The following is a 112149-nucleotide window of genomic DNA, read 5'->3' as shown; positions in this document are numbered from 1 at the left end:
AGGCACAGGAAGCGCCCGCCGCGCTTCAGCACGCGCCGCGCCTCGCTGAGTGCCTTGTCGATGCGCGGCACGTTGCGGATGCCGAAGGCGATCGTATAGGCGTCGAACGAGCGGTCGGGGAAGGGCAGGTCCTCGGCGTTGCCCTCCACAAAGCTCAGGCGATCGCCGAGCCCCGCCTTGGCGGCGCGGGCCCTGCCCACGTCCAGCATCGAGCCGTTGATGTCGCAGACGACGGCGGAGGTCGCCTTGCCGCCGCGCTCGATGATGCGCGTTGCAATGTCGCCGGTGCCGCCGGCAACGTCGAGGACGCGGAAGGCGCGGCGGTCGGCTCTGGGCGGGGCCAGCGACGACACCATCGCATCCTTCCACAGCCGGTGCAGGCCGCCCGACATCAGGTCGTTCATGAGGTCGTAGCGGTTCGCCACCTGGTGGAACACCTCGTTGACGAGGGGCTGCTTCTCGCCGCTGGCGACCTTGCGGAAGCCGAAGCTCGTCGCCATTTCCGGGCCGCTCGTCCGCCCCCGGTCGCTGTCCATGCTGGCCGCCATAGGGCTCTCCATGCGCCTGTGTTTCCGCTGATCGAGGCATGGCTTACAGCATTTTCGCGATGAGGTCACGGGTTGCGGGCGCGCCTTTCCGGCGCAGGACATTGCCGGGACGCTTGGCCCGGAGCGAAGGATTGACGCCCCGCCCATCTCCTTTATGCAAGAGGGCGAGACCGCGCGGCCGACGCAGCGCCCCCTTGCGGAGACCTCCATGCCGGAATTGCCCGAAGTCGAAACCGTACGCCGGGGCCTTTCCCCGGTCTTCGACGGTGCCATGATCCGCAAGGTGACCCTCAACCGGGCCGACCTGCGCTTCCCCCTGCCGGCCGATTTCCGCAACCGGCTCGGCGGGCAGCGGATGGTCGCGCTCGGGCGGCGGGCCAAGTATCTGCTGGGCGATCTGGAGGACGGCACCGTTCTCGTCATGCATCTGGGCATGTCCGGCTCCTTCCGCATCGAAGAGGTCGGCGAGGAGCGCTCGCAGCCCGTTGCGGCAGAGGCGTTCCACTATCCGCGCTCGGTCGACCGGGCGCATGACCACGTCATCTTCCATCTCGAGCATGGCGGTGCGGAGCGCCTGCGCATCGTCTACAACGATCCGCGCAGGTTCGGCTTCATGAGCCTCATCGCGCGTGCCGAGGTCGAGCAGCATCCCTGGTTCGCCGCGCTCGGCCCGGAGCCGACCGGCAATGCGCTGGATGCCGAACACCTGGCGAGGGTTGCGGCGGGGCGGGCGACACCGCTCAAGGCGCTGCTGCTCGACCAGCGCGCCATTGCCGGGCTCGGCAACATCTATGTCTGCGAGGCGCTGCACCGGGCAAAGCTCAGCCCGCTGCGCAGCGCCGGAACGCTCGCCACCGCCGCCGGCGCGCCGACGGCAGGGGCAAAGCGGCTTGTCACCGCCATTCGCGAGGTCATCGCCGAGGCCATCGTCGCCGGCGGCTCGACCTTGCGCGACCACCGCCAGGCCGACGGCGAACTCGGCTATTTCCAGCATTCCTTCGCGGTCTATGGGCGCGAGGGCGAGCCGTGTCCGCGCGCCGGCTGCGGCGGCACGGTCGCGCGTATCGTGCAGTCGGGACGTTCGACTTTCCATTGCCCCCACTGCCAGGGGTAGAAAGGGGCGGCGGCCGGGCCTGGTCGGAGCTCGTCTCGCCGGAAACTGCAAGGTTGCGGCGGCGGGGGCCTTCGGATACCCCTTGATCCGCGAAGGCGGCGCTGGCTGACGACGCGCCGTCCCATTTTGGGAGGTCCCATGGGATACGAGAATATTCGGGTCGAGAAGCGCGGGCGGGTCGCCCTCGTCACTTTGAACCGTCCGAAGGCGCTGAACGCCCTGAATTCCGAACTGATTGCCGAGCTCAACGCCGCATTGGCGCTGTTCGAGAGCGACGACAAGATCGGCTGCGTCGTGCTCACTGGATCGGAAAAGGCCTTCGCCGCCGGCGCCGACATCAAGGAGATGTCCTCGCTCTCCTTCGTCGAGGCCTACAAGACCGACTTCATCACCTCCTGGGACCACGTGTCGCGGTTCCGCAAGCCGATCATCGCGGCGGTGGCGGGCTACGCGCTCGGCGGCGGCTGCGAACTGGCGATGATGTGCGACTTCATCCTGGCTGCGGACAACGCCAAGTTCGGCCAGCCGGAGATCACGCTCGGCGTGATGCCCGGCGCCGGCGGCACCCAGCGCCTGACCCGCTTCGTCGGCAAGTCGAAGGCGATGGAAATGTGCCTGACCGGCCGGATGATGGATGCCGCCGAGGCGGAGCGCTCCGGCCTTGTCAGCCGGGTGGTGCCGCTCGACGAGCTGCTCGAGGAAGCCATGCGCGTGGCCGAGAAGATCGCCGGTTTCTCGCTGCCCACTGCGATGATGACCAAGGAAAGCGTCAACCGCGCCTATGAGACGACCCTTGCCGAGGGCGTGCGCTTCGAGCGTCGCGTCTTCCACTCGATGTTCGCGACGGAAGACCAGACGGAAGGCATGAATGCCTTCGTGGAGAAGCGCGCTCCCCAGTTCAAGAACATGTAGGCGGCGTCCGTCGGCCGGCGGCGCGGGAGTTCACGCGTTTTTCGTGACTTTCGCGTTGACGGCGGGCGGGCGGCCGCCTATAACGCGGTCGACCGGTGGCGGCCCGTTCCGCCGCCGCTTTCGTTTGATCCAGATGGCTTCGACGCCCTGGCCCGAACGAGTCGGATTGTTCACGTAACGCATCAGGACAGAATATGGCCAACACCCCTTCGGCCAAGAAGGCGGCGCGCAAGATCGAGCGTCGCACGGCCACCAACAAGGCCCGCCGCAGCCGGGTGCGCACTTACCTGCGCAAGGTTGAGGAGGCGATTGCCTCTGGCGACAAGGCCGCAGCGAGCGATGCCCTCAAGGCAGCCCAGCCCGAGATCATGCGGGCGGTGTCCAAGGGCGTCTACCACCGCAACACGGTGTCGCGGAAGATTTCCCGCCTGAGCTCCCGCATCAAGGTCCTCGGCGCCTGAGCGTTGCGATCATCGCGGAAGAGTTGGAACCCGGCCTTTTGGTCGGGTTTTTCTTTTGCCGGCATCGACTTTCGTCTCCCTTCCCGCCTAAGCAAGCCGGGCGATTCGAATGCGTTTCGCGGCTTTTGACCTGTCACAAAAACCTTTTCTTAATCAGTGTCTTAAGATCATGTTGGGTGTGGCCTTCGTCGGTGTCCGCGGTTTCCCGTCTGTCAAGATTGAGGTCGTGAATTTTTTTTTCCTGCACAGCAAAATGGTGTGAAAGGCTCGGCCGGATCGAAAACGCTTTGAGTCAAAACGCCTTCCAAATGGCGCCTCGCCGTCATCCGCAGGTGCGGGCGTGACCCTGACCCTCGGGGGCGCCGAATTGCCGGGCGAGACTGTTGCGGGGCCTGTGGGGGCTGTGTATGGTCTTGGTTATCGGGCGCTCGCCCGGGCAAAATCGCAAAACAAAAAAGACAGGGGCCTCTAGGAGAGCAATGTTATATTTGTGCAAAAAATATACATTGGGCGAAAGCCGCGCGTTCTCTTGGAAGAGTTCCAAAAGTTCCCCGGTCAAGCGGCGTCTTCTACTGAAGTCGTAGATCGGAAAGACAGTCTCCCCCGCATGATCCAGTCGTTTTTGACTTGCTGGCCCGTCCGGCAAGACAGGATTTCTGTGTCTTGCGGCACGCCGTTTGCGGAGACGGCGGGAGGCGTTGGTGCGGGTGTCGCGACAGGTGTGGTTTGTCTGCGACGGTTGCGCCCAGGGAAGCTCGAGACTGGAAAGAGGGCTTGACGATGACTGCGCAATCCATTTTCTGTGCCGCTCCAGCGTGGCGCCCTTCGAGGGGTGCCACGACCTGATCCATTCATGGGGCGTCGATTGCGAAAGCGTCGGACGGTCCTCTCGCATCCAGCGACCCTCTCCTTGCCGGGGCGATCCATCGCCCGCATGACCCGCAGGAGGTTGAGGCAACGGGAAGCCCCAAGGGGCAGACGAGATTTTCAGCCGGGCGGGCAGCGCTCACCCGGTGAGGCTATCTGTCGCTTTCGCGACACCTGGCGGGCCGGGGACGGCTCGCGACAAGACCGCGCCGAAACGGCGAAAAACACAACAAGTGCAACGGGTTCTGCGGCGGCGGAGCACCTCGTTGACCATTTGGAGGCGATCACGATGAACTTGCAGGAACTGCCGGCATCAGAGACCGCGGGCATTGATCACTGGACGCGCGTCAAGAAGCGGCTGCGGGCCGAGCTCGGAGAGGATGTCTTCACCAGTTGGTTCGCTCGGGTCGATCTGGAGGATCATTCCGACGGCACCGTTCGCCTCTCCGTGCCGACCCGGTTCCTCAAGCAGTGGATCCAGTCCCACTATCGCGAGCGGTTGATGGGTCTTTGGAAGCACGAATGCGATGACGTCCATCGCATCGAGCTGACGGTTCGCGGTGCGGTGCGGGCGCGTCCCGCCGTGGCCGGTCTGGCGCGGACGGCGCCGGTCGCCCCGCGCGCCGCCCAGCAGATCAAGCTGGTCGAGGGGGCTGGCGCGTCCAGGCCGGACACGGCGCCGGGCGGCGTGGCGCGGCCTGTCGCTGCGACCTCGCGCGAGGGCGGCGAGGGCCTGGAAGGCGCCTCGCTCGACCCGAAATACACGTTCGAGTCCTTCGTCGAGGGCGAGTCCAACGCACTGGCGCTGGCCGCCGCGCGTCAGGTCGCCACAGCGGCCTCGGTGACCTTCAACCCGCTCTACATCCATGCCTCGGTCGGCCTCGGCAAGACGCACCTGATGCAGGCTGTCGCCTCGGCGGCGCAGGCGTCCGGGCGCCGGGTGCTGTACCTCACGGCCGAGCATTTCATGTATCGCTTCGTCTCGGCGCTGAAGGCCCAGTCCGCGCTCGCCTTCAAGGACACGCTGCGCACCATCGACCTGCTGCTGATCGACGACATGCAGTTCCTGCATGGCAAGCAGGTCCAGCAGGAATTCTGCCACACGCTGAACGCGCTGATCGACGGCGCCCGCCAGGTCGTAGTCGCTGCCGACCGGCCGCCGGCGGATCTCGAGACCCTCGACGACCGCATGCGTTCGCGCCTGGCCGGCGGTCTCGTCGTTGCCATTTCCGAACCCGATTTCGGTCTGCGCCGCGCCATTTTGAGCAACCGCATCGACGCGGTGCGCCGCTCGCATGCAAGCTTCACCGTGCCGGAAGCGGTGCTCGACTACGTTGCCCGCCACGTCGGCAATTCGGGCCGCGACCTTGAAGGCGCGCTCAACCGCCTGATCGCTCACAACCAGCTCACCAACCAGCCGGTGACGCAGGAGATGGCCGAGGCGACCTTGCGCGATCTCGTTCGCAACGCCGAGCCGCGCCGGGTCAAGATCGAGGATATCCAGCGCATCGTCTCCAAGCACTACAACGTGTCGAAGGCCGATCTGCTGTCGGCGCGCCGCACCCGCACCATCGTCCGGCCGCGCCAGATCGCCATGTATCTCGCCAAGGTGCTGACCCCGCGTTCCCTCCCCGAGATCGGCCGCCGCTTCGGCAATCGCGACCACACCACGGTGCTGCACGCGGTGCGCAAGATCGAGGACCTTGCACGGTCCGACAATTCGCTGGCGCAGGAGCTCGACCTCCTGAAGCGCATGCTGGACGCCTGACGCGGTCCACACGGCATCTTGGGCGGCATCCCGGCGGGGAGGCCGCCCGACATTTTGTCCTCGGCCTGGGTTTCGGGCCTAAAATGAGGCCAAGGCCGAGGGGCGGACGGCACCGGCGTCGCGAATGCCACGGAAGTCTCGCCGACACTTGCTTTTCGCAGCGCGAAGGGGCAGTGTCGACGCCCGTTTGACCGTCGCGGTTCCCACGATTTTTGATAATGGACGATGCAATGAAAGTGACCCTCGAGCGGACCGATCTCCTGAAGTCCCTGACCCATGTTCATCGTGTCGTCGAGCGCCGCAATACCATCCCGATCTTGTCCAACGTGCTGCTGCGCGCCGATGGCGGGCAGTTGCTGCTGAAGGCGACCGATCTCGATCTGGAGATCTCGGAGAAGGTTGCCGCGCTGGTCGAGCAGCCCGGTGCGACCACCGTTCCGGCGCATATGATCTACGACATCGTCCGCAAGCTGCCCGAGGGCGCGCAGGTGGCGCTGGAGACCTCGTCGGACAATGCGACGCTGGAGATCCGGGCCGGGCGCTCGCGGTTTGCGCTGCAAATGCTGCCGGAAACCGATTTCCCCGACATCACCGCCGGGGAGTTCTCCCATCGCTTCACGCTCGCCTCGCGCGATCTGCGCACGCTGATCGATGCGACGCAGTTCGCGATCTCCACCGAGGAGACGCGCTACTATCTGAACGGCATCTATCTGCATGCGGTGACCGCCGAGGCGGGCGAGCGCCTGCGCGCGGTCGCGACCGACGGCCACCGTCTGGCGCGCGCGGAAATCCCCGCGCCGGCCGGAAGCAGCGGCATGCCCGGCATCATCGTGCCGCGCAAGACCGTCGGCGAGATCCAGAAGCTGCTGGAAGCCCCCGACGCGGAGGCTGCCATCGAGATCTCCGAGACCAAGATCCGCATCACCACCGGCGATGTGATCCTGACTTCGAAGCTGATCGACGGCACCTTCCCGGACTACGGCCGGGTGATCCCGCAGAACAACGACAAGGAACTGCTGGTCGAACGCGACGAGTTCAAGGCCGCCGTCGACCGCGTCTCCACCATTTCCTCCGAGCGTGGCCGCGCCGTGAAGCTGGCGATCTCGGAAGGGCGGATGATCCTGACGGTGGTCAATCCGGACAGCGGCTCGGCGACCGAGGAACTGGCCATCGACTATGACAGCGACCCGCTGGAGATCGGCTTCAACTCGCGCTACCTGCTGGAGATCACCGGCCAGTTGCGCGGCGACACCGCCTGCTTCCGCCTCGCCGATGCCGGTGCGCCGACCCTGATCCAGGACAAGGGCGCGGAAGACGCGCTCTATGTCCTGATGCCGATGCGCGTCTAGGCGGGTACATCCGGGGCGGCCGCGGGCCGTCTGCGCCCTTGCCGGGACCTGCAGGCGCTGCGCAGGCAAGGGACCCGAAGCCACGCGACCCGTATGGAGGCCGGATGGGCGAGCCGGTCCAGGTTGCCCTCAGCAGCCTGACACTCACCGATTTCAGGAATTACGAGCAGGCGAGCGTCGCATTCGGCGCCCGCCTGGTGGCGCTGGTCGGTGACAACGGCTCGGGCAAGACCAATCTGCTGGAGGCGGTGTCGCTGCTCACGGCGGGACGCGGGCTGCGCCGGGCCCAGCTCGACGAGCTCCACCGCCAGGGCGCGCAGGGAAGCTGGAGCGTTGCCGCCCGTCTCACCGGCCCCGACGGCGAGACCCGCATCGGCGTCGGCCACGCGCCGGGCGAGACCGGCCGACGCATCCGCATCGACGGCACCGACGCCCGCTCCTCCGACCAGTTGCTCGATCATCTGCGCGTGCTCTGGCTGCTGCCGGCGATGGACGGGCTGTTCACCGGTCCGGCCGGCGACCGCCGCCGCTTTCTCGACCGGCTGGTGCTGGCGATCGACCCCGGCCACGGCCGCCGTGTCGCCGATCTGGAAAAGACCCTGCGCGCCCGCAACCGGCTGCTGGAGGAGGGCGGCTCGGCCGCCTTTCTCGACGCGGTGGAGGCGCAACTCGCCCCGCTTGCCGTGGCTGTCGGCTTTGCCCGGCGCGAGACGGTTGCCCTGCTGCAGGCCCGCATCCACCAGCAGGCGGATCTCGGCCTGCCGTTTCCGCTGGCCGGCGTCGAGCTGGCCGGCGACTTCGAGCGCGACTGCGAGGGGCTTGCCGCATATGACATCGAGGATCGCTACCGCGACCAGCTCGGCGAGGCGCGCCTGCGCGACCGCGCCGCCGGACGGACCCTTTACGGCCCGCATCGCAGCGATCTCGCCGTCCGCCTCCTTGCCAAGGACATGCCGGCGGCGCTCGCCTCGACCGGCGAGCAGAAGGCGCTGCTGATCGGCCTCATCCTCGCCCATGCGGAAGTGACCTCGCAGACCGCCGGCATGACCCCGGTGCTGCTGCTCGACGAGGTCGCCGCGCATCTCGATCCCGGCCGGCGCAAGGCGCTGTTTTCGCGGCTGGCGGACCTCGGACTGCAGGTGCTGATGACGGGAACCGACAGCCAGCTCTTTGTCGACCTGCCGGAGGGCAGCCAGATTCTGAAGGTCGCACATTCGACCATTTCGCCTTATATGGAAGGGTGAACGGCTCTCCCGGCCCCTCCTGGCCCCCCTGCAAGGCGGCTTTCGCAAGGCCGGCTTCCCAAGGATCGAGTTTTACATGGATGTTTCCGCGCTGCTCGTCTTCGCCGCGGCCCTGTTCGTCGCGGCCGTCATTCCCGGTCCCGGTATTGCCGCCATCGTCGCGCGCGTGTTGTCGCGCGGCCGCGAGGGCGCGTTCGCCTTCTGCTTCGGCATCGCCCTCGGCGACGTGATCTGGCTGGGCTTCGCCGTCGCCGGTCTGGCGGTGCTGGCCAAGTCCTTCGGCACGGTGTTCCTGCTGGTCAAATATGCCGGCGCGCTCTATCTGGCCTATCTGGCATGGAAGATGTGGACCGCACCCGCCGATGGCGGCCTTGCGGCGGTCGGTCCGGTGCGCAAGGAACGGCCCGTCGCGCTGGCGATGGGCGGGCTGGCAGTGACCATGGGCAATCCCAAGGTGATGGTCTTCTATCTGGCGCTGCTGCCCAACATCATCGCGCTGGAGACGGTGACCATGCTCGGCTATGCGGAGCTGTCGCTGGTCACTTTCGCGGTGCTGGCGGTGGTGCTTGGCGGCTACTGTCTGCTGGCCGAGCGGGCAAGGCGGATGCTGGCCAGCCCGCGCGCGCTGAAACTTCTCAACAGGGTCGCCGGCTCGGTAATGGCGGGGGCAGCGGTGGCGGTGGCCACACGCTGAGCACGGCACGCCGACGGGCACCGATAACGCATTGACTTGGAACGGGAAAACCGATGCCTGCCGAGGCCCCTCCGCGAGTGGGCGGTGAGGGGGGTATCGCGGCGGTCGCCAAGCGGTGGCCGGCGGCCGGAAAGCCGGGCGACAGCCGGTTGAACCCCTGTTGCAAGGCCGTATAACTGAACGACACACAAGATCCAGCGAGCGTTTGATTCGAATGAGCGATACCCCGACGGGCAGCGAAAGCGAACCGCAGGTCAGCAACGGCGCCGAGGAATACGGCGCGGACTCGATCAAGGTCCTCAAGGGCCTCGATGCGGTGCGCAAGCGTCCCGGCATGTATATCGGCGACACCGACGACGGCTCCGGCCTTCATCACATGGTCTACGAGGTGGTCGACAATGCCATCGACGAGGCGCTGGCCGGCCATGCCGACCGGGTGACGGTGACGCTGAACGCCGACGGTTCGGTGACCGTGACCGACAACGGCCGCGGCATTCCGACCGACCTGCACTCCGAGGAGGGCGTCTCCGCCGCCGAGGTCATCATGACCCAGTTGCATGCCGGCGGTAAGTTCGACCAGAACTCCTACAAGGTGTCGGGCGGCCTGCACGGCGTCGGCGTTTCCGTGGTGAATGCCCTGTCGACCTGGCTCGACCTGCGCATCTGGCGCAGCGGCAACGAGCACCGCATGCGCTTCCGCAATGGCGAGGCCGAGGCGCCGCTGGCCGTCGTCGGCCCGGCGGACGGGCGCAAGGGGACGGAAGTCACCTTCCTGCCGTCGCCGGACACCTTCACCCGCATCGAGTTCGATTTCGCCACGCTGGAACACCGGCTGCGCGAACTGGCCTTCCTGAATTCGGGCGTCCGCATTCTCCTGACCGACCGGCGCGGCGTCGAGGAGAAGGCCGTCGAGCTGTTCTACGAGGGCGGCCTGGAGGCTTTCGTGCGCTATCTCGACCGGGCCAAGCACCCGCTCATCGAGGCGCCGATCGTCATGCGCACCGAGAAGGACGGCGTCACGGTCGAAGCGGCGATGTGGTGGAACGACAGCTACCACGAGCAGGTGCTGTGCTTCACCAACAACATCCCGCAGCGCGACGGCGGCACGCATCTGGCCGGATTCCGCGGCGCGCTGACCCGGCAGATGACTGGCTATGCCGACCAGTCGGGCCTCCTCAAGAAGGAAAAGGTCTCGCTGACCGGCGACGATTGTCGCGAGGGGCTGACCTGCGTGCTCTCGGTCAAGGTGCCGGACCCGAAATTCTCGTCCCAGACCAAGGACAAGCTGGTCTCCTCCGAGGTCCGTCCGGTCGTCGAGAACGCCATCAACGGGGCGCTGGCCGAATGGCTGGAGGAAAATCCGGCCCCGGCCCGCGTGCTGGTCTCCAAGATCGTCGAGGCCGCGTCGGCCCGCGAGGCGGCGCGCAAGGCGCGCGAACTGACCCGGCGCAAGGGCGCGCTGGATGTCGCCTCGCTCCCCGGCAAGCTCGCCGACTGCCAGGAGCGCGACCCGGCCAAGGCCGAACTCTTCCTGGTGGAGGGCGATTCGGCCGGCGGCTCGGCCAAGCAGGGCCGCAGCCGCGAGAATCAGGCGATCCTGCCGCTGCGCGGCAAGATCCTCAACGTGGAGCGGGCGCGCTTCGACAAGATGCTGTCGTCGAACGAGATCGGCACGCTGATCACCGCGCTTGGCACCGGCATCGGCAAGGAAGAATTCAACCTGGCCAAACTGCGTTACCACAAGATTATCATCATGACGGACGCAGATGTCGACGGCGCCCATATCCGCACGCTGCTGCTGACGTTCTTCTTCCGGCAGATGCCGGAGCTGATCGAGAACGGCCACATCTATATCGCCCAGCCGCCGCTCTACAAGGTCAAGCGCGGGAATTCCGAGCAGTACCTGAAGGACCAGGAGGCGCTGGAAAACTACCTGATCGACACCGGCCTGGAAGACTGCACGCTGACCCTGGCCAGCGGCGAGGTGCGCAGCGGACACGACCTGCGCGACGTGGTCGAGAAGGCGCGCGCGGTCGCCGGTATCCTCGACGGGCTGCATTCGCGCTACGACCGCGACGTGGTCGAGCAGGCGGCGATCGCCGGGGCGCTGAACCCGGACGTGCATCACGATCCGGTCCGCTCGGTGGAGGCGGCGGCCTATATCGCCCGCCGGCTGGACATCCTCGCCGACGAGTTCGAGCGCGGCTGGGAAGGCAAGGTGCTCGACAACGGCGATCTGGTGTTCGAGCGCACGGTGCGCGGCGTCAAGGAAGCGGCGACGATTGATGCCGCCCTGCTCGGCTCGGCCGATGCCCGCAAGCTGGACGCCCGCACCCAGCACCTGCAGGAGATCTACATCAAGGCGGCGACGCTGGCCCGCAAGGGCAGCGACACGGCGATCCGCGGGCCGCGCGCCCTGCTCGACGCGGTGTTCGCGCAAGGACGCAAGGGCATCGCCATGCAGCGCTACAAGGGTCTCGGCGAAATGAACGCCGAACAGCTCTGGGAGACCACGCTCGACCCGAACGTGCGCTCGCTGCTGCAGGTGAAGGTGCGCGAGGCGGACGCTGCCGACGACATCTTCACCAAGCTGATGGGCGACGATGTCGATCCGAGGCGCACCTTCATCCAGGAGAACGCCCTCGCGGTCGCCAATCTGGACGTCTGACCACCGCCGGCCCGCCCGCCGGAGTGGTTGCTGCGCGAAAGCCGGATGCCGGAATCGCGCAGCAAGCAATCGGACGCGGCGGAAAACGCCGGAAAGCGGGATTCTCCCTTTGACAAAGCGGGCCGCCCCCCCTATACGAGGCGGCCAAGACATTCCTCAAAAACAAGCTGCAAGCACCCTATGCCGACAATCAACCAGTTGGTTCGCCTGAACCGTAAGCCGACCGTCAAGAAGTCCAAGACCCCCGCGCTGGGCGGTAACCCGCAGAAGCGCGCGGTTTGCACCCGCGTCTACACCACGACGCCGCGCAAGCCGAACTCGGCTCTTCGTAAGGTCGCGCGTGTTCGCATGACCAATGGCAATGAAGTCACCGCCTACATTCCGGGCGAGGGCCACAACCTGCAGGAGCACTCCGTGGTGCTCGTGCGCGGCGGCGGCCCGAACGACCTTCCGGGCGTGCGCTACCGCGTGATCCGCGGCGTGCTCGACACCCAGGGCGTCAAGGACCGCAAGAAGCGCCGGTCGCTCTACGGCTCCAAGCGCCCGAAGTAAGTTTCCGGCCGGGTTGTCCCCGGCAGGGTTTGTCTTCGCAAGGCCTTCCGGACATCCGTCCGGGAGGCCTTGTTGCTTTTGCGCCCAGCCGGTCGCGGCCATGGCGGCGGACGGGGACAGGTGGCGGACGGGAAACCGGCTCCCGGCGGGGGTATCCGGGGCACCGCAGATGCAGTTTCAAGGCCCTGGAGGCGGGGACAAGTGGCGCCAAGGCCAACGGAAAAAGCGCCCTCCGATTTCTCGAGGGGCGCTATCTTGTTGAAATATAGAGATATTTTTTGAGACGATTTTGCAAAATTTTGCGAGATTTTGCGTTTGGCGTCTCAAATCGCGCTGTTTTCGATCTTCTCCGCCGCGACCGGCCCGGCCGGCGAGGCGCGCCGGATCAGGCGGCGATGCGGCGCTGTGCCCGGAAGGCGATCGGCGCGCTCTCGCGATTGCGGCGGCGCTCCTCGGCCGAGATATAGACCAAGGCGTGATGCTCGCCGCAATAGGAGACGCCGGCCTCGACGCGGTTGCGGCAGGGGAAGGTGTAGTTGCCGCCGGTGCCCTCGGCCCACTTGCACTGGCCGGCACGCGGCAAACGGAGTTCGTTCATCGGTCTGATCCTTCAAGCTGCGACGCCTGGCGCTGCGAAGCGCGATCCGCGGGTCTTGCCGGGGTATCGGTGTCAGGAGCGCAGGCCTTGCGGCCGCGGCGTCAAAAAAGCCGGGCGCTCGAGGCCCGGCGTCGATCTGATGACTGTAATATAGGTGTCATATTGCCAAAGGCCAAACGCGTCCCCGGCATGGGAGCCATGCCTTTATTGCAGTGCAGCGATGTGGTTAACGCCGAGCCGCCAGATTGGGTGCCAGATTGGGTGCCAGATTGGGTGCCAGATTGGGTGCCGGAATGGGTGCCAGAATAGGCGCCGGGACGGCGACGCGATTGCCGGCCGGCGGGCGGGGGGCAGCGCCAGGTGCGAGCCTCTCGTCCCGGCCCCTCCTGGCCTCTCCTCCCCGGCCTCTCGTTCCGGCTTCTCGTCCCGGCCTGGCGCGCGCGCCTAGCGCTCGCGCTCCTCGCGCAGGTTGGTGACCACCCGGCGGTTCTGCGCCTTGCATTCCTCCGCCGGACAGTCGCGCACCTTGCGGTCGGTGCCGTAGCCCTTGGCCCACAGCCGGTTCGGCGAAACGCCCTTGCCAACCAGATAGGCCATCACCGCATTGGCCCGGCGCGTCGACAGGGTGCCGTTGTCGCCGGGGCTGCCCGGATCGTCGGAAAAGCCCTGGATCTTGGCGTACCAGTGCCGGTTGGCGGTCAGCCAGTCGGCCTGCTTGTCGAGCGTCATGCGCGCGGTCTCGTCGATCTCCGCAGAGCCGGGCGCGAAATAGGTGCGCCGGCCGACATTGAGCATGAAGGCCTCCTCGCTGCCCGGCTCCATGTTGGCGAAGCCGAGCACCGGCGCATTGGTGATGTCCGGCGAGGCGACGTTCTCCACCGTGTTGCAGGCAGCCAGCAGGCCGCAGGCGGCCAGCAAGGCAAGGAGACGGACGGTCGGCGCCGGCCCCGGCAGGGAGCGGGCGGCGAGGGGTGTCGCGGATGAGGTCACGTGCGCTCCTGGTCCTGCGGGGTGCCGGCGCCCAGATGTTCGAGAACCGACACGCGGGTTCCGACCGGGCAGCGCTGGTAGAGGTCGATGATGTCCTCCGGGAACATGCGGATGCAGCCCGACGACACGTTGCTGCCGATGCTCCAAGGCTCCAGCGTGCCGTGCAGCCGGTAGCCGGTGTCGGCGCCGCTGTCGTGATGCAGGTAGAGCGCGCGCGGCCCCAGGGGGTTGCTCGGCGCGCCGCCCTCCACCATCTGCGGCAGGTCGGGCTGGCGCTGGCGCATCTCCGGCGGCGGCACCCAGCGCGGCCACAGCGCCTTGCGCCGGACCTGGGCGCGGCCGAACCACTGGAAGCCCTCGCGGCCGACGCCGACGCCGTAGCGCAGCGCCGTGTTGTTCTCCCAGATCCAGTAGAGATAATGATTGCGCGTGTCGACGACGACGGTGCCGGGCGATTCGGGCGAGAAATACTTGACCATCTGCCGGCGCCATTGCGGCTTGATCACCGAGAAATTGGTGCGCCGGAAGCTGAAGCCGTTGTCCGCTTCGGCCCCGTCGAACCATTTCGAGGACGCGATCGCCGGCATCGGCAGCGAGATGTTCGCCGCCAGCGCGCCCGCACCGACCAGCAAAGCCCTCCGGGTCATGGATATCCGGCTCACGGATATCGGGCTCATGGACAGCGTCGTCCTGGATACCGTCATGCCGTCTCCTCCTCTGACGGGCAGCCGTTCCCCTCCCGCCCTCGCCAGCAGTCGCGAGCGCGGAACGGCCCTATTACTGTCCATCAGGGAGAAAACGTCAATCCTTTGAAGTTTTTCAGTTCGGTGACGCCGATGGCGACGGGGCTTCGCCAACCTCCGCCCCGGCCGCCGCCAGCGCCTCGCGCGTGTCGAGGTCGAGCCGCGCGGCCTCGCCGATCTCCACCTCGCGCAGCGCCGCGGCGTGCTGGCCGATCAGATGGCGGGCGCCGGTGTCGCCCTCCAGCCGCGCCAGCGCGTCGAAATGGCCGCGGTCCCACAGCACCGGATTGCCGCGCTTGCCGCCGGAAGTGGCGAGCACCAGGGTGACGCCCTCGTCCGGACGATAGGCCGTGATCAGCCGGTCGAGCACGGCCGCCGTGACGCCCGGCATGTCGGCGAGCAGGATCATCGCCGCGTCCGCGTCCGGCCTGAGCGCCTTGATGCCGGTGCGGATCGACGCGGCCATGCCCTCCGCATGGTCCGGATTGTGCGCCAGCGCGACGTCGAGCCCTTCAAGCGCCGCCTCGACCTCGGGCGCCATGTGGCCGGTCACCACGGTGAGGCGGGACAGCCCGCTTGCCAGCGCGGCCCTGGCGGCGATGCGCACCAGCGGCTCGCCGCCGATCCGCGCCAGCAGCTTGTTGACGCCGCCGGCCCGGCGCGACTGGCCGGCGGCGAGCAGGATGCCCTCGACCCGGCGCCGGCGCGGGTCCGCCGCCTGTGCCACCTCGCGCGGCATTTCGCGCGGTTGCGGCCGGGTGCCGATCTCCATCAACAGCCCGCCGACGCCCAGGCCGGTGATCTCCTGGCGCGTGACGGGCAGGTCCGCCATCAGCCGGTCGAGCACCCAGTCGAAGCCGTTTTCCTTGGGGCTGCGGGCGCAGCCCGGCGCGCCGAGCACCGGCACGCCGCCGACCTCGCCGACCAGCAGCAGGTTGCCCGGATCGACCGGCATGCCGAAATGGGTGATCGTGCCGCCGGCGCGCTCGATCGCGGACGGGATGACGTCGTCCCGGTCGACAATGGCCGAAGCGCCGAACACCAGCACCAGTTCCGCCCCGTCCGCGATCTGCGCCGCGATCGCCTCCGCCACCGCCTCCGTGTCGTGGGCGACGCGCGTTTCGCCCGCGAGCTGCGCTCCGTAGACGGCAAGGCGGCTCTCGGTGATCCGCCGGGTCTTGTCGAGGGTGGCGGGCTTGAGATGGGCAAGCTGCGTCGCCACCAGCGCGACGGGCCGCGCGCGGAACGGGGCGAGATGCACCGCCCCGCGCACGGTGTCGCAGGCGGCCTCCACATCGGCGCGCGGCGCGGCGAAGGGGATGATCTTGGCGGTCGCCACCATTCGCCCCCGGGTGACGCGGGCGAAGGCCGGCAGGGTCGCCAGGGTGATCGCCGGATCGATGCGGTTGGTCCGGTCGATCGCGTCCTTGTCGACCACCAGCACCCCGTCGGCATCCGCATGGAAATTGACCCGGCCGGTGAACGGCGGCTCCAGCGTCAGGCCGCCGCCGGACGCGGCCTTCGCGATGCGGTGCGCCGCCTCGTCCTCGTGGCAGTCATCCGGGCCGAGCCGGGCGGCGATGACCTCGGCGATCCCGGCCTTGAGGATCCGCGCGATGTCGTCGGCGGTGAGCCGGTGCCCCTTCTTCAGCGCACCGTCGGCAAGCCGCAGCGTGTGGGCGAGCAGGGCGCCCTCCGCGTCCCTCGTGGCAAGCGGGCCGAACTTCACGGCCGGCCTCCTTCTCCCTTGAGCTCGGGACCCTTGCGCAGCGCGGCGATGATGTTGGCGAGCACGGCGACGGCGATCTCGGCCGGCGAGGCGGCACCGATATCGGCGCCGATCGGTGCGTCGATGGCCTCGAAGGCATCCGGCGTCACCCCGGCCTCCTGCAGCCGCTCGCGGCGCTTGCCATGGGTCTTGCGGCTGCCGAGCGCGCCAACATAGAAGCAGCCGGCCGACAGCGCGGCGGCAAGCGGCACGTCGTCGATCTTCGGGTCATGGGTCAGGGCGGCGAGCGCGGTATAGGGATCGAGCGAGAGCTGCTCCAGCACATCGGCCGGCCATTCGGCGAGCAGCGTGCCGTCCGGGAATCGCTCGGGCGTCGCGAAGGCGGTGCGCGGGTCGACGACGGTCACGTCGAAGCCGGCGATCTGCGCCATCGGCACGAGAGCCTGGCTGATATGGACGGCGCCGATCAGCACGATGCGCGGCGGCGGCACGCTGACGGTCAGAAACGCCTGGCCGCCATCGGCCAGATCGACCAGCCCGGACTTGCCGGAGCGGAGCCTGGCGCGCAGTTCCGCCGCCAGCGGATCGACGTCCGCGATGTCGCTTGGGGCGACGAGGCGCTGGGCGCCGCTGCCGATCTCGGTGACGAGGATCGCCGGCTTGCGGCCGCTGCGGGCGGCGTTGAACCGGGCGAGGAGCTGTAGGTCCATGGGCGGGTCCTGGCGGGGTTGGTGTCTGGCTCTGCCGAAGTCTGGCTGTCTGAAGTCTGGCTGTCTGAAATCTGGCGACCGGATCGCCGGAGACTGCGCCGGACGGGCACGGCGGAGGCGGGTGCCGACGGTTCAGGCCGGCTGCGCCACCGGCTCGACATAGACGCGGATGCGGCCGCCGCAGGACAGGCCGACGCGCCAGGCGGTCTCGTCGGCGACGCCGAATTCCAGCATGGCGGGCCTGCCGGTCTCGATCACCTCGGCGGCCTCGGCGACGACCGCCCCCTCGACGCAGCCGCCCGACACGGAGCCTTCGAAATTCCCCTCCGCATCGATGACGAGATGCGCCCCGACCGGGCGCGGCGCCGAGCCCCAGGTCTCGATCACGGTGGCAAGGGCGACCCTGCGGCCCTCGCGCGTCCAGCTTTCGGCCAGCGCCAGCGGATCGGCGTCCGCCCGGATTGCATCCTGCTGCATGTCCGTCTCCTTGGTTGCCCCGAATATAGGCTCACCCCGGCGCGCTGCACAGGCGTCCTGTTGCTGGCCTTTGGTCGGAAGGGGGGGCGGAAGAGGGGTTGGAGCGAAGGGCGGCAGGTTGGGCGGGAGGAGCGGCGGAAACGACACGCCGATGCGCCCCTCCCACTCCGCTGTCGTCCCGGTTTCGGCAAAGCCGAAGACCGGGAACCAGTAACCACGGGGGGCGCGACCCTTGCCGTTGCGCGCCACCGGAGGGCCGGGGGCTGCTGCCGGCGCACACCCACCCGCCCCAGCGGATACTGGACGCCTGCCTGCGCAGGCGTGACAACCTTGGAGGTGGCGATGCGCTCCCGTCCCGCCCCCGCCGAGGGCGCCAATGGCTCCCGGCTCTGCGCTGACGCGACCCGGGCCTATTGGTTGCCAGAGCGGCGGCGGGGGTGCGCGGGCCGCTCCCCGCACGGGCGCCGCCCCAACGAAAAAGGGCGCCGCGAGGCTGCGGCGCCCTTCGGCATGTCTCGATTGCGCTGCGACGTTACTCGGCCGCGGCGCGGAAGGACGGGGCGGCGGCGAGGATCGCGCCGTCGACATGGCTTTCGAACTTGGCGAAGTTGCTGACGAACATGTCCACCAGCTTGGCGGCCTGCGCGTCATAGGCATCCTTGTCGGCCCAGGTCGAGCGCGGGTCGAGGATCGCCGCGTCGACGCCCGGTACCTCGACCGGAACGGCGAAGCCGAAATTCGCGTCCGTGCGGAAGGCGACATCGCGCAGCGACCCGTCCAGCGCGGCGGTGAGCAGCGTGCGGGTGGCGCGGATCGGCATGCGGTGGCCGGTGCCATAGGCGCCGCCCGTCCAGCCGGTGTTGACCAGCCAGCAGTCGACCTGATGCGCGGCGATCAGCGAGCGCAGCAGGTTGCCGTATTCGGACGGATGACGCGACATGAAGGGGGCGCCGAAACAGGTGGAGAAGGTCGCCTGCGGCTCGGTCACGCCCTTTTCGGTGCCGGCGACCTTGGCCGTGTAGCCCGACAGGAAATGATACATCGCCTGGGCCGGGGTCAGCCGGGCGATCGGCGGCAGCACGCCGAAGGCATCCGCCGTCAGCATGATGATGTTCTTCGGATGCGGCGCGCGCCCCGTCGGGCTGGCATTGGAGATGAAGTGGATCGGATAGGCGCAGCGGGTGTTCTCGGTCTTCGAGCCGTCGTCGAAGTCGGGCACGCGGGTGTCGGGATCAAGCACCACATTCTCCAGCACGGTGCCGAAGCGCTGGGTGGTGGCGTAGATCTCCGGCTCCGCCTCGGCCGACAGCTTGATCGTCTTGGCGTAGCAGCCGCCCTCGAAGTTGAAGACGCCGTCCGGTCCCCAGCCGTGCTCGTCGTCACCGATCAGCGTACGGGCCGGGTCGGCGGAAAGGGTGGTCTTGCCGGTGCCGGACAGGCCGAAGAACACCGCCGTGTCGCCCGTATCGCCGACATTGGCCGAGCAATGCATCGGCATCACCCGGCTGGCCGGCAGCAGGAAGTTCAGCATCGAGAAGACGGACTTCTTCATCTCGCCGGCATAGGAGGTGCCGCCGATCAGGACGATGCGGTTGGTGAAGTCGCAGGCGATCACCGTCTCGGTGCGGCAGCCGTGGCGCGCGGGATCGGCGCGGAAGCTCGGCAGGTCGATGATCGTCATTTCGGGCGCGAACTCGGCGAGCTCGGCGGCGTCCGGACGGATCAGCAGGTTGCGGATGAACAGGGAATGCCAGGCATATTCGGTGAAGACGCGGACCTTGATCCGGTGGACCGGGTCGGCGCCGCCGAAAAGGTCCTGGGCGTAGAGCGACATGCCCCTGGCATGGGCGGCCATGTCGGCATGAAGCGCGGCGAACTGCTCGGGGCTCATGGCGCTGGAATTGTCCCACCACACGGTGTCGCGGGTGGTGTCGTCGAGAACGATGAACTTGTCCTTCGGCGAGCGGCCGGTATGGACGCCGGTGTCGGCGACGAGGGCACCGCCCTCGGCAAGCACCGCCTCGTTGCGGCCAAGGGCGTGCTCGTAAAGCGCAGGCGCCGTGAGGTTGCGATAAAGTCCGCCGAGCTCCTTCAAGCCGCACATGCCCGCGTCTTTCGAAGACAGCTCTACGCCCTGATCCGCCATGTTCCCGAAATCCCTGTATCGTGTTGGTTCGCCCGGCCCGCCATGGGGCCGCTGATACTGCCGGTCGCCGCGCGTTCGCTCCTGTCGCGAGGTCGCAATATGACTCCGGTAGCGTTGACCCGCCGGCGGCCCTGTGCCGGCGCACGGAACGGCCGTCGACCTGTTTTTCAGGTCCGGCCCTGCTTTTCTTTTTCGCTTTTGGCAGTGCGAACCTAGTGGATGGCCCTGAAATCAACAAGCGCAACGAAGGTGGCAAGCTTGCGGCTAAATCGATTTAATTCCCCGTTTCTGCGAATATAATTATTTTTTAAGGAAAAATAATACACGCTCCGGCGCACTGGCTCGTGGAATACTCGTTTCATATCAGATCATTCGCGGATCATCCGTTCAAAGCCATGGGTTTTCGCGGGGAGGAGCCCCGAATTGGGGGGAAGAATCGGGGGGCTCGCGGCGAGGTATCCGCCGCGGCGATGACCGGCCCGGAGGTTTCGGCTATGGTCGCGGGCCCGATTGCCACCCGCCGCCTCCCTGTTCAGGCCCAGATGTCGACACCACGCAGGTCCACTCCCGCCCCGACCGGGCATCATCTCCGCGCCACCGTGGCGCTGGCGCTGCCGATCATCGTCTCGCGCGCGGCGCTGGTGGTGATGTTCACCGTCGACACGGTGATGGCGGGCCGGGCGAGCGCCGCCGACCTTGCCCATTTCGGCCTCGGCGTCGCGCCGCAGCTTACCTTGATGATGATCGCCGTCGGCGCGCTGCAGGCGACCGCGGTGCTGGCGGCGCAGGCGCTCGGCGCGGGCGATGCCCCGCGCGCCGGCGCGGTGCTGCGCGCCTCGCTCGCCCATGCGCTGGCGCTGGGTCTCTTCTGTCTCGTCCTGTCGCTGCTGGCCGAGCCGTTCTTCCGGGCGACCGGGCAGGAGGCGGACCTTGCCGCAGGCGCGGCGCGCGTCTCGCTCGCCTTCGGCTTCGGCATGCCGGGCATCCTCATTTTCGTCGCCTGCAACCTGTTCATGGAAGCGACGGGGCGGCCGAAGACCGGCATGGCGATCATGCTCGCCGCCAACCTCGTCAACGTGCCGCTGAACGCGCTCTTCGGCTATGGCTGGGGCGGGCTGTTCGCCGCCGGCGGGGCGGAAGGCATCATGCTGGCGAGCACCATTGCGCGCACGCTTGCCGGGGCGACCATCCTCGCCATCGTGCTGCGGCAGGCGGGGCGCGACGACAGGTTCCGCATCCTGCCGCGCCGCCGGGCCGGGCCTGCGCTGCTCGGCCTGTGGAGCGATCCGGACGCGCGCCTGCTGCGCCGGCTCGGCCTGCCGATGGGCCTTGCCCAGGGCGCGGAAAGCGCCGCCTTCGCCACCGTGGTGATGATGGCCGGCTGGCTCGGCACCGCCCAGCTTGCCGCCTATCAGACGACGATGAGCCTCGTGACGCTGACCTTCATGATGGCCATCGGCACCGGCGGGGCGACGGCGATCCTGGTCGGCCGCGCCTTCGGCGAGGGCGATGCGGCCAATGCCGGGCGCGCCGGCTGGGCCGGCATCGCGCTCGGCGCGCTGTGGCCGCTGCCGGTCGCCCTGCTGTTCCTGGTCTCGCCGGAGACGGCGGCGCGGGTGGTGACCAGCGACCCGCTGACCGTCGAGGCCGCCGCGCAGGCGCTGTTCGTCGCCGGCTTCATGCTGTCGCTCGATGCGTCGATGGCGGTGGCGATGGGCGCGCTGCGCGGCCTCGGCGACGTGTGGTGGCCGACCCTGTGGCAGACCGGCGCCTTCTGGCTGGTGGCGGTGCCGGCCGCCTATCTGATGGCGATCGGGCTGGAGGTCGGCGCGGGCGGGCTGATCGGTGGGCTGATCGCCGGGATCGTGGTGTCCTTCACCGGCCTTGCCCTGCGCTTCGCGCGCCAGAGCGCGATGCACCGGCTGTCGCCGGTGGTTCCGCTGTAGCGGCTGGCGGGCCCCGTCCGGCCTCGCCATAATTTATGCGCATTTGCACCGCCAAGGCTGGTAAACCAAGACGAGCGAACAAGAAGAACGGGTTCAGGGCTTTCGACCATGCCGACGATCGCACTCGTAGACGACGACCGCAACATCCTGACCTCGGTCTCCATTGCGCTGGAGAGCGAAGGCTACAGGGTCCATACCTATACGGACGGCTCCTCGGCCCTCGACCGGCTGATCACCGATCCGCCGGATCTTGCCATCTTCGACATCAAGATGCCGCGCATGGACGGGATGGAGCTGCTGCGCCGGCTGCGCCAGAAGTCGGACCTGCCGGTGATCTTCCTGACCAGCAAGGACGACGAGATCGACGAGCTGTTCGGCCTGAAGATGGGCGCCGACGACTTCATCCGCAAACCGTTCTCCCAGCGCCTGCTGGTCGAGCGCGTCAAGGCGGTGCTGCGCCGCGTGCAGCCGCGCGATCCCTCGACCAGCAAGCCGGAAAGCGACAAGCTGCTGGAGCGCGGCGACCTGGTCATGGATCAGGAGCGCCACACCTCGATGTGGAAGGGCCAGCCGGTGACGCTGACGGTCACCGAATTCCTGATCCTCTACGCGCTGGCGCATCGTCCGGGCGTGGTCAAGAGCCGCAATGCGCTGATGGACGCGGCCTATGACGATCAGGTCTATGTGGACGACCGGACCATCGATAGCCATATCAAGCGCCTGCGGAAGAAGTTCAAGCTGGTCGACGACAGCTTCGACATGATCGAGACGCTGTACGGCGTCGGCTACCGCTTCCGCGAGGGCTGAGGCGCGCGAGCGCGAAGACGCGGCCCGGAAACAGGGCACGAAGGCGTGGCCGGGAGCTCCCGGCCGGGGAAGGTGAATGGCGATCGAGGTGGACACGGGCGGGCAGGCGCATCGCGAGGCCGACCCGCGGCCGGCGTCCCCGGCACGGGCCGGGGACGGGCCGACGGCTGGGCGCGGCGAGACGGCCCCGCGCCGGCTCCGCCGCCGCATCCTGTCGCGGATCGGCGGCGCCCTGTCCCCCTACCTGACCTCCTCGCTGACCCGCCGCATCCTGGTGCTCAACCTTGCCGGCCTGTGCGCGCTGGTCGGCGGCATCCTCTATCTCAACCAGTTCCGCGCCGGACTGATCGACGCCCGCGTCCAGAGCCTGCTGACCCAGGGCGAGATCATCGCCGGCGCCATCGCCGCCTCGGCCACCGTCGAGACCGACGGGCTGATGGTCGATCCCGAGCAACTGCTGCAGCTCCAGGCCGGCGAGAGCGTCTCGCCGACCGATGCCTCGCGGCTGACCGACTTCCCGATCAACCCGGAACGGGTTGCCCCGGTGCTGCGCCGGCTGATCTCGCCGACGCGCACGCGGGCGCGGATCTACGATCCCGAGGGCATCCTGATCCTCGATTCCCGGCATCTTTACGCGCGCGGCCAGATCCTGCGCTTCGACCTGCCGCCGCCGACCGCGGAGGAACCCGGCATCTGGGACCAGATCTGGGCCGATGTGAAACTGTGGTTCCGCCGCGGCGACCTGCCGCTCTACGAGGAGATCGGCGCGGGCAACGGCCGCGCCTATCCGGAGGTCGAGGCCGCACTCGCCGGCTCGCCCGCCAGCGTCGTGCGCGTGTCCTCGCGCGGCGAGCTGATCGTCTCGGTGGCGGTGCCGGTGCAGCGCTTCCGCGCGGTGCTGGGCTCGCTGCTGCTGTCGACGCAAGGCGGTGACATCGACGCCATCGTGCGGGCCGAGCGCATCGGCATCGTCCGCGTCTTCCTCGTCGCCGCGACGGTGACGATGGTGCTGTCGATCCTGCTGGCCGGCACCATCGCCGGGCCGGTGCGCCGGCTGGCGGCGGCGGCCGAGCGGGTGCGCCGCGGCATCAAGTCGCGCGAGGAGATCCCGCAGTTTTCCGAGCGGCGCGACGAGATCGGCCATCTGGCGCGGGCCCTGCGCGACATGACCAACGCGCTCTACAACCGGATGGATGCGATCGAGACCTTCGCCGCCGACGTCGCCCACGAGCTGAAGAACCCGCTGACCTCGCTGCGCAGCGCGGTCGAGACGCTGCCGCTGGCCAAGCAGCCGCAGGCGCGCGCCCGGCTGATGGAGGTGATCCAGCACGACGTGCGCCGGCTCGACCGGCTGATCACCGACATTTCCGATGCCTCGCGGCTGGACGCGGAACTCGCGCGCGCCGACGCCGAACCCATCGACATCTCGACGCTGCTGCTCGGCGTCTGCGACCTTGCCAACGAGCGCGCGGCAAGCGGCGAGGCGCCGGTGGCGGTGCAGATCGCCCCCTCGCGGCGCGACCACCCCTATAGGGTGCTCGGCCATGACAGCCGCCTCGGCCAGGTGATCAACAACCTGATCGACAATGCCCGCTCGTTCTCGCCGCCGGGCGGCAGCGTGCGCATCGCCGCCAACCGCACCGCCGACATGGTCGAGATCACCGTCGACGACGACGGGCCGGGCGTGCGCCCGGAGCTGCGCGAGCGCATCTTCGAGCGCTTCTACACGGATCGTCCCGAATCCGAGGGCTTCGGCAACAATTCCGGCCTCGGCCTGTCGATCTCCCGGCAGATCGTCGAGGCGCATCGCGGCACCATCACCGTGTCGAACCGCGAGACGACGGACGCGAAGACCGGCGAGACCCGCGTCGAGGGCGCCCGCTTCACCGTGCGCCTGCCGGCCGAAAGCCGGGGATGAGCGGCGAGACGGTGCATGCCTCCTGCATCCTGGTCGGCAGCGCCGGCATCCTGATCCGTGGCCGCTCGGGCGCCGGCAAGTCGCGGCTCGGCGAGCGGATCCTCAGCGAGGCGCGCCTGCGCGGCCGGCTGGCGCTGGCGGTCGCCGACGACCGGGTGGCGCTCAGCGCCCGTTCGGACCGGCTGATCGCCACCTGTCCCCCCGCCCTGGCTGGCCTGTGGGAGCGGCGCGGGGAGGGCATTGTCGCCCTCGCCTTCGAGCCGCGCGCGGTGGTGCGGCTGGTGGTCGATCTGGTGCCGGAGGCGGAGCTGGAGCGGATGCCGGAGCCGGAGGCGAGGCGCGTGCAACTGTGCGGGGTCCCGCTTGCGCGCCTTGCCGTGCCGTGCGGCCGCGAGGGCGCTTCGGCCCTGCATGTGCTGGCGGTCCTGGCCGGAGCGGCCAGTGAGCGACAGGTGAGCGGCCAGTGAGCGACAGGTGAGCGGCGCGGGGCGGAAAGGCGGGGGGAGCTGGCGAAAAAGGCGGCGGCGGCGCCGATTTTTCTTGCACTGCAGCGTTCCCTTGCCGACATTGGGCGCCCGGCATCGAACGACCGGGAGCTGGGGGCCTCGATGCATGGCAGGTGGCGCGACCGGACAATCCGGGACCGTGCCGGGCGCCGTGCACAGGCCGCCGCGGACGAACACGCGACGGCAAACGACGGGCAAATGACGGACAGGGCATGATCGGACTCGTACTCGTTACGCACGGACGATTGGCAGTGGAATTCAAGTCTGCGCTGGAGCATGTCGTCGGTCCGCAGGAGCGGATCGAGACGATCTGCATCGGCCCGGACGACGACATGGAGCAGCGTCGGCAGGACATCCTTGCCGCCGTTGCGAGCGTCAATGACGGAGCCGGCGTCGTGCTGCTGACCGACATGTTCGGCGGCACGCCGTCGAACCTCGCGATCTCGGTGATGGACGGCACCAATATCGAGGTGATCGCCGGCGTCAACCTGCCCATGCTGATCAAGCTGGCGAGCCTGCGCGGCGAGACCCCCATCGCCGTGGCGGTCGACGAGGCGCGCAAGGCCGGTCAGAAATACATCTCCGTCGCCAGCCAGGTGCTGTCGGGCCAGGGATGAGGGGTCAGGGGTGACGGGGACGGGATGACGGACACGATGCAAGCTGTCGGACTCGTCCGCGACCTGATGATCGTCAATCGCCGGGGCCTGCATGCCCGCGCCTCCGCCAAGCTGGTGAAGCTGGTCGAGACGTTCGAGGCGCAGGTGATCGTGATGAAGGACGGCCAGACGGTCGGCGGCACGTCCATCATGGGACTGATGATGCTGGCGGCCAGCCCCGGCTGCTCGATCCGCGTTTCCGTGAGCGGGGCCGAGGCGGAGGCGGCGCTTGCCGCCATCGCCGAACTGGTCGAAAGCGGCTTCGGCGAAACCGACTGAGCCGCGCTGCCGGAGTCCTCGCCGGACGCGGCCGCTGGCCGGAAGGGCGGGGCCTGTTCGGGGCCGGAGAGGCGGGACCCATTGGCCCCCTCGGCAAGGTTGCGGCGGAACGCATCGCCACCTTCCACGGCTGTCACGCCTGCGCAGGCAGGCGTCCAGTATCCGCTGGGGTAGGCGGGCGTGCGAAGGCAGCAACCTCCAGCGTTCCGGCGGCAGCGCTGAGGCCTCACTGGAACCGTTCGGGGTTACTGGTTCCCGGTCTTCGGCTTCGCCGAAACCGGGACGACATCCTGTGGGTGGGGCGACCGGCGGAGGGTCGTTTCCGTTATCCCGCCACCGTCGTCCACCCTCGGACCTCACCCCTGGCGCGCGCTAGCGCGACCCGGGGGCCATTGGCTGCCAGAGCGGTGGCGAAAACGCGCGCGTCCCTCCCGTGTCCTTCTGCCCAATCGCGTCTTCCCACGTCTTCCCGGACGCACCACCCTCCCCGCGTCCTCCCGGACGGCGCGCAGCGCCGAGCCGGGATCGGCGAGCCGAGGGCCTGTCGGACGTGCTCCCGGCTGTCCCCACAACCGCCGTGCCTCCCCGGTTCCGGCTCGCGCTTCGCTTGGCCGGACGGGTGGCCGAGAGGAAGCCGGAGCCGAGCGCCAGGCCGCCGGATTTGCGAATGAAGCGGACATAAAGAAATCTTTATATCCTTATTGCTTTGTGCTGATTTCCGGCCTATAAAACCGGCGTCCGCCGGATGCTCGCGTCCGGCGCAAGCCGTTATCTGCGCCGAGCCCCGGACGAGGGTCCGGATGACACGGCGCCAGACAGGACCGGGACGCGCCCGGAAGGCCAGCGGACGGCCACAGGCGCCGCGTCGCGCGACGGCCGTCTGCGGGCAGGCGAATGCAGGTTCAAACAGCGACTGCGTCCAGCACGGCCGCAGTTTTCAACACAGTGAGCGGACGAGACCGATGACCACCGCAACCGACTACTACGTCAAGGACATCTCCCTGGCCGACTACGGCCGCAAGGAGATCGACATCGCCGAGACCGAGATGCCGGGCCTGATGGCCTGCCGCGAGGAGTTCGGCGAGAAGAAGCCGCTCAAGGGCGCGCGCATCGCCGGCTCGCTGCACATGACCATCCAGACCGCCGTGCTGATCGAGACGCTGGTGGCGCTCGGCGCCGAGGTCCGCTGGGCCTCCTGCAACATCTTCTCGACCCAGGACCATGCCGCCGCCGCCATCGCCGCCGCCGGCATCCCGGTCTTCGCCGAGAAGGGCGAGACCCTCGAGGAATACTGGGATTATTGCGACCGGATCTTCTTCTTCCCCGAAGGCACGGCCAACATGATCCTCGATGATGGCGGCGACGCCACCATGTATATCCTGCTCGGTGCCCGCGCCGAGGCCGGCGAGGACGTGCTCTCCAATCCGGGCTCGGAGGAGGAGAAGATCCTCTTCGCCCAGATCCGCAAGCGCATGGCGGCGAGCCCCGGCTGGTTCACCAGGCAGCGCGACGAGATCCGCGGCGTCTCCGAGGAGACGACGACGGGCGTCAACCGCCTGTACCAGCTCAAGGCCAAGGGCCTGCTGCCGTTCCCGGCGATCAATGTCAACGACAGCGTCACCAAGTCGAAGTTCGACAACAAGTACGGCTGCAAGGAAAGCCTCGTCGACGGCATCCGTCGCGGCACCGACGTGATGATGGCCGGCAAGACCGCCGTCGTCTGCGGCTATGGCGATGTCGGCAAGGGCTCGGCCGCCAGCCTTCGCGGCGCCGGCGCCCGCGTCAAGGTGACCGAGGTCGACCCGATCTGCGCCCTGCAGGCGGCGATGGACGGCTTCGAGGTCGTCACCCTGGAGACCGCCGCCCCGAGCGCCGACATCGTCATCACCACCACCGGCAACAAGGATGTGGTGACGCTCGACCACATGCGCTCGCTGAAGGACATGGCGATCGTCGGCAATATCGGCCACTTCGACAATGAGATCCAGGTTGAGGCGCTGCGCAACTACAAGTGGATCAACATCAAGCCGCAGGTCGACATGATCGAGTTCCCGGACGGCAAGCGGATGATCCTGCTGTCGGAAGGCCGCCTGCTGAACCTCGGCAACGCCACCGGCCATCCGAGCTTCGTGATGTCGGCCAGCTTCACCAACCAGGTGCTGGCGCAGATCGAGCTGTGGACCCGCCCGGATGCCTATGACAAGGACGTCTATGTCCTGCCGAAGCATCTCGACGAGCGCGTCGCCCGCCTGCACCTTGCCAAGCTCGGCGTCGAGCTGACCGAACTGACCCCGGCGCAGGCCGACTATATCGGCGTGAAGACCACCGGCCCCTACAAGCCGGAACATTACCGCTACTGATCGATCCCGCCGGTTTCCGGCGCAACCGGCAGGCACGGGGCCTGCCGGGCGGGGACGAACCCTTGAACGAGTGCGGAAACGGGGGCTGTGGATGACACGGCCCCCGTTTACTTTTCGGTAACGCACCCTTCTGCGCGATTCGCGTTTGCGTTATGGTCTTTGCGAATCAGGTGCTTCGTGAGGCAGAACTGGCGTGACGGCCCGTTGGCGGTGGCCTGAAGCGGGTGGCCCGAAGCGGGCGACCTGAAACGGATGACCTGAAACGGGCGACCCGATGCGGGCGCTGCGATGCGGGCGACCCGATACGGGCGACAGGGGAACGAGCGGATGCCGGCGGACGGCTGGGAACATGGGCGCGACCGCGCCGCATGGCGGGACATGAGTCGCAAGGCGCGGCTGGGTCTGTCGACCGCGCCGCTGGCCCTCGTCGCCTCCACCGGCCTGTGCCTTGCCCAGGACGCCGCTGCCACAACGCATCCGCTGCTGTCCGGATCCTTCACCCCTGAAAAAGTGGTGTGGATCGCCGCCATCGGCGGCGCCGTCGCCTTCGCGGTGACCGCCGCCGTCACCCTGATCCGCAACATGCGGGCCAATTCCGGAACGCTCAGCAGCGCCACCCAGACCAGCGCCCGGCTGGTCGCCCGGCTCGACCGGCTGGAAAGCCTGATCGCCTCCGACGACCAGCGCATCGTCATGTGGCAGCCCGGCGAGGACGAGCCCTTCGTCGCCGGCATGCTGGACGAGAGCTCCGGCGTGCCGCGCTCGCCCGCCAAGCTTCTCGCCTTCGGCTCCTGGCTGGAGGCGCGCGCCGCGGCCGCGCTCGACCAGGCGGTCGACCGGTTGCGCCAGCACGGCGAATCCTTCCGCATGACCCTGCCGACCCGGTCCGGCGGCATGGTCGAGATCTGCGGCCGCCTCGCCGCCAGCGCACCGGTGCTGCGGCTGCGCGACCTGACCGGCGAGCGCCGGTCGCAGGCCGTGATGGCCGAGCGCAACGGCGCCATGACCCGCGAGTTGCAGACCCTGCGGGCGCTGCTCGACGGCATATCCTCGCCCGCCTGGCTGCGCGACGAGGAGGGGGCGCTGGTCTGGGTCAATGCCGCCTATGCGCGGGCGGTGGAAACCGACAGCGGGGCGGCGGCGATCGAGGCCAGGGTCGAATTCCTCGACGCCAAGGGCCGCGGCCAGATCGAGCGCGGCCGCGACGAGAGCGGCCAGGCGCGCGCGCGCCTGCCGGCGGTGGCGGCCGGCGCCCGGCGGATCTTCGACGTCACCCAGATCTCGGTGGAGACCGGCTCCGGCGGCCTTGCCATCGATGTCAGCGAATTGGAGAACGTGCGCCAGGAACTCGGCCGCACCATCGACTTCCACGCCCGCACGCTCGACCAGCTCGCCACCGCCGTCGCGATCTTCGGCGCCGACCGGCGGCTGCAGTTCTACAACGCCGCCTTCCGCGCCCTGTGGGACCTCGACGCCAGTTTCCTGGAAAGCAATCCGACCGACGCGGCCCTGCTCGACGCCCTGCGCGCTGCGCGCAAGCTGCCCGAGCAGGCCGACTATCGCGGCTGGCGCAACAAGCTGCTGGAGACCTATACCTCGCTCGACGCGCGCGAGTTCTGGTGGCACCTGCCGGACGGACGTACCTTGCGCGTGATCGCCAACCCGCATCCGCAGGGCGGCGTCACCTATATCTACGAGAACGTCACCGAGCGGCTGGAGCTGGAAAGCCGCTACAACTCGCTGATCCGCGTCCAGGGCGAGACACTGGACAACCTGTCCGAGGCGGTGGCGGTGTTCGGCTCCGACGGGCGGCTTCGGCTGTGGAACCCGGCCTTCGAGACCATGTGGGACCTGGCCGACGAGCGGCTCGGCGACAGTCCGCACATCACCCGCGTCGTCGACATGGAGATGCTGGAGGAGGACGAGGCGGCGACCTGGCGCCAGCTCGTGACGGCGGTGACCAGCCTTGCCGACAACCGCGAGCCGGTGTCGGACCGGCTGGAGCGCGAGAGCGGCGAGGCGATCGACTATGCCACCGTGCCGCTGCCCGACGGCGGCACGCTGGTGACCTTCGTCAATGTGACGGACTCGGTCAATGTCGAGCGCGCCCTGCTCGACAAGAACGAGGCGCTGGAACAGGCCGACCAGCTCAAGAACGCCTTCATCCAGCACGTCTCCTACGAATTGCGCTCGCCGCTGACCAACATCATCGGCTTCGCCCAGCTTCTCTCCGACCCGAAATTCGGCCCGCTGACCGACAAGCAGGGGGAGTATGTCGACTACATCCTCTCCTCCTCCTCGGCGCTGCTGGCGATCATCAACGACATTCTCGATCTTGCCACCATCGATGCCGGCATCATGGAGCTCGACATTTCCTCGGTCGATGTCGCAAGGACCGTGCAGGCGGCGGTGGAGGGGCTGAAGGACCGGCTGGCCGACAGCGGCATCGCGCTGAAGCTGACCATCGCCGACGATGTCGGGGTGATCCAGGCCGACGAGCGGCGCCTGCGCCAGGTGCTGTTCAACCTGATCTCCAACGCGCTGCGCTTCTCCGATGTCGGCGGCACCATCGACGTCGCCTGCCTGCGCACGGCCAGCGCCATCGAGTTCCATGTTCGCGACCATGGCTGCGGCATCCCCGAGGACATGCTCGACCAGGTCTTCGCCCGTTTCGTCGGCCGCGATGCCGGCCAGCGCCGCCGCGGCGCCGGGCTCGGTCTGTCCATCGTCAAGAGCTTCGTCGAGCTGCATGGCGGCACGGTCTCCATCGAGTCGGAAGAGGGGGTCGGCACTTATGTCGTCTGCCGATTTCCCTTCGCTCCCGATGCCCTTCAGCACGCCGCCGAGTGACCGGCCCGCCGCATGAGCGACACCGGTCCCGTATCGTCCCGCCGGCAGGCGGAGCCCGACCCCGGCGCGATCGCCCTGTCCTGCGGCGATGAGGCGGCGACCCGCCGCCTTGCCGAGGACATCGCCATGCTGCTTGCCCCCGGCGACTGCCTGTGCCTCGTCGGCGATCTCGGCGCCGGCAAGTCGACCTTCGCACGGGCCCTGCTGCGGGCGCTCGCCGACGATCCCGCGCTGGAGGTGCCGAGCCCGACCTTCACCCTGGTCCAGACCTATCCGCTGCCCGCCCTGCCGGTCGCGCATTTCGACCTCTACCGGCTGGAGGACGAGGAGGAACTGGACGAACTCGGCCTCGACGAGGTGCTGGAGACCGGCGCCGCGCTGATCGAATGGCCGGAGCGGGCGGCCGCGCGCCTGCCGGGAAACCGGCTCATCTTGCGCCTCGCCGCCGGCGACACGCCGCAGGCGCGCGCGATCACCCTGCTGCCGCCGAACGAGGCTTGGCGCGCGCGGCTGGAGCGCACGCTGGCGATCCGCCGGCTGATCGAGGCGAGCGGATTTGCCGGCGCCAGCCGAAGGCGCTTTGCGGCGGATGCCTCGGCCCGCCGGTTCGAGACGGTGCAGGCGGGGGCGGATCGCGCGGTGCTGATCGATTCGGCGCCGCTGCCGCCGCAGCCGGTGCTGCGCGACGGGCTGAGCTATCGCCAGCTCGTGCACCTCGCCGACGGGGTCGACGCGGTGGTCGCCGTCACCGAGGCCTTGCGCGCGCGCGGCCTGCGCGCACCGCGCACCCTCGGCGCGGATCTTTCGGCCGGGCTGGTGCTGCAGGAGGATCTCGGTCGCGGCAGCGTCGTCGAGGCCGGCCGGCCGGTGGCGAAGCGCTATCTCGCCGCCGCCGAGCTGCTGGCAAGGCTCCATGGCGCGCCGCCGCAGGCGGATCTGCCGCTGCCGGATGCTTGCGGCGGCGGCAGCTACCGGCTGCCGCACTTCGACCCGCGGGCGATGCGGGTCGAGGCCGGACTGTTCCTCCAATGGTATCTGCCGCATATGGGGGAGACGGTGTCCGATGCCCTGGAAGAGACCTTCGCGGCCTGCTGGGCGCCGCTGTTCGAATGCGGGTCGCGGGACCGCAACTGGGTGCTGCGCGACTACCACTCGCCCAATCTGATCTGGCGCGAGGAGGGCGAGGGCACCGACCACCTCGGCCTTGTCGACACCCAGGACGCGATGATCGGCCCGGCCGCCTATGACGTTGCCTCGCTGGCGATGGACGCGCGCGTCGATGTGCCGGCGGAGCTGGAGCAGCAGATCGTCGAGCACTATCTCGCCCGGCGGCGCGAGACCTCGCCCGGCTTCGACGAGGCGGCGTTCCGCCGCGACTACGCCATCATGGGCGCGCAGCGGGCGACCAAGATCCTCGGCATCTTCACCCGGCTCGCCGTGCGGGATCGAAAGCCCGGCTACCTTGTGCATCTGCCGCGCGTGCGCGAGTATCTCACCCGCTGCCTGCGCCATCCCGAGCTTGCCGAACTGGCCGGCTGGTTCGACGGCCGCCTCGGCGAGACCGGCTGAGCGGGCCGGGCCCCGAGGCGGCGCGGGGCATCCAATCCAACGGCCAATCAACGGAAAGAGGCGGACTTGCAGGCAGATACGGATATCGGGGCGAGGAAACAGGCGGACGGTCCAGGCCCGAAGCGGGCCATCGTGCTGTCGGCCGGCATGGGCAAGCGCATGCGCCCGATCACCGCGACGACGCCCAAGCCGCTCGTCTCGATCGCCGGGCAGGCGCTGCTCGACCGGGCCTTCGACAAGCTGGTTGCCGCCGGCGTCGAGACCGTCGTCGTCAACGTGCATTACCTTGCCGATCTCGTCGAAGTGCATGCCCTGCGCTGGCAGGGGCCGCCCGACGTGCTGATCTCCGACGAGCGTGCCGAGCTGCTGGAAACCGGCGGCGGTGTCGTCAAGGCGCTGCCGCTGCTCGGCGAGGAGCCGTTCTACCTGCTCAATTCCGACAGCACCTGGATCGAGGGCGTGAGGCCCAATCTGGAGCATCTGGCAAGGCACTTCGACCCGCAGAAGATGGACGCCCTGCTGCTCTTGTCCGGTCTCGTCACCGCCGTCGGCTATGACGGCAAGGGCGACTTCGTGATGGATGGGGACGGACGCCTGGCGCGGCGGGCAGAGCGCGAGGTCGCGCCCTTCGCCTATGTCGGCGGGGCGATCCTGCATCCGCGCCTGTTCGACGGCGCGCCGGCCGGGGCCTTTTCGCTCAACCGCCTGTTCGACGCGGCGATCGAGCGCGGCACCCTGTTCGGCGTGCTGATGGAGGGGATCTGGCTGCATGTCGGCACGCCGGAGGCGATCGATGCCGCCGAGCGCGCCATCCGCGACAGCGCCGCCTGACGGCGTGCGGTCCGACGGCGGAAGGGGAGGCGGAGACTGATGACAAGCCAGGCAAGGCCGCGTGTCCATACGATCCCGCCCTCCGCGCCCTTCCTGCGGACCCTGGTCGATGCCCTGTTCGACGGGCGGCTGGTGCCCGGCTTCGACCCGGCCGCCGACCCGCTGGCGCTGGCCGACCTGACGCTCTACCTGCCGACCCGCCGCGCCGCCCGCGCCATCGCCCCGCTGATCCGCGAGAAGCTGGGCGGGGCGCCGGTGCTGCTGCCGGCAATCCGCCCGCTCGGCGATGTCGAGGAGGACCTGCACCTGTTGCAGGTCGAGGCCTGGGCCGACGGCCTGCCGCCGGCGCTGCCCGAGATGGAGCGGCGCTTCGCCATGACCCGGCTGGTGCAGGCCTGGGAGGGCGCGCTGCGCCGCGAGGTGCTGGGCCTGCCGCCCGGCGCGGTGCTGCGCGCGCCCGCCTCCGCCGCCGATGCCGCGTGGCTCGCCGGCGATCTGCTCGCCCTGATGGACGAGATGGCGACGGAGGAGATCCCCTGGACCGGGCTCGCCGGCCTGGTGCCGGAGGACCATGCCCGCTACTGGCAGATCACCCTGGACTTCCTGAAGATCGCCATGGAGCACTGGCCGGCCTATCTGGCAAGCCGGGAGGCGAGCGACCCGAAGGCACGGCGCTCGATGCTGCTGCGGCGCGAGGCGGAGCGGCTGCGCCAGGCCCCGCCGCGCGGGCCGGTGATCGCCGCCGGTGCCACCGGCTCGATCCCGGCGATTGCCGACCTGCTCGCCGTCATCGCCGGGCTGGAGCGCGGCGCCGTGGTGCTGCCCGGCTTCGATGCGGCGATGGACGAGGACAGTTGGCGGGCGATCCTGGGGGGCGAGGGCGTTTCGGGGAGCCCCAGCCATCCGCAATACGGCATGGCCCGGCTCGCCGGCGCGTTGAAGATCTCGCGCGACGAGGCGGTGCCGCTGGCGCTAGGCGCGAGCGAGGCCCTGCGGCTGCGCGACCGGCTGGTCGCGGAGGCCCTGCGGCCGGCCGAGACGACGGATGTCTGGCCGAGGGTCGTTGCCGAGATTCCGGAAGAAGCGCGGGCTGGCGCCTTCGCCGATGTGGCGCTGATGGCGGCGCGCAACGAGGCGGAGGAGGCGCTGGCTGTTGCCACCGCCCTGCGCGCGGCTGTCGAGGAGGGCAAGACGGCGGCGCTGGTGACGCCGGACAGGACGCTGGCCCGCCGGGTCGCCGTCGAACTGTCGCGCTGGGGCCTGCAGCCGGACGACAGCGCCGGCCGGCCGCTCGACCAGACCGCGCCCGGCGTGCTCGCCCGCCTTGCCGCCCGGCTGGCGCTGGACGGGCTGGAGCCGGTGGCGCTGCTCGCCCTGCTGAAACACCCGCTGACGCGGCTTGGTTTGCCGTCTAACAAGATCCGTGCCGCGGCGCGCGCCCTGGAGCGCGCGGTGCTGCGCGGGCCGCGCGCCAGGGCCGGAACTGGCGGCCTGCGCGAGGCGGTCGCCGCCGCGCGGCGGCTGGCGACCGAGGGCGAGACGCCGGTGCGCCTGCCGCGCTGGCAGAAGCTGCATGAGGACGACTGGGACGATGTCGCCGACCTCGTCGATAGGTTGGCGCAGGCGCTGGTTCCGCTGGAGCGCCATGCGGAGACGCGCGAACCGGTCGACGTGGTGCAGCTTGCCGCCGATCACGAGGCGGTGCTGGTGCGGCTGGCCTGCGACGAGGAAGGCCGTTCCGACGAGCTCTATGCCGGCGAGGCCGGCGAGGGGCTCGCCGCCGCCTTTGCCGGGATGATCGCCGCCGGTCCCGCCGGCCTCGCGGCGCCCGCCGCCGACTGGCCGGACATGTTCATCGCCCTCGTCTCCGGCATCAATGTCCGCCGCCGCCTGCCGGGCGATCCGCGCATCGCGATCTTCGGGCCGATGGAAGCGCGGCTGCAGGACTTCGACCTGCTGGTGCTGGGGGCGCTCAACGAGGGCAACTGGCCGCAGGCGACGCGCAACGACCCCTGGCTCAACCGGCCGATGAAGGGCGGGCTCGGCCTCGACCCGCCGGAGCGGCGCATCGGCGCGGCCGCCCATGATTTCTCGCAGGCGCTGGGCGCAAGACAGGTCATCCTGTCGCGGGCCGAGCGCTCTGGCGGCGCGCCGGCCGTCGCCTCGCGCTGGCTGCTGCGGCTGACGACGCTGCTGGGCCACGGCGTCACCGCCGCGATGCAGGCGCGGGGGCAGGCCGTGCTGGCGCTCGCCGCCCATCTCGACCGGGCCGAGGCGGGAGTTGCGCCGATCGCGCGGCCGGAACCGGCGCCCCCCGTTGCCGCCCGCCCGCGCCGGATCTCGGTGACCGAGGTGGAACTGCTGATCCGCGATCCGTATGCGCTCTATGCCCGCAAGGTGCTGGTGCTGGACCCGGTCGAGCCGATCGGCGGCGATCCGGGCGCGGCGGAAAAGGGCACGCTGATCCACGATTGCCTCGCCGACTTCCTGAAGAGCTGGCACGGCCCGTTCGACGCGGCGGCGCTGGCGCATCTTCTCGCCATCGGCCGGGCGCGGTTCGCCCCGCTCGATGCCTTCCCGGCGATCCGCGCCGTGTGGTGGCTGCGCTTCGAGCGGATCGCCGCCGCCTTCATCCGCCACGAGGCAGGCCGCGCCGATCTGATCGCCGGCCGCCATCTGGAGATCCCCGGCGCGCTGGAGCTCGACCTTGCCCCCGGCGGCCGCGTCACCCTGTCGGCCCGGGCCGACCGTATCGACCAGATGACCGATGGGAGCCTCGCGGTGATCGACTACAAGACCGGGCAGGCGCCGAGCGACAAGGAGGTCGCCGCGCTGCTGGCGCCGCAATTGCCGCTGGAAGTGGCGATGATCGGCAAGGGCGCCTTCGGCGAGGTCGACCGGGCAGCGCCTGTCGCGACGCTCGCCTATCTGCGCCTGACCGGCGGGCGCACGCCGCTGGAATGGCAGGACCGGACGCCGAAGAATACCGGCGTCGACGAGTTGGCGGCCGAGGCGCTGGCCCGCACGGTGAAACTGTTTGCCGGCTATGAAAACCCGCAAAAGGGCTATCTGTCGCGCGCCAGGGTGCGCAAGGAAGCGGAGATGTCCGGTCCTTACGACCATCTGGCGCGGGTGCGCGAATGGGCGCTGGGTGGAGGGGAGGAGGAATGAGCACCTTCGAGATCCCTCTCGCGACGCGCGAGAAACAGGCGCGGGCCGCCGACCCGCTGCGCTCGGCCTGGGTCAGCGCCAATGCCGGCTCGGGCAAGACCTTCGTGCTGGCGCGGCGGGTGATCCGCCTGCTGCTCGCCGGCACCGCGCCCTCGCGCATCCTCTGCCTGACCTTCACCAAGGCGGCGGCCTCCGAAATGGCGACCCGCGTCTTCGAGACGCTGGGCTCGTGGATCGCGCTGACCGATGAGGCGCTGGCGAAGGAACTGGAGGTCATCGAGGGACGGCGGCCGGATGCGCGCGGACTGGCGCGGGCGCGCCATCTCTTCGCCGTGGCGCTGGAAACGCCGGGCGGGCTGAAGATCCAGACCATCCACGCCTTTTGCGAGGCGATCCTGCACCAGTTTCCGCTGGAGGCGAATGTCGCCGGCCATTTCCAGGTGCTCGACGACCGGCAGGCGGCGGATCTTCTCGCCGGCGCCCGTTCGCGCGTGCTGGCGCTGGCCGAGCGCGAGCCGGAGAGCCGGCTCGGCCGGGCGCTGGTGCATCTGGTCTCCGAACTCCCCGACAAGACGGTGGAGGCGGCGCTTGCCGACCTGATCGCCCGCCGCGACACGCTGCGCCGCTGGCTGCAGGATGCCGGCTCGCTGGAGGCGGCGCTGGCGCAACTCGCCGAGGCTTTCGGCCTTTCGGAAGGCGAGACGCTCGCCGCTCTCGACGCGGCGCTTTGCGAGGAGGTCTCGATCTCGCCGCAGGAGGCGCTGGCCTATGCCGAGGCGCTGGCGAGCGGCGGCGCGCGCGACATCGAGCGGGCCGAACGGCTGCGCATGGCGGCCCGGCTCGCCGGTACGCCGGACGCGTGGTGGGAGGTCTGGCACCGGGTCTTCCTCAACAAGGACCTGGCGCCGACCAAGTCGCTCGCCGGCAAGAAGGTGGAAGAGAATTTCCCGCAAGTTGTCGAGCGGCTTTACGCCGAGCAGGAGCGGCTGTTGGCGCTGCTCGAGCGGCGGCGGATCGCCTATGCGCTCGCCGGCACGGAGGCAGCGCTGCGGCTCGCCGATGCCATGCTCGACATCTACGAGGGCGAGAAGACCCGCCGCGGGCTGATGGATTTCGAGGACCTGATCGTGCGCACGGCAAGCCTCTTGTCGCGCGCGGATGCGGCGCTCTGGGTGCAGTACAAGCTCGACCAGGGCCTCGATCATATCCTGGTCGACGAGGCGCAGGACACCAGCCCGCACCAGTGGCGGGTGGTGCAGGCGCTGGCCGAGGAGTTCTTCGCCGGCGCCTCGGCGAACCCGCGCACCCGCACGCTCTTTGCCGTCGGCGACGAGAAACAGTCGATCTATTCGTTCCAGGGCGCGGTGCCGGCCTATTTCGCCGACATGCGCCGCTATTTCGAGCGGCGGGCGAAGGAGGCCGAGGCGGCGTTCGAGCGGGTCGAGCTGACGCTCTCCTTCCGCTCGCGGCCCGATGTGCTCTCCGCCGTCGACACGGTGTTCGCGGAGGCCGACATGCATTCCGGCCTGTCGCGGGAGGCGGGCGCGCCGGTGCACGAGGCGGTGCGGCGCAACGATCCGGGCATGGTCGAGATCTGGCCGCCGGAAGAACCGGTGGCGCAGGAGGTGCCGGACGACTGGACCGCGCCGGTCGACCGCATCGGCGCGGGCAGCCCGATGCTGCGGCTGGCCGACCGGCTGGCGCGCTCAGTGCGCGGCTGGTGGAAGAGCGGCGAGGCCGCGCCCGGCGACGTCCTGGTGCTGGTGCGCAAGCGCGGGCCCTTCGTCGATGCGCTGACGCGCGCGCTGAAGCGCGAGGGCGTGCCGGTGGCCGGCAGCGACCGCTTGGTGCTCAACGACCATATCGCGGTCGAGGACCTGCTGGCGCTCGGCCGCTTCCTCTTGCTGCCCGAGGACGACCTGTCGCTCGCCTGCCTGCTGAAGAGCCCGCTGATCGGCCTCGACGACGAGGCGCTGTTCCGCCTCGCCCGCCCCGATGGGGCGAACCTTCGCTCCGGCACGCTGTGGCAGTCGCTGCGCCGGCAGGCGGAGGGCGATCCGGCATTCGAGCGGGCGCGCGAGCGGATCGAGACCTGGCGGGCGCGCGCCGACTTCCTGCCGCCCTTCGAATTCTTCTCGCGCCTTATCGGCGCCGATGGCGGTCGCCGCGCCTTCCGCGCCCGCCTCGGCTCGGAGGTCGACGACGTGCTCGACGAGTTCCTGGCGGTGACGCTGGCCTTCGAGCAGACCGGGGTGCCGGGGCTGGAGGGCTTCCTCGCCTGGTTCGCGGCCGCGCCGACGGAAGTGAAGCGCGAGCTCAACGCGGCACGCGGCGTCGTCCGCATCATGACCGTGCACGGGGCGAAGGGGCTGGAGGCGCCGCTCGTGGTGCTGGTCGATGGCGGTGCCGCGCCGGTCAGCGCCCATCACGACCCGGTGTTCATCGAGCGAACGTTGCCGGGCACTCTCGGCGAGGTCACGGGTCTTGTGTGGAACCCGGTCAAGGCCGAGCGCAGCCCCTGGCACGGCGAGCGGCTGGACGCCCTGCGCCAGGCGGCGGCCGACGAATATCGCCGCCTGCTCTATGTGGCGATGACGCGCGCCCGCGACCGGCTGGTGGTCTGCGGCTGGATGCCGGCGCGCGGCCAGTCGGACGAGTGCTGGCACGCGCTGGTGGCACGGGCGCTGGAGCCGGGCGCCCGCGACGGCGAGACGGGCGATGGCGGGGCCTGCCGCATCTGGCAGCGTCCGGGCACGACCGCGCCGGCGCCGCTGCTGGCGCGGGCCGGGGAAGCGGCGGCTGAGGAGGCGGGTTTGCCGCCGCCCGCCTGGCTGTTCGCCCCCGTCACGGCAATCGAGCGTCCGCGCCGCCTGCGCCCCTCCGAGGCCTTCGACGAGATGGAGGCGAAGGAGGGGACTGAGCCGGTGGCGGCGACCGACCGGCTGGCGGAAGCGCGGGCCGCGCCCGACTTCGCGCTGGAGCGCGGCCGCCACCTGCACCGGCTGCTGCAACTGCTGCCGGACCTGCCGCAGGCCGAGCGCCGTGCGGCAGGCGCGCGCTATCTCGCCCATGCCCTGACCCCGGTCTTTGCGCCGAGGGGAGAGCAGCTCTTGAGCGAAGCGCTCGGCGTGCTGGAGCATCCCGGCTTTGCCGCCGTGTTCTCGGGCGATGCCCGCGCCGAGGTGCCGCTCGCCGGCACGCTGCGCCTTGCCGACGGCTCGGCCTATGAGGTGTCGGGCCAGATCGACCGGCTGCGCGTCGATAAGGACGCGGTGTGGATCCTCGATTTCAAGACCGACCGCCGGGTGCCGGAGGGGCCGCAGGAGATCGCCGAAGCCTATCTGGTGCAGCTTGCGGTCTATCGCCGGCTGGTCGCCGACATCTGGCCGGGCCGGGCGGTGCGCGCCGCGCTGGTCTATACGGCGGGGCCGAAGCTGGTGGAACTGCCGGCAGAGGCGATGGACGCGGCGGTGGCCGCGCTGGCGCCGGCATGAGGGACGGCATGAGGGACGGCATGAGGGGCAGCGTCAGGGACAGCATCGGGGGTGCGACCCAACGCTTGCTTGACGCGGGCGGGCCGCCTTCCTACGTTCGGGGCAACGAAAGGATGCGTCGCATCCGCGAGCTTTTGGAAAGGGCATGAAATGGCCACTTCAGTCGTGACCGATGAGAGTTTCGAAGCCGACGTCCTGAAGGCGTCCGGCACCGTCGTCGTGGATTTCTGGGCCGAATGGTGCGGTCCGTGCAAGATGATCGCGCCGGCGCTTGAGGAAATCTCCGAGGAGATGAGCGGGCAGGTGAAGATCGCCAAGCTCAACATCGACGAGAACCAGAACATGGCGATGAAGTACGGGGTGCGCTCCATCCCGACGCTGATCCTGTTCAAGGACGGCCAGCCGGTTTCCACGCAGATCGGTGCGGCGCCGAAGAACAAGCTGGCCGCCTGGATCCAGACCGCGATCTGACGCGTTCCGGTTTCGGACGGACCTCACCCGAATCACGCTGCTCCGGCCCGCCAGGTGTGGTGGACCGGAGCGGTGCGTCTTGCGTGGACCGCCCCGATCGGGCCGGCCCGCACCGCGTCGACCCTGACGCGCTGACCCTGACGCGCTGACCCTGACGCACCGACCCTGAAGACGCCGAGCATTGCCGGGAAGACCATGAACGACAGCAACGACAAGACCAATCTCAACCCCGAGGATGCCGCGACCGGCCACGAGGCCGAGAGCGGCGGCGAGGCGCAGGCCGGCCTCGATCCGACCGAGGCGCTGCTGGCGGAAAACGCCGAGCTGAAGGACCGCATGCTCCGCACCATGGCGGAGATGGAGAACCTGCGCCGGCGCACGGAGAAGGAAATCCGCGACAGCAAGCAATATGCCGCCGCGAGCTTCGCGCGCGACATGCTGGGCGTCGGCGACAACCTGCGCCGGGCGCTGGAGGCGATCTCCGCGGACGCCCATGCGGCCGCCGACGAGGCCATGCGCGCCCTGATCGAGGGCGTCGAGATGACCGAGCGCGAGATGATCAACCAGCTCGAGAAGCACGGCGTGCGCCGCATCGACCCGGCCGGCGAGAAGTTCGACCCGAATTTCCACCAGGCGATGTTCGAGGTGCCCAACACCGAGGTGCCGAACAACACGGTGGTGCAGGTGATGCAGTCCGGCTACGTCATCGGCGACCGGGTGCTGCGTCCCGCCCTTGTCGGCGTGTCGAAGGGCGGGCCGAAGGAGCGCAAGCCGGAGGGCGAGGCGCCCCTGGCCGAGCCCGGCTCGACGGTCGACCGCACCGCCTGAGGGCCGTACCGCTCTCCCAGCGACTCGAGGGCGCGGCTCTCGGCGCGTGAAAGACCTTTGCAGGCGCGCCCTTGCGCGCGCCTGCGCAGTGCCCGCTGCCTTTTCCTTCTCTGCCTGTTTCGGCGTGTCGCCGCGCAAGGCGGTAGTGTCTCAGTTTGGAATCCTGTTTCCTTGATATCTATCCAAAGCGCCCAGTTCTTGTTATCTGTTTAAGTGCAAGAGTTGGGAGCATTCGCATGCCGGCAAAAGGAATTTATCGAACAAAAACGCCAGTAAGTGGCGCGGAATACGCGTTTGTCGATTATGGAGTCCCATCGTCGTTAGGCGAAATTCCGCGCTTCCAATACGATGCGCAAGGATATGAGCCGCCTTTCGACAAGCTTCCTACAAAAGATGAATACGAGGCTGGAAATATCCCCCCGATTAGAGAACAGAAGTAGCTCACGCGACGTTGGCCATAGCCGCGGGCGCGACCGACGCGCTCCAGCATCATAGATGCTGTGATAGCGATGATGGATGCGGGCCTCACCTAAAGCCTGATCAGCGTAGGCCTTACAAAAGTCCGGCCCGTCGCCACACGGGGACAGCGGGCGAGCGCCCCATTTCGGTCATTGCGGATGCGCGGGATTACGGCCTAGCATCGCCGCATGGCGACCATGCTCCAGATTCTCGACTTTCTCGGCGTTGCCGTCTTCGCGGTGACGGGGGCCATCGTCGCCTCGCGCCTGCGGCTCGACTGCCTCGCCTTCGTCTTCTTCGCCGTCTTCACCGGCGTCGGCGGGGGCACGCTGCGCGACCTGCTGCTCGACGCACCGGTGTTCTGGGTCGAGAACGAGATCTATCTCGTCGTCTGCATCGCCATCGGCGCGCTGATGTGGTTCGTCATTCCGCCCGTGGAGCGGCTGAGCAAGCCGCTGCGCTGGGTCGATGCCATGGGCCTAGCGGCCTATTCGGTGATGGGGGCGGCGAAGACGCTGTCGCTCGGCCACCCGCCGACGGTGGCCGTGCTGATGGGGGTGGCGACCGCGACCTTCGGCGGCATCATCCGCGACACCATCGCCGGGCAGCCTTCGGCGCTGCTCAAGCCGGAACTCTATCTCACCCCGGCCTTTGTCGGCGCGGGCGTCTATGTCGGCCTGTTTTCCTTCGGCATCGAGGCCTGGCCGGCTGCGATTGCCGGCGTGGCAGTCGCGTTCTTCCTGCGCGGCGGGGCGATCCTCAAGGGCTGGCATCTGCCCGGCTACACGCCGCCGCGGGACGAGTCCTGAACGACACGGCCCGGCTCGCTGAACCGTCGGACGCGGGACCGATCAGGCGGCGCTGCGCGAGGCGATCGCCTTGCCGCCGCCAGCCTGTTTCTGCCCCTGTTGCTGAACGGCCTTCAGCCGGTCGGCCTCCGAGTGCCAGAGGTCGGCCTCGCGCCGCTTGACGCGGGCCTCCTTGCGCCACTTGCCCTGCGCCGCCCAGGAGGCGACCCCGCCGATGAACACGCCGAAGGCGACGGCGGCGAACAGGATCCAGAACAGCGGCGCGTCGACGCTGAGCGCCGGATCGGCCCGGTTGAACGGGTCGAGCGACAGGGTCACGACATGCCGGTTGGCGACCGCGAGGGCAATCAGCACGATGGCGATCGGCACCAGCACCAGGTTCTTCAGAAAGCGCGTCAATTCCTGTCTCCTGTACGGCCAGTCTCCTGAAGGGTCAGGCTCCCTAGCGGGACGCTCCGCGCGGCCGGACGGGCGCGGGCTCGATCTCCGCTGCGCCTGCGACCCTCTTCCGGTCTCGCGACCCGGTCGGGCGATCTCAGTCGTCGTCGTCCGGATCTTCCGAGCCGTCGCCGTCGTTGAGCCGCTCGCGCATCTCCTTGCCGGTCTTGAAGAAGGGCACGTATTTCTCTTCCACCTCGACCTTCTGGCCCGTGCGCGGGTTGCGCCCGGTCCGGGCCGGGCGGTTCTTCACCGAGAAGGCGCCGAAGCCCCGAAGCTCGACCCGGTTGCCGTTGCGCAGGGCATCGGTGATCTCGTCGAGGATCGCGTTGACGATGTTCTCAACGTCCCGCTGGTAAAGATGCGGATTCTGTTCGGCGATCCGCTGCACCAGTTCCGACTTGATCATTCGCGTCCCCCTGTTCGGTCGAGACTTTCCGCCGCGTTGCGAGCGTGCCAAACGGATACAAGACCGTCAAGCGCAAGGCCTTCGGGAAGGATAGCCCCGGTCGCCTCGACCGCCTGCAGCGCGCCGCTGGCGACCCCGGCGCCGAACCAGTGGGCCACCTGGCCGAGCAGCGGCAGCCCGCGCTCGCTCTCGCGTTTCACGCGCCAGGTCACGACCGGCAGCGAGGCGGCGACGCCGCGTTCGCTCTCCAGCCATTTGCGGCTGGTTTCCTCGCCGCCGACTGCGTCGATTAGTCCGAGCCGCCGGGCGGTGTCGCCGGAATAGACGCCGCCCTGCGCGACGGCGCGCACGGCCTCCTCGTCCATCCCGCGCCGCTCCGCCACCCGGGCGACGAACCATTCGTAGCTGTCGTCGATCAGCGCCTGCAGGTTGTCGCGCGCGGCCTGCGGCGGCTCGGAGTGGAAATTCGGCTCCGCCTTGAGCGGCCCGGAGCGGACCACGTCGAACTTGACGCCGAGCGTGTCGAGCAGCCCGCCGAAATTGCCGTACTGGATATAGACGCCGATGGAGCCGGTGATCGAGGTGTGGCGGGCGACGATGTGATCGGTGGCGATGGCGGTCATGTAGCCGGCCGAGGCGGCCAGCGTGCCGATCTGCGCGACCACCGGCTTCTTCTCGGCCAGTTCGCGCAGGGCCAGATACAGCGTCTCGCCGCCGACCGTGGTGCCGCCGGGCGAGTTCAGCTCGACGATCACCGCCTTCACCCGGGCGTTGTCGGCAAGATCGCGGATCAGCTTGGCCCGGTCGCTGTCGTCGACGATGAGGCCGCTGACCTGCAGCCGGGCGACATGGTCGGCGCGCCGCGACAGCGAATCGAAGCTGCCGCTCCAGGCGAGCAGTCCGCCGATCGCGACGATCGCCAGCAGAAAGGCGAACACGCGCCAGAAAACCACCTTCCGGCGCAACCGTCGCCGGTCGACGAGGGCATCCGCATCAAGGGCCATGGGCCGAACCTCTCCGTTGTCTCCCTAGGGAGCGGCCTATCGCTACATGGCCGTGCCCCGGTTGAAAAGCCCGAACTGCGCGGCACGGCCGGCCGGCGCGCGCCCCGCGGGCTTGCCTGGCCCCGCGCCCTCTGGCAGTTAGGCGCGGGTCAGCCTTTGCTGCAGTGCAGGATAACAGGTTCGGGAGGGACAGAGAACCATGGCGCAAATCACCCTTAACACGCTCGATGCGCGCAAGGGCGAGGGCCGGCGCTTCGCGATGGTCACCGCCTATGACGCGGGTTTCGCCGCCGTCGCCGCGCGCGCCGGCCTCGAGACGCTGCTCGTCGGCGACAGTCTTGGCATGGTGGTGCAGGGGCGCGGCTCGACGGTCCCCGTCACCATGGACGACATGGCCTATCACACGGCCTGCGTGCGCCGCGGAACCGAGGCCGGCGAGCACCGCCCGCTGATCATTGCCGACATGCCCTTCGGCGCGGCCAACGCGCCCGACCAGGCCGCCGCCAACGCGGCGCGGCTGATGCAGGCCGGCGCCAATGTGGTGAAGATCGAGGGCGGCGCCTGGGTTGCCGGCACGGTCCGCCACCTTGCCGAGCGCGGCATGCCGGTCTGCGCCCATCTCGGCCTGACGCCGCAGACGGCCGACATGCTGGGCGGCTACCGCCTGCAGGGCCGCGACGAGGCGGCCGCCGCCCGCATCCGCGAGGAGGCCCGCCTGCTGGAGGCGGCCGGCGCCCGCCTGCTGCTGCTCGAATGCGTGCCGGACGCGCTCGGGCGGGCGGTGAGCGAGGCGGCAAAGGTGCCGGTGATCGGCATCGGCGCGGGACCTGCGACCGATGCGCAGGTTCTCGTCCTGCACGACATGCTCGGCCTCGGCGAGGGCCGCAAGGCGCGGTTCGTGAAGGACTATCTCGCGGGTCGCGGCAGCATCGTCGAGGCGCTGCGCGTCTTCGGCGAGGAGGTGCGCTCCGGCGCCTATCCCGCGCCCGAGCATTGCTACGGCTGATCTCCTCCGGCACTGCCGGGAGGCCTCTCTTTTCGATCTTCCGGGGTCGGGCCAGGGCGTGGCATTCTCGCGCGGGTCACGGCAAGGGAGCGAAAGATGAGCGTGCGGATCGTGCGGCTCGGAACGGAGCGGACGGAAGGCGAGGGGCCCCGGCTCGGCACGGTGCGCCGGCCGCCGCGCGGGGTGCGCAAGGACGACTACGCGACCGGCAACTGGTACGACACCTGGCTGCCGGAACTCTCGCCGAGCCCGGAGCTGGTGGCGAGCGCGCGGGCAGCAGAGTCGGAGGCGGACTGGGCCGGCTTCGTCAAGGCGTTCCGCAAGGAGATGGGCGCCGCGACGCCGGCGCGCCTGCTCGACATGCTGGCCCTCCTGTCACGGTCGGGCGACTTCTCGCTCGGCTGCTACTGCGAGGACGAGGCCCGCTGCCACCGGTCCGTGCTGCGCGAGCTGCTGACCGAGCGCGGCGCCGACATCGCCTGACACGTCCCGATAATCTGCCTGGTAACGACAGCCCCCCGGTCTTGCGGCCCCGAAACGAAAGACCCCCGGCCTTGCGGCCGGGGGTCTGTTTTTTGCGACGTTGCGAGTTGCGATCAGTCGTCGGTCTCGCGGGCCTTGAGGGCCGCGCCGAGAATGTCGCCGAGCGAGGCGCCCGAGTCGGACGAACCGTACTGCGCGACGGCTTCCTTCTCCTCGGCGATTTCCAGCGCCTTGATGGAGACCGACACGCGGCGGGTCTTCTTGTCGAACTGGGTGACGCGGGCGTCGAACTTCTCGCCGACCGAGAACCGCTCCGGACGCTGGTCGCCGCGCTCGCGCGACAGGTCGGCGCGACGCACGAAGGTGGTCAGGTCGGTGTCGACGATCTTGGCTTCCAGGCCGCCGTCCTTGATCTCGACGACTTCGCAGGTCACCACCGCGCCCTTGCGCAGCTCGCCAGCCGCAGCCGTGTCGAACGGATCGCCGCCGAGCTGCTTGATGCCGAGCGAGATCCGCTCCTTCTCCATGTCGACGTCGAGCACGACGGCGCGAACCATGTCGCCCTTCTTGTACTCTTCGATGACCTGCTCGCCCGGACGGTTCCAGTCGAGGTCGGAGAGGTGGACCATGCCGTCGACGTCGCCGTCGAGACCGATGAACAGGCCGAACTCGGTCTTGTTCTTGACCTCGCCCTCGACCTCGGTGTTGATCGGGAACTTCTCGGCGAAGGCCTCCCACGGGTTCTGCAGCGTCTGCTTCAGGCCCAGCGAGATGCGGCGCTTGACCGGATCGACCTCCAGGATCATCACCTCAACCTCCTGCGAGGTGGAGACGATCTTGCCCGGATGGACGTTCTTCTTGGTCCAGGACATCTCGGAGACGTGGATCAGGCCCTCGATGCCGGCTTCCAGCTCCACGAAGGCGCCGTAGTCGGTGATGTTGGTCACGCGGCCGGTGAACTTGGCGTCGACCGGATACTTGGCCTCGATGCCGTCCCACGGATCCGCCTCGAGCTGCTTCATGCCGAGCGAGATGCGGTGCGTGTCCTGGTTGACGCGGATGATCTGGACCTTGACGGTCTGGCCGATCGACAGGACCTCGCTCGGATGGTTGATGCGGCGCCACGCGATGTCGGTGACGTGCAGCAGGCCATCGATGCCGCCGAGGTCGACGAACGCACCGTAGTCGGTGATGTTCTTGACCACGCCTTCCATGATCTGGCCTTCCTCGAGGCTCTGGACCAGTTCCGAACGCTGCTCGGCGCGGGTCTCCTCGAGGACGACGCGGCGCGACACGACGATGTTGCCGCGGCGCTTGTCCATCTTCAGGATCTGGAACGGCTGCGGCGTGTGCATCAAGGGGGCGACGTCGCGGACCGGGCGGATGTCGACCTGCGAGCGCGGCAGGAACGCCACGGCGCCGTCGAGGTCGACGGTGAAGCCGCCCTTGACCTGGTTGAAGATCTGGCCGGTGACCTTCTCGTTCGCCTCGAAGGCGACCTCGAGACGGACCCAGCTCTCTTCGCGGCGGGCCTTGTCGCGCGACAGGACGGCCTCGCCGAGCGCGTTCTCGACGCGCTCCAGATAGACCTCGACCTTGTCGCCGATCGAGACGCCGGCGCCGTCGCCGTCACGTCCCTTGACACCGAATTCCTTCAGCGCGATGCGGCCTTCGACCTTCAGGCCGACGTCGATCACCGCGAGATCCTTCTCGATGGCGATCACGGTGCCGGTAACGACGGAGCCCTCGTACAGCTCGTGCTGCTCGAAGCTCTCTTCGAGAAGGGCGGCAAAATCATCGCGGGTAGGGTTCAAACTGCTCATCGAAACTCCTGGCAGCCAAATCTGGCTTGTCGCCGGCGGGTTTGTGTTGGTCCCAGGCGGCTCCTCCCTCCGGCAGCGCCCGTTTCGGGAACTGCTTCCGCGCCACTCCCGGACCTGTCGGTGCGAGCAAGGGGCGGGCCGGCGAGGCGGAAGGTGAAACCGCGCGCTCAGTCATGTCTTAAAGCGGGAGATCCGTAGCCGCTCTTCGCCGGAAGGGAGAACGCGTCCGTGGTCCGCCAGTCGTCGCCCCGGCCGGTCGCGGGCGAGCCGGACCTTGACGCCGATGGGCGCGGATGCCGCGCCAAGCGGACAATCCGGCTCTCCGAGGCCACGGGAAATGCGCCGACGTCGTGACCGCTACCTTGCGTTCACGTTATCGACGATATCCACAGCCGCCTTGAACGCGGTTTCTATATCCATTTCCGACGTGTCGAGCAAGTCCGCATCGTCCGCCGGCTTCAACGGCGCCACGGCGCGGCCGGCATCGCGCCGGTCGCGGCGCTCCAGATCCGCCAGCACCCGCGCATAGTCGGCGTCCTGCCCCTTGGAGATGAGCTCCTGGGTGCGCCGCCGCGCCCGCTCGGAGGCGCTCGCCACCACATAGAGCTTCACGTCCGCATCCGGGCACACCACCGTGCCGATGTCGCGCCCGTCCAGCACGGCGCCGGGCGGCTCCTGCGCGAAACGCCGCTGCGCCCGCACCAGTTCCTCGCGCAGGCCCGGCAGCACCGCGATGCGCGAGGCCGCCTCGCCGATCTCATGCGCCGACAGCACGTCGCGGTCGAGACGCGACAGATCGAGATTGCGCGCCGTCGCCACCGCCACCGCCTCGTCGCCGAGCGGCAGGCCGCGCGCCAGCAGCGCGGCCGCGACCGCGCGATAGGTGAGGCCGGTGTCGAGATGGCGCAGTCCGTAATAGTCGGCCAGCCGGCGTGCCAGGGTGCCCTTGCCCGAGGCCGCAGGCCCGTCGATGGCGATGATCATGCGGCCTGCTCTCCCGTCTCGCCGATGTCGCCGCCGAGCTCTGCAAACAGCGCCTCGAATGTCGGGAAGCTGGTGGCGATGACGCCGCCGTCGTCGACCGTGACCGGGTGGTCGGCGGCAAGGCCGAGCACCAGGAAGCTCATGGCGATGCGGTGGTCGAGATGGGTGGCGACCGTGCCGCCGCCGACCGGCCCCTTGCGTCCATGCACCCGCAGGCTGCTCTCGCCCTCCTCGCAGTCGATGCCGTTGGCGCGCAGGCCCGCGGCGACCGCCGCAAGGCGATCCGATTCCTTGACCCTCAGTTCTTCCAGGCCGAGCATGGTCGTGGTGCCTTGCGCGAAGGCGGCGGCAACCGCCAGCACCGGATATTCGTCGATCATCGAGGGTGCGCGGCTCGCCGGCACCTCGACGCCGGTCAGCTTCGAATGGCGCACGCGCACATCGCCGAGCCGCTCGCCGCCGGTCTCGCGGATATTGGTGATCTCCAGATCCGCGCCCATTTCCTGCAGCGTGGTCAGGAGGCCGGTGCGGTGCTCGTTGAGCAGCACGTCGGCGACGGTCACCTCGGAGCCCGGCACGATCAGGCCCGCGACGATCGGGAAGGCGGCGGAGGAGGGGTCGGCCGGCACGGTGACGTCCTGCGCCTGCAACTCGCCCTGGCCGGTGACGGTGATCACCCGCCCGCCGGCGTCGTCGTGGTCGACCTGGATCGTCGCGCCGAAGCCGGCCAGCATGCGTTCGGTATGGTCGCGGGTCGGGATCGGCTCGATCACCGTGGTCTGGCCGGGTGCGTTGAGGCCGGCCAGCAGCACCGCCGACTTGACCTGGGCGGAGGGCACCGGCACCCGGTAGCTGATCGGCGCCGCGGTGCCGGGACCGTGCACCGACAGCGGCAGCCGGTCGCCGGAGCGCGAGATCACCCGCGTGCCCATCATCCGCAAGGGCTCCAGCACCCGGCCCATCGGCCGCTTGATCAGCGAGGCGTCGCCCGTGAAGGTGGCGGAGATCGGATGGGTGCCGACGATGCCGAGGGCCAGGCGCACGCCGGTGCCGGCATTGCCGTAGTCGATCACCGTCTCCGGCTCGATCAGGCTGCCGAGCCCGGCCCCGTCGACGCTCCACAGGCCGGTGTCGTCGCGCCGGATGCGGGCGCCGAAGGCGCGCATGGCGGCGGCGGTGTTGAGCACGTCCTCCGATTCCAGCAGGCCTGAAACGTTGGTCCGGCCGACGGCCAGCGCGCCCAGCATCAGGGCGCGGTGCGAGATGGATTTGTCGCCGGGCACGGTGACCCGACCCTTGAGCGCGGCGCCGGAGCGGGCCGTCAGCGGCCGGGCGGAGGTGGACTGGGACATGCTGGATTTCCGGAAGCTTGAAGCCGACTGTTGCGTTGCACCTCGTATCATGCTGGAACCGATACGTCACCGTGGGTGTTGTCCTCGCCGCGGCTCCGCCGGAGGGGTCTGCAACCGCGTGGCGGTCCGGCGATCGCAAACCGGTTGCGGCCGTGCCCATAAAGGGTTTGACGAAGCAGGGCGGATTAGGCTTTGACAGGAAGCCGGGCAGCCTTTATGCGAACGCCCGATTATCTGCAGATCAAGGGTTGGAAACGTGGCAAAACCCGAACTTGGCACCAAGCGGCTGTGCGGCGGTTGCGGCACGAAATATTATGACCTCAATCGCGACCCGATCACCTGCCCGAAATGCGGCACGGTGTTCATCCTCGCCCAGGCGCTGCGGGTGAAGACCGCGGCCAAGGCTGCGGCCGTGGTCGAGGAGGACGAGGACGACGTCGAGCTGGACGACGAGGCGGCCGAGATGGTCAGCCTGGAGGAAGCGGACGCCGAGACCGAGGGCGATGCCGCCGTCGTGATCGACGACGAGGAAGTCGACGAGGAGATCGCCGACGACGATGCCGATGACGTCTTCATCGACGTCGAGGACGAGGAAGACGACGACGTCGGCATCGTGCTCGAGCGCGACGACGAGGACACCGACCGCTGATCGCGGCGTTGTCCACAGGCCTGGGGACCTTTCCCCGGCCTGTTCGGGCAAGCGGATTATTCCGCTTGACTTGAGGGGCGGAAGACGTATTTTCCGCCCGCACCGGCAAGACGAACCCAAGCGTCGCCGGATCGTTCGCACCGCGGCACCGGAGGTTTTCCGGAGCCCTGGTCGGACAAGACACTGGAAGACGGGGCCATAGCTCAGTTGGGAGAGCGCTTGAATGGCATTCAAGAGGTCAGGGGTTCGACTCCCCTTGGCTCCACCAGTCTTCTCTCTTCCCTGAGCGGGTTTCCGTTTTCCGTCCTCTGCCGGCGCCATCCCGCCGTGCCGTTTGCGGCTGATGCCGGCTTGTCGCCAGGCGCCGCGTCGGGCCGTGTTGACATCCCCGTTCCCCACCTCTCCCGCGAGACAATCCGACGGCTCCTTCTCCCGAACGGCAGCAGCGATGCCTGCTGCGTTTGACCGGCAGATCCGTATACTTGGCCCTGGCCGGTCCTGCGCGAGGCGGGCCGGGTCTGAAAGAGGAAATCGGTCAGGAAAGGGAGAGTTGGATGACAACCAGTACCGACAGATCGTCCCCTGGCGACAAGGCCGGGATGGATCGCCGCCGGCTGGTGGCGTGCTGTCTTGCCGCCGCGACGGCTGCCTTGGTGCCGGCGGCGGCCTCAGCGTCAACGCGAATCCGTGCCGACGCCCGTCAGAAATGCGCGACCTGCGACTTCTGGGGCGGCCGCAGGAGCGTGTCTGCCGATGGCGCCTTCGTCGAGGCGGCTGCGGGGGGCGAGTGCCGCAACCCTCGAAGCCCCGCCTATCGCAAGACGACCCGTCCCGATCAGGGGGCGCCGGTCTGGGTGCGCTGGAAGCGGCTGGGGTAACCGTCCGATGCCGGGCCGATGCAAAACCGCCATGGCCATCGCGGTCCTGCTGTCGATGCTGGCCGGGCCCGCCGCGCGGGCGGGCGCGGACCCGGCGGACGGGGAGGTGGCGGCCGAAGCGCTGCTTGCCGAGCCCGCGGCCTATCTGCTCGTCGATATCCGCCAGTCCGGCGAGACGCCGCACGAGGTGCCGGTCGAGGGATTGGCGCAGGAGCGCCTGACATTCCCGACCGGCGGCAGCGGGCCAATGCACGAAGCCGGGCTGGCCACCTTCTATGCGGGGCTGAAGGACCTGGTGCGGCGGTATCCCGGTCGCCGTCTGGTGCTGGCCTGCGGCATCGCCGCCCGCTCGCGGGAGGCGCTGCGGCTGGCACCGGGCTACGGACTGCAGGGGCGCCTGTGGCATCTTGCGGACGGGCTGGAGGGCAACGACCGGGGGATCGGCCTGCTCGACGCGGTGCGGCTTCGCTGACGGCAGGCCTCGGCGCCGTCGCTGTCTTGCCCGCATAAAATCGTACACGATCTATTCGTGAGCGATTGACATCGGGTATGCGGTCGCCTATTTAGATCGTGCACGAGATAATCGTGAGCGATAAAAACAGGAGACCGCAATGACCTATTTCACCACCACCGACGGAACCCGCCTCTTCTACAAGGACTGGGGAACCGGCCAGCCCATTCTCTTCGCCCATGGCTGGCCGCTGTCGTCCGATGCCTGGGACCAGCAGATGCTGTTCTTCGGCCACAAGGGCTTCCGGGTCATCGCCCATGACCGGCGCAGCCATGGCCGCTCCGACCAGACCTTCGACGGCAACACCATGGACCAGTACGCCGACGACCTGGCGGAGCTGATCGAGGCGCTGGATCTGCGGGATCTGATCCTGGTCGGCCATTCGACCGGCGGCGGCGAGGTCTCGCATTATATCGGCCGTCACGGCACGGCGCGGGTCGCCAAGGTCGTCCTGGTCGGCGCCGTTCCGCCGCTGATGCTGCAGACGCCGGCCAATCCCGAGGGCACGCCGCTGTCGGTCTTCGACGACATCCGCAACAACACCGCGACCAACCGCTCGCAGTTCTTCTTCGACCTGACCGTGCCGTTCTACGGCTTCAATCGCGAGGGCGTCGAAAGCAACGAGGGCCTGCGCGAGAACTTCCGCCGCATCGGCCTGCAGGGCGGCATCAAGGGGCAGTACGACTGCGTCCGCGAGTTCTCGGAAGTCGACTACACCGAGGACCTGCGGCGGATCGACCGGCCGACGCTGATCATTCACGGCGACGACGACCAGATCGTGCCGATCCGGGCCTCCGCTCACCTGGCGGCGCAGATCGTTCCGGATGCCACCCTCAAGATCTACGAGGGCGGCTCGCACGGCCTCGCCGAAACCGAGGCCGGCCGCTTCAACGCCGATGTTCTCGCCTTCATCCGCGGCTGAGCCCGTCCTCGGCCCGCACCTCAACACCGCATCAGATCTGAGAAGGATCCTGTCATGTCCAAGTTTGCTGCAACCCTGGCGCTCGCCGCCGCGCTGCTGTCCGGCGCCGCTGTCGCCGAACCGGCGAAGCCCACCATCGTCTTCGTGCATGGCGCTTTCGCCGACTCCTCGAGCTGGAACGGCGTCGTCGCCCAGCTCCAGAAGGACGGGTACACCGCCGTCGCCGTCGCCAATCCGCTGCGCAGCGTGTCGGACGACGCGCGCCTCGTCTCGGACGTTCTGACCGGCATCGACGGTCCGGTGGTCCTTGTCGGCCACTCCTATGGCGGTCAGGTCATCTCGGCGGCGGCGAACGGCCACGCCAACGTCAAGTCGCTGGTCTATGTCGCGGCCTTCGCGCCGGAGGCCGGCGAGAGCGTGGCGGAGCTGAGCGGAAAGTTCCCGGGCGGGACCCTTGGCGAGGCGCTTGCGCCGCCGGTCCGGCTCGCGGATGGCGGCGTTGACCTTTCGATCGACCAGGCGAAGTTCCACGCCCAGTTCGCGCACGACGTTCCGGCCGGGGAGGCGGCGCTGATGGCGGTCGCCCAGCGGCCGATCACCGAAGCGGCGCTGACGGAAAAGGCCGGCGAACCGGCCTGGAAGGCGCTGCCGTCCTACTTCGTCTATGGCGACGGCGACCGGAACATCCCGGCGCAGGCGCTGGCCTTCATGGCCGAGCGCGCCGGGTCGAGGCGCACGGTCGTCGTCGAAGGCGCCTCGCATGTGGTGATGATCTCGCAGCCGCGAACCGTCGCGGAGCTGATCGTCGAAGCGGCCCGGTAAGCGGCCCGGTAAGCGGTTCGGTAAGCTCCGCGCCGGCCGGACAAGGCAAGGCCCCGACGCCGCAGCGTCGGGGCCTGTCTGTTTACCGGCACGCGCGGGGCCGCGTCACCGCAGCAGATAGGCGCGCGAGCCGCCCGACCCGGTTGTGGCTGCGCCGCGCGAGATCGCCACCGTGCCGTCGAGGCTCAGCTTGTTGAGGACCAGCGTCATCCCGTCCGAGGCGATTCGGCCATTCCCGTTGAGATGCAGGTTGCGGCTCGGAAGATGCACGCCGCCCCGGATCGTCATCGCGCCGTCGAGAGTGTAGCGCCCCCAGGCATCGACCGGCAGATTCGGCGCTTCGTACAGCGCGAGGCCCTTGTAGGGGCCTGCGGTCGGCGCCGTGAGCTCGAGCTGGGAGTTGCCCTGGACCGTCAGGAAGGCCGAGTTGGCGTCGGCGAGATGAATGGTGACGCCGACCCCCGAAACCTTCTGGTCGTTGAAGACCAGCCGGCTTCCCTCCGACAGGACATAGAGCCCCGCGCCCATCTGCACGTCCCGAACCGCCCCGTTGAAGGTGAAGTTGGCGCCCTTGAACAGATAGGTGCCCGCGCCGAAGTCCACCCGCTGGGCGTTGAACGAGACCCCGCTCTTGAACACATAGTCGCCGGGCTCGAACTTGACGCTCTGCACATGGCTGTTGATGTTCGGCCAGCGGCAATAGGTTCCCGGCTTGAACACCATGCGGCTCAGCTTTTCATCCGGCAGGGCCGCGTCCGGCATGCAGGCGGTTTCGCGAACGATGGTCGCGGAAATGACCGGCAGCTTTCCCTTGTAGGGATCCTCGCTGGGGCTGCAGTTCTCCTCGAAGCCCGGCGGCCAGGGGCGGGCATTGCCGCCGAACCGGCCGGCCAGGCACAGGCGCTGGACGTCGATGTTCTTCGAATCGATCCAGGTGGCGGGAAGCGCCTTCGAATGCACGTGCATCTCGCAGTCGGGCATGTCGATCCTGCCGCCGCCATTGGCCTTGAAGGCATCGTGGCCATGCCGGTCGACAAGGAAGATGCAGGCCTGCGCGGTCTTCACGGCCACGCCCGACTCCACCGACACCGGGATCATATCGATCCCCACCACCGTCATGAACTTCGAGGGAAGCAGCGCCCTGGCCACGCCCGAGAACTCTCCGGTCCCTTCCGAGAACTCGAAGGAGATCTCGATCCCGCGGCCACCGACGAGATTGGCGGAGAAGAACTCCGTCGCCGCTCTCGACCTGTCGCTTTCCTGGGTCGCCGCCGCCAGCACCGCGGCATCGAGCGCCTGCTGCATCTCCCGCCGAAGCCTGAGGGCGGAGGCATAGTCGATACCGACACCGGCACAGGTGATCAGGACAACGCTGCACAGGGCAAACAGGATCGCGACGCTGCCCTCGGTTGCCCTCCCGAATTTCGACAGGCGGGCAAGCACTGCCCCGGCCGCCGACCAGGCCACCGACCAGGCCGCCGACCGGACCCCTTCCTTTTTCTTTTCGTTGACAATCACTCGCGATCTCCTGCGAAATAAACGCAAGATCGAGGGAGAGCTACAGAAAATAATGAAATCTTAAGCGCCTGGATGACCCTGGGGGATCTTGCGCCAATCGGATAGAGGAGGCGTCAAACGGACAGTCTTTGCGACTTTGGCGCGAAGTATGTGCAAGGTTCAACGCGAGTCCCTCCTCGGTCATGAGGACGGATCATATGCGTAAGGCTGGCGAATTGTCGGGGCGACGGGAGGCACGGCGCATGCCGGGCGCGGGTTTACAGGCCCTGGGCTTTTTTCACCGTGACCGATGGATGCACGCCATAGGTCTCCCGGTATTGCTGCGCGAAGCGCCCGAGGTGCGAAAAGCCCCATTTTAGGGCCACCTCCTTGATGGGCAGCACGTTCTGGGGAAGCGACAGCTCGACGTGAACGGCCTCCAGGCGGAGGCGGCGCAGATGCAGGATGGGCGTCGTTCCGCAATACTGCTGGAAGCCCGCCTGCAGGGAACGGGCGCTGACGCCCGCGGCTTCGGCGAGGTCGCCGACCGTCAGCGGCAGATGCATGTTCGCATGCATGAAATCGACGGCCAGCTTGACGTGCCGCGGCAGCACATCGAGCCGGCTGCCGCGCGCCCGGTGGCTGAACCGGTGGGGAAGGGTTTCGAAGACGAGACGCAGCAGGGCCTCGATCAGCAGGACCAGCGACTTCGGCGACCTTTCCAGCACCCTGTCGCCATGCATTCCCGAGACGATGGTCTGGACGAGCAGCTTGAAGGTCGCGCCGGCGCTGGTTGCAAGATCGAAAAGCGGGGGAAGGGCGAGCCGGCTGAGCACCGCGCCTTCATACAGGGAGGACAGGGTCCGGCTGACCACCCCTTCCTGGACGATGAGCGATGTGGTGACGAGCTGGGGATAGGCCCTGGCCGTCAGGCCCTGCAGCCGCGAGTTGGCGACCAGGATGGCCTGATCCGGGACCGCCGTGATCTTCTCGCCCTCGATAAACGCGTTGGACCGCCCCCCGGAAACCGGAAGGATGATGGTGAGGCCCTCGTCCTTCGCGTCGAGATCGGCACGCCAGTCGCCGCTATAGGCCTTGTTCAGCAGAACGAGGTCCGGGCTGGCGACCACGTTCGACCACCACTGGAACTTGGTGTCTCGCCCGTATTCGGGCCGCGCCTTGAAGGGAGAGACTTTTCCCCGGAACGAGTCCAGCATGGTTTCGAAGCCGATGCCCGACAGCGGGGGCGCAGCGAAAAAGGGCAGAGTGTTCGGCATGTCGCTCCTGGAACATCGATGCGGCCCAAAGCCTGGCCGTCGCTGGCCGGCGGCGCGCTCCGCAGGGTCAGCCGATCGGTCAGGAAGTCATTACGGGCCGATTGCCGGCGGGATCGTCACCGATTTGGCCCCCGGGCACCAGCACCATCTACGGAACAATGGGCGCTATCCTCATCAGTCTGCAACTAGCCGAAAGGTTTAGGCCGTGGACTCATCTTTGTGCCGGAGCCGGTGTCCGGCGGCCCGCCGAAGCGGGCCGCCGGTTGTTGAGGGGCCGTCAGGCGGCGCGGATGGTGCCGAGGAACTCGGCCATCGCGGCCTGCACCCGGTTGGAGCGCGCATGCAGGTCGCGGATGGATTCCCGCATCTCGTTGCTGAGCGTGCCGGTATGGGTGGCTTGGTCGGTGACGTCGACGATCGAACTGCTGACGCTGCGCGTGCCGCTGGCCGCCTCGGCGACATTGCGGGCGATCTCGTTGGTCGCCGCGTTCTGCTCCTCCGTCGCCGCCGCCATCGCCGAGGTGCGCTGGTGGATGGCGCGCACCATCTCGGCGACCGAATTGGTCGCGACGATGGAATCGTCGGCCGCCAAGCGCATCTCGGAGATCTGGGTATCGATCTCCTCCGTCGCCCGGGCCGTCTGCTCGGCCAGCGCCTTCACCTCGGAGGCGACGACGGCAAAGCCCCGTCCCGCTTCGCCGGCCCGCGCTGCCTCGATCGTGGCGTTGAGCGCCAGCAGGTTGGTCTGCTCGGCAATGTCGGTGATCAGCTTGGTGACGTCGCCGATCCGGGCCACCACCTGCTGCAGCTTGCCGACCGCCTGGTTCGAGCGCTCGACCTCGCTAGAGGCTTCCGTCACCACCTTCGAGGAGGCGTGCACCTGCTCGTTGATCTCGGCGATCGAGGCGGACAGCTCCTCGGTGGCGCTGGCGACCGTGTTGACGTTCTCCGTCGCCTGGTGCGAGGCGGAGGCGACCGACAGCGCCTGGCGGGTGGTGCCTTCGGCGATCTCGGCCAGCGCGCCGGCGGTGCCGTTCAGCGTCTCCAGCCCGCTGGTCATCTCGCGGGTGATGGTCATCACCGTTTCCTCGAAGCTGGCCGCCACGCGCTCCATCTCGATGCGCCGCCGCTCGGCCGCATCGAGCCGGGCGTGCTCGGTCTCCGCCTCCAGCTCGCGGGTGCGGATCAGGTTGGCGCGGAAGACGCCGAGCGCCTGGCCCATGCGGCCGATCTCGTCGGACCGGTTGCCGAGATCGATCTCCTCCTCCGTGTTGCCGTCGGCGAGCTTGCGCACCACGTCGGAGAGACGGGCAAGCGGCCGCGAGACCATGGCGAAGTTGAGATAGCCGAGGATGGCGGCGAAGAGGGTGATCAGCAGCCCGCTGCCGAGCGCCACCATCTGCGCCGAGGCAAGTTGCGACCGCTGCTCGGCGAGGAGCGCGGTCTCGCGGCCCTGCAAGGTCGCCTGAAGCTGGCTGACCCCGTCGAACGTGGCGGCGAGCAGGCCGGCGCCGGTCGGCGTCAGCTCCATGGCGCGGGCGAGATCGACCGTCTCGGGCACGCGCATCAGGCGGATCTGCTCGCTGGCGAAGTCTGTGCGCCAACTGCTCCAGGCCGAACGGATCGTGTCGGCCTCGCCGGCAAGCGTGCCGTCGAACGAAGCAAGCTGCCGCTTCAGGTCGTCGAACTGGCCGGAAATCCGGGCCGTCTGCTCCTCGACCTGGCCGACCCAGTCGCGGTTGCCGGTGAGCAGGAAATTCTTCACCCACAAGGCCTGTTCGAGAACGGCCTGCTTGAGGTCGTCGGCGTCGCGCGAGATCTCGGTGACGTGCTCGGCAAGCTCGACCGCATCGGAGGCGGCGATGGTCTTGGACCAGGTGATCGCGCCGCCCGTCGCGCCGATCAGCGCCAGGCAACCGAAGGCGATCGCGCCCTTGGTGGAAACGGAAAGTCTGGAAAACATGGTATCCACCCTCGAATTAGCTGGCCGGAGCCGCGCGGCGCGCGAGCTCGGTAAGGTTGACCTCGACGGTGGCCGCGCCGATCGGCGTGGCATTGGTCTCGTCGGAAAGTGTCAGGTTGAGCTGGACGTGCCAGATCCGCAGGTCCTCGTCCCATTCCGGCTCGTCGATGAAGACGGCGCCGACGCCGAAGGGGAAGGTCTTCTGGAACTTGGCCTCGTCACCCTGCCAGTAGTCGCTGGTGATCGAGCTCTGGCCGACATTCAGGCCGTTGGCGTCCATCACGAAGATCTCGGTGTAGAGCCCCAGCGTCTGCGCCTGGATGCGCAGCAGGTAGTTGGACAGCGGCGCCGACAGGGTGGCGGAAATCAACGGCTTGTCGTCGCTCTTGCGCTCGGCAATCCATTGCGCGTCGAGCGCGTCGATCGTCGCCTGGTCGATATTGCCGCGCAGTTCGTTCTGCGCCTTGATCGACAGCGGCACGATCGGGTTGGCGAGCCATTCCCGAGTCTGGGCGATGAACGCATCGTCGATCAGCGCCTTGACGTCGGGCACCGGTGGCGCGGCGGCCGCCTGTCCGGCGAAGACAAGGGACGACAACAAGAAGATACCGGCAAGGCGTCGCATTTCGGGCTCCTGTCCAAAATTGGATCGCGTAAGGGTTCCGCTGCGTCGGTTAATGAGGGATTTATGGCAGATTGCTTATTTTTTGTTCAGAAAGTTCAATGAGTTGGCAGAGGGCTGGCGAAGGGCTGCGCGCGTCCTGGCGCGGCCGATGCGATCAGATCTGACAAACCGGGAGGCCTCGGCATATTTTCCAAGGTGTTTCGACGCCTCCTCGCGGGTGGCTGAGATCGGGCGCGGGAGGGCCCTGCGCGATGCCTTTCTTGAACTCCTCCATTGTCCTCGCCATATATGACGAGAACGGAACCAGCGTGTTCCGGCCGGATGCCGTCAGGGTCCGGCAATTGGGACGCTTCGGTCGCGCCGGGTCCGCCGGCGGATCGGTCGTCTGGAAATGGGCCGCTTTGAAAAGGGCTTGAAGCACATGACGCGCATGTCTGCGTTTTCCTCGCCATTGCTTCTGGGGTTCGAGGATCTGGAACGGATGCTCGACCGGGTCAGCAAGGGTTCGAACGACGGCTATCCGCCGTACAATATCGAGCGCCTGCCCAAGACCGAGACGCGCGGCGAAATCATCCGCATCACCCTGGCGGTCGCCGGCTTCACCCGCGACCAGCTCGACGTCAGCGTCGAGGAGAGTCAGCTCGTGATCCGCGGACGCCAGGAAGACGACAAGACGCGTCAGTTCCTGCATCGCGGCATTGCCGCGCGGCAGTTTCAAAGAGCTTTCGTTCTGGCGGAGGGGATCGAGATCCTCGGCGCGGAACTGAAGGACGGCCTGCTTTCCATCGATCTGATCCGCCCCGAACCCGAGCGGATCGTGCGCCGTATCGAGATCGACGCGCGGGACTGACTCCGGCCTCGACCCCGGCGGCACACGGACCGAAGCGGCGGCGCGGCGCAGGCCGGCCGCCGAGAAGGAGCGATGCCATGACACATGACCACCAGACGTTCACCATGAAGCCCGGAGAATTCCAGGCGCTCGGCACCGGGCAGATCGCCTATGTCAAGCCGATGACCTCGGACGACCTCAGCACCCTGTTTCCGCAGGCCCCGCGCATGCGTCCCGGCCTGAACCTGTGGGTGCTGCTCAACGCCGACGGCACGCCGATCATGCTGTCGGACAGCCGCGAGATGGCGCTGGCCAACGCGGCCGAACATCAGCTCCACACGGTGGCGCTGCACTGAGCCTGCAAACGGCCCTCAGGTGAGAGACGGGACGGGCGCCTCGCGCCGGACAATCCCGACACGCAAAAGCCCCGGTTCTTTTCGGAACCGGGGCTTTTGGTATGAGGTCTTTGATGCTGGGGCAGGGCGCCTCGCCCGCTCCCGCCGGTCAGGCGGCGTTGGAGGCGACCGGCTGCGTCAGGATCGAATAGAGCGCGTCGGGATCGCTGGTGGCGCGCAGCTTGGCGACCGTGCCGGGATCGCGCATGCGGCGGGCGATGCGGGCCAGCGCCTTGAGATGGTCGGCTCCCGCCCCTTCGGGCGCAAGCAGGACGAAGACGAGATCGACCGGCTGGTCGTCCAGCGCATCGAAATCGATCGGGCGCTCCAGGCGGGCGAACAGGCCGACCAGCTTGTCCAGGCGGACGAGCTTGCCGTGGGGAATGGCGATGCCGTTGCCCACCCCGGTCGAGCCGAGGCGTTCGCGCTGCAACAGCGTGTCGAACACGTCCCGCTCGGGCAGGCCGGTGACGGCGGCCGCCTTGGCGGCCAGTTCCTGAAGCGCTTGCTTCTTGCTGTTCGCTTTCAGGCTCGGAACGATCGCTTTCGATGTGATGAGATCGTTGAGATCCATAAGGCGACTCGTGGTTCGAGAAACGGGAGGCAACCGGCGTAACGCCGCATCCCGCTGGGGGACGCGGCGTGCCGGACAGGCTGCCTGTCTATCTGGCTGCGTTTTCCGGGTCGATCCAGCCGTAATTGCCGTCGGCCCGGCGGTAGACGACGTTGACCGCGCCGCTGCCGGCATTGCGGAACACCACGACGGGCGCTTCCGCGAGATCGAGCTGCATCACCGCCATGCCGACGGTCATGGTCTTCACCTTGGCGGCGGTCTCTGCGACCACCAGCGGGGTGAAGTCGGCGGGAACCTCCTCTTCCTCCTCCACGGACGCAAGGACATAGGAGGTCGCCTCGAACACCTCGCGCCCATGGGCGGCGCCATTGGCGTGGTGGTCCTTCAGCTTGCGCTTGTAGCGGCGCAGGCGCTTCTCGATCCGCTCGGCCGCGGCATCGAAGCTCTGGCGCGGGTCCTGGCTGTCGCCCGACACCTGCAGGTCAATGCCGGTGTCGAGGTGAAGCAGGCATTCGGAGCGGAAACCGGACCCTTCGCGCCCGACCGTGACATGGCCGGTATAGCCGCCGTCGAAATATTTCGAGATGGCTTCCGCGACGCGGTCTTCGATATGCGTCCGCAAAGCCTCGCCGACATCGACGTTCTTTCCCGATATCCGCAGTGTCATGAGAACCTCTTCTTGTTCTGGTCGTACCGACCCCATCGATGAGTATGGCGTGAGTCTCGCCAGTTTCATCAGGGGCAAACCCACTGTGACAAACCGCGGGCCGGATTGATATCCGCAACCCGACCTATTGCATCCCGGTTCGCGGTCGTGCCCACAGGCCGAAACCCGTCGGCCGGCTGTCGCGCCGGGGTCGCATGCAACACGCCGTCCTTCCGCGCGATACGACCATGCGCGCCGTTTCCGGCACGCATGAGCGCGGGTCTATAAGCGTGCGGCTGCATGAAGTCAAATGGAGTCCGGGCTGCGGCAGCGCGGCTATGGCCGGCCCGGAGGCCGGAGTCGCGGCCAACTGCCTGAAGAAACAAGGGCTTCATTGTCACCCTTCCTTTCCCTGCTGCCCCCGGCTTTCCCTGCCGCCCCCGGCCCGACGCCGCGTCCGCGGCGCCCGTGCGGGTTTCAGCCCCGGCCCGCCTTCTTCTCCCGCCGTCTTTGGACGGAAGAGGCAATGCGCAGGGACTCCCGGTATTTTGCAACCGTTCTGCGGGCAATGTCGATCCCCTCGTCCTTCAACATTTTGACGATCGTGTCGTCGGAGAGAATGTCGTCGGGGCTTTCCGCGTCGATCAGCACCTTGATGCGGTGGCGCACCGCCTCGGCGGAATGGGCATCGCCCCCGCCGGACGAGGCGATGGCGGCGGTGAAGAAGTATTTCAGCTCGAAGATGCCGCGCGGCGTCGCCATGTACTTGTTCGAGGTGACGCGGCTGACGGTCGACTCGTGCATGGAGATGGCCTCGGCGATGGTCCTCAGGTTGAGCGGCCGCAGATGCTGCACGCCATGCACCAGGAACGCATCCTGCTGGCGGACGATCTCGCTCGCCACCTTGAGGATCGTCCGCGCCCGCTGGTCGAGGCTCTTGGCCAGCCAGTTGGCGGTCTGCAGGCATTCGCTGAGGAAGCTCTTCTCCGCCTCGTCGCGGGCCTGTCTGCTGATATGGGCATAGTAGGTCTGGTTGACCAGCACCTTGGGCAGCGTGTCGGTGTTGAGCTCCACCGACCAGCCGCCGTCGCGCGCCGCGCGCACGATCACGTCCGGCACCACCGGCTGGATCAGTGTCTCGCCGAAGGAACTGCCGGGCTTGGGATCGAGCGCCTTCAGCTCGGCGATCATCTCCTTCAGGTCCTCGTCGTCGACGCCGCAGACCTGGCGCAGCGCCGCGTGGTCGTGGCGCGCCAACAGGTCGATATTGTCGATCAGCTTTTCCATCGCCGGGTCGAAGCGGTTCTTCTCGATGAGCTGCAGCTTCAGGCATTCGGCGAGCGAACGGGCGAAGACGCCGGTCGGTTCCAGCGTCTGCAGCACGGCGAGAATGCCGTCGAGCCGCGCCCGATCGATGCCCATCCGTTCCGCCGTGTCGTCGAGATCGAGGCGCAGGTAGCCGGCATCGTCGAGATTGTCGATCAGCACCTGGGCGACGAGACGCTCCACCGGATCGGCGATCGCCAGCACCATCTGGTCGCCGAGATGCTGCTGCAGCGACACGTCGGAGGCGACGAAGGCCTCCAGATTGTAGTCCTCCGAGGCACCGCCCGAGCCGGTGCGCGTCGTCAGGCCGGTCTGCCAGGGGTCGCGCTGCTGCGCCTCGCCCGTCCCCGCCTCGGTCCGCCCGGTGCCCGGATCGTCGGGATAGATGTTGCCGAGATCGGTGTCGAGGCGCTGGGCGATGTCGCGGGCGCTGTCGGACAGTTCCGAGCTGAGCCAGGCATCGCCCTCCGCCTCTCCGGAAGAGGAGGGCGCCGCGGCCTCGGCCGCCTCGCGCTCTGACGGGCTGTCGGCCTCGCCGGCTCCGCCTTCGCCCTCCGCGCGCTCCAGCAGCGGATTGCGCTCCATCTCCGCCTCGACATAGCTCGTCAGGTCGAGCGACGACATCTGCAGCAGCTTGATCGCCTGCATCAACTGCGGCGTCATGATCAGGGTCTGGCCCTGGCGGATCTCGAGCTTTGGCGACAGCGCCATGCAGGCTCCCGGACATGCGGGGCATTTCGATGCAAGGAAACCCCGGCCGCGGCGGGCCCATGCCCGCGCGCTCCGGCGGCGGAACTGCCCCGTCCTCCGCCCGCTCCCCGGACCCGTCCGTCCTGCATGCCGGCGGCGCCGGACATGCGGGCGCGCGTCGCACCTGCCCCCCGGCGCGATTGGTCCGCTTCTTGCTTTGTACCCTATGGGAGTTTTCGCATCAAAGCGTAAACTGCTCGCCGAGATAGAGCCGGCGGACATCCGGGTTGGCGACGATCTCGAGGGGCGAGCCCTCGGTCAGCACTTCGCCGGCGGCGATGATATAGGCCCGGTCGATCAGGCCGAGCGTCTCGCGCACATTGTGATCTGTGATCAGCACGCCGATGCCGCGATGGGTGAGGTGGCGCACCAGGTGCTGGATGTCGCCGACGGCGATCGGGTCGATGCCGGCGAAGGGCTCGTCGAGCAGCATGAAGGTCGGCCGGCTGGCCAGCGCGCGGGCGATCTCGACGCGCCGTCGCTCGCCGCCCGACAGGGCGATCGCGGGCGAGGTGCGCAGATGCGTGACGCCGAATTCCTCCAGCAGCGAGTCGAGGTCGTGCTGGCGTTGCTTGCGGTCTGGTTCCACCACTTCCAGCACGGCGCGGATATTGTCCTCCACCGACAACCCGCGAAAGATCGAGGCTTCCTGCGGCAGGTAGCCGATGCCCAGCCTGGCGCGCCGGTACATCGGCAGGCGGGTGATGTCGAAGCCGTCGAGGCGGATGGTGCCGTGGTCGGGCTGGATCAGCCCGGTGATCATGTAGAAGCAGGTGGTCTTGCCGGCGCCGTTGGGGCCGAGCAGGCCGACCGCCTCGCCGCGCTGGACCATCAGGCTGACATTGCGGACCACCTGGCGCCGCTTGTAGCTCTTGCCGATACCGTCGACGACGAGCAGCCCGTCCTCGCTGGCCGGGTCATAGGGCGGGAGGGCGGTTCCGGTCCGGTCCTGCGTGCCTTTGCGGAAGATGGAGAGGATGTTCACGGATCGGTCCACAGTTGCGCGGCGCGGAAAGGCGGCGTGGGCCGCCTCGTCGGTCTTGCTTGTTGCTTCATTGCATGAAGGCGGCGCTCGTTCAATCCGCCGCGCCCGCCGTCGTTCCGCGCCGGATCAGTTCTGCGGCGCGGTCTCGCGCAGGGTGTTCGGCTGGATCAGCACCCTGACGCGGCCGGATTTCGGCGCCTCGAGATCGGCCTTGCCGGTCTTCAGGTTGACCGTCAGCTTGTTGCCGACGACCACGTTCGGCCCCTGCGACAGCACTACTTCACCGCCGGTCATCACCATGATCTGCCGGTTCATGTCGAACGAGGCCTGGTCGCCGGTCGCGGTCTGGTCCTTCGACGAAATATAGACCCGCCCGCTCGCCTCCAGCTTCGAGATGCGCTGGTTGACGCCGCCGGCGGCGGAACCGTCGTAATGCACGACCAGGCGCTGGGTCTTCAGCATCGCGTCGCCCTGGGTCACGACGACGTCGCCGGTGAAGATCGCGCTCTGGCTCTTGTCCTGCACCTGCAGCTCGCGCGCCTCGATCTGGATCGGCTCGCGCTCGTTGGAGCCGAAGCCGGCGAAGGCGTCGGAAAAGGTCTGGGCCCCGGCGCTGCCGGTGGCGAGCGCCAAGCTGAGGAGAGCGCTGCCGGTGGCGAGCGCCAGGCCGAGAAGAGCGCCGCCGGCGGCGGCGGCGAGACGGGCGGAAAGGGCGGGCAGGGCGTGCCGCGATGCGATCATGGAGCTTTCTCCGCGTTCGGCGGCATCACCGTCATGGAGATGCCGTCGGTGAAGGTCAGTGTACCCGCGTCCTGGTCGAAGCGCATCCGCCCGGCGGTCAGCGAGCCGAAGGAGGAGGTGAACAGCGTCTTTTCCTCGCTGCGCAACTGCCCGCTCTTCAGGTTGGCGTCGAGCGAGCCGAAGCGCGCCGTCTCGCCGCCATTGGCGGTGACGTCGACGCCGTCGTCGAGCCTCAGCGTTTCGGCCGAGCTGTTATAGGTGCCGCGTGCGGCAACAATACGAACACTCTGCTCGGCCGAAAGCCGCAGGTCTGCGGTGATGTGTTCCAGGTCGATGATGCGGGGATCGCTGATCCGCTGGATCGCCCGCCGCGCCGAGACCTTGTAGGAGCGCTCGCCGTCATGGCCGGACAGTTCCGGACTGTCCATGACGAGACCGTCGGCGGTGATGGTGATCAGGCCGAGGCCGAGACCGGAAAGGATGCTGCTGACCGCGATCATCGCGACGACGACGAGCATCATCACGATGCCGGCGCCCGGCACCAGGAACCGCAGCCGGCGGACGCGGCGGCTGTGACGGCGGGCCGCCTCGCGGGCAGCCGCGCGGCGGGCGGCCTCGCGCACCGGATCATACGCGCCCGCCTCCTCGGGCCCGCCGAAATCCTGCCCGTCGAAGGCAGGCTGCAGTCTGTAGGCCTCCTGGTCCAAGCCCGTGTCCGTCCGTCTGGTCCTGTCGCGGCGATGGCGATGCGGCACCGGTCCGCGCCCATGCGGGCCGCGCGCATTCCTCATCCTGCCCCTATATAGGGGGCCGGGCGGGTCCTGTCTGCCTCCGCCGGAAAGAGGCGCCGGTCTCAGCTATGGGCGAAGATGTCGGTGTCGTCCCAGCCGGCGAGATCGAGCGCCGCCCGCGCCGGCAGGAAGCCGAAACAGGCCTCGGCGATCTGGGTGCGCCCCTCGCGCTCCAGCCGCTCGGCGAGCTTGTCCTTCAGCGCATGCAGGTAGAGCACGTCGGAGGCGGCATAGGCGAGCTGCGCCTCGGTGAGGCTTTCGGCTGCCCAGTCCGAGCTCTGCTGCTGCTTGGAGATCTCGACGCCGACCAGTTCGCGGGCAAGGTCCTTGAGCCCGTGCCGGTCGGTATAGGTGCGCACCAGCCGCGAGGCGATCTTGGTGCACCACACCGGCGCGCAGTCGATGCCGAGCCCGTGCGACAGCACGGCGACGTCGAAACGGGCGAAGTGGAAGATCTTGGTCTTGGCCGGATCGCCGAGCAGCTTCGCAAGGTTCGGCGCGCTGGTCTGGCCTGCCGCGATCTGCACCACATCCGCGCTGCCGTCTCCGGCCGAGAGCTGCACCACGCAGAGCCGGTCGCGATGCGGCTTGAGGCCGAGCGTCTCGGTGTCGATGGCCACCGCGCTTGCCGTCCGGTAGGCGGCCATTTCGGGCGCGGAGAGATCGGGCAGGTCGCCGCGATGCAGGCGAATGGTCATGCAGGGGGCCTCCTGGCGGGATGCGGATCTGTGCCTTGTCGAAAGTGACGCCCTTGATATCGGCGTTTCCCGGCCGCGTCCATCGTCTGCGGGAGGCGCCAGCCGGTGCCGCGTCCGTGCCTGGTCGGGGCCGGCGACCCAAAACGAAAAAAGGCCCGGCGAACCGGGCCTTTTTCGTGTGTCTCGGACCTATTGGCATGTCCGGGACGAATTTGGTGCCCAGGAGAGGACTCGAACCTCCACGCCCTTTCGAGCGCTAGCACCTGAAGCTAGTGCGTCTACCAATTCCGCCACCTGGGCTGTGAGGCGCGCTTGTAAGGAACGGTCGCAGGCTTGTCAACGGGGGTTTTGCGATGTGTCCACGTATGTGCAAAACCGGCCTTCACAGACGCGGATGCAAGGGCTATTGAGACCGGCAGGCAGCTTTGCCGGGTCTCCCCCTCCGCCGGCCGCGCGAATCGCTGCGTCGGCAGACGGGGGTCCGGGCAGAGCGCCGACCGACTTGCGGGGCCCGGCCCCGCCGGCGCGAAGACGATCATAGGCGCAGAGGCCATCGCCGGCGCACCGTCACAGGCAGGGACGGCGCCGGCCAGGAAGATGGTCACGAAGGGAGCGACAGTCATGTCCGCGGCATCTGGTTCGAAGGCCCTGAACGGCAAGCTCGTCACCGTATTCGGCGGCTCGGGTTTCATCGGGCGTCACGTGGTCCGGGCGCTGGCCCGGCGCGGCTACCGGGTGCGGGTGGCGGTGCGCCGTCCCGATCTGGCCGAGCATGTGCAGCCGCTCGGCGCCGTCGGCCAGATCATGCCGGTGCAGGCCAACCTGCGCCATCGCTGGTCGGTCGACCGGGCGGTGCAGGGCTCGGATGCGGTGGTCAACCTGGTCGGCATCCTCTATGAGGCCGGCGCCCAGACCTTCGACGCGGTGCAGTCCTTCGGCCCGCGCGCGGTTGCCGAGGCGGCACGCGCCGCCGGCATCGACAAGGTGGTGCATCTGTCGGCGATCGGCGCCGATGCCAATTCTCCCGCCGCCTATGCCCGCTCCAAGGCGGCCGGCGAGCAGGCGGTGCTGGAGACGGTGCCGCAGGCGGTGATCCTGCGCCCCTCCATCGTCTTCGGTCCCGAGGACGATTTCTTCAACCGCTTTGCCGCCATGGCGCGGATGTCGCCGGCGCTGCCGCTGGTCGGCGGCGGCGTGACCAAGTTCCAGCCGGTCTTCGTCGGCGATGTCGCCGAGATGGTCGCCCGCGCGGTCGACGGCGAGCTGAGGCCCGGCGGCATCTATGAACTCGGCGGGCCGGAGGTGCTTTCCTTCCGCCAGTGCCTGGAGACGATGCTGAAGGTGATTCGCCGCAACCGCCTGCTGCTGCCGCTGCCCTTCCGCCTCGCCCGCCTCCAGGCGCGGGTCCTGCAGATGCTGCCCAAGCCCCTGCTGACGGTCGACCAGGTCGAGATGCTGAAGGTCGACAACGTCGTCTCGGGCGAGGCCGAGGCGCAGGGGCGGACGCTCAAAGGGGTCGGCATCGAACCGCGCACTCTCGCGGCGATCCTGCCGACCTATCTGGATCGGTTCCGCCAGCACGGCCAATATGCCGCCAACCGGATGACCCCCGGCCCGGAGGTCTGAGACCCCGTCCCCCTCAGCGCCGGGGCTGGCGACGGCTCGCCTCGGGCCGGCCGACGCGCATCCGCTCGTACCTGATCATGTCGTCGTCCGGCTCATAGCCATAATAGCCGCGCGACAGGCCGATATCGCGCAAGCCCGCCTCGTCCAGCCGCTCCAGCGCCGCTCGCGTGCGCCGGGCCGAGCGCCACTCCCACCAGCGGGCAACAAGCATCTGTATGGCCCGCCCCAGCAGGAGCGCCGGCAGGAAGCGCGGCGGCGTCGGAAAATCATACGGATCGGCCGTCGCAGGGCTGTTCGGGGGCGTTCCCGTCCCGGCGGTTCGGGCGTTGACCGCGGCAGTCCTGATCGCTCCGGTCCGGTTCACGCGCATGTCGGTCATGACTGTCTCTCCTGTTGCCTGGCCGCTCTCCCCGTGAGGCCCGTCGAGGGCGCTGCATTGTGGAAAGCGGCGATGCAAAGCAGGATGGCAGGGCATACCTGACACCAGCGCGTCAGGTATGTTCGGGCAGTGTCGCGGCAGGCGATTTTTTCCGGAGACAAGAGCGATGAACGCCATCGAACGGGCGCTCGGCATCCTGCTGTTGCTGACCGGCGGCCAGCGCAGCGCGGTCGAACTGGCGGAGCGATTCGGCGTCTCCGTGCGCACCATCTACCGCGATGTCGACCGGCTGCTGGCGCTGGGCATTCCGGTGGAGGCGGAGCGCGGGGCGGAAGGCGGCTACCGGCTGGCGCGCGACTACCTGCAGCCGCCGGTGGCGCTGACCCGCGGCGAAACGGCGGCGCTGCTGGTGGCGCTGGCCCTGGTGCGCGGCTTGCGGGCGACGCCGCTGCTGTCGGAGCTCGATGCGGCCGAGGCCAAGCTGCTGACCTCGCTGCCGCGCGCCGCGCGCGAGCTCTTCGCGCAAGGCGAGCGCATCGTCGGCATCGAGTGCCCGCCCGTCGACATCTTCCATCCCGAGCCGGACGGCACCGGCGAGGGCGACACCCAGCTTGCCGTCGACCGCTTCATGCAAGGGTTGCTGGCGGCAAAGCGCGTGCGCCTCACCCACGAGAACCCCTATCGCGGCCGCAGCGCCGACTACGACATGGAGCCGCACGGCATCCTGTTCGACCGCGACCGCTGGTATCTGTTCGGCCACGATGTCGATCTGGGGTCGGAGCGGCTGATCCGCGCCGACCGGGTGCGGCAGATCGAGGTCGGCGGCTTCGGCTTTCGCCCGCGCGCCTCGCTGTCGGTGCAGAGCCAGATCGGCCGCGCCTGGCTGTCGCGCGCCATGCGCCGCTGGGAAGGCGAAGGGCGGGTCAGCCGGCTGCTCGTCACGCAGGAGCAGGCAGAGCGGCTGCGGCGCGACTGGTATTATCGCCACGCGATTTTCGGCGCGCCAAGCGGGGAGGGCGCCGCCGACACGCGGCTGGAGGTGTGCGTTCCCAGCACCGAGGCCGAGGTGATCCTGCCCTTGGTGCGCTGGCTGGGGCCGGGGGCGCGGCTGCTTGCCCCCGACGATCTGCGCCGCCGGCTCGCGCAGGACCTGGCGGCGATGGCGGCGGAGGCCTCAGCCGACGAGATATAGGCCGGCGAAACCGGCAAGGCCGACGCCGATGCGCCACCAGGCGAAGGGCGCGAAGCCGTGCCGGCTGACGAAATTGAGCAGCCCGCGCACCACGAAGACGGCGGTGACGAAGGCGGCGACGAAGCCGACGGCGATGACGGTGACGTCGTCCACCGACAGGATGTCGCGGTTCTTGTAGAGGTCGTAGGCGAAGGCGCCGGCCATGGTCGGCATCGCCAGGAAGAACGAGAACTCCGCCGCCGAGCGCTTGTCGGTGCCCAGCAGCAGGGCCCCGGCGATGGTGGCGCCGGAGCGCGAGACGCCGGGCACCATCGCCAGCGTCTGGAAGAAGCCGATCGCCAGGCACAGCCACAGCGGATAGTCCATCACGTCGTCATAGCGCGGCACCCGCTTCATCCGGTCGACGGCGAGCAGCGCGATGCCGCCCAGGATCAGCGTGGTGCAGATCAGCGCCGGCGATTCGAACAGCACCGCCTTGATGAAGCCATGGGCGAGCACGCCGATCACCGCCGCCGGCAGGAAGGCGAGCAGGATGCCGGCGACGAAATGCCGGGCCACCGCCTCGTGCGGCAGGGCGACGGCAATGGTCCACAGGCGGTGGAAATAGACGGAGAGGATGGCGAGGATGGCGCCGAGCTGGATCAGCACCTCGAAGGACTTGCCGGTGCTCTCGAATCCGATGAAATGTCCCAGCAGCAGGATATGCCCCGTCGAGGAAACGGGAATGAACTCGGTCAGGCCCTCGACAAGGCCAAGGATCAGCGCTCCGACGAGCGTCTCCGTTTGCATGGGCTGAACTCTCCGGCTTCCTGGGGAATTGCTGCGTTGTGTGACGACGTGCTGCAGCGTATACGGGCGCCTCATGGTGCCGCCCGCTCTGCACCGTTTGATTAACCGTAACCGGTTACGATCCTCTTATGCTGACGTTGTATCGCCATCCGTTCTCGCCGCAGTCGCGTTTCGTGCAGCTTGTGCTCGCCGAATACGGCGCAAAGGTGGAGTTTGTCACCGAGCGCCCCTGGGAGCGCCGCCGCGAGTTCCTGATGCTCAATCCGGCCGGCGCCCTGCCGGTGCTGCGGGAGAATGACGGCCCGCCGGTGTGCGGCGCCTTCGCCATCATGGAATATCTCGACGAGACGCGTGGCTATGCGGTCGGCGACCGGCGGCTGATGCCCGACCATCCGGACGCGCGGGCCGAGACCCGGCGGCTGGTCGACTGGGCGGTGAACAAGCTCGACAACGAGGTGATCGGCCCCTTCGTGCGCGAGCGCATCTACAAGCAGGACATGCCGTCCTCGCAGGGCGGCGGATCGCCGGATTCGGCCATCCTGCGCGCCGCGCGCGCCAATATCGGCCACCATCTGCGTTATTTCGGCTATCTTGCCGCCTCGCGCAACTGGCTGGCGGGCGAGCGGCTGACCTTCGCCGATTTCGCCGTCGCGGCGGAGCTGTCCTGCGCCGATTATCTGGGTGAGGTGCCATGGGCGGAGGAGGAAAACGTCAAGGCGTGGTACGCGCGGATGAAGTCGCGCCCGAGCTTCCGTCCGCTGCTGGCGGAGAAGATGCTGGGCATGCCGCCGGCGCCGGTCTATGCCGACCTCGACTTCTGAGCCCGCAGCAGGCGGAGCGGCTGAAGGCCGCGCTCGCTGACAAGGCGCGGGCGCTCGGCTTCGACGACATGCGCATCGCCCTCGCCGATCCCCCGCCGCGGACCTCCGAAAATCTCTCACGGTTCCTCGCCGCCGGCCATCACGGCTCGATGGCATGGATGGCCGAGACGGCGGAGCGGCGCGCCGCGCCCCAGGCGCTGTGGCCGGAGGCACGCCGAGTGATCAGCCTCGCGCTCTCCTACGCGCCCGACGAGGATCCGCTGGCGACGCTGGGCGCGCCCGAGCGGGCGACCATCTCCGTCTATGCCCGCAACCGCGACTATCACGACATCATCAAGGGCCGGCTCAAGGAGCTGGCGCAGCACCTGCTGGCGCAGGCCCGGCGGATGGGGCTGGATGAAGGGGAGGTGAAGGTCTTCGTCGACACCGCCCCGGTGATGGAAAAGCCGCTGGCCCAGCAGGCGGGCCTTGGCTGGCAGGGCAAGCACACCAATCTCGTCTCGCGCCGGCTCGGCTCCTGGTTCTTCCTCGCCGAGATCTTCACCGATCTGGAGCTGCCGGTGGATGAGGGCGAGGTCGACCATTGCGGCTCCTGCCGCGCCTGTCTCGACGCCTGCCCGACGAAGGCGTTCCCCGCGCCCTACCGGCTCGATGCGCGCCGCTGCATCTCCTATCTCACCATCGAGAACAAGGGGCCGATCCCGCGCGCCTTCCGCACCGCCATCGGCAACCGCATCTATGGCTGCGACGATTGTCTCGCCGCCTGTCCCTGGAACAAGTTCGCGGTCGAGGCGCGCGAGGCACGGCTGATCGCCCGCGACGAGCTGCGCGCGCCCGCCCTCGCCGACCTGCTTGAGCTGGACGATGCGGCCTTTCGTGCGCTCTTTTCCGGCTCGCCGATCAAGCGCATCGGCCGCGACCGCTTCCTGCGCAACGTGCTGATTGCCGCCGGCAATTCCGGGGCGTCGTCGCTTGTCGCAAGGGTGGAGGCGCTGCTCGGCGACGCCAGCCCGCTGGTGCGCGGCGCGGCCGTGTGGGCCTTGTCGCGCCTGCTGGCGGCGGACGCCTTTTCCCGCCTCGCCGGCTTGCGGATGGCGAGCGAAGACGACGGCGAGGTGCGCGCGGAATGGCAGGTCGGACTTGCCGCGTGCACGGCAGATGGGCAGGGCGGACAGTCGTCCTGATCCGCCGACGCCCCGCGAATTCTAGAGCATATTCCGTTCAGATCGAACCGATCTGAACGACAAGAATATGCTCAAGGTATTGAATCTGGAGCGATTTCTTATCGATCAGGTGATTCCACCTGATCGGAAAGCGCTCTAGCGGGTGAAGGCGGAAAACGCCTGCACGACGCTTTCATAGACAGCGCGCTTGAACGGGATGACAAGGCCGGGCAGGTCCTCCGCCCGCCGCCAGCGCCACTCGCAGAATTCCGCCTTGTGGCCGTCGGGCGGGGTCAGGATGTCGATCTCCCGCTCCTCGCCCTCGAAGCGGAAGGCGAACCATTTCTGGGTCTGGCCCTTGTAGCGGGCCTTGTGGCGGATCGGCACGATCTCCGGCGGATAGTCGTAGGAGAACCAGGACGGCGCCTCGGCGATCAGCGAGATCGAGGCGATCGCGGTCTCCTCGTAGAGCTCGCGGCGCGCGGCGGCGAGCGGGTCCTCGCCCGCGTCGATGCCGCCCTGCGGCATCTGCCAGCAATAGTCCGGGTCCGCGCCGCCCTCCGGCGCCCGCTTGCCGGTCCACACCAGGCCCTCGGCATTGAGCAGCATCACACCCACACAGGGGCGATAGTCGGGCAGGGCGGTGGGGCTGAGCACGCGGCGGTCTCCTTCGGCGAGGCTGCGAGGATAGGCGAGGGTGATACGCGGGCGAGAGGCTGGCGGCAAGCGGAGAGGTGCCTGACAGGCGGGGACGACGGGCAGAGGGACGACGGGCAGAGGGACGATGGGCAGGCGCGCGGCGCTACTGGCCGACCCGGTCGATCGAGGCGCTGATCGGGATGAGCTGCAGCCCGCGCTCCTCCAGGTCGCGCGACCATTTGGCGAGTTCGTCGATGGTCACCGGCAGGGCGCTGGCAATGCCGACCGCCATGCCGCGCGCCCGCGCCGCCCCTTCCAGTTGCAGCAGCCGGGCGGTGATCTCCTTCGGCCGCGGCACGTCGTCGATGACGAGGTCGGCGTGGGAGAAGGGCGTGCGCAGCCCGCTGGCGGTCGAGGTCGCGACACTGCGCGAGGACGAGCCGTCGTCCACATACATCAGCCCGCGCCGGGTGACCTCGCCCAGCAACTGCTGCAGCGATCCCTCCGTGGCGGTGAAGCGGGCGCCCATGTAGTTCATCACGCCGACATAGTTGGAGAGCCGGCTCATCAACCAGGCGAGCCGGTCGCGCAACTCGTCGGGCGAGTGGCTGACCAGCAGCGTGTGCGGCCCCGGATCGTTGTCGGGATAGTCGAACGGTTCCATCGGCAGTTGCAGCAGGAGTTCGTGGCCGGCGCGGCGGGCCTGCTGCATCCAGCGGTCGATGCTGGAGCCGTAGGGGGCGAAGGCGAGGGTGATGTCCGGCGGCAGCCGGTCGATCGCTGCCTGGGTGCTGGTCTGCGACAGGCCGAGGCCGCCGACGACGATGGCGATCTTCGGCACCGAGGCGAAGGTCTGGCTGACCGGCCGGGCATAGATGTCGAGCGGCCGCAGCCCGGTCTCCGAGACGGTCGGCAGGCGGCCATGCGGACCCGTTTCGCTCACGCGCGCATCCGGCCGCTCCGACAGGCCCTGGCCGGCGACGAGCGCCGGGGCGGCCTCGTCCACGGGCGTGCCGGTCTCGTGTCCGGAGAGGGGCTTGGGTTCGAAACGCGGACCCAGCGTCTCGTCGCGATCCGCGACCTGTGACCTCGCCTCGCCCTGCTCGGGCAGCGAGGGGCGGATCTCCACGACGCCGAAGTCGCGAGCGGTCAGGCCGTCGAGGGAGCGTTCCAGCGGGATCGAGGCGGTGGGCTCGCCGCCGAGCGGATCGTCGACCACGCCGATCCACACCAAGGCGGTCAGTGCCAGCAGGGTGATCATGCCGGCGCCGATCAGCCCGAGCGGAAGGTTGAGATATCTCTTCTTGCTCAGCCCGAGGGGAGTCGAGAGGTCATTTCCCGCCATGGTGCCTCATCCGCTTTCAAGACGGGCGGGTGCGGCCTCCCCTCCCCAGGGCGCCCGCACCCGGTCGTTGCTGTCAGTTCGGAACCGCGGCCTTCCGGTCGCCGACCGGCGGGAAGGCGCTGTTCACCTGAACGCCGTTGAGCAGGTCGAGCGCCAGCTTCAACTGGGCGTCGTCCTTGGGGTCCGGCGGCACATAGGCCTGGCTGCCGGACTCTTCCTCGCCCTCGCCCTGCAGGTGGCCGCGCAGGCCCGCCTCGCCCTTGGTCTCGGCGCCGTTGGCGCGCAGTTCCTCGGGCAGTTCCTGCAGCACCTCGATGTCCGGGGTGATGCCCTTGGCCTGGATCGAGACGCCGGACGGGGTGTAGTAGCGCGCCGTCGTCAGCCGGATCGCGCCGTTGGCGCCGAGCGGGACGATGGTCTGCACCGACCCCTTGCCGAAGGACCGGGTGCCGAGCACGGTGGCCCGGCGGTGGTCCTGCAGGGCGCCGGCGACGATCTCGGAGGCCGAGGCCGAGCCGCCGTTGATCAGCACGATCACCGGCTTGCCGTTGGCCAGGTCGCCGGAGCGGGCGTTGTAGCGCTGGGTCTCGTCGGCGTTGCGGCCGCGGGTCGAGACGATCTCGCCGCGCTGCAGGAACGCATCGGAGACGGCGATCGCCTGGTCGAGCAGGCCGCCGGGATTGTTGCGCAGGTCGAGCACGAAGCCCTTGAGCTTGCCGGAGCCGATTTTCTTGGCCAGCTCGCTCATGCCGTCCTTCAGCCCGTCATAGGTCTGCTCGTTGAACTGGGTCACGCGCAGGTAGCCGACATCGCCCTCCTCGCGGAAGCGGACGGACTTGATGCGGATGACGTCGCGGGTGATGGTCAGCTTGATCGGCTCGGCCCGGCCCTCGCGGCGGATGGTCAGCTCGATGCCGGTGTTGACCGGCCCGCGCATCTTGTCGACCGCTTCCGACAGGGTCAGGCCCTGGATCTGCTCGCCGTCGAGATGGGTGATGAAGTCGCCGGCCATGACGCCGGCCTTGTGGGCGGGCGTGTCGTCGATCGGGGTGACGACCTTGACGAGGCCGTCCTCCATCGTCACCTCGATGCCGAGGCCGCCGAACTCGCCGCGCGTCTGCACCTGCATGTCGCGGAAGTGCTTGGGCGAGAGATAGCTCGAATGCGGATCGAGCGAACTCAGCATGCCGTTGATGGCCGACTCGATCAGCGCCGCGTCGTCCGGGACCTCGACATAGTCGGAGCGCACGCGCTCGAAGACGTCGCCGAAGAGGTTGAGCTGCCGGTAGGTGTCGGAGGCGGCGGCGTTGGCCACGCCGCTGACCCGCACCGGCATCTGCGAGAGGGCGGTGATTGTCGCGCCACCGATGAGCGCACCGACCAGCAACAGGGAAGCTTTCCGAATCATCCGCGAGCCTTTTCTTCTTCGGGCCGAACCCACCAAGGCGTGGGATCGATCGAAACGCCGTCTTTCCTAAATTCCACATAGAGCACGGGTTGCGGGGCGACGAGGTCGAGGGTCGCCGCGCTTGCGACGCGCGTCTCTCCCATCGTCGCGACAGGCTCCCCTGCCAGCACGAACTGTCCCTGCTCGACATTCGTCCGGTCCATGCCGGCAAGGAGGATATGATATCCGTCGCCGGCGTTCAGGATCAAGACCTGGCCGTAGGAACGGAACGGTCCGGCATAGACGACCCATCCGTCCGCCGGGGCCACCACCTGGGCATTGGTGCGGGCGGCGATCGAGCGCCCCTGCGCCGTGCCGCCGAAACCGTCTTCCGCGCCGAAGTCCCGCAGCACCGTGCCGGAGACCGGATCGCCGAGGCGGCCCTTGGCGTCGGCGAAGGCGATGGCCGGCGCCAGCCGGCCCGGATCGCTGAACGGATCGCTCGGCCGCGGCGCCGCACGGCGCTCCGCGTCGGCCTTGCGGGCGGCGTCCGCCGCGTTGCGGGCGCTGGCGATGTCGCGTTCCAGCGCCGCGATCAAATCCTTGAGAGTGCCGGCTTCCTCGGCCAGTTGCCGCGAGCGGTCGCGCTCCTGGGCCAGTTCCGCCTCGCTTCTCTCGTGGTCGCGCTTCTTCGAGGCGACCAGCATCTCCACCCGGGTGCGCTCCTCGGCAAGGCGCTGTCCGTCGGCGACCAGCCGGTCGCGCTCGGCGGCGCTCGACACCTTGAGCTGGCGCAGCGAGGCGAGATCGCTCGCCAGCGCCTGCGCTTCCACATGCAGTTCCGGCATCACCGCGTTGAGCAGCAGGGCGCTGCGCACCGCGGCCAGCGCGTCGTGCGGCTGCACGGCGAGCGGCGGCGGCGGATGCCGGCCGATGCGCTGCAGCGCCGAGAGCACCTCGGCCAGCACGTCCTGTCGCTCGACAAGGGATGCGCGCACTGCGTCCTCGTTCTCTCCCAGGCGGCGCAAACGGTCTTCCGTCGCCGCCAGTTGCTCCTCCAGCCGGGTCACCCTTTGCGCCGTGCGCAAGAGGTCGGCGTTGAGCGCCTGCCGGTCGCGCTCGATGGCGCGGATTTCCCGGGCAAGCGCGGCCTGCCGGTCCGCCGACAGCGACAGGTCGCGGGTCAGCGTCGACAGTTCCTCCTCGCGGCGAGCCTTGCGCTCGGCCAGGCCGTCCGGTTCGGAGGCCGGATCGGCGGCGGCGGCCTGCTGCGCCGTCTCGATCTGTTCCTCGCTGGCCAGGCTCCGGCCGGACCCGTGCGGCGCAGCGGCCGCCGCGAGCGCGGCGAGACTGAGGATCAGCAGCAGATGACCTGTCCGCATGGCTCTCGGCAGTTGGTCGCATGTTCACCGTTGCGCCCGTGCGGACCGCGACGCCGGTCGTGCCGGTGCGGGATCCGCCGGACGCGGGGAGCCCGGAGGGGCTGACTATGGATGACCAGCTTGCCCCAGGGACGTTAACGAAACGTCAACCCTAACGATTGGTAAACCCACGATCCTGCCTGTCACCGCAAGCCCTAGACGAGAATTGGGGCGGAATACGGGCAGTCCCCGGCGTCAGGTACCCCCCAACTCAGGCACCCCGATGATAGGGATGGCCCGACAGGATCGTCACCGCCCGGTAGAGCTGTTCGGCGGCCAGCGCCCGCACGATCTGGTGCGGCCAGGTCATCCGGCCGAAGGCCAGCCTGAGACGCGCGGCCTCCAGCAGCGCCTCGCCGTGCCCGTCCGGGCCGCCGATCGCCAGCGCCAGGTCGGCGGTGCCGGCGTCGCGCAGCTTCGCCAGGTCCTCGGCGAAGGCTTCGCTGGTCATGTCGCGGCCGGTCTCGTCGAGGCAGAGGATCGCCGCGCCCGCCGGCAAGGCGGCCAGCAGCGCACGCGCCTCTTCCGCTTTGCGGTCCTGGGCGCGGGGGCTGCGCGACTCGGGCAGTTCGATCACCGACAGCGGACCGAGCGACACGCTCCGCCCGGCCTTGTCGATGCGCGCGCCGTAGCGGCCCATCAACTCGCGCTCCGGGCCGGCCTTCATGCGGCCGATACAGGCGATGTGCAGGCGCATGGGCGAGCCGGGACTTTCTGCTTTTGGATCGGTCTTGAGGGGGCGGCAGGCGGCCAAAACCTCTCGTCCCGCCAGCGCTGGGCCCGGCGGGCTGCGGCCCTCGTCGTCTCCTCGCTACGCCGGCGTCAGCCGGCGTAGTGCACCGGTGCGCTCACGTCGTCGACGGACCACAGCTTCTCGATATTGTAGAAGGCGCGGACCTCGGGGCGGAACACATGGACGATCACGTCGCCCGCATCGATGAGCACCCAGTCGCACTGGGGCACGCCTTCGATCTGGGCGTTGCCATGGCCGGCATCCTTCAGGTCGCGCAGCAGGTGATCGGCGATGGCGCCGACATGCCTGTGCGAACGGCCGGAAGCGACGATGACCTGGTCGGCCATCGGCGATTTGCCGGTGATGTCGATGGTGACGATGTCCTCAGCCTTGGAATCGGCCAGCGAGGCGAGGACGCTCTCGAGCAGGTCCGCACGCTGCTGCGTGCCGGCTGCTGCGGGGTGAGGGGCGGTGGGAGCCGTCGCCTCGGTGTCGAAGGTCATACTCAGACGGATTGCCTTTCATCCGGTTCGTCCGGCCGCGCGCCCGGCCTGCACCGCAAGGTGCATCCATGGGCTGCGGCCTGATGGATAGGGACGTGCTGCCTGGGGCAGGCGTCCGTTATCCGGCCTTGTACGCCGAAACGCGGTACGGCGCGACTCTTCCGGCGCAGGAAAAGAGTGGCCCTCGTTGGTGGCGTTTTCAAGACACTGTTGCGATCTTGCCGAACGGAACCTTTCACCGTGCTTTCGCATCGGCGCGCAGGCGGGTCGAGGAGGAGGCGTCGCGCGGCCCGGTCAGGAAGGTCCAGGCCGGCGGCGCCAGGCCCGGCAGAAGCCGCGCGTCGGCCTCGTCGAGACGGCAGCCGGCAAAGCTCTGCGCCGCCGGCGAGGCGAGTGCGGGCAGCGTCGCCCCCGGCCGGTCGACCACGGCGATCGGCACGCGCGCGAAAATGCCGCGCCAGTCCTGCCAGCGGTGGAAGCTGGCGAGGTTGTCCGCTCCCATCACCCAAACGAAGTTGAGCCGTGGCCGCATCCGCGTCAGCAGCGCCAGCGTGCGGGCGCTGTAGGGCGTGCCGAGCTGCGCCTCCAGCGCCGTCACCGCCATGCGCGGATGCCGGGCGAGCGCCTCGACCGCGTCGAGCCGCTGCCCCAGCGGCGCCAGGTCGGCATGGTCCTTCAGCGGATTGCCGGGCGTCACCAGCCACCACAGCCGGTCGAGCCCGAGCCGGGCAAGCGCGATGTCGGCGACCAGCCGGTGGCCGGAATGCGGCGGATTGAACGATCCCCCGAACAGGCCGATACGGTTGCCCGGCTCGGCATGCGGGATGGCGAGCCGAGGGTCCATTCAGGGGCGCACCTGCCCGGTGCCGTGGACCCGGTACTTGAAGCTCGTCAGTTGCTCGACGCCGACCGGCCCGCGCGCATGCATGCGCCCCGTAGCGATGCCGATCTCCGCGCCCATGCCGAACTCGCCGCCATCGGCGAACTGGGTCGAGGCATTGTGGGTGAGGATCGCCGAATCCACCTCGGCGAAGAACCGCGCCACCGCCTGCGGGTCCTCGGCGATGATGCCGTCGGTGTGATGCGAGCCGCAGGTCTCGATATGCTCGATCGCCGCCTCCAGCCCGTCGACCACCCGCACCGACAGGATCGCGTCGAGATATTCGGTGCGCCAGTCGTCCTCGGTCGCCGCGCGTGCCTGCGGCACGGCAGCGCACACGTCCGCATCGCCGCGGATCTCGCAGCCCGCCTCGATCAGCGCGGTGCAGACCGGCACCAGCAGCGTCTCCGCCACCGCCCGGTCGATCAGCAGCGTTTCCATCGCCCCGCAGATGCCGGTGCGGCGCATCTTGGCGTTGACCGCGATCTTCAGCGCCATCTCGGGATCGGCGCTGCGGTCGATGAAGATATGGCAGAGGCCTTCCAGATGCGCGAAGACCGGCACCCGCGCCTCCTGCTGCACCCGCGCGACGAGGCTCTTGCCGCCGCGCGGCACGATCACGTCGAGCGTGCCGTCGAGCCCGGCCAGCATCTCGCCGACGGCGGCCCGGTCGGTCACCGGCACCACCTGGATCGCCGCTTCCGGCAGACCGGCACGGGCGAGCCCGCGCGCCAGCGCGGCATGGATGGCGAGATTCGAGCGGATCGTGTCGGAGCCGCCGCGCAGGATCACCGCGTTGCCGGCCTTCAGGCACAGCGCCCCGGCATCGGCCGTCACGTTGGGCCGGCTCTCATAGATCACGCCGATGACGCCGAGCGGCGTGCGCACGCGCTCGATCTGCAGCCCGTTCGGCCGGTCCCAGGCGGCGATCACCGCGCCGACGGGATCGTCCAGCGCCGCCACCGCCTCGATGCCGGCGGCAATCGCCTCGACGCGCTCGCCCGTCAGCGTGCCGCGGTCGAGATAGGCGGCGCTCTGGCCGCCTGCCGTCATCGCGGCGATGTCCTGCGCATTCGCCGCCAGGATCTCGGCACTCGCAAGGCGCACCTCTTCGGCCATCGCCGCCAGGGCGGCGTTCTTCGCCGCCGTATCCGCCGTCGCCAGTCGGCGCGAGGCCGCGCGGGCTTCGCGGCCCATCTGCCGCATCAGTCCCGCGATCTCGGTCTTCGCCACTCGTTCAAGCATCGCTGCCGCCTCCCGTCGCCGTCTCTCCGGTCTGCCCGCTTAGCACGAGATCGTCCCGGTGCACCATCTCCGCGCGGCCCGCATAGCCGAGGATCGCCTCGATCTCGCGGCTGTTGCGGCCAAGGATCAGCCCCGCCTCCGGATGGTCGTAAGCGACCAGCCCGCGGCCGATGTCGCGCCCGTCCGGTGCCACCAGCCGCACCGCGTCGCCGCGGTGGAAGTCGCCCTCCACCCGGCGGATGCCCGCCGGCAGCAGGCTGCGGCCTGAGACCACCGCACGGATCGCGCCGGCATCCAGATGCAGCGCGCCGCGCGGCTCCAGATGGCCGCCGATCCAGGCCTTGCGGGCGCTGGCGGGCGTCGACCTTGCGTGAAACCACGTCGCCCGGCCACCCGCTTCCAGATGCGCCAGCGGGTTCATCCGCTTGCCGCTGGCAATCGCCATCGCCGTGCCGGCGGAGGTGGCGATCTTGGCCGCGTCGATCTTGGTGCGCATGCCGCCGCGCGACAGTTCGGAGCCGGCGGCGCCCGCCATCTGCTCGATCTCGCCGGTGATCGCCGGTACTTCGGGAAGGAACACCGCATCCGGATTGCTGGCGGGCGGCGCGGTATAGAGCCCGTCGACATCGGACAAGAGCACCAGGCAGTCGGCGCTGGCCATGGTGGCGACGCGCGCCGCCAGCCGGTCATTGTCGCCGTAGCGGATCTCGGAGGTGGCGACCGTGTCGTTCTCGTTGACGATGGGAACGGCGCCGAGCTTGAGCAGCGTGCCCAGCGTCTCGCGGGCGTTGAGATAGCGCCGCCGCTCCTCGGTGTCGCCGAGCGTCAGCAGCACCTGGCCGGCGGTCAGCCCGCGCGCGCCGAGCGCTTCGGCATAGGCCTGGGCGAGAGCCACCTGGCCGACCGAGGCGGCGGCCTGCGCCTGTTCTAGCCGGAGCGGGCCGCGCGGCAGCTTGAGGACGCCGCGCCCCAGCGCGATGGCGCCGGAGGAGACGACGATGAGCTCCGTGCCGGCCCGCGCCAGCATGGCGAGATCGTCGGCCAGCGCCTCGAGCCAGTCGCGCTTCAGCCGGCCGTCCTCGACGAGCAGGGCCGAGCCGATCTTGACGACGAGGCGGCGGTGGCGGGAAAGGCGGCCGGTGCGCGTTGCGGTGTCGGCCTCGCCATGGGTCGAGGGAGCCAGCGACTCGGAGAGGGGGGTGGACATCGGGTGTGGTCCGTCAGGTCAGGTGCGCGGCCCGTTGCAGCCGCGCGGAAGACAGGGGAGGGTGAGGCGGGGCGCCCTTGTGCGCCCGCTCATACGCTCCCGGTCATGGTCGGCCCATCACGGCCCCTCCGTTGCGGCCCGGACCTGTCCGGGCCTGGTTCCTGTGCCCGGCGCCTTACGGCCGCCAGGGTTCGCTCGGCACCTGCGGCACCGTGTTCGCCTCGTCCTCGCGGTCGCGGTCGATGGCGCGGCGGATCATCCGTAGCGCCCGCTCGACATTCTCGCCGCTCGCGGAGGACAGCAGCAGCGGCTTCTGGCCGCAGGCCTCCTCCAGCAAGGCGGCCCGCTCCGCGCGGGTCTCCTCGTCGAGCGCGTCGACCTTCGACAGTGCCACCACTTCCGGCTTCTCGTCGAGCCCGGCGCCATAGGCGGCGAGTTCCCCGCGCACCACGCGGTAAGCCTCGCCGGGATCTTCCTGGGTGCCATCGACCAGATGCAGCAGCGCCCGGGTGCGTTCGACATGGCCGAGGAACCGGTCGCCGAGGCCGATGCCCTCATGCGCGCCCTCGATCAGGCCGGGAATGTCGGCCAGCACGAAGCCGTTGCCGTCGATCTCGACGACGCCGAGATTGGGATGCAGCGTGGTGAAAGGATAGTCGGCGATCTTCGGCCGCGCCGCCGAAACGGTGGCGAGGAAGGTCGACTTGCCGGCATTCGGCATGCCGACGAGGCCGGCATCGGCGATCAGCTTCAGCCGCAGCCAGATCCACTTCTCCTCGCCCTCCAGGCCGGGATTGGCGTGGCGCGGCGCCTGGTTGGTGGACGACTTGAAATGCGCGTTGCCGAAGCCGCCATTGCCGCCCTTCAGCAGCAGCAGCCGCTCGCCGACGCGGGTCATGTCGGCCAGCACCGTCTCGTTGTCCTCTTCCAGGATCTCCGTGCCCACCGGCACCCGCAGCACCACATCGTCGCCCTTGGCGCCGGTGCGGTTGCGGCCCATGCCGTGCATGCCGGTCTTGGCCTTGAAATGCTGGGCGAAGCGGAAGTCGATCAGCGTGTTGAGCCCGTCGACGCATTCGATGAAGACATCGCCGCCGCGTCCGCCGTCGCCGCCGTCCGGGCCGCCGAACTCGATGAATTTCTCGCGCCGGAACGAGACGGCGCCCGCGCCGCCGTCGCCGGAGCGGACATAGATCTTGGCCTGGTCGAGGAACTTCATGCGTCGTGTCTTTCTGCTCGCCCCGCGGTCGGTCGTCAGACCTGGCGCGGGAGCTCGTATGTCGTGCGGTCGAGCCGGTAGCGCCGCGCCGGCCGGGTTTCGCCGCAGGCCAGGCTCGCGCAGTCCGTCTCGCCGATGTCGCGGAAGCCGAGCTTTGCCAGCACGTTCCGCGATCCGGAATTCTCTGTCATCACGCGGGCTTCGACGGCTTGCGCGCTTCTTGCCCCGAAAGTCCAGGCCCCGAAAATCCAGGCAAGCGCGGTGCCGACGGCCTCGCTCATATAGCCGCGTCCCCAATAGGGCCGGCCAAGCCAATAGCCGATCACCGGCGTTTCGTCCAATCCGCGCAGCGACAGCGCTCCGATGAAGCCGCTGCCGTCGTCGATGGCGAATTCGAGTTTTGCCGGATCACCACCGATGCCGGCAAGCCAGGCCTCGCCGTCCGCGCGCGAATAGGGATGCGGCATGCGCTCCAGCATCCGCGCGATATCGGCATCGTTCGCAAGGCTTGCCAGCCGGTCGAGATCGGCAGGCACGGGCGCGCGCAGGGTCAGCCGCGCGCTCCTCAGCACGGGATGGGCGAGCGCGCTCATACCGCAGCCTCCGCAAGGCCGGCGCCGGCATCGGCGCCTAGCCTGTTCTCGCGCTCCAGCCGCAGCACCACGTTCTCCACCTCGTGTCCCAGCGCCAGCGAGGTCCGCATCATCCGGCCCGTCTCGCGAAAGCCGAGGCGCGACAGCACCTTGAGCGAGGCGGCATTGTCGGCGAAGGCCCGCGCCGCCATCGCCTGGCAGCCATGGGCGGCAACGCCCCAGCCGAGCGCCGCCGCTGCGGCCTCGCCGGCATAGCCGAAGCCCTGGAACGGCCGGCCGATCCAGTAGCCGATCGACGGGCAGTCCGGATGCTCGGCAAGCTCTCCCGGCGCCTTGATGGCGACGAGGCCGATCAGGACGCCGCCCAGCGTGATGGCGAAGGCAGCCTCGCCGGCGAACGGGTCCGTGTCGATGGCAGCGGCGACGAACTCCGCCGCCGCCCCGTCCTTCGGCGGCCAGGGCATGCCGGTCAGCCAGCGCACCACCTCATGGTCGCGGCTGCACAGCCTGTCGATGGCCTCCGCGTCGCCCGTCTCCAGCGGCCGCAGCACCAGCCGCCGCGTGGCGACCCGCTCGTTCAGGCGTCCGTTGTTCAGGCGCCCCTTATTCAGGCGTCCCTTGTTCAGGCGCCCCTCATTCAGGCAGAGGTCAGGCATGTCATCCGCCCCCACTGCTTGAGGGCGCGCCAGGTGCTGCGGTCGATGGCGAAACGGTCGACCGAGACCGGCCCACCGGCGCCGCGCGAATGCAGCATCCCCTGGTCGACGAACTGGAAGCCGCATTTGACCAGCACCCGCCGCGAGGCCGGGTTGGTGACGCGGGCCGCCGCCGCCAGCCGGTCGATGCCGGGCAGGGTGAAGACGTGGTCGACCACCGACTGTGCCGCCTCGGTGGCATAGCCCTGGCCCCAGAACGGCTCGCCGACCCAGTAGCCCAGATGCAGCGGCTCGCCCTCGTCGAGCGCGCCATAGCCGATGGCGCCGATGACGCGGCCCGTCGACTTCAGGCGGATGGCGAACTTGGCCCGCGTTGCCGTTCGGTTCGCCGAAAGGGCGATGAGGTTTCGCCCGTCGACGACGGTGAACGGGTGGGGCATCGTTGCCACCATCGTGGCGATGCGGCGGTTGTTGGCGAGAAAGACGAGATCGGCGAGGTCGTCGTGACGCAGCGCGTCCAGCCGCAGCCTCGCGGTTTCCTGCGGCCCGGCGGCCGCGACCAGACTTTCTTCTTCCAGGCTCTCTTCGAGATCCGCAACCATGGTGTCCTCCGGCAGTGCGACGAAAGAAAGAAAAGGGGAGATGGCGGCCCATCTCCCCTGATCGTCGCGATCATGCCGGTTTGCTCAAACCGCCGGGTCGATGGGACGCCGGCGGTTCGAACCAAACACGTCGGCGTTACTCTGCTGCGTCTACGAGTGGCATCACGTTGATAAACGTGCGTTTGTTGGCTTTGTTCTGGAAGGTCACCGTGCCCTCCACCGTGGCGAAGATCGTATGATCCTTGCCCATGCCGACACCCGTGCCCGGATGCCACTTCGTGCCGCGCTGGCGCGCGATAATATTGCCCGGGACGACCGTCTCGCCGCCGAACTTCTTGATGCCCAGACGTCGGCCCGCGGAATCGCGGCCGTTACGGGACGAGCCACCTGCCTTTTTGTGTGCCATGACGAAACTCCTCGTCGAACCTTATATCAGACCTCAGCGGCGGCAATCAGTTGCCGGCCAGCTCCGTTGCCTGCTGGACCCAGTTGTCGCGCTCGATGCGGCCCTTGAAGGACAGGGCTTCGTCGACGCGGGCGATGTCTTCCGCGGTGAAGGCTGCGACCTGGGCGTAGGTCGTGATGCCCATCGCGTTCAGCTTCTTCTCCAGCACGGGGCCGACACCGGAGATCTTCTTCAGATCGTCGGCGGGCGCATCCGGCGCGGTGAACAGGACCGGCAGATCGCCCTCAGCGCCTGCGTCCTCGGCCTTCTCCGCCTTCGGAGCAGCGGCCTTCTTCTTGGTCGCCGGCTTGGCGCCGCCGGTCAGGATGTCGGTGATCTTGACCAAGGTGAAGCTCTGGCGGTGGCCGTTGCGGCGACGCGAGTTCTGCCGACGGCGCTTCTTGAAGATGATGATCTTGCGGTGGCGGGCCTGGTCGACGACTTCGCCGACGACGCTCGCACCCTCGACCAGGGGCGCGCCGATCATGGTGTCGGTCTCGCCGCCGACCATCAGCACGTCCTCGAAAGTCACGGTCTCACCCGCCTCGGCCGAGAGCTTCTCGACCTTGAGCAGGTCATCCTGGGCGACGCGGTACTGCTTGCCGCCCGTCTTGATCACTGCGAACATGTCTCGCACGTCCTTCTTTTCGTTTTGCTCGCCGGCCGGCCTTTGTGGCCTGCCGGGCTTCGTCATCCTGCCCTTCGGCGTCCCGGCGGGCCATGCGGCCCTTGCGGGAACTTGACGAGGACACGGCCTGCAGGAGGCGTCGTGCCTCTCTTGAAACCGTCCCTGCCGGCGCGTCGGGCGCATGCCCGTCAAAGCCTGGCGAGATGGTCTGCCGGACCCCCGGAAAGCCGCAGTCAGGCCCTGTCTTTCAAGGCGGTGGCTGTGGGTTGCGGGGAGCGGCGGAGAGCCTCGGGCAACGGAGGGGCCTTTTCGGGCCCTTTGCGAAGCAGCGCGACTATACGGATCGGCGATGCAAAGTCAACGCTTGCCCGCGCGGTTTTGTGCGCTTTCGGGAATCCGCGCAGTTGATCGTGTGGCGCTACTGATTCGGTCGTTGTGCCGCGGCCGGTATTACTCCAGCCCAGGTTTGCAGCGACCACACTTGCCAGTATTGCTAAAATGACTGAATCTGTAAGCCATGAATGCTTCGGCATTGGCCAGCGTCGTGAAAGGGCCATCCCATCCTGTGGCGCCGGACCCTGTGCGATGCTGTCCCTGCTGGCCTTGACCGTCACGGCAATCAGGGCAACTTGCCTTGTGAATGCGCGCCCTTTTGTGTGGTGACATATGCGAGACATAGTAATTCATGGTTGCAGCCTGCCACATAAAACAGATGACACTTTGTAAAGAACGATCTCCATGCAAACGATAGTGTCTGGCAATGCGAGTGGATAGCTTTTTTGCGTGCGGGGGTGCCACATGTCGCGCCTCATCCGGACTCTGCCCTGCGCCCGCCGCACCCCTCATCGTCTGCAATGGGGAAAGTTGCAAGACGCCTCTTGTGCCGTCCGCCGCACTTCGCTATGTACCGTCGCACTTTGAGACCACGACATCTCATATCGCGGAGAGGTGCCGGAGTGGTTGAACGGGGCGGTCTCGAAAACCGTTGAGCGCGCAAGCGTTCCGAGGGTTCGAATCCCTCTCTCTCCGCCATTATCTGACTTCGCGCTGTCGCCCTTCGCGCTGCCGCCCTCCGGGCTTCGCTCCAGTCGGGGCCTCGCATGAGCTCGGACGGCCCTTGGCCTTGCGAACCCTGCGGGTTCGAAATGTCTGCGCGATGCTCCGCCATTCTCTTGATCTCACGCCAACTCGCTTCGCTCGACGCCTCCGCTGGGGCGGCCTAACCGGCCGGTCGCGCTGTCGCGCTCGTGGCTCCGAGTTCGGACTTCGTCCTTTCTCCCCTCCATTCTCTGACTTCGCGCTGTCGCCCTTGGCCTGCCGCCAAGGTTTATCCGGTTCTGAGTTCGTTTCCGGGCGCGAGAACCTCATGATGGCCACCACGCTGGTGGTCGCGGAACGCGCCATCGCAGAGCTTCCTGATAAGGTGCGGCGACTGAACCACCGCAGCGGCCGCCGACTTTGCCCAAGGGCAGGGCATTCTGTGGCATTGTGACGTGTGCGTTTTTGAGTATATTGAATACAAGCGCCATGAGAGGATGATCGCCATGTCCCGCACGACCACGATGACCGTTCGCCTCAGCGGCCCGCTCAGCGATTTCGTCGCCGCGAATGTGGGCGAGGACGGATCCTACGAGAATATCAGCGAATACATCCGCGACCTGATCCGCCGCGACAAGGAGCGTGTCGAGCGCGAGGCTTTCGACCGGCTGAAGGCTGAGTTGACCCATGCCTTTGCCGCGCCGGAGTCATCGTACCAGTCGCTCACTGCGGCCGAGGTGATCGCCCGGAACCGGACCTGACCGGATGGCCGTCCGCGTTCAGGAGGCAGCGTCGCTGCGCCTTGACGACATCTACCGCTACACAAGGGATCGATGGGGGCGCGACCAGGCCGATCGCTATATCACCGGCATGTTCGCGGCCTTCGAGAAGATCGAGTCTCGGGGCGTCGGCTCGGTGCCCATACCGGCCGAGTTCGGTGTCGACGGGTATGTCTTTCGCTACGAACACCATTTCGTCTACTGGCGCAGGCTCTCCAACGGCGACATCGGCATCGTGACGATCCTGCACGAGCGGATGCACGCTATCGACCGCTTCCGGGAGGATTTCGGGGTGTGAGGCTCTCCGTCTGAAACGGTAGTCTCGCTTCGCGCAGCGCCCCGCGCGGGCAGTCTGACGCCGCTCGCGCTCCTCACCCCGAGTGCGAAATCCTCCCGAACGCTCCGCCATGTGCCATCAATTGCGCGATAGTTCCGCCGGTCTCCCCTGCCGCCGAACAACGCCGGGAACCGCCGCCCGATAGCGATGAAGGCTGTGGCGGCAGGATGCGCCCCTATGCGCACTGGTCCCGATGGGATGCCCGCCGAGACGTCATGGCCCTTTCCTGTCCTTGCCGCATTTGCGATGCTCTCGTGGACGCAAGGGGTGGCTGCATGAACCATTCGCCTGAGGTTGGAAGCCGGATCACCGACACGTCAGCGCCGCCGGACGAGACGGCTGTCCGCGACTGGATCGGGCCGGACGCGTTCACGCGGTGGGCCGCGTTGCGGGAGTGGATCGAGGGCTCATATCCTGGCGTTTTCACGCCCGATTGGGTCTATGGCGGCAAGAAGCACGGGTGGTCCCTGCGCTACAAGAAATCCAGGGCGTTCTGCACGCTCCTGCCCGAATACCGGGCCTTCTCTGCCGTGGTCGTGCTGGGAGGGGCGGAGCGGGAGAAGGTCGAGGCGCGGCGCGATCGCCTTAGCCCCCGCCTCATGGCGCTTTATGACGAGGCGGAGACATATCGAGATGGCAAGTGGCTGAAGATCGGCATCTCCTCGGCCGAGGAGCTGAAGGACGTCACTGAGCTCCTGACGCTCAAACGCCCCCGCAAGGCCGCCGCCTGATCAAGACCAGGGCCCGCGTCCCTCGCATCCCGCCTGCTCTGATCCGCAGGGCAAATGACCGCTCATGACGTCAATGTGGTCGTTTTGCTCAGTGAGCGCAGCGCCGAAACTGGTCATCGATCCGAACTTAAATGGTCGGGGTCCTTTGCCGCCATCACCCGTGTAACAGAGGCCCTGAAAGCGGCCAGGTCCTCGTCTTGCTTCGCCAACTGGTCCTCCACGAATTTGATGCCGCCTTCGTAATGCGGGCCGAACTTGGCAGACAGAGCGATGGACTTAGCTTTGACGGTGACATCTTCATATAGCAGTTCGATCATCGTCGGCGGGATAGTACCTTCGCTCGTGCCTACCCGGAGTGCTGGCAGCCTGAGTCGCAGCTCGCCGCACTCTGATTCCATCCGGTCGAGGATCGAGCGCCCTACCAGCTTTAGGCCCGTGCGATCCGTTTCCCGGTCAGCAACCTCTGATCCGGCAGCGTCTAGATAGAGATAGACTTGGAACATCGCCTGTATAGTGTCGGGAATGACCGCGCCGCGCGGCTGAGGCATTTCGAAGTGGGGCCGCTCGTCTAGGAAGCAGGCCAGAAGCTCCTCTTGACGCTGCAGGTCAGACAATAGGAAGGGGTTTGATTGCCCGAAGTTGAACATCTTGTGCAGGGCCTCGATCCGTAAGTCCGCCCATATCTCCACCACGCTGGACCCTTTGCGTCGGTGCGCTGGATAAGAGATCTTCCCGGCCTGAACGGCAGCGACGTAGGCGCGCACCGTCTCGGCCAGGGAGATGGCGAGCGCCTGAGGCCCAATGAGTTGTTCCGCCAGTACCCTCAACTCATTGTCCGACTGGCGCGGCTTATTCTTCAACCAATTCCACACGGCCCCCTCCCCGTTACCTACCCGCCCGCTGAGGGCAGTGAAGGCGGTTCTCGATAGGCATCGAGCGGCCACGGGCCCTGATATCCAGCGATCACCCCTTCGCTGAGCGCAGGCATCCCTGCGATGGTGGCGATCTGCCCAAGGCAGCGGCTCATGTGGCCGCGAAGAACCTCCTGCCCGTCGAAGTAGGCTTGCCGGATATCGGGTGGCCGGTGGAAGTTGCCGAAGCGCGGATGCGGCGGAGCATCGTCGTCACGACGTGACAGCTCCTCAACGGTCTGGAACTGACGAATACCCAGTCCCATTGCGTCGAGCAGCAGATAGAGCGATCCGTCTTGCAACTCGGCAAGCTCCAACTGCTTGTCTACGATGATCTGCCTGATCTCACCCAGCGACTTGAGGGAGTTGTCAAAGCAGCCGTCGCTACACTCCCAAGCGAAGAGCACCCGCCGGTCCCGTAGCCGGATTATGAGCTCGCGCGCAACTTGGCGCTCCCGGTCTTTCGGGCTGACCGCGATGCTTACGAAGGGCAGATTGACCGTCACGTCGCCTAGGTGGCCCTTCACCTGCCGTCGTGCCCGCGCCAATGGGTCGACTATATCGAATTGGAAGGGAATGTCCTCGCTTCTCATCCCACTACAATACCAAGCCGATGTTGTTTGTGCGAGCGATTGCCGCGCCCGCTCATTGTCACAGTAAATCGCTCAATTCTTCACTATCGCTGCAAGGTAGGGCCTTTCGGGAGGGAATCATGCTGAACTGAAGGGCTCAGTTCCTTGGCAAATTTTGAAACTTCGCTGACGCCGGGCGATGTACGACTTCCGCAGTACAGACGCCAAAACCCGCCAGTCCGCTCCCCCCCCCCTTGTAGCCGCGCGCGCCGAACATGCCGCGCCGGACGCGGGCTTACCGCCCAAAACGCCGGGGCCCTGCATCTCGGCCTGGCCGAGATGTCGGCCTGCCCTTCGGCTCGCCCCGTGCCGGCATCTGTCCGACCCCTATCCCAGCATCCGGCGCAAGGTGTCCTGCACCCGCAGCAGCGCGGGCAGGAAGTGCCGGCGCAGGTCCTCCGGCGTGGCGCGGGCGGCCGAGACGCCGATATTCAGCGCCGCCACCACCTTGCCTCTTGCCGAGAGCACCGGCACGGCGATCGAGCGCAGGCCGATCTCGATTTCCTGGTCGTTCAGCGCATGGCCGTCGGCGCGCACCTGCGCCAGCCGCCGCATCACCGCCTCCGGGTCGGTCAGCGTCAGCGGCGTGCGGGCGGGCAGCGGTCCGGGGCCGAGCCGCCGGCGCGCCTCCTCCTCGGGCAGGGCGGCCAGCAGCACCCGCCCCATGCTGGTGCAATGGGCGGGCAGGCGCGAGCCGGGCATCAGGGCGATCGACATCACCTTCTGCTGCGCGGCGCGGGCGATATAGACGATCTCGTCGCCGTCGAGGATCGACACCGACGAGCTTTCGCCGATCTCGTCCGACAGCGCATCGAGCACGGGCTGGACGAGCTGCGGCAGCGGCATCGCCGCAAGGCAGGCGGTGCCGAGCCGCAGCACGCGCGGCGTCAGGGTGAAGAACTTGCCGTCCCATTCCGCATAGCCCTGCCGGGTCAGCGTCAGCAGGCAGCGCCGCGCGGTCGCCCGGTCGAGCCCCGAGGCGGCGGCAACCTCGGCGATGGACTGGCGCGGCCGGTCGGCGGTGAAGGTCTCGATCACCGCCAGCCCCTTCGCCAGCCCGCTCATCATGTCGCGCTCGCTGATCGTCATGCGTGCCTTTGGCGCCTTTTGTGCGATATCGTAACAAAGTGCAATTATCGCACAAACCGGATTTACGGCAAGCCCCGCGCCGCCTATCCGTTGGCGAGGATCGGGCGAGGGTGCCCACGAAGGGGAACCGACATGGACAAGACAGTCGCAGACCTTGCCACTGCGGTGGCGGGGATCGAGGACGGCATGACCGTGATGATCGGCGGGTTCGGCGGCGCCGGCGCGCCGATCGAGCTGATCCACGCCTTGATCGACCGCTACCGCGCCACCGGCCATCCGACGGACCTGACGGTGGTCAACAACAATGCCGGCAACGGCCATGTCGGCCTCGCCGCCCTGATCGAGGCGGGGATGGTGAAAAAGCTGATCTGCTCCTTCCCGCGCTCGGCCGATCCGGTGGTGTTCACCGAGCTTTATCTCGCCGGCCGGATCGAGCTGGAACTGGTGCCGCAGGGCACGCTGGCCGAGCGCATCCGCGCCGGCGGCGCCGGCATTCCGGCCTTCTACACCCCGACCTCCTACGGCACCGATCTGGCGAAGGGCAAGCCGGTCGAGGAGTTCGACGGCCGTCCTTACGTGCGCGAGCGCTGGCTGAAGGCGGATGCCGCGCTGGTCAAGGCCGAGGCGGCCGACAGCTACGGCAATCTCGTCTACCGGGCGGCGGCGCGCAATTTCAATCCGCTGATGTGCATGGCCGCGCGCGAGGCGATCGTCCAGGTCAGCCGCATCGTGCCGCCCGGCGGTCTCGATCCGGAGGCGATCGTGACGCCGGGCATCTTCGTCCAGAAGGTGGTCGCCGTCGCCGATCCGCATCAGGAGGAAGACCTGAACCGCGCCAACGCCGCCTATCCGCTGGAGGCCTGAGACATGGATAAGCTGTCGAACAACCAGATCGCCTGGCGGGCGGCGCAGGACATCGCGGACGGCGCCTATGTGAATCTCGGCATCGGCTTTCCCGAGAAGGTCGCGCAGTTCCAGCCGGCCGGGCGCGAGGCGATCTTCCATACCGAGAACGGCATTCTGAATTTCGGCGAGGCGCCGCCGCCGGGCCAGGAAGACTGGGACATCATCAATGCCGGCAAGAAGGCGGTGACGATCCGCCCCGGCACGGCGTTCTTTCACCATGCCGACAGTTTCGCCATGGTGCGCGGCGGCCATCTCGATGTGGCGATCCTCGGCGCCTATGAGGTGGCGGAGACCGGCGATCTGGCGAACTGGTCGACCGGGCCGAAGGGCGTGCCGGCCGTTGGCGGCGCCATGGATCTGGTGCACGGGGCCAAGCGCGTTGCGGTGATCACCGAGCATGTCACCAAGGACGGCAAGCCCAAGCTGGTGAAACGCTGCAGCCTGCCGCTGACCGGTGTTGCCTGCGTCACCCGGGTCTATACCAGCCTTGCGGTGATCGACATCGAGGGCGGCCGCTTCGTGCTGCGCGAAAAGCTCCCCGCCCTGTCGCTCGAGGCGCTGCAGGCGGTGACCGGCGCCGAGCTGCTGGTGCCCGGTCCCGTTGCCGATCTCATCGTTCCCGAGGTCTGAGATGCGTGACGCCTTCCTCTGCGACTATATCCGCACCCCCATCGGCCGCTTCGGCGGCAGCCTGTCCTTGGTGCGTGCCGACGATCTTGGCGCGGTGCCGATCCGCGCCCTGATGGCGCGCCATGCCGGGCTCGACTGGGAGGCGGTCGACGATGTCATCTATGGCTGCGCCAACCAGGCGGGCGAGGACAACCGCAATGTCGCCCGCATGTCCCTGCTGCTGGCCGGGCTGCCGCTCACCATCGGCGGCACGACGATCAACCGGCTCTGCGGCTCGGGGATGGATGCGGTGCTCACCGCCGCCCGCGCCATCAAGGCGGGCGAGGCGGAGCTGATGATCGCCGGCGGCGTCGAGAGCATGAGCCGCGCGCCCTTCGTCCTGCCGAAGGCGGACACCGCGTTCTCGCGGGCGGCGGAGATCCATGACACCACCATCGGCTGGCGCTTCGTCAATCCCCTGATGCAGGCGCGCTACGGCACCGATTCCATGCCGCAGACCGGACAGAACGTCGCCGACGACTTCGGCATCAGCCGAGAGGCACAGGACGCGATGGCACTGGCCTCGCAGGCCAAGGCGGCGGCGGCGCAGGCAAGCGGACGGCTGGCGCGAGAGATCGCGCCGGTCGCCGTGCCGCAGCGCAAGGGCGAGCCGCTGATCGTCGAGCACGACGAACATCCGCGCGCCACCACCGCCGAGGCGCTGGCCAAGCTGAAGCCGCTGTTCGCCGGCGGCTCGGTCACGGCGGGCAATGCCAGCGGCGTCAATGACGGCGCGGCGGCGCTGATCATCGCCAGCGCCGAGGCGGCGGCGCGGCAGGGGCTGACGCCGATCGCGCGGATCCTCGGCGGCGCGGTGGCGGGCGTCGAGCCGCGGATCATGGGGATCGGCCCGGCCCCGGCGTCGGAAAAGCTGATGGCGCGGCTGGGGCTGGGTGAGGCCGATTTCGATGTGATCGAGCTGAACGAGGCCTTTGCCAGCCAGGGTCTGGCGACGCTGCGCCGGCTCGGCATCGCCGACGACGACCCGCGCGTCAACCCGAACGGCGGGGCCATCGCGCTCGGCCATCCGCTCGGCATGTCGGGCGCGCGGCTCGTCGGCACGGCGGCGCTGGAACTGGCGCTCGCCGGTGGCCGGCGCAGCCTGTCGACCATGTGCATCGGCGTCGGCCAGGGCATCGCCATCGCCCTGGAGCGGGTCTGACTGGAGCGCGTCTGACCGGAGCGGGGCTGGGACCCTGCGGACCGGAGCGGCGACGGGTTCCGCCGCCCCGGTTCCCGTCTCAGATCGTCGCGACCGGCGTCACCGGAGAGCCGATCGCGCCGGGCAGGCGCAAGGGCGGGGCGGTGAGAAAGGCCGCGTGCCGGCCGCGCGCGGCAAGCGCTGCCGCCAGATCGCGGAAGTACCACAGTTCCGCCAGCGGCAGGCCGAGGCGGAACAGGCAGTGGTGGTGCAGCGGCAGGCGGAAGCAGCAATGCTCCGAGGCCTTCTGCATGTGCTCCACCGCCTCGTTGTCGGCGGCGATCGCGGCGATCCGGCTGTCGCCGATCCAGGCGAGCAGGGCGGCATCGCTGCCGTCCAGCACCGCGCCGAAGCGCGACAGGCCTTCCGGATCGGGCGCCTCCTGCATGTCCAGCAGCGCCTCGGCATAGCCGGTGCGCAGCATCAATATGTCGCCGGGGCGCAGGGTGACGTTCTGGCTGTCCATCGCCTGTTGCAGCAGCTCGAGGCCGACCACCGTGCGGCCGGGACCGAAGGCGGCCAGCAGATCGACCAGCACGCCGCGTCCCTGCACGCCGGTCGCGGCCATCGGCGCGACCGACAGGCGGCGGGCATAGGAGCCGTGCGGGCTGCCCTCGCTCGCCCCCAGCACATGCTCGCCCGCGCGAAAGCCGTTGTAATAGACCGCCTCCGCCGTCCCGTCGCCATCGGCGTCGAACAGCGCGCCGACATGGGCGAGCGAATCCCACTGCGTCGAATATTGCATCGACATCAGCACCTGATCGTCGCTCAGCACATCCCGCAAGCCGGCCTCGGCCCGTTCCAGCGGGTAGTTGATATAGGGCGTGTCGCCGAGATAGGTCGGCTGCAGGCGCGGCGGCTTGCGGCGCGGATGGATGCTGACCGCGCCGGGAATGTCCAGCGGCAGCGACAGGCAGAAGGCCAGCCCCTCGCGGATCTCCGCCGCCGCGGCCTTGCGCTCGGCCGCGCCGATATGGTTCAGCGTGCCGAGCTCGTCGTCGGGGCCGAACCGTCCCCAGTTGCCGCCCTCGGGCGCGGTCTTCCAGTCGGGCATCTCACTCGTCCTCCAGTTTCTCGGTCTGCGACCGGGAGCCTGCGCTTTCACGCGCGGTCATGGTTGTGATCAGCGCCGCCAGATCGGCCTCGGCGGCGCGGACAGCCGCCTCGCGCGGCCCGTCCCAGTCGTAGAAGCCGCGCCCGGCCTTGCGCCCGGTCTTTCCGGCGGCGACGCGGCTGCGCAGAACCCCGGCCGGTGTGTCGGTCGCTGAGAGCTGCGGGTAGAGGTATTCCGCGATCGACAGATGGGTGTCCAGCCCGTTCAGGTCCCGCTGCAGGAAGGGGCCGAAAAACGCCATCCGCGCGCCGATGGACCAGCGCAGGATGGTGTCGATCGTCTCGGCATCGGCCACCCCCGTTTCCAGCAGATGCAGGCATTCGCGCATCATCGCATGCTGGATGCGGTTGGCGACGAAGCCCGGCACCTCCTGCCGCAGGATCGCCGGAAGCTTGCCCGAGCGCGCCAGGATCGCGGCAAGCTCCTGCAGCCGCGCCTCCTCCATCCCCGGGCCGGCGATCAGCTCCACCACCGGGATCACATCGGCGGGATTGAAGAAATGCGCGATGGCAAGGCGCTGCGGCGCGCGCATCCCCGCCGCCAGCTCCGCCGTGGTCAGCCCCGACGTGTTCGAGGCGATCAAGGTCTGCGGGGTGAAGAACTCCTCGGCTGCCGCAAGGGCCGCATGTTTGATCGCCAGCTTTTCCGGCACCGCCTCGATCACCAGCCGGCAGCCGCGCCACCCGTCCGGCAGGCCCGCGGGCGCGGCGGCGAAAACCGCGCGACCACCCTCCGCCAGCGCCTCCTTGAGGAAGGCATCGGCCTTTTCAAGGCTCTCCGGCAAGGGGTCGGTCACGGCCACGGCAAAGCCCGCCCGCAGGAAATGCGCGGCCAGACGCTGCCCCATCACGCCCGCACCCATGATTGCCACCTGCATCGGCGTCCCCCTGTCAACTTATTCATTGACAAAATAAGTGAAGTTTATTGATAAGCAAGCGTCATAAGCACAGACCTCGAGGAGGGGGGAGCATGAACGCAGTCGCGAATTTCTTCACACGGATCATGAGCCGCTATCTGCCTGATCCGCTGGTGGTTGCCGTCATCCTGACGGCGCTGACGGTGGTCTTCGCCATGGTCAGCCAGGGCACCGGCTTCCTGGAGGCCACCCGGTTCTGGGGCGATGGCTTCTGGAACCTTTTGGCCTTCACCATGCAGATGACCATCATTCTCCTGGCCGGCTTCATCCTTGCCCGCACGCCGTTGACCAACTGGCTGATGGACCGGCTGATCGCTCCGGTCAGCACCCCGGCCGGGGCGGTGATCGCGGCGACGATGATCGGCGCGGTGGCCAGTTGGATGAACTGGGGCTTCGGTCTGGTGATCGGCACGCTGATCGCCCAGAAGCTCGGTCACAAGGTCAAGGGCCTGCACTATCCGCTGGTGATCGCCGCCGGCTATTCCGGTTTCGCGCTCTACGGCGTCGGCCTGTCCGGCTCGGTGCCGCTGCTGATCAACACCCCCGGCCATTTCCTCGAAAAGTCCATCGGCCTGGTGCCGCTGAGCTCCACCATCTTCTCGCCGATCCTGCTGACCACCAGCGTGCTGATCGTGGTGACGCTGCCGTTCTTCAACGCGATGCTGCACCCGAAGGACCCGGCTCAGATCAAGGAGGTCGATCCCGGCACCCAGGCGGCCTTCACCGTCGCCGAGGTCAAGCGCGACACGCCCTCGGACCGCTTGAACAACAGCCCGGTTATCGGCATCGGCCTCGGCCTGTTCGGCATGCTCTATGTCGGCCAGTACCTGTGGAACGGCGGCGGCGTCACGCTGAACTTCGTCAACACCGTGTTCCTGTTCCTCGGCATCCTGCTGTTCGTCACGCCGCACCGCTTTCTGGCGGCGCTGACCGACGGCGTGAAGATCCTCGGCGGCATCATCATCCAGTATCCGTTCTATGCCGGCATTCTGGCGATCCTGTCCGGGTCGGGCCTGGTGGTGACGCTGGCCAACTGGTTCGTGGCGATCTCCTCGGCGGAAACGCTGCCGATCTGGTCCTTCGTCTCGGCCGGCCTGATCAACATCTTCGTGCCGTCCGGCGGCGGCCAGTGGGTGATCCAGGGGCCGGTGATGATGGAGGCCGCGCGCCAGCTCGGCGCCTCGATCCCGGCAACCGCGCTCGCGGTGCAGATCGGCGATCAGTGGACCAACATGGTGCAGCCGTTCTGGCTGCTGCCGGCGCTGGCGATCTCGGGGCTGAAGCTCTCGGACATCATGGGCTACATGGTGCTGATCCTCGCCTATCTCGGCGTCATCTTCGGCGGCGCCTGCCTGATCTGGGGGATGGTGGGTTAGCCATGCCGTGGATGGTGGAAACCTATGACAGGCCCGGATCGGGCGATCTGCGCCTGCGCCTGCGCCCCGCGCATCTGGAGTATCTGGAGGCCAACCGCCACCTGCTGCTCGCCTGCGGGGCCAAGCTCGATGACAACGGGGAGGCCGCCTCGGGCGGCCTCTACCTCCTCGCCGTGGAGAGCCGGGCCGAGGCCGAGGCCTTCATCGCCGCCGACCCGTTCCACACGGGCGATCTGTTCGAGCGGGTCTTCGTGACCCGCTGGCGCAAGGCCTATCTCGACGGCCGCAATACACTGAACGAGGAGTGAGAATGCTGTTTCAGGTCGAAATGACGGTGCGTCTGCCGGCCGACATGCCGGAGGTCGAGGCCGCCGCCATCAAGGCACGGGAGAAGGCCTATTCCCAGGACCTGCAGCGGCAGGGCATCTGGCGCCACCTGTGGCGGGTTGCCGGATCCTACCGGAATGTCTCGATCTTCGACTGCCGCGACAATGCCCATCTGCACGAGGTGCTGACCGGGCTGCCGCTGTTTCCCTGGATGGAGATCGCGGTGACGGCCCTGTGCCGTCACCCCTCCTCGATCCACGAGGACGACAGGTGAGCCGGCGCGCCGTCGTCACCGGCGGGGCGCGGGGCATCGGGGCGGCCATTGTCGCGCGGCTGCGCGCCGATGGCTGTCATGTCACCGCGCTGGACATCGTCGAGCCGGAAGGGGCCGGGCCCGACCGCTTCGTTCAGGTCGATCTTGCCGATGCGCCGGCCGCCCGTGCCGCCTGCGCGGAAATCGCCGCTGAGGGGCCCGTCGCCTGCCTCGTCAACAATGTCGGCATCGTCGCCCCGGCGCCGCTGGAAGCGGTGGCGCTGGAGGATCTCGACCGGCTGTTCCATGTCAACCTGCGCCCCTCGCTGATCGCCGCCCAGGCCTTCGTGCCCGCGATGAAGGCGGCGGGCCATGGCCGCATCGTCATGAACACCAGCCGGGTGACGCTCGGCAAGGAACTGCGCTCGCTCTACAGCGCCACCAAGGGCGCGGCCCAGTCGATGGCGCGCACCTGGGCGCTGGAGCTTGCGCCCTTCGGCATCACCGTGAACTGCGTCGCCCCTGGCCCCATCGCCACCGAGGCGTTCTGGCGCAACAATCCGCCCGAGGCCGCCACGACCCGCGCGATCGTCGACAAGGTGCCGATGCGCCGGATGGGCACCGGCGAGGACGTGGCGCAGGCGGTCGCGTTCTTCTGCGATGCGAGATCGGGCTTCGTCACCGGCCAGACGGTCTTCGTCTGCGGCGGCGTGACGGTGGGTCTCGCCGGCGCCTGAGCGCCGGCCGCGCCTTTTGCCGTTCCGTCAGGCCAGATGCTCCCGCAGCAGCGCCGCGAAACTCGCGGGCTGCTCGACGCAGGGCAGATGGCCGGCATCGGCGATCTCGACGAAGCGGGCGCCGGGGATCGCCTCGGCGGTGGCCCGCACCAGGGCCGGCGGGGTCGAGGCATCGCTACTGCCTGCGACCACCAGCGTCTTCACCGCGATGCGCGCCAGATCGGCGGTGTAATCCGCGTCGCGGATCGCCGCGCAGACATCGGCATAGCCCTGCGCCGGGGTCCGCTCCAGCATCGCCCGCCACAGCGCGAAATCCTCGCTCCCGGCATAGGCGGGCACGAACCAGCGCGACAGGATCGTGTCGGAGATCGAGGCGATGCCGCCGCCCAGCACGGCCTCGATCCGCGGGTTCCAGATCTCCGGCGTGCCGATCCTGGCGGCGGTATCGGCCAGCATCAGGTGGGTCATCGCCGCCGGCCGCCGCAGCGCCAGCCGCTGCATGATCAGCCCGCCGACCGAGAGGCCGATGCCGGCGAAGCGGTCGATGCCGAGATGGTCGAGCAGCGCCTCCACGTCGCTTGCCATCGTCTCGATCGTCAGGCCCGCGCGCGCAAGGCTGAGGCCATGGCCGCGCTTGTCGTGACGCAGCAGGCCCCAGCTCTGCGGCAGCAGGGCGACCACCCGGTCCCAGACCCGCAGGTCGGTGCCCAGCGAATTGGCGAAGACCAGCAGCGGCGCGTCGCCCTCGGCCGGCCGATAGCGGTAATGCAGCCCGTCATGGGCGGTGAAGGTTTCAAGGCGTGGGGTCAAGGTCGGGTCCTTCGGCAATGTCCTGGTCGATGCTGGAGAGGAAAAGCTCCAGCGGCGGGCTCTCGCGGTCGCGCCGGTAGATCAGCGCGATTTCAGCCCGTTTGGTGGTGCCGGCCAGCGGGCGATAGACGACGCCCGGCAGGTGCACCCGGCGCAGCGCGTCGGGCACGACGGCAACGCCCAGCCCGGCCTCGACCAGCGAGACGATCGAGGCGAATTGCGGCGCGCGATAGAGGATGTTCGGAGTGATCCCCGCCTCGGCCCAGGCCGCCTGGACGGCGGCGGCAAAGCCCATGTTCGGCGGCAGATGCGTCGCGATGAAATCGGCCCCGTCGAAGGCCGCGAGGCTGACCTCCTCCTGCGCGGCCTGCGGATGGTCCTTCGGCAGGGCGATCCACAGATCCTCGAAATGCAGGCTGCGCGTCGCCAGATGCGGCGAGATGTCGGGATAGGGCAGGCGCACGATCCCGGCGTCCAGATTGCCCGCGATCACCTCGGGGAACTGGCGGTCGAGATCCATCTGCACCAGCCGCAGGTCGATCTGCGTCGCCTTCGGCCGGAAGTTCCGCAGCACCCGTGTCAGCACGCCGTTGTAGCCGGCCGTGCCGATATAGCCGAGCGACAGCTCCCCCAGCAGGCCGCGCCCCGCCCGCAGCGCCACATCCTCGGCCCGCTGCGCATGGCGGATCACCGCCCGCGCGTCGGGCAGGATGAGCTGCCCGGCCGGCGCGATTGCGACCTTGCGCCGCGTGCGGTCGAACAGCCGGGTGCCGACGATGTCTTCCATCTGCTTGAGTTGCTGCGTAAGCTGCGGCTGCGACATGCCGAGGCGCTGCGACGCCCGGCCGAAGTGCAACTCCTCGGCCAGCACCGTGAGAAGCTCGTAATGCTTCAGGGTCAGCACTTATACGCCTCTTGAATTATTCTCAGAATCTTATTGGAAAATATAATAAATTATCCGGCTTGCGACATCAAGCGTTTGCGCGCCCTGCGCGCCTGCCGCAATCCGGCCAACCCGCTGGGCGCGGCGCGGCCGATGCTGCAGGCGGACGTCGCCGCCATGTTCGACAAGGGTCTGCCAGGCGCCCGCGCGCCGGGGAGGCCGCTTTCCGCCGCAGCCGCGCCCGTCGACGTCCCGCTTGACGGGCTTTCTTGTTCGTCGTATTTAGCAATCAAGCTAATTAGCTAAGAGGCTAAATATGCATCAAACAACCGATCCCCTCAGCCTGACGCTTTCGGCGCTGGCCGATCCCACCCGTCGGGCGATTCTGGCGCGGCTGGTCCGGGGGGCGGCGACGGTCAACGAGCTTGCGGAGCCGTTCGACATCTCGCTGCCCTCTGTCTCTCGTCATCTCAAGGTGCTGGAAGGCGCCGGCCTGATCTCGCGAGGCCGGGAGGCGCAGTGGCGCCCCTGCCGGCTGGAAACGGCCCCGCTTCGCGAGGTCGACGGCTGGCTGGAGACCTATCGCCGGTTCTGGACAGACAGCTTCGACCGGATGGAGGCCTATCTGGCCGAAATCACCGGCAAACCGGCGACGGAGGAGACACAGTGACCCTGCTGCGCGACGACGAATTGCTGATCGAGCGGGTCTTCGACGCCCCGCTTGCGCTGGTCTTTCGCCTTTGGGAAAGCCGCGAGCACATGCTGCGCTGGTGGGGGCCCGAGGCTTTCACCACGCTGGACCTGGACTGGCAGCTTGTGTCCGGCCGGCCCTGGCGCGGGACGATGGTCTCGCGGCGCCATGGCATCGCCGGCTTCGGCGGCGTCATCCGCGAGGTCGACAAGAACCGCCGCATCGTCTTCACCTTCCAGTGGGACGAGGGCTCCGGCCGCGACCTGGACACGCTGGTGACCGTCACCTTCGAGGAGCGGGACGGCAGGACCCTCCAGCGCTTTCACCAGACACCGTTCTCGAGCCTTGCCATCCGCGACAGCCATGTCGGCGGCTGGACCTCGCTGTTCAACCGGCAACAGCTCTATGTCGAGAATCTCGCCTTCGCTGAATCGAAAGGACTGCGCACATGATCACGCTGACCACCTATGCATGGGTTCCCGATTTCGCCGCGCCGCTGATGCGGGCGTTGAGGGTGCGCTGGGCGCTGGAGGAGGCGGGCCTGCCCTATAAGGTTCGCACCATCGCGCTGGGGCCGGAGCAGAGTTCGGCGGAGCACCTGGCGCGCCAGCCCTTCGGCCAGGCGCCGGCCATCGAGGACGACGGGCTGACCCTGTTCGAGAGCGGGGCGATCGCCCTCTATGTCGCCGAGCGCAGCGAGACGCTGCTGCCCAGCGACCCGGCAGGACGGGCGCGGGCGATCGGCTGGGTCTTTGCCGCGCTGAACTCGGTGGAGATCGCGGTTCAGCCGCTTGCCGAGATCGACCTGTTCCATGCGGAGGCGGACTGGGCGGCGGCGCGGCGCCCGCAGGTCGAGACCTTCCTGCGTCGGCGGCTGGGCCAGTTGCAGACAGCGCTCGGCGAACGGCCCTACCTGGAGGACCGCTTCACCGTCGGCGACCTGATGATGGCCGACGTGCTGCGCATCCTTGGGTATACCGACCTGCTCGCCGACTTCCCCAAGCTCGCCGCCTATCTGCGGCGCTGCGAGGCACGCCCGGCCTTCCAGCGGGCGCTCGCCGCCCAGTTGGACGGGTTCAAGGCAGCCGCTTGAGGGGCGAGAGTCGCTCAGGGGCGGGACCGGCATGCCACGCGGCGGCTGACTTTTGCCGCGAAACCGGGTGATATGGAGCCGGTCGACGGCCCGGCAGCGAAAGGACGCCCGATGCGATTGGCAATGCGCGGAACTGTGCGTGCAACTGTGCGAGCGAAAGTGCGCGCGAGAATGCGCGCGAAAGTGCGGATGACATTTCTCCTGCTGCTCGCGATGTTTGCGGCGCCCCTTGCCGGGCCGGTGCGGGCGCAGGCACCCGGCATCGCGCCTTCGGACATTCTCGATGCCGCCATCGGCGACTGGAACAAGGACGGGCGCGAGGACCTTGCCCTTTTGGCGGTGACCGACCGCGACGACATGCAGGTCGGGCTCTATGTCTATCTGCGCGGGGCGGAGACCGACGGCAGCCTGCTGACCTTGGTGCTCACCGTGCCGGACAAGATCTGGGGCGCGCGCGGCGGCGATGGCGGCGCCTTCGGCCAGGAGCCGTCGATCAAGGCGCTCGCCAACGGCTCCATCGCCATCACCACCCAGAATTTCGGCATCGGCCGCGAACGCTGGGAGCACACGCTGTCGCTCGCCTATCGCGACGGCCGCTTCCTCGTCGCCGGCCTCACATTCAGTTCCTTCGATTCCCTGCAGGAGGAGGAGCCGCTGACCTGCGACCTCAACCTTCTGACCGGGCGCGGCATCGTCAACGACAAGCCGGTGCGCTTCGCGCCGCTGTCCCTGACCTTCGACCGCTGGGAGACGACGAGCGGCGAGGACCCCGGCATCCGGATCTGCCGGGGGCGCCAATAAGGAGCAAGGGGCGGGCCGCGCGATCAGCGCTTGCGCAGGAGATCGCGCGCCAGCGACACCAGCGCGAAGAGGACGAAGCCGGGCAGGATCGAAAGGATCGCCAGGCTCGCCGCGCCCATCTCGCAGCCGCCGGCATCGCCGGGGCCGCAGCCGCCGGCGGCATGGGCAAGGCCCAGCACGCCGAAAAACACCACGACCGGCGTCACCAGCAGGCCGAGAAGCCCGGACAGCAGCGCTCTCAAGATCATTGCGATTCCCCCTCGCGGCGCGCGCCCGCGCTGCCACACCATCCGGCAGTCAAGCCCGGACGGGCGCGGGAGGCAAGTCCCGTCCGCTCGGGCGCGGGACGCGCTCCCTCAGGCGCCGTCCACAGGCTCCAGCCGCACCAAGAGGCGGCCGGCCTCCACCGTGTCGCGTTCGCTTGCCGCGATCTCCGCCACCCTGCCGTCGGCCGCCGCCTTCAGCTCCATCAAGAGCTTCATCGATTCCATCACCACCAGCGTGTCGCCCTTGGCGATCCTGTCGCCCGCTTCAACGCGGATCTCGACGACGAGGCCCGGCATCGGCGCGGCGATCCGCTCCGGCGAGGCGCTGTCGCCGGCGCTTCTGTCCTGGCCGAGATCGCCGAGCGGCAGCACCGCGCAGGCGATCTCCGTGCCCGGCCCGCACAGCCAGATCCGCCCGTCGTGGTGAGCGGCGGCGAAGCTTTCCGCCACGCCATCGCGGGCGATGCGCAGCCGCTCCGGCCCGGTCCACTGCGCGGCGATCTCCTGCATCTCGCCGTCCTTGTCGATGGTCTGCCAGCATCCGGCACCGCGCGTCTCCAGCACCACGCGGCTCTCGGGCGCGGCCGCATCCACATAGGTCGCCCGCGCCGGGCAGCCGGCCTGCGCGAGCAGGCGAAACCCGGAAAGCGCCTGCCAGGGCGTTGCCGCCGCGCGCGGTTTGCTGGCCAGCGCTGCGGCGGCAAGGGTCAGTCCGTCCGCCTTCGGTGCCTGCCAGCCATCTTTCCAGCCTTCTGGCCAGATGCGGGCGATGAAGTCGGTGGTGAGCTTGCCTTGCGCGAAATCGGAGCTGGCGAGCGCGTCGCGCAGGAACAGCCGCGTGGTGGCCAGTCCCGCCACTTCCAGCCGGTCGAGGCCGGAGAGCAGCTTGCGCCGCGCCGCGTCCCGGTCGGGCCCGTGGGCGATCAGCTTGGCGATCATGGAATCGTAAGCCGCACCGATCTCCGCCCCCGGTTTGACGCCGGCATCGCAGCGCAGTTCCGCCGGCGGCGACCACAGCAGCACCTTGCCCGTGTCCGGGCGAAAGCCGGCGCTGGCATCTTCCGCCGTCAGCCGCGCCTGGATCGCATGGCCGTTGCAGGTCACCTCGTCCTGCGTCAGCGCCAGTTTCTCGCCGGCCGCCGCGCGCAGTTGCAACTCCACCAGATCGAGCCCGGTGATCTCCTCGGTCACCGTATGCTCCACCTGCAGCCGCGTGTTCATCTCCAGGAAGTGGACCTCCTGCGTCACCGCATCCATGACGAATTCCACCGTGCCGGCGCTGTCATAGCCGATGGCCCGGCCGAGCCTGAGCGCTGCCTCGAACAGCCGTTCGCGGGTCTCAGGGAACAAGCCCGGCGCGGGTGCCTCCTCGATCAGCTTCTGGTGGTTGCGCTGCACCGAGCAGTCGCGCTCGAACAGATGCAGCAAGGTGCCGTGCTTGTCGCCGATCAGTTGCACCTCGACATGGCGCGGATTGCGCACCAGCTTCTCGATGAGCAGCCGCCCGTCGCCGAAGGCCCGCTCGGCCTCGGTGCGTGCCGCATCGATGGCAGCCTCCAGCCCCGCCTCGTCGTGGACGGCACGCATGCCCTTGCCCCCGCCGCCGGCCGAGGCCTTGACCATCACCGGCAGGCCGATCTCCCGCGCGGCCCGGGCAAGATTGTCTGTCGACTGGTCTTCGCCGCTATAACCGGGAATGCAGGGCACGCCGGCCTCTTCGGCGAGGCGCTTCGCCTCGATCTTGGCGCCCATCGCCGCGATCGCCCGTGCGTTCGGCCCGACAAAGGCAATGCCGTTGTCCTCGCAGGCCCGCGCCAGTTCGGGCCGCTCGGACAGGAAACCGTAGCCGGGATGGATCGCGCCGGCCCCGGTGGCCCTGGCCGCGGCGATGATCCGGTCGAGGCGCAGGTAGCTGTCGCTCGCCGCCGCCCCGCCGATGGCGACGGCCCGGTCGGCCATCCTCACATGCAGCGCGTCGCGGTCGGCATCGGAATGAACAGTGATGGTGGTGAGCCCCATGCGCCGCGCGGTGCGGATGATGCGGCAGGCGATCTCGCCGCGATTGGCAATCAGCAGGCTGTCGAACATCATGCGCCTCACATCCTGTAGACCGGCCGCGGGCCGGTGTCCGTGTCGCCGCCGGCCCCCAGCGCCAGGCACAGGCCCAGCACGTCGCGGGTCTGGTCGGGCTCGATCAACCCGTCGTCCCACAGCCGCGCGGTGGCGTAATAGGGATCGCTCTGCTCCTCGAACTGCGCGCGGGTGCGCCGGTCGAGCTCGGCGATCTCCGCTTCGTTCGCCTGCGATTTCAGGCTGGCCCGGCGCAGTTCCGTCACCACGGTCGCGGCGACATCCGGGCTCATCGTCGCGATGCGGGCATTGGGCCAGGAGAACAGGAAGCGCGGCCGGAAGCCGCGCCCGCACATGCCGTAATTGCCGGCGCCATACGAGCCGCCGACGATCACCGTGTATTTCGGCACGCGCGCATTGGAGACGGCATAGACGAGCTTGGCCGAGTGCTTGGCGATACCGCCGCGCTCGGCGTCGGTGCCGACCATGAAGCCGGTGATGTTCTGCAGGAACAGCAGCGGGATCTGGCGCTGGTCGCACAGCTCGATGAAATGCGCGCCCTTCAGCGCGCTTTCGGAAAACAGCGCCCCGTCATTGGCGAGGATCCCGACCGGGTAGCCATGGATATGGGCAAAGCCGGTGATCAGCGTCGCACCATAATCGGGCTTGAACTCGGCAAGCTGCGATCCGTCGACCATCGAGCGGATTAGCGCGCGCATGTCGGCCGGGCGCTTCAGGTCCACCGGCGCATGCTCGGACGGGCGCCCAGTGGCGGCAAGCGGCGCCACGCTCTCGCGCGGCGGCGGCGTCACCCTGCGGCCCTCGCCCAGATTGGCGACGATCTCGCGCAGCAGGCGCAGGGCGCTTTCCTCGTCGGGCGCCACATGGTCGCTGACGCCGGAGACGGTGGTGTGCATGTCGGCACCGCCCAGCGTCTCGCCGTCGACGATCTCGTTGATCGCCGCCTTGACGATCGGCGGGCCGCCGAGATGGATGCGGCCGGTGCTGCGCACCATGATCACCTGGTCGCTCAGCGCCGGAATATAGGCCCCGCCCGCGGTGCAGCCGCCGAAGACGACGGAAATCTGCGGCAGGCCGGCCGCCGACATCCGGCACTGGCGCCAGAATGCCCCGCCGAAATGGTCCTTGTCGGGAAACACCCGGTCCTGCTCGGGCAGGAAGGCGCCGCCGCAATCGACCAGGTAGATGCAGGGGAGGGCATGTTCCTCGGCGATCTCCTGGGCGCGCGAATGCTTGCGCACGGTCTCGGCGAAGAACGAGCCGCCCTTCACCGTCGCATCATTGGCGATCAGCATGCAGGGCCGGTCGTGGATCAGGCCGATGCCGGTGACGAGCCCTGCTCCCGGCACCTCGCCGCCATAGAGCCCGTGCGCGGCCAGCGGCGACAGTTCCAGGAAGGCGGTGCCGGGATCGAGCGCCAGCTCGATGCGCTCGCGCACGAAGATCTTGCCGCGCTCCGCGTGGCGGGCGCGAAACTTGTCGCCGCCGCCTTGCGCCGCCGCCGCCTGCACCTGTCTCAGCGCGGCCACCAGGTCGTCCATGCCTGCCACGAGCTGCTCCTCCCGTTTGCATCGCGTCGCCATCGTTCAAGACCCGGCCGGTTTCCCGACCGTTTCCCCGGCCGTTTCCTGACCGTCTCCCCGGCCCGGTAGGGCGATTGACAATCTACCTAACGGCCGTTAGAAAATATGTCAACTGGACGGGAGCGCGAGTGCCGCCCACCACGGCCAGGCAATCGTGAGGGGGATCGAATGACAGCTTCCGGTTTCGATGTGACCAGCGCCAGCGACGTCTTCTTCGAGGAAGAGCACAAGATGTTGCGCGATCAGGTGCGCCGCTTCGTCGAGGAGGAGATCAAGCCCCATGCCGACCAGTGGGAGGCGGACGGCGCCACCCCGCGCGAGCTGCTGCGCAAGATGGGCGCGCTCGGCTTCTTCGGCATCCGCTATCCGGAAGCCTATGGCGGCAGCGCCATGGACGAGCGCGCCACCGTCGTCCTGTCGGAGGAGCTCGGCCGCTCGACCTATGCGGGCGTTGCCATCACCGCGCTGGTCCACACCGACATGGCCTCGGTCCATCTCTTCAACGCCGGCACCGACGCCCAGAAGGCGAAATACATGCCCGGCATCGTCAGCGGCGAGATCATCACCGCCGTCGGCGTCACCGAGCCGGACGCCGGCTCCGACGTCAAGGCCATCCGCACCACCGCCCGCCGCGAGGGCGGCCATTACGTGCTCAACGGCACAAAGACCTTCATCACCAACGGCGTGCTCGCCGACGTCTACTGCATCGCCGCCAAGACCGGCGGCGACGGGCCGGCCAGCAAGGCGGTGACCATGTTCATCATTGAGAAGGGCATGGCGGGCTTCACCGTCTCGCGCGCCCTCGACAAGCACGGCTGGCGCAGTTCCGACACGGCCGAGCTCTCCTTCGTCGACGTCCGCGTGCCGGCCGGGAACGTGCTCGGCGAGGAGGGGCGCGGCTTCTACGAGATCATGAAGAACTTCCAGAACGAGCGCCTGGTGCTCGGCGCCATGGCGATGGGCGAGGCGCAGGCGGCGATCGAGCTGACGCTCGCCTATGTCCGCGAGCGCAAGGCCTTCGGCGCCCCGCTCTGGGAAAAGCAGGCGATCCGCCAGCGCCTCGCCATGCTGGCGGCGCGGGTCGAGGCGGCCCGGCAGATGGTCTATGCCACCGCCGCCCGTGCCGCGCGCGGCGAACAGCTCGTGCGCGAGGTGTCGATGATCAAGGCGCTGTGCGGCGAGCTGGTCAACGAGGTCATGTATGCCTGTGTCCAGTTCCATGGCGGCATGGGCTTCATGCGCGAGAGCACCATCGAGCGCATGTCGCGCGACGCCCGCGTCCAGGCGATCGGCGGCGGCGCGACCGAGGTGATGCTCGAGGAAGTCGCCAAGCGACTGTGACCGCGATGCGCGCCTTCGTGCTGGAAACCGGCTTCGGCCTTCCGCACCCTTGAAAAGGGCGAGCACTTGCGAAACATAGGCCTCTCGCTCTCGCAGGACCCGTCCCGTTGACCGCCGCCCGTCCCCAGCCGCAGAAGAAGACGAAGAAGGCGCTGGAGGCCCGGCAGGTGATCATGGCCGCCGCCGCCCGGATGATGCGCGAGCGCGGCTATGCCGACACCTCCTTGCGCGATCTGGCGGCCGAGGTCGGCATGAAGGCCGGCAGCCTCTACTACCATTTCGCCTCCAAGGACGAGCTCGCCATCGAGGTCATGCGGCTCGGCGTGCAGCGCGTCTGCGATGCGGTGAACGAGGCGCTGGCGAAGCGTCCGGACGCCGGCCCGCGCCAGCGGATCGTCATTGCGCTTACAGTTCATCTGGAGACGCTGCTGTCGGCGAGCGACTTCGCCTCGGCCCATATCCGCTGCTATCCCTTCGTGCCGGAGGCGGTGCAGCAGGAGCTGCTGGCGACGCGCCGCAACTACGACAAGGTCTGGAGCGCGATCATCCGCGATTATCTCGGACCGGATGCCGACGGCCTGCGCGTCCGCTATCTGCGCCACGCCCTGATCGGCGCGCTCAACTGGTCGCTGGAATGGTTCGATCCCGCCCGCGACAGCGTCGCCGGCTATGTCGCCGCGCTCGAGCGCCTGCTGCCGCCAGAATCGGAAGTGTGAAACGAGAGTGTGAGCCGCGCTCAGCGCTGCGAGGCGGCGACCATCGCGCCGACGCCGATGAAGGCGCCGCCCGTCACCCGGTTGAACACCCGTCCCCAGCGCGTCAGCCACGGCGCCAGCCGTCCGGCCGCCCCCGCCAGCAGCACCTCATAGGCGAACTCGACCGCCGCGTAGGTGCCGGCGAAGATCACGAACTGCAGCCACAGCGAGGTGCCCGGCCGCATGAATTGCGGCAGGAAGGTCGAAAAGAAGATCAGCGCCTTCGGGTTCGACAGCGCCACCAGCAGCCCTTGCGTGAAGGCGCGGCGGCGGCTGATCGGACGCGCCGCCGGGCCGCCTTCGCTCGCCGCCTGGATGCCGGCGGTGAAGGCCGGTGCCCGCCACAGCCGGATGCCGAGCCAGACGAGATAGGCCGCGCCCACCCATTTGACGACGGTGAACAGCATCTCGGAGGTCAGCATCAAGGCGCCGAGGCCGGCGAGCGAGGCGCCGATCAGCACCGTCATGCCGGTGATGCAGCCGAGCGCGGTGAACACCGTCCGCCCGAGCCCGTAGCGGACCCCGTGATTGAGGCAGAGAAGACCGTTCGGCCCCGGCGTCAGCGACAGGGCGACCGAGGCCAGCAGGTAGACCAACCACAGATCGAAGCTCATGCCGGCACTCCAGACAGACAGACAGGCAGACTGACGGAAAGATAGACAGATAGACACGCAGGCAGACAGACAGGCAGACAGACACGCAGGCAGGCAGGCGGGGACAACATGCGGCCGGCGCGAAATCTCGGGGCCGTCGCGAGGGCGATCCTAGCACGCGCCGCGCCGTTGGAAAGGGGCCGTGCGCGGCTTGGCGATTTTGCGACGATTGAGACGGGTTTGGCCGATTTCGAGACGGAATTTTGCAAAATTCGTCTCAATTTTTGCGAGCCGTGTTATCCCCGCGCGGTCGTGAGACCGCGGGCTTTCCCCCTTGCCCCTGCCCGCCCCGCGCGGGCTATGGTGGGGCCTCGGGCGAGGGCGGGGCAGGGGTGGCCGAAACCGGAAAGGAACGGGAAAGAATGACGGAATTGCGCGCCGGCGGGGCGACGGAGACGGAGACGGGGCATCTTTCGGGCCAGCGCTTCAAGCTGCGGGTCTGGATCACCTCGCGGCTCTGGGCGCAGGTGGTCGCCGGCATGGTGCTCGGATTTGTCCTCGGACTGCTGCTCGGCGAGGGCGCGGGCCTGGTTGCGCCGGAAACCGCCGAGGCCATCGGCCTGTGGCTGGCCTTGCCGGGCCGGATCTTCCTGGCGCTGATCGCCATGGTTCTCGTGCCGCTCGTCTTTTCCTCCATCATTGGCGGGCTCGCCGGCGCCGGATCCGGCGACACGCTGCGGCGCGTCGGCGTCCGCCTCGCCGGCTTTATCCTCGCCACCACGACGGTGGCGGCGATCCTCGGCGTGACGCTGGCGCAGTGGCTGCGGCCGGGCGCGGCAATGGCCGGTTACCCCCGCAGCGGCCAGCCGCAGCCCGGCCCCGTCCCCGGCTCCGGCCCTGGCTCCGGCGCGGAGGAGGTGGAAGCGGTTGCCGCGCCGGGCGTCGGCACGCTGCCGGATCTGATCGTCGACATCCTGCCGCAGAACCCCACCGCCTCCATCGCCCAGGGCGACATGCTCGCCGTCGTGGTGCTGGCGCTGCTGGTCGGCATCTCCGTCACCCAGATCGACCGGAGCCGGGCCGAGCCCTTCCTCAAGCTGATGGAAGCGCTGCTGTCGATCTCCATGAACATCGTCAAATGGGCGATGTTCCTGGCGCCGTTCGCCGTGTTCGGGCTGATGGCGCAACTGGTTATCCGGGTCGGGCCGGAGACGCTGGTCGGGATTTCCGGCTATGTCGGCGCGGTGCTTCTCGGCCTTGCCCTGCTGCTCGTGCTCTATCTGGCGCTGGCCGGCCTGGCCGGCGGCATCACCCCGCGCCGCTTCCTGGAGGCGGCCGGCGGCAACCTGCTGCTCGCCTTCTCGACGTCCAGTTCCTCGGCGGTGATGCCGGTGACGATCCAGACCGCGCGCCGCCTCGGCGTGCCGGAAGGCATCGCCAATCTGGTGGTGCCGCTGGGCGCGACCATGAACATGGCCGGCACCGCGCTCTATCAGGCGGTGGCGATCCTGTTCATGGCGCAACTGGCGGGAGTGGAACTGACCGGCCTGCAGATCGCCGTCGTCACCGGCACGCTGGTCGCCTCCTCGATCGGCGCGCCCGGCACCCCCGGCGTCAGCATCGCCATTCTGCTCAGCGTCGCCGCCAGCGCCGGCATTCCGGCCGATGGCATGGTGATCATTCTCGGCGTCGACCGGCTGCTCGACATGTGCCGCACGGTGGTCAACGTCACCGGCGATCTGGTCGCCTCGGTGTGCCTGCGCGGTCTTGGAGAGGAGCCGCCGGCGGCCGACCCCGACCCTGTTCCCGTCTGAGACGGGCGGGCGCGGGGCGAACGGCCGCCGGGCGTCG

The 112149-nt window shown here is 68.5% G+C and carries 108 protein-coding genes and 3 tRNA genes (1 of these 111 only partly in view); 57 read left to right on the top strand and 54 right to left on the bottom strand.

All coding sequences use genetic code 11. The features are described from left to right. Positions 1-536, bottom strand: the 5' portion of a protein-coding gene (gene ubiE, locus P2PM1_RS12020; protein ID WP_371328922.1) for a bifunctional demethylmenaquinone methyltransferase/2-methoxy-6-polyprenyl-1,4-benzoquinol methylase UbiE. 250 nt of this gene lie to the left of the window's left edge; only the first 536 of its 786 coding nucleotides appear in the window; the start codon lies at positions 534-536; the stop codon falls past the left edge of the window. A gap of 220 nt (positions 537-756) precedes the next feature. On the opposite strand from ubiE, the gene mutM reads away from it, so the two are divergent. The 9 genes from mutM (at position 757) to rpsL (ending at position 12177) form a co-directional block, all read left to right on the top strand. After that, entirely contained in the window at positions 757-1662 is a 906-nt protein-coding gene (mutM, locus tag P2PM1_RS12015; RefSeq protein WP_186397149.1) for a bifunctional DNA-formamidopyrimidine glycosylase/DNA-(apurinic or apyrimidinic site) lyase, read from the top strand. 138 nt (positions 1663-1800) lie between these two features. Next, positions 1801-2574 (top strand): enoyl-CoA hydratase, encoded by a 774-nt coding sequence (locus tag P2PM1_RS12010; RefSeq protein WP_186388726.1) that lies wholly within the window; start codon positions 1801-1803, stop codon positions 2572-2574. Positions 2575-2768: 194 nt separating this feature from the next. Then, positions 2769-3035 carry a 30S ribosomal protein S20 gene (gene rpsT, locus P2PM1_RS12005; RefSeq protein ID WP_186388727.1) on the top strand — a complete coding sequence of 89 codons (267 nt, stop codon included), beginning with the start codon at positions 2769-2771 and terminating at the stop codon, positions 3033-3035. Positions 3036-4191: 1156 nt separating this feature from the next. Then, positions 4192-5670, top strand: coding sequence for a chromosomal replication initiator protein DnaA (gene dnaA, locus P2PM1_RS12000; protein ID WP_186399209.1), 1479 nt, complete (start codon positions 4192-4194; stop codon positions 5668-5670). 230 nt (positions 5671-5900) lie between these two features. Next, the gene (dnaN, locus tag P2PM1_RS11995) at positions 5901-7019 is read left to right on the top strand and encodes a DNA polymerase III subunit beta (RefSeq protein WP_186388729.1); all 1119 of its coding nucleotides are present in this window, start codon (positions 5901-5903) and stop codon (positions 7017-7019) included. 104 nt (positions 7020-7123) lie between these two features. Beyond that, positions 7124-8263 carry a DNA replication/repair protein RecF gene (gene recF / locus P2PM1_RS11990; protein WP_186388730.1) on the top strand — a complete coding sequence of 380 codons (1140 nt, stop codon included), beginning with the start codon at positions 7124-7126 and terminating at the stop codon, positions 8261-8263. Positions 8264-8339: 76 nt separating this feature from the next. Further along, entirely contained in the window at positions 8340-8957 is a 618-nt protein-coding gene (locus P2PM1_RS11985; RefSeq protein ID WP_186397151.1) for a LysE family translocator, read from the top strand. Positions 8958-9171: 214 nt separating this feature from the next. Next, on the top strand, positions 9172-11625 hold the full coding sequence (gyrB, locus tag P2PM1_RS11980; protein ID WP_186399208.1) for a DNA topoisomerase (ATP-hydrolyzing) subunit B: 2454 nt from the start codon (positions 9172-9174) through the stop codon (positions 11623-11625). 180 nt (positions 11626-11805) lie between these two features. Next, positions 11806-12177 carry a 30S ribosomal protein S12 gene (rpsL, locus tag P2PM1_RS11975; RefSeq protein WP_067223430.1) on the top strand — a complete coding sequence of 124 codons (372 nt, stop codon included), beginning with the start codon at positions 11806-11808 and terminating at the stop codon, positions 12175-12177. A gap of 385 nt (positions 12178-12562) precedes the next feature. Here the strand turns inward: rpsL and P2PM1_RS11970 are convergent, their stop codons facing one another. The 7 genes from P2PM1_RS11970 to P2PM1_RS11940 form a co-directional block, all read right to left on the bottom strand. Further along, a complete protein-coding gene (locus tag P2PM1_RS11970; protein ID WP_186397153.1) occupies positions 12563-12775 on the bottom strand; it encodes a hypothetical protein in 213 nt (70 codons plus the stop codon). 444 nt (positions 12776-13219) lie between these two features. Beyond that, positions 13220-13765, bottom strand: a complete 546-nt coding sequence (locus P2PM1_RS11965; protein ID WP_371636667.1) for an OmpA family protein — start codon at positions 13763-13765, stop codon at positions 13220-13222. Next, a complete protein-coding gene (locus tag P2PM1_RS11960; protein WP_186388964.1) occupies positions 13762-14418 on the bottom strand; it encodes a L,D-transpeptidase in 657 nt (218 codons plus the stop codon). Before P2PM1_RS11960 ends, P2PM1_RS11965 begins: the two co-directional genes overlap by 4 nt. 166 nt (positions 14419-14584) lie before the next feature. Next, on the bottom strand, positions 14585-16237 hold the full coding sequence (locus P2PM1_RS11955) for an NTP transferase domain-containing protein (protein ID WP_186399207.1): 1653 nt from the start codon (positions 16235-16237) through the stop codon (positions 14585-14587). Continuing rightward, complete coding sequence (locus tag P2PM1_RS11950; protein WP_186399206.1) at positions 16234-16947, bottom strand: XdhC family protein; 714 nt, start codon at positions 16945-16947, stop codon at positions 16234-16236. Before P2PM1_RS11950 ends, P2PM1_RS11955 begins: the two co-directional genes overlap by 4 nt. A gap of 132 nt (positions 16948-17079) precedes the next feature. Next, a complete protein-coding gene (locus tag P2PM1_RS11945) occupies positions 17080-17424 on the bottom strand; it encodes an XdhC family protein (protein ID WP_186388736.1) in 345 nt (114 codons plus the stop codon). A gap of 532 nt (positions 17425-17956) precedes the next feature. Next, positions 17957-19570: a phosphoenolpyruvate carboxykinase gene (locus P2PM1_RS11940; protein ID WP_186399205.1), complete on the bottom strand. Its 1614-nt coding sequence runs from the start codon at positions 19568-19570 to the stop codon at positions 17957-17959. Between the two features lie 542 nt (positions 19571-20112). Between P2PM1_RS11940 and P2PM1_RS11935 the strand changes: the two genes are divergently transcribed. From P2PM1_RS11935 to P2PM1_RS11860, 16 genes are all read left to right on the top strand, one after another. Continuing rightward, entirely contained in the window at positions 20113-21516 is a 1404-nt protein-coding gene (locus P2PM1_RS11935; protein ID WP_186399204.1) for an MATE family efflux transporter, read from the top strand. Between the two features lie 108 nt (positions 21517-21624). Further along, the gene (locus tag P2PM1_RS11930) at positions 21625-22323 is read left to right on the top strand and encodes a response regulator transcription factor (RefSeq protein ID WP_186388739.1); all 699 of its coding nucleotides are present in this window, start codon (positions 21625-21627) and stop codon (positions 22321-22323) included. 76 nt (positions 22324-22399) lie between these two features. Next, the gene (locus P2PM1_RS11925) at positions 22400-24241 is read left to right on the top strand and encodes a sensor histidine kinase (protein WP_186388740.1); all 1842 of its coding nucleotides are present in this window, start codon (positions 22400-22402) and stop codon (positions 24239-24241) included. Further along, positions 24238-24708, top strand: a complete 471-nt coding sequence (locus tag P2PM1_RS11920; protein WP_186399203.1) for an HPr kinase/phosphorylase — start codon at positions 24238-24240, stop codon at positions 24706-24708. The genes P2PM1_RS11925 and P2PM1_RS11920 overlap by 4 nt, the downstream gene beginning before the upstream one ends. Before the next feature lie 251 nt (positions 24709-24959). Beyond that, on the top strand, positions 24960-25364 hold the full coding sequence (locus P2PM1_RS11915; RefSeq protein ID WP_186388742.1) for a PTS sugar transporter subunit IIA: 405 nt from the start codon (positions 24960-24962) through the stop codon (positions 25362-25364). A gap of 24 nt (positions 25365-25388) precedes the next feature. Next, positions 25389-25682 (top strand): HPr family phosphocarrier protein, encoded by a 294-nt coding sequence (locus P2PM1_RS11910; protein WP_186388743.1) that lies wholly within the window; start codon positions 25389-25391, stop codon positions 25680-25682. A gap of 962 nt (positions 25683-26644) precedes the next feature. Further along, entirely contained in the window at positions 26645-28042 is a 1398-nt protein-coding gene (gene ahcY, locus P2PM1_RS11905; RefSeq protein WP_186388744.1) for an adenosylhomocysteinase, read from the top strand. Positions 28043-28420: 378 nt separating this feature from the next. Beyond that, positions 28421-30892, top strand: coding sequence for a PAS domain-containing sensor histidine kinase (locus tag P2PM1_RS11900; RefSeq protein ID WP_186399202.1), 2472 nt, complete (start codon positions 28421-28423; stop codon positions 30890-30892). A 12-nt stretch (positions 30893-30904) separates the two neighbouring features. Continuing rightward, entirely contained in the window at positions 30905-32461 is a 1557-nt protein-coding gene (tsaE, locus tag P2PM1_RS11895; protein WP_186399201.1) for a tRNA (adenosine(37)-N6)-threonylcarbamoyltransferase complex ATPase subunit type 1 TsaE, read from the top strand. Positions 32462-32527: 66 nt separating this feature from the next. After that, positions 32528-33292, top strand: a complete 765-nt coding sequence (locus P2PM1_RS11890) for a nucleotidyltransferase family protein (RefSeq protein WP_256376463.1) — start codon at positions 32528-32530, stop codon at positions 33290-33292. Positions 33293-33331: 39 nt separating this feature from the next. Continuing rightward, positions 33332-36463, top strand: a complete 3132-nt coding sequence (addB, locus tag P2PM1_RS11885; RefSeq protein ID WP_186399200.1) for a double-strand break repair protein AddB — start codon at positions 33332-33334, stop codon at positions 36461-36463. Continuing rightward, on the top strand, positions 36460-39957 hold the full coding sequence (gene addA, locus P2PM1_RS11880) for a double-strand break repair helicase AddA (protein ID WP_186399199.1): 3498 nt from the start codon (positions 36460-36462) through the stop codon (positions 39955-39957). Before addB ends, addA begins: the two co-directional genes overlap by 4 nt. A 150-nt stretch (positions 39958-40107) precedes the next feature. Then, a complete protein-coding gene (gene trxA / locus P2PM1_RS11875) occupies positions 40108-40428 on the top strand; it encodes a thioredoxin (RefSeq protein ID WP_186388749.1) in 321 nt (106 codons plus the stop codon). A gap of 195 nt (positions 40429-40623) precedes the next feature. Further along, entirely contained in the window at positions 40624-41256 is a 633-nt protein-coding gene (grpE, locus tag P2PM1_RS11870; protein ID WP_186399198.1) for a nucleotide exchange factor GrpE, read from the top strand. Positions 41257-41492: 236 nt separating this feature from the next. After that, positions 41493-41696, top strand: coding sequence for a hypothetical protein (locus P2PM1_RS11865; protein WP_186399197.1), 204 nt, complete (start codon positions 41493-41495; stop codon positions 41694-41696). A gap of 207 nt (positions 41697-41903) precedes the next feature. Then, entirely contained in the window at positions 41904-42524 is a 621-nt protein-coding gene (locus P2PM1_RS11860; RefSeq protein WP_186399196.1) for a trimeric intracellular cation channel family protein, read from the top strand. 42 nt (positions 42525-42566) lie between these two features. Here P2PM1_RS11860 and P2PM1_RS11855 read toward each other — a convergent pair whose 3' ends face one another. The 3 genes from P2PM1_RS11855 to sppA form a co-directional block, all read right to left on the bottom strand. Further along, the gene (locus tag P2PM1_RS11855) at positions 42567-42923 is read right to left on the bottom strand and encodes a LapA family protein (protein WP_186388754.1); all 357 of its coding nucleotides are present in this window, start codon (positions 42921-42923) and stop codon (positions 42567-42569) included. A gap of 136 nt (positions 42924-43059) precedes the next feature. Next, a complete protein-coding gene (locus P2PM1_RS11850) occupies positions 43060-43371 on the bottom strand; it encodes an integration host factor subunit beta (RefSeq protein ID WP_186388755.1) in 312 nt (103 codons plus the stop codon). Then, positions 43368-44375 carry a signal peptide peptidase SppA gene (gene sppA / locus P2PM1_RS11845; RefSeq protein ID WP_186399195.1) on the bottom strand — a complete coding sequence of 336 codons (1008 nt, stop codon included), beginning with the start codon at positions 44373-44375 and terminating at the stop codon, positions 43368-43370. Before sppA ends, P2PM1_RS11850 begins: the two co-directional genes overlap by 4 nt. Before the next feature lie 199 nt (positions 44376-44574). On the opposite strand from sppA, the gene panB reads away from it, so the two are divergent. Both panB and P2PM1_RS11835 read left to right on the top strand, forming a co-directional pair. Next, positions 44575-45381 carry a 3-methyl-2-oxobutanoate hydroxymethyltransferase gene (panB, locus tag P2PM1_RS11840; protein ID WP_186399194.1) on the top strand — a complete coding sequence of 269 codons (807 nt, stop codon included), beginning with the start codon at positions 44575-44577 and terminating at the stop codon, positions 45379-45381. A 96-nt stretch (positions 45382-45477) separates the two neighbouring features. After that, complete coding sequence (locus P2PM1_RS11835) at positions 45478-45864, top strand: DUF488 domain-containing protein (protein ID WP_186399193.1); 387 nt, start codon at positions 45478-45480, stop codon at positions 45862-45864. A 113-nt stretch (positions 45865-45977) separates the two neighbouring features. Here P2PM1_RS11835 and rpsA read toward each other — a convergent pair whose 3' ends face one another. The 3 genes from rpsA to aroA all read right to left on the bottom strand — a co-directional run bounded on the left by rpsA (position 45978) and on the right by aroA (position 50023). Next, entirely contained in the window at positions 45978-47687 is a 1710-nt protein-coding gene (gene rpsA, locus P2PM1_RS11830) for a 30S ribosomal protein S1 (protein ID WP_186388759.1), read from the bottom strand. A gap of 357 nt (positions 47688-48044) precedes the next feature. Continuing rightward, a complete protein-coding gene (gene cmk, locus P2PM1_RS11825; RefSeq protein ID WP_186397171.1) occupies positions 48045-48671 on the bottom strand; it encodes a (d)CMP kinase in 627 nt (208 codons plus the stop codon). Beyond that, positions 48668-50023, bottom strand: coding sequence for a 3-phosphoshikimate 1-carboxyvinyltransferase (aroA, locus tag P2PM1_RS11820; RefSeq protein WP_186399192.1), 1356 nt, complete (start codon positions 50021-50023; stop codon positions 48668-48670). The genes cmk and aroA overlap by 4 nt, the downstream gene beginning before the upstream one ends. 256 nt (positions 50024-50279) lie before the next feature. On the opposite strand from aroA, the gene P2PM1_RS11815 reads away from it, so the two are divergent. The 6 genes from P2PM1_RS11815 to P2PM1_RS11790 all read left to right on the top strand — a co-directional run bounded on the left by P2PM1_RS11815 (position 50280) and on the right by P2PM1_RS11790 (position 53805). Then, the gene (locus P2PM1_RS11815; RefSeq protein ID WP_186388762.1) at positions 50280-50672 is read left to right on the top strand and encodes a TIGR02300 family protein; all 393 of its coding nucleotides are present in this window, start codon (positions 50280-50282) and stop codon (positions 50670-50672) included. Between the two features lie 192 nt (positions 50673-50864). Beyond that, positions 50865-50940, top strand: a tRNA-Ala gene (locus P2PM1_RS11810). A 286-nt stretch (positions 50941-51226) separates the two neighbouring features. After that, a complete protein-coding gene (locus P2PM1_RS11805) occupies positions 51227-51550 on the top strand; it encodes a hypothetical protein (protein ID WP_186399191.1) in 324 nt (107 codons plus the stop codon). 31 nt (positions 51551-51581) lie between these two features. Further along, positions 51582-52022 carry a hypothetical protein gene (locus P2PM1_RS11800; protein ID WP_186388799.1) on the top strand — a complete coding sequence of 147 codons (441 nt, stop codon included), beginning with the start codon at positions 51582-51584 and terminating at the stop codon, positions 52020-52022. Positions 52023-52161: 139 nt separating this feature from the next. Next, the gene (locus P2PM1_RS11795; protein WP_186399190.1) at positions 52162-52983 is read left to right on the top strand and encodes an alpha/beta fold hydrolase; all 822 of its coding nucleotides are present in this window, start codon (positions 52162-52164) and stop codon (positions 52981-52983) included. A 54-nt stretch (positions 52984-53037) separates the two neighbouring features. Beyond that, on the top strand, positions 53038-53805 hold the full coding sequence (locus tag P2PM1_RS11790; protein WP_186399189.1) for an alpha/beta fold hydrolase: 768 nt from the start codon (positions 53038-53040) through the stop codon (positions 53803-53805). 105 nt (positions 53806-53910) lie between these two features. Here the strand turns inward: P2PM1_RS11790 and P2PM1_RS11785 are convergent, their stop codons facing one another. From P2PM1_RS11785 to P2PM1_RS11770, 4 genes are all read right to left on the bottom strand, one after another. Continuing rightward, positions 53911-55323, bottom strand: coding sequence for a pilus assembly protein TadG-related protein (locus P2PM1_RS11785; protein ID WP_186399188.1), 1413 nt, complete (start codon positions 55321-55323; stop codon positions 53911-53913). A 257-nt stretch (positions 55324-55580) separates the two neighbouring features. Then, on the bottom strand, positions 55581-56579 hold the full coding sequence (locus P2PM1_RS11780; RefSeq protein WP_186399187.1) for a helix-turn-helix transcriptional regulator: 999 nt from the start codon (positions 56577-56579) through the stop codon (positions 55581-55583). Between the two features lie 277 nt (positions 56580-56856). Beyond that, positions 56857-58542 (bottom strand): methyl-accepting chemotaxis protein, encoded by a 1686-nt coding sequence (locus tag P2PM1_RS11775; RefSeq protein ID WP_186399186.1) that lies wholly within the window; start codon positions 58540-58542, stop codon positions 56857-56859. Positions 58543-58558: 16 nt separating this feature from the next. After that, positions 58559-59167: a hypothetical protein gene (locus tag P2PM1_RS11770; RefSeq protein ID WP_186388805.1), complete on the bottom strand. Its 609-nt coding sequence runs from the start codon at positions 59165-59167 to the stop codon at positions 58559-58561. A gap of 421 nt (positions 59168-59588) precedes the next feature. On the opposite strand from P2PM1_RS11770, the gene P2PM1_RS11765 reads away from it, so the two are divergent. Next, a complete protein-coding gene (locus P2PM1_RS11765; protein WP_067223553.1) occupies positions 59589-60017 on the top strand; it encodes an Hsp20 family protein in 429 nt (142 codons plus the stop codon). Between the two features lie 77 nt (positions 60018-60094). Then, positions 60095-60352 (top strand): DUF1150 domain-containing protein, encoded by a 258-nt coding sequence (locus P2PM1_RS11760; protein ID WP_186388806.1) that lies wholly within the window; start codon positions 60095-60097, stop codon positions 60350-60352. 148 nt (positions 60353-60500) lie between these two features. Here P2PM1_RS11760 and ptsN read toward each other — a convergent pair whose 3' ends face one another. The 8 genes from ptsN to P2PM1_RS11720 all read right to left on the bottom strand — a co-directional run bounded on the left by ptsN (position 60501) and on the right by P2PM1_RS11720 (position 67202). Further along, positions 60501-60965, bottom strand: a complete 465-nt coding sequence (gene ptsN, locus P2PM1_RS11755; RefSeq protein WP_186388807.1) for a PTS IIA-like nitrogen regulatory protein PtsN — start codon at positions 60963-60965, stop codon at positions 60501-60503. A gap of 88 nt (positions 60966-61053) precedes the next feature. Continuing rightward, entirely contained in the window at positions 61054-61632 is a 579-nt protein-coding gene (gene hpf / locus P2PM1_RS11750; RefSeq protein ID WP_186388808.1) for a ribosome hibernation-promoting factor, HPF/YfiA family, read from the bottom strand. A gap of 456 nt (positions 61633-62088) precedes the next feature. Next, entirely contained in the window at positions 62089-63648 is a 1560-nt protein-coding gene (rpoN, locus tag P2PM1_RS11745; protein WP_186399185.1) for an RNA polymerase factor sigma-54, read from the bottom strand. A gap of 220 nt (positions 63649-63868) precedes the next feature. Beyond that, positions 63869-64672, bottom strand: a complete 804-nt coding sequence (gene lptB / locus P2PM1_RS11740; RefSeq protein WP_186399184.1) for an LPS export ABC transporter ATP-binding protein — start codon at positions 64670-64672, stop codon at positions 63869-63871. 126 nt (positions 64673-64798) lie between these two features. Continuing rightward, a complete protein-coding gene (gene lptA / locus P2PM1_RS11735; RefSeq protein ID WP_186388811.1) occupies positions 64799-65413 on the bottom strand; it encodes a lipopolysaccharide transport periplasmic protein LptA in 615 nt (204 codons plus the stop codon). Further along, positions 65410-66120 (bottom strand): LPS export ABC transporter periplasmic protein LptC, encoded by a 711-nt coding sequence (gene lptC / locus P2PM1_RS11730; protein ID WP_186388812.1) that lies wholly within the window; start codon positions 66118-66120, stop codon positions 65410-65412. Before lptC ends, lptA begins: the two co-directional genes overlap by 4 nt. Positions 66121-66266: 146 nt before the next feature. Continuing rightward, complete coding sequence (locus P2PM1_RS11725) at positions 66267-66902, bottom strand: ribonuclease D (protein ID WP_186399183.1); 636 nt, start codon at positions 66900-66902, stop codon at positions 66267-66269. Between the two features lie 213 nt (positions 66903-67115). Then, positions 67116-67202, bottom strand: a tRNA-Leu gene (locus P2PM1_RS11720). A gap of 321 nt (positions 67203-67523) precedes the next feature. Between P2PM1_RS11720 and P2PM1_RS11715 the strand changes: the two genes are divergently transcribed. Further along, positions 67524-68528: a complex I NDUFA9 subunit family protein gene (locus P2PM1_RS11715; RefSeq protein WP_186399182.1), complete on the top strand. Its 1005-nt coding sequence runs from the start codon at positions 67524-67526 to the stop codon at positions 68526-68528. A 13-nt stretch (positions 68529-68541) separates the two neighbouring features. Here P2PM1_RS11715 and P2PM1_RS11710 read toward each other — a convergent pair whose 3' ends face one another. Further along, positions 68542-68907: a DUF1127 domain-containing protein gene (locus tag P2PM1_RS11710; RefSeq protein WP_186399181.1), complete on the bottom strand. Its 366-nt coding sequence runs from the start codon at positions 68905-68907 to the stop codon at positions 68542-68544. 166 nt (positions 68908-69073) lie between these two features. Here P2PM1_RS11710 and P2PM1_RS11705 point away from each other — a divergent pair, with 166 nt between their 5' ends. Then, a complete protein-coding gene (locus tag P2PM1_RS11705) occupies positions 69074-70099 on the top strand; it encodes a YafY family protein (RefSeq protein WP_186399180.1) in 1026 nt (341 codons plus the stop codon). Here the strand turns inward: P2PM1_RS11705 and P2PM1_RS11700 are convergent. Then, the gene (locus P2PM1_RS11700) at positions 70082-70888 is read right to left on the bottom strand and encodes an undecaprenyl-diphosphate phosphatase (protein WP_186388818.1); all 807 of its coding nucleotides are present in this window, start codon (positions 70886-70888) and stop codon (positions 70082-70084) included. The genes P2PM1_RS11705 and P2PM1_RS11700 overlap by 18 nt on opposite strands. Before the next feature lie 128 nt (positions 70889-71016). Between P2PM1_RS11700 and P2PM1_RS11695 the strand changes: the two genes are divergently transcribed. Beyond that, on the top strand, positions 71017-71709 hold the full coding sequence (locus P2PM1_RS11695; RefSeq protein ID WP_186397188.1) for a glutathione S-transferase family protein: 693 nt from the start codon (positions 71017-71019) through the stop codon (positions 71707-71709). Next, entirely contained in the window at positions 71706-72893 is a 1188-nt protein-coding gene (queG, locus tag P2PM1_RS11690) for a tRNA epoxyqueuosine(34) reductase QueG (RefSeq protein WP_186399441.1), read from the top strand. Before P2PM1_RS11695 ends, queG begins: the two co-directional genes overlap by 4 nt. A 135-nt stretch (positions 72894-73028) precedes the next feature. On the opposite strand, the gene P2PM1_RS11685 is transcribed toward queG, so the two are convergent. The 15 genes from P2PM1_RS11685 to P2PM1_RS11615 all read right to left on the bottom strand — a co-directional run bounded on the left by P2PM1_RS11685 (position 73029) and on the right by P2PM1_RS11615 (position 86375). After that, entirely contained in the window at positions 73029-73529 is a 501-nt protein-coding gene (locus P2PM1_RS11685; RefSeq protein WP_186399179.1) for an RNA pyrophosphohydrolase, read from the bottom strand. 145 nt (positions 73530-73674) lie between these two features. Continuing rightward, complete coding sequence (locus P2PM1_RS11680) at positions 73675-74856, bottom strand: divergent polysaccharide deacetylase family protein (RefSeq protein ID WP_208985261.1); 1182 nt, start codon at positions 74854-74856, stop codon at positions 73675-73677. Between the two features lie 73 nt (positions 74857-74929). Next, a complete protein-coding gene (locus tag P2PM1_RS11675; RefSeq protein ID WP_186388821.1) occupies positions 74930-76264 on the bottom strand; it encodes a S41 family peptidase in 1335 nt (444 codons plus the stop codon). Continuing rightward, complete coding sequence (locus P2PM1_RS11670; protein WP_186388822.1) at positions 76261-77625, bottom strand: murein hydrolase activator EnvC; 1365 nt, start codon at positions 77623-77625, stop codon at positions 76261-76263. Before P2PM1_RS11670 ends, P2PM1_RS11675 begins: the two co-directional genes overlap by 4 nt. Positions 77626-77875: 250 nt before the next feature. Continuing rightward, positions 77876-78361 (bottom strand): 23S rRNA (pseudouridine(1915)-N(3))-methyltransferase RlmH, encoded by a 486-nt coding sequence (rlmH, locus tag P2PM1_RS11665; protein WP_186397190.1) that lies wholly within the window; start codon positions 78359-78361, stop codon positions 77876-77878. Positions 78362-78486: 125 nt separating this feature from the next. Continuing rightward, on the bottom strand, positions 78487-78900 hold the full coding sequence (gene rsfS / locus P2PM1_RS11660; RefSeq protein ID WP_186388824.1) for a ribosome silencing factor: 414 nt from the start codon (positions 78898-78900) through the stop codon (positions 78487-78489). Positions 78901-79135: 235 nt separating this feature from the next. Beyond that, positions 79136-79744, bottom strand: a complete 609-nt coding sequence (locus P2PM1_RS11655; protein ID WP_186388825.1) for a nicotinate-nucleotide adenylyltransferase — start codon at positions 79742-79744, stop codon at positions 79136-79138. Further along, entirely contained in the window at positions 79745-81025 is a 1281-nt protein-coding gene (locus P2PM1_RS11650; RefSeq protein WP_186399178.1) for a glutamate-5-semialdehyde dehydrogenase, read from the bottom strand. It lies immediately after the preceding gene. After that, the gene (gene proB, locus P2PM1_RS11645; RefSeq protein WP_186399177.1) at positions 81018-82232 is read right to left on the bottom strand and encodes a glutamate 5-kinase; all 1215 of its coding nucleotides are present in this window, start codon (positions 82230-82232) and stop codon (positions 81018-81020) included. Before proB ends, P2PM1_RS11650 begins: the two co-directional genes overlap by 8 nt. 175 nt (positions 82233-82407) lie before the next feature. Next, positions 82408-83451 carry a GTPase ObgE gene (gene obgE, locus P2PM1_RS11640; RefSeq protein ID WP_186399176.1) on the bottom strand — a complete coding sequence of 348 codons (1044 nt, stop codon included), beginning with the start codon at positions 83449-83451 and terminating at the stop codon, positions 82408-82410. A gap of 35 nt (positions 83452-83486) precedes the next feature. After that, on the bottom strand, positions 83487-84044 hold the full coding sequence (locus tag P2PM1_RS11635; protein WP_186399175.1) for a GNAT family N-acetyltransferase: 558 nt from the start codon (positions 84042-84044) through the stop codon (positions 83487-83489). Further along, entirely contained in the window at positions 84041-84700 is a 660-nt protein-coding gene (locus P2PM1_RS11630; protein ID WP_186399174.1) for a GNAT family N-acetyltransferase, read from the bottom strand. Before P2PM1_RS11630 ends, P2PM1_RS11635 begins: the two co-directional genes overlap by 4 nt. Beyond that, positions 84682-85302 carry a GNAT family N-acetyltransferase gene (locus P2PM1_RS11625; protein WP_186388831.1) on the bottom strand — a complete coding sequence of 207 codons (621 nt, stop codon included), beginning with the start codon at positions 85300-85302 and terminating at the stop codon, positions 84682-84684. Before P2PM1_RS11625 ends, P2PM1_RS11630 begins: the two co-directional genes overlap by 19 nt. Before the next feature lie 136 nt (positions 85303-85438). Further along, complete coding sequence (rpmA, locus tag P2PM1_RS11620) at positions 85439-85708, bottom strand: 50S ribosomal protein L27 (protein WP_186388832.1); 270 nt, start codon at positions 85706-85708, stop codon at positions 85439-85441. A gap of 46 nt (positions 85709-85754) precedes the next feature. Continuing rightward, positions 85755-86375 carry a 50S ribosomal protein L21 gene (locus tag P2PM1_RS11615; protein ID WP_186388833.1) on the bottom strand — a complete coding sequence of 207 codons (621 nt, stop codon included), beginning with the start codon at positions 86373-86375 and terminating at the stop codon, positions 85755-85757. A gap of 942 nt (positions 86376-87317) precedes the next feature. Between P2PM1_RS11615 and P2PM1_RS11610 the strand changes: the two genes are divergently transcribed. The 4 genes from P2PM1_RS11610 (at position 87318) to P2PM1_RS11595 (ending at position 89260) form a co-directional block, all read left to right on the top strand. Continuing rightward, positions 87318-87407: transfer RNA gene (locus tag P2PM1_RS11610), tRNA-Ser, on the top strand. 512 nt (positions 87408-87919) lie between these two features. After that, a complete protein-coding gene (locus P2PM1_RS11605; RefSeq protein WP_186399173.1) occupies positions 87920-88174 on the top strand; it encodes an addiction module antitoxin in 255 nt (84 codons plus the stop codon). A gap of 4 nt (positions 88175-88178) precedes the next feature. Continuing rightward, positions 88179-88490: a type II toxin-antitoxin system RelE/ParE family toxin gene (locus P2PM1_RS11600; RefSeq protein WP_186399172.1), complete on the top strand. Its 312-nt coding sequence runs from the start codon at positions 88179-88181 to the stop codon at positions 88488-88490. 314 nt (positions 88491-88804) lie between these two features. Beyond that, positions 88805-89260 (top strand): DUF3788 domain-containing protein, encoded by a 456-nt coding sequence (locus tag P2PM1_RS11595; RefSeq protein WP_186399171.1) that lies wholly within the window; start codon positions 88805-88807, stop codon positions 89258-89260. Positions 89261-89373: 113 nt separating this feature from the next. Here P2PM1_RS11595 and P2PM1_RS11590 read toward each other — a convergent pair whose 3' ends face one another. From P2PM1_RS11590 to P2PM1_RS11580, 3 genes are all read right to left on the bottom strand, one after another. Beyond that, positions 89374-90132 carry a hypothetical protein gene (locus P2PM1_RS11590; protein ID WP_186399170.1) on the bottom strand — a complete coding sequence of 253 codons (759 nt, stop codon included), beginning with the start codon at positions 90130-90132 and terminating at the stop codon, positions 89374-89376. Between the two features lie 17 nt (positions 90133-90149). After that, positions 90150-90677: a hypothetical protein gene (locus P2PM1_RS11585; protein ID WP_186399169.1), complete on the bottom strand. Its 528-nt coding sequence runs from the start codon at positions 90675-90677 to the stop codon at positions 90150-90152. 453 nt (positions 90678-91130) lie between these two features. Continuing rightward, a complete protein-coding gene (locus P2PM1_RS11580; RefSeq protein WP_208985272.1) occupies positions 91131-91886 on the bottom strand; it encodes an IclR family transcriptional regulator in 756 nt (251 codons plus the stop codon). Between the two features lie 138 nt (positions 91887-92024). Here P2PM1_RS11580 and P2PM1_RS11575 point away from each other — a divergent pair, with 138 nt between their 5' ends. From P2PM1_RS11575 to pcaF, 3 genes are read left to right on the top strand one after another with little or no spacing between them, the layout of a single operon-like run. After that, positions 92025-92756, top strand: a complete 732-nt coding sequence (locus P2PM1_RS11575) for a 3-oxoacid CoA-transferase subunit A (protein WP_186388836.1) — start codon at positions 92025-92027, stop codon at positions 92754-92756. Between the two features lie 3 nt (positions 92757-92759). After that, positions 92760-93428: a 3-oxoacid CoA-transferase subunit B gene (locus P2PM1_RS11570; RefSeq protein ID WP_186394784.1), complete on the top strand. Its 669-nt coding sequence runs from the start codon at positions 92760-92762 to the stop codon at positions 93426-93428. Between the two features lies 1 nt (position 93429). Beyond that, positions 93430-94629, top strand: coding sequence for a 3-oxoadipyl-CoA thiolase (gene pcaF / locus P2PM1_RS11565; protein WP_186399167.1), 1200 nt, complete (start codon positions 93430-93432; stop codon positions 94627-94629). Positions 94630-94708: 79 nt separating this feature from the next. Here the strand turns inward: pcaF and P2PM1_RS11560 are convergent, their stop codons facing one another. Both P2PM1_RS11560 and P2PM1_RS11555 read right to left on the bottom strand, forming a co-directional pair. Then, positions 94709-95722, bottom strand: a complete 1014-nt coding sequence (locus P2PM1_RS11560; RefSeq protein WP_186399166.1) for a cyclase family protein — start codon at positions 95720-95722, stop codon at positions 94709-94711. Between the two features lies 1 nt (position 95723). Then, positions 95724-96659: a 3-hydroxyacyl-CoA dehydrogenase NAD-binding domain-containing protein gene (locus P2PM1_RS11555; protein ID WP_186399165.1), complete on the bottom strand. Its 936-nt coding sequence runs from the start codon at positions 96657-96659 to the stop codon at positions 95724-95726. A gap of 92 nt (positions 96660-96751) precedes the next feature. Between P2PM1_RS11555 and P2PM1_RS11550 the strand changes: the two genes are divergently transcribed. From P2PM1_RS11550 to P2PM1_RS11535, 4 genes are read left to right on the top strand one after another with little or no spacing between them, the layout of a single operon-like run. Further along, entirely contained in the window at positions 96752-98074 is a 1323-nt protein-coding gene (locus P2PM1_RS11550; protein ID WP_186399164.1) for a short-chain fatty acid transporter, read from the top strand. 2 nt (positions 98075-98076) lie between these two features. Beyond that, positions 98077-98382 carry a YciI family protein gene (locus P2PM1_RS11545; protein WP_186394789.1) on the top strand — a complete coding sequence of 102 codons (306 nt, stop codon included), beginning with the start codon at positions 98077-98079 and terminating at the stop codon, positions 98380-98382. 2 nt (positions 98383-98384) lie between these two features. After that, positions 98385-98675 carry a muconolactone Delta-isomerase gene (gene catC, locus P2PM1_RS11540; RefSeq protein WP_186399163.1) on the top strand — a complete coding sequence of 97 codons (291 nt, stop codon included), beginning with the start codon at positions 98385-98387 and terminating at the stop codon, positions 98673-98675. Then, positions 98672-99391 carry an SDR family NAD(P)-dependent oxidoreductase gene (locus P2PM1_RS11535; RefSeq protein ID WP_186399162.1) on the top strand — a complete coding sequence of 240 codons (720 nt, stop codon included), beginning with the start codon at positions 98672-98674 and terminating at the stop codon, positions 99389-99391. The genes catC and P2PM1_RS11535 overlap by 4 nt, the downstream gene beginning before the upstream one ends. Before the next feature lie 27 nt (positions 99392-99418). Here P2PM1_RS11535 and pcaD read toward each other — a convergent pair whose 3' ends face one another. Both pcaD and P2PM1_RS11525 read right to left on the bottom strand, forming a co-directional pair. Next, positions 99419-100201 (bottom strand): 3-oxoadipate enol-lactonase, encoded by a 783-nt coding sequence (gene pcaD / locus P2PM1_RS11530; protein ID WP_244301480.1) that lies wholly within the window; start codon positions 100199-100201, stop codon positions 99419-99421. Beyond that, on the bottom strand, positions 100185-101105 hold the full coding sequence (locus P2PM1_RS11525) for a LysR family transcriptional regulator (RefSeq protein ID WP_186394792.1): 921 nt from the start codon (positions 101103-101105) through the stop codon (positions 100185-100187). The genes pcaD and P2PM1_RS11525 overlap by 17 nt, the downstream gene beginning before the upstream one ends. 295 nt (positions 101106-101400) lie before the next feature. Between P2PM1_RS11525 and P2PM1_RS11520 the strand changes: the two genes are divergently transcribed. From P2PM1_RS11520 to P2PM1_RS11505, 4 genes are all read left to right on the top strand, one after another. After that, the gene (locus P2PM1_RS11520) at positions 101401-101754 is read left to right on the top strand and encodes a helix-turn-helix transcriptional regulator (protein ID WP_186394793.1); all 354 of its coding nucleotides are present in this window, start codon (positions 101401-101403) and stop codon (positions 101752-101754) included. Further along, the gene (locus tag P2PM1_RS11515) at positions 101751-102227 is read left to right on the top strand and encodes an SRPBCC domain-containing protein (protein WP_186388848.1); all 477 of its coding nucleotides are present in this window, start codon (positions 101751-101753) and stop codon (positions 102225-102227) included. The genes P2PM1_RS11520 and P2PM1_RS11515 overlap by 4 nt, the downstream gene beginning before the upstream one ends. Continuing rightward, entirely contained in the window at positions 102224-102868 is a 645-nt protein-coding gene (locus P2PM1_RS11510) for a glutathione S-transferase family protein (protein ID WP_186399161.1), read from the top strand. Before P2PM1_RS11515 ends, P2PM1_RS11510 begins: the two co-directional genes overlap by 4 nt. A 189-nt stretch (positions 102869-103057) precedes the next feature. Then, the gene (locus P2PM1_RS11505; protein WP_186399160.1) at positions 103058-103669 is read left to right on the top strand and encodes a hypothetical protein; all 612 of its coding nucleotides are present in this window, start codon (positions 103058-103060) and stop codon (positions 103667-103669) included. A 23-nt stretch (positions 103670-103692) separates the two neighbouring features. On the opposite strand, the gene P2PM1_RS11500 is transcribed toward P2PM1_RS11505, so the two are convergent. From P2PM1_RS11500 to P2PM1_RS11490, 3 genes are all read right to left on the bottom strand, one after another. Further along, complete coding sequence (locus P2PM1_RS11500; RefSeq protein ID WP_186388851.1) at positions 103693-103917, bottom strand: hypothetical protein; 225 nt, start codon at positions 103915-103917, stop codon at positions 103693-103695. 108 nt (positions 103918-104025) lie between these two features. Next, positions 104026-106026 (bottom strand): biotin carboxylase N-terminal domain-containing protein, encoded by a 2001-nt coding sequence (locus tag P2PM1_RS11495; RefSeq protein WP_186399159.1) that lies wholly within the window; start codon positions 106024-106026, stop codon positions 104026-104028. Positions 106027-106031: 5 nt separating this feature from the next. Beyond that, positions 106032-107567 (bottom strand): acyl-CoA carboxylase subunit beta, encoded by a 1536-nt coding sequence (locus P2PM1_RS11490; protein ID WP_244301507.1) that lies wholly within the window; start codon positions 107565-107567, stop codon positions 106032-106034. A 210-nt stretch (positions 107568-107777) separates the two neighbouring features. On the opposite strand from P2PM1_RS11490, the gene P2PM1_RS11485 reads away from it, so the two are divergent. Together P2PM1_RS11485 and P2PM1_RS11480 are read left to right on the top strand one after the other, a co-directional pair. Next, positions 107778-108950 carry an acyl-CoA dehydrogenase family protein gene (locus P2PM1_RS11485; protein ID WP_186399157.1) on the top strand — a complete coding sequence of 391 codons (1173 nt, stop codon included), beginning with the start codon at positions 107778-107780 and terminating at the stop codon, positions 108948-108950. Between the two features lie 107 nt (positions 108951-109057). Continuing rightward, a complete protein-coding gene (locus tag P2PM1_RS11480) occupies positions 109058-109666 on the top strand; it encodes a TetR/AcrR family transcriptional regulator (protein ID WP_186399156.1) in 609 nt (202 codons plus the stop codon). Positions 109667-109686: 20 nt separating this feature from the next. Here P2PM1_RS11480 and P2PM1_RS11475 read toward each other — a convergent pair whose 3' ends face one another. Then, a complete protein-coding gene (locus tag P2PM1_RS11475; protein WP_186399155.1) occupies positions 109687-110319 on the bottom strand; it encodes a LysE family translocator in 633 nt (210 codons plus the stop codon). Positions 110320-110720: 401 nt separating this feature from the next. Here P2PM1_RS11475 and P2PM1_RS11470 point away from each other — a divergent pair, with 401 nt between their 5' ends. Next, the gene (locus P2PM1_RS11470) at positions 110721-112112 is read left to right on the top strand and encodes a dicarboxylate/amino acid:cation symporter (protein ID WP_186399154.1); all 1392 of its coding nucleotides are present in this window, start codon (positions 110721-110723) and stop codon (positions 112110-112112) included. The last annotated feature ends 37 nt before the right edge of the window (positions 112113-112149 follow it).

It is taken from the genome of Stappia sp. P2PMeth1 (assembly GCF_900185735.1).
GTDB lineage: Bacteria > Pseudomonadota > Alphaproteobacteria > Rhizobiales > Stappiaceae > Stappia.
Note: the sequence above shows the minus strand (reverse complement) of the source record. Positions and strands in the feature narration are given on the sequence as shown.

Bases quoted from the DNA above. Each gene is read 5' to 3' on its own strand.
- P2PM1_RS11925 (WP_186388740.1), top strand. From the start codon at position 22,400: ATGGCGATCGAGGTGGACACGGGCGGGCAGGCGCATCGCGAGGCCGAC.
- P2PM1_RS11655 (WP_186388825.1), bottom strand. From the start codon at position 79,744: ATGGACCCTCGGCTCGCCATCCCGCATGCCGAGCCGGGCAACCGTATC.
- P2PM1_RS11835 (WP_186399193.1), top strand. From the start codon at position 45,478: ATGAGCGTGCGGATCGTGCGGCTCGGAACGGAGCGGACGGAAGGCGAG.
- P2PM1_RS11615 (WP_186388833.1), bottom strand. From the start codon at position 86,375: ATGTTCGCAGTGATCAAGACGGGCGGCAAGCAGTACCGCGTCGCCCAG.
- rpsT (WP_186388727.1), top strand. From the start codon at position 2,769: ATGGCCAACACCCCTTCGGCCAAGAAGGCGGCGCGCAAGATCGAGCGT.
- aroA (WP_186399192.1), bottom strand. From the start codon at position 50,023: ATGTCCCAGTCCACCTCCGCCCGGCCGCTGACGGCCCGCTCCGGCGCC.
- P2PM1_RS11725 (WP_186399183.1), bottom strand. From the start codon at position 66,902: ATGACCATTCGCCTGCATCGCGGCGACCTGCCCGATCTCTCCGCGCCC.
- recF (WP_186388730.1), top strand. From the start codon at position 7,124: ATGGGCGAGCCGGTCCAGGTTGCCCTCAGCAGCCTGACACTCACCGAT.
- rpsL (WP_067223430.1), top strand. From the start codon at position 11,806: ATGCCGACAATCAACCAGTTGGTTCGCCTGAACCGTAAGCCGACCGTC.
- P2PM1_RS11945 (WP_186388736.1), bottom strand. From the start codon at position 17,424: ATGCAGCAGGATGCAATCCGGGCGGACGCCGATCCGCTGGCGCTGGCC.
- P2PM1_RS12010 (WP_186388726.1), top strand. From the start codon at position 1,801: ATGGGATACGAGAATATTCGGGTCGAGAAGCGCGGGCGGGTCGCCCTC.
- P2PM1_RS11605 (WP_186399173.1), top strand. From the start codon at position 87,920: ATGTCCCGCACGACCACGATGACCGTTCGCCTCAGCGGCCCGCTCAGC.
- addB (WP_186399200.1), top strand. From the start codon at position 33,332: ATGACAAGCCAGGCAAGGCCGCGTGTCCATACGATCCCGCCCTCCGCG.
- P2PM1_RS11520 (WP_186394793.1), top strand. From the start codon at position 101,401: ATGCATCAAACAACCGATCCCCTCAGCCTGACGCTTTCGGCGCTGGCC.
- P2PM1_RS11775 (WP_186399186.1), bottom strand. From the start codon at position 58,542: ATGTTTTCCAGACTTTCCGTTTCCACCAAGGGCGCGATCGCCTTCGGT.
- P2PM1_RS11915 (WP_186388742.1), top strand. From the start codon at position 24,960: ATGATCGGACTCGTACTCGTTACGCACGGACGATTGGCAGTGGAATTC.
- P2PM1_RS11765 (WP_067223553.1), top strand. From the start codon at position 59,589: ATGACGCGCATGTCTGCGTTTTCCTCGCCATTGCTTCTGGGGTTCGAG.
- P2PM1_RS11695 (WP_186397188.1), top strand. From the start codon at position 71,017: ATGCTGACGTTGTATCGCCATCCGTTCTCGCCGCAGTCGCGTTTCGTG.
- addA (WP_186399199.1), top strand. From the start codon at position 36,460: ATGAGCACCTTCGAGATCCCTCTCGCGACGCGCGAGAAACAGGCGCGG.
- P2PM1_RS11670 (WP_186388822.1), bottom strand. From the start codon at position 77,625: ATGCGGACAGGTCATCTGCTGCTGATCCTCAGTCTCGCCGCGCTCGCG.
- P2PM1_RS11850 (WP_186388755.1), bottom strand. From the start codon at position 43,371: ATGATCAAGTCGGAACTGGTGCAGCGGATCGCCGAACAGAATCCGCAT.
- P2PM1_RS11475 (WP_186399155.1), bottom strand. From the start codon at position 110,319: ATGAGCTTCGATCTGTGGTTGGTCTACCTGCTGGCCTCGGTCGCCCTG.
- P2PM1_RS11770 (WP_186388805.1), bottom strand. From the start codon at position 59,167: ATGCGACGCCTTGCCGGTATCTTCTTGTTGTCGTCCCTTGTCTTCGCC.
- P2PM1_RS11635 (WP_186399175.1), bottom strand. From the start codon at position 84,044: ATGAGCGCGCTCGCCCATCCCGTGCTGAGGAGCGCGCGGCTGACCCTG.
- obgE (WP_186399176.1), bottom strand. From the start codon at position 83,451: ATGAAGTTCCTCGACCAGGCCAAGATCTATGTCCGCTCCGGCGACGGC.
- P2PM1_RS11700 (WP_186388818.1), bottom strand. From the start codon at position 70,888: ATGCAAACGGAGACGCTCGTCGGAGCGCTGATCCTTGGCCTTGTCGAG.
- P2PM1_RS11630 (WP_186399174.1), bottom strand. From the start codon at position 84,700: ATGCCTGACCTCTGCCTGAATGAGGGGCGCCTGAACAAGGGACGCCTG.
- P2PM1_RS11550 (WP_186399164.1), top strand. From the start codon at position 96,752: ATGAACGCAGTCGCGAATTTCTTCACACGGATCATGAGCCGCTATCTG.
- P2PM1_RS11570 (WP_186394784.1), top strand. From the start codon at position 92,760: ATGGATAAGCTGTCGAACAACCAGATCGCCTGGCGGGCGGCGCAGGAC.
- P2PM1_RS11600 (WP_186399172.1), top strand. From the start codon at position 88,179: ATGGCCGTCCGCGTTCAGGAGGCAGCGTCGCTGCGCCTTGACGACATC.
- P2PM1_RS11505 (WP_186399160.1), top strand. From the start codon at position 103,058: ATGACATTTCTCCTGCTGCTCGCGATGTTTGCGGCGCCCCTTGCCGGG.
- P2PM1_RS11470 (WP_186399154.1), top strand. From the start codon at position 110,721: ATGACGGAATTGCGCGCCGGCGGGGCGACGGAGACGGAGACGGGGCAT.
- P2PM1_RS11860 (WP_186399196.1), top strand. From the start codon at position 41,904: ATGGCGACCATGCTCCAGATTCTCGACTTTCTCGGCGTTGCCGTCTTC.
- P2PM1_RS11805 (WP_186399191.1), top strand. From the start codon at position 51,227: ATGACAACCAGTACCGACAGATCGTCCCCTGGCGACAAGGCCGGGATG.
- P2PM1_RS11800 (WP_186388799.1), top strand. From the start codon at position 51,582: ATGGCCATCGCGGTCCTGCTGTCGATGCTGGCCGGGCCCGCCGCGCGG.
- P2PM1_RS11680 (WP_208985261.1), bottom strand. From the start codon at position 74,856: ATGGCGGGAAATGACCTCTCGACTCCCCTCGGGCTGAGCAAGAAGAGA.
- P2PM1_RS11970 (WP_186397153.1), bottom strand. From the start codon at position 12,775: ATGAACGAACTCCGTTTGCCGCGTGCCGGCCAGTGCAAGTGGGCCGAG.
- P2PM1_RS11795 (WP_186399190.1), top strand. From the start codon at position 52,162: ATGACCTATTTCACCACCACCGACGGAACCCGCCTCTTCTACAAGGAC.
- rpsA (WP_186388759.1), bottom strand. From the start codon at position 47,687: ATGAGCAGTTTGAACCCTACCCGCGATGATTTTGCCGCCCTTCTCGAA.
- P2PM1_RS11485 (WP_186399157.1), top strand. From the start codon at position 107,778: ATGACAGCTTCCGGTTTCGATGTGACCAGCGCCAGCGACGTCTTCTTC.
- trxA (WP_186388749.1), top strand. From the start codon at position 40,108: ATGGCCACTTCAGTCGTGACCGATGAGAGTTTCGAAGCCGACGTCCTG.
- P2PM1_RS11790 (WP_186399189.1), top strand. From the start codon at position 53,038: ATGTCCAAGTTTGCTGCAACCCTGGCGCTCGCCGCCGCGCTGCTGTCC.
- grpE (WP_186399198.1), top strand. From the start codon at position 40,624: ATGAACGACAGCAACGACAAGACCAATCTCAACCCCGAGGATGCCGCG.
- pcaF (WP_186399167.1), top strand. From the start codon at position 93,430: ATGCGTGACGCCTTCCTCTGCGACTATATCCGCACCCCCATCGGCCGC.
- P2PM1_RS11710 (WP_186399181.1), bottom strand. From the start codon at position 68,907: ATGACCGACATGCGCGTGAACCGGACCGGAGCGATCAGGACTGCCGCG.
- P2PM1_RS11930 (WP_186388739.1), top strand. From the start codon at position 21,625: ATGCCGACGATCGCACTCGTAGACGACGACCGCAACATCCTGACCTCG.
- tsaE (WP_186399201.1), top strand. From the start codon at position 30,905: ATGAGCGACACCGGTCCCGTATCGTCCCGCCGGCAGGCGGAGCCCGAC.
- P2PM1_RS11985 (WP_186397151.1), top strand. From the start codon at position 8,340: ATGGATGTTTCCGCGCTGCTCGTCTTCGCCGCGGCCCTGTTCGTCGCG.
- lptA (WP_186388811.1), bottom strand. From the start codon at position 65,413: ATGATCGCATCGCGGCACGCCCTGCCCGCCCTTTCCGCCCGTCTCGCC.
- P2PM1_RS11595 (WP_186399171.1), top strand. From the start codon at position 88,805: ATGAACCATTCGCCTGAGGTTGGAAGCCGGATCACCGACACGTCAGCG.
- P2PM1_RS11500 (WP_186388851.1), bottom strand. From the start codon at position 103,917: ATGATCTTGAGAGCGCTGCTGTCCGGGCTTCTCGGCCTGCTGGTGACG.
- P2PM1_RS11865 (WP_186399197.1), top strand. From the start codon at position 41,493: ATGCCGGCAAAAGGAATTTATCGAACAAAAACGCCAGTAAGTGGCGCG.
- P2PM1_RS11920 (WP_186399203.1), top strand. From the start codon at position 24,238: ATGAGCGGCGAGACGGTGCATGCCTCCTGCATCCTGGTCGGCAGCGCC.
- sppA (WP_186399195.1), bottom strand. From the start codon at position 44,375: ATGGCCCTTGATGCGGATGCCCTCGTCGACCGGCGACGGTTGCGCCGG.
- P2PM1_RS11780 (WP_186399187.1), bottom strand. From the start codon at position 56,579: ATGCCGAACACTCTGCCCTTTTTCGCTGCGCCCCCGCTGTCGGGCATC.
- hpf (WP_186388808.1), bottom strand. From the start codon at position 61,632: ATGACACTGCGGATATCGGGAAAGAACGTCGATGTCGGCGAGGCTTTG.
- P2PM1_RS11900 (WP_186399202.1), top strand. From the start codon at position 28,421: ATGAGTCGCAAGGCGCGGCTGGGTCTGTCGACCGCGCCGCTGGCCCTC.
- P2PM1_RS11935 (WP_186399204.1), top strand. From the start codon at position 20,113: ATGTCGACACCACGCAGGTCCACTCCCGCCCCGACCGGGCATCATCTC.
- rsfS (WP_186388824.1), bottom strand. From the start codon at position 78,900: ATGACCTTCGACACCGAGGCGACGGCTCCCACCGCCCCTCACCCCGCA.
- rpoN (WP_186399185.1), bottom strand. From the start codon at position 63,648: ATGGCGCTGTCGCCAAAGCTCGAGATCCGCCAGGGCCAGACCCTGATC.
- P2PM1_RS11675 (WP_186388821.1), bottom strand. From the start codon at position 76,264: ATGATTCGGAAAGCTTCCCTGTTGCTGGTCGGTGCGCTCATCGGTGGC.
- ahcY (WP_186388744.1), top strand. From the start codon at position 26,645: ATGACCACCGCAACCGACTACTACGTCAAGGACATCTCCCTGGCCGAC.
- rpmA (WP_186388832.1), bottom strand. From the start codon at position 85,708: ATGGCACACAAAAAGGCAGGTGGCTCGTCCCGTAACGGCCGCGATTCC.
- P2PM1_RS11715 (WP_186399182.1), top strand. From the start codon at position 67,524: ATGTCCGCGGCATCTGGTTCGAAGGCCCTGAACGGCAAGCTCGTCACC.
- rlmH (WP_186397190.1), bottom strand. From the start codon at position 78,361: ATGCGCCTGCACATCGCCTGTATCGGCCGCATGAAGGCCGGCCCGGAG.
- P2PM1_RS11560 (WP_186399166.1), bottom strand. From the start codon at position 95,722: ATGCCCGACTGGAAGACCGCGCCCGAGGGCGGCAACTGGGGACGGTTC.
- P2PM1_RS11625 (WP_186388831.1), bottom strand. From the start codon at position 85,302: ATGGTTGCGGATCTCGAAGAGAGCCTGGAAGAAGAAAGTCTGGTCGCG.
- P2PM1_RS11495 (WP_186399159.1), bottom strand. From the start codon at position 106,026: ATGATGTTCGACAGCCTGCTGATTGCCAATCGCGGCGAGATCGCCTGC.
- catC (WP_186399163.1), top strand. From the start codon at position 98,385: ATGCTGTTTCAGGTCGAAATGACGGTGCGTCTGCCGGCCGACATGCCG.
- panB (WP_186399194.1), top strand. From the start codon at position 44,575: ATGGCGCAAATCACCCTTAACACGCTCGATGCGCGCAAGGGCGAGGGC.
- P2PM1_RS11490 (WP_244301507.1), bottom strand. From the start codon at position 107,567: ATGGACGACCTGGTGGCCGCGCTGAGACAGGTGCAGGCGGCGGCGGCG.
- P2PM1_RS11950 (WP_186399206.1), bottom strand. From the start codon at position 16,947: ATGGACCTACAGCTCCTCGCCCGGTTCAACGCCGCCCGCAGCGGCCGC.
- P2PM1_RS11555 (WP_186399165.1), bottom strand. From the start codon at position 96,659: ATGCAGGTGGCAATCATGGGTGCGGGCGTGATGGGGCAGCGTCTGGCC.
- ptsN (WP_186388807.1), bottom strand. From the start codon at position 60,965: ATGGATCTCAACGATCTCATCACATCGAAAGCGATCGTTCCGAGCCTG.
- cmk (WP_186397171.1), bottom strand. From the start codon at position 48,671: ATGATCATCGCCATCGACGGGCCTGCGGCCTCGGGCAAGGGCACCCTG.
- dnaA (WP_186399209.1), top strand. From the start codon at position 4,192: ATGAACTTGCAGGAACTGCCGGCATCAGAGACCGCGGGCATTGATCAC.
- P2PM1_RS11940 (WP_186399205.1), bottom strand. From the start codon at position 19,570: ATGGCGGATCAGGGCGTAGAGCTGTCTTCGAAAGACGCGGGCATGTGC.
- P2PM1_RS11910 (WP_186388743.1), top strand. From the start codon at position 25,389: ATGACGGACACGATGCAAGCTGTCGGACTCGTCCGCGACCTGATGATC.
- gyrB (WP_186399208.1), top strand. From the start codon at position 9,172: ATGAGCGATACCCCGACGGGCAGCGAAAGCGAACCGCAGGTCAGCAAC.
- proB (WP_186399177.1), bottom strand. From the start codon at position 82,232: ATGTCCACCCCCCTCTCCGAGTCGCTGGCTCCCTCGACCCATGGCGAG.
- P2PM1_RS11575 (WP_186388836.1), top strand. From the start codon at position 92,025: ATGGACAAGACAGTCGCAGACCTTGCCACTGCGGTGGCGGGGATCGAG.
- P2PM1_RS11705 (WP_186399180.1), top strand. From the start codon at position 69,074: ATGAACGCCATCGAACGGGCGCTCGGCATCCTGCTGTTGCTGACCGGC.
- P2PM1_RS11760 (WP_186388806.1), top strand. From the start codon at position 60,095: ATGACACATGACCACCAGACGTTCACCATGAAGCCCGGAGAATTCCAG.
- P2PM1_RS11650 (WP_186399178.1), bottom strand. From the start codon at position 81,025: ATGCTTGAACGAGTGGCGAAGACCGAGATCGCGGGACTGATGCGGCAG.
- mutM (WP_186397149.1), top strand. From the start codon at position 757: ATGCCGGAATTGCCCGAAGTCGAAACCGTACGCCGGGGCCTTTCCCCG.
- dnaN (WP_186388729.1), top strand. From the start codon at position 5,901: ATGAAAGTGACCCTCGAGCGGACCGATCTCCTGAAGTCCCTGACCCAT.
- P2PM1_RS11545 (WP_186394789.1), top strand. From the start codon at position 98,077: ATGCCGTGGATGGTGGAAACCTATGACAGGCCCGGATCGGGCGATCTG.
- P2PM1_RS11510 (WP_186399161.1), top strand. From the start codon at position 102,224: ATGATCACGCTGACCACCTATGCATGGGTTCCCGATTTCGCCGCGCCG.